This is a genomic window from Sphingobium sp. AS12 (genome assembly GCF_019097845.1).
Classification (GTDB): Bacteria; Pseudomonadota; Alphaproteobacteria; order Sphingomonadales; family Sphingomonadaceae; genus Sphingobium.
In genome coordinates this window covers 1-107,231 of sequence record NZ_JAHRGM010000016.1, presented here as the reverse complement: position 1 = coordinate 107,231, position 107,231 = coordinate 1, and the positions used below count along the sequence as shown (strand labels likewise).

General features: G+C 63.7%; 121 protein-coding genes and 2 pseudogenes (1 of these 123 running past the window's edge). 86 read left to right on the top strand and 37 right to left on the bottom strand.

Features of this window, described 5'->3' with window-relative positions; translation table 11 throughout:
• The 43 genes from KRZ98_RS06365 to KRZ98_RS06155 all read left to right on the top strand — a co-directional run.
• A protein-coding gene (locus tag KRZ98_RS06365; protein WP_217672823.1) for a hypothetical protein crosses the window boundary here: on the top strand, nucleotides 1-211 show its end. 269 nt of this gene lie to the left of the window's left edge; 211 of the gene's 480 nt are visible here — the last part of the coding sequence; the start codon falls outside the window, past its left edge; the stop codon is at nucleotides 209-211.
• Nucleotides 195-2,186, top strand: coding sequence for a transposase domain-containing protein (locus KRZ98_RS06360; RefSeq protein WP_217672822.1), 1,992 nt, complete (start codon nucleotides 195-197; stop codon nucleotides 2,184-2,186). The genes KRZ98_RS06365 and KRZ98_RS06360 overlap by 17 nt, the downstream gene beginning before the upstream one ends.
• Before the next feature lie 71 nt (nucleotides 2,187-2,257).
• Nucleotides 2,258-3,199 carry an AAA family ATPase gene (locus KRZ98_RS06355; protein ID WP_217672821.1) on the top strand — a complete coding sequence of 314 codons (942 nt, stop codon included), beginning with the start codon at nucleotides 2,258-2,260 and terminating at the stop codon, nucleotides 3,197-3,199.
• 26 nt (nucleotides 3,200-3,225) lie between these two features.
• Nucleotides 3,226-3,870 carry a DUF3164 family protein gene (locus tag KRZ98_RS06350; protein WP_217672820.1) on the top strand — a complete coding sequence of 215 codons (645 nt, stop codon included), beginning with the start codon at nucleotides 3,226-3,228 and terminating at the stop codon, nucleotides 3,868-3,870.
• On the top strand, nucleotides 3,867-4,061 hold the full coding sequence (locus KRZ98_RS06345; protein ID WP_217672819.1) for a hypothetical protein: 195 nt from the start codon (nucleotides 3,867-3,869) through the stop codon (nucleotides 4,059-4,061). Before KRZ98_RS06350 ends, KRZ98_RS06345 begins: the two co-directional genes overlap by 4 nt.
• Nucleotides 4,058-4,237, top strand: a complete 180-nt coding sequence (locus KRZ98_RS06340) for a hypothetical protein (RefSeq protein WP_217672818.1) — start codon at nucleotides 4,058-4,060, stop codon at nucleotides 4,235-4,237. Before KRZ98_RS06345 ends, KRZ98_RS06340 begins: the two co-directional genes overlap by 4 nt.
• On the top strand, nucleotides 4,234-4,602 hold the full coding sequence (locus KRZ98_RS06335; protein WP_217672817.1) for a helix-turn-helix domain-containing protein: 369 nt from the start codon (nucleotides 4,234-4,236) through the stop codon (nucleotides 4,600-4,602). The genes KRZ98_RS06340 and KRZ98_RS06335 overlap by 4 nt, the downstream gene beginning before the upstream one ends.
• Nucleotides 4,603-4,604: 2 nt before the next feature.
• Nucleotides 4,605-5,321 (top strand): gp16 family protein, encoded by a 717-nt coding sequence (locus tag KRZ98_RS06330; RefSeq protein WP_217672816.1) that lies wholly within the window; start codon nucleotides 4,605-4,607, stop codon nucleotides 5,319-5,321.
• On the top strand, nucleotides 5,318-5,590 hold the full coding sequence (locus KRZ98_RS06325) for a hypothetical protein (RefSeq protein ID WP_217672815.1): 273 nt from the start codon (nucleotides 5,318-5,320) through the stop codon (nucleotides 5,588-5,590). The genes KRZ98_RS06330 and KRZ98_RS06325 overlap by 4 nt, the downstream gene beginning before the upstream one ends.
• Nucleotides 5,545-6,003: a hypothetical protein gene (locus KRZ98_RS06320; RefSeq protein ID WP_217672814.1), complete on the top strand. Its 459-nt coding sequence runs from the start codon at nucleotides 5,545-5,547 to the stop codon at nucleotides 6,001-6,003. The genes KRZ98_RS06325 and KRZ98_RS06320 overlap by 46 nt, the downstream gene beginning before the upstream one ends.
• Nucleotides 6,004-6,105: 102 nt before the next feature.
• Entirely contained in the window at nucleotides 6,106-6,627 is a 522-nt protein-coding gene (locus KRZ98_RS06315) for a glycoside hydrolase family protein (protein ID WP_217672813.1), read from the top strand.
• The gene (locus tag KRZ98_RS06310) at nucleotides 6,624-7,256 is read left to right on the top strand and encodes a hypothetical protein (protein ID WP_217672812.1); all 633 of its coding nucleotides are present in this window, start codon (nucleotides 6,624-6,626) and stop codon (nucleotides 7,254-7,256) included. Before KRZ98_RS06315 ends, KRZ98_RS06310 begins: the two co-directional genes overlap by 4 nt.
• A gap of 42 nt (nucleotides 7,257-7,298) precedes the next feature.
• Nucleotides 7,299-7,616, top strand: coding sequence for a DUF2730 family protein (locus KRZ98_RS06305; protein ID WP_217672811.1), 318 nt, complete (start codon nucleotides 7,299-7,301; stop codon nucleotides 7,614-7,616).
• Nucleotides 7,613-7,909, top strand: coding sequence for a hypothetical protein (locus KRZ98_RS06300; protein WP_217672810.1), 297 nt, complete (start codon nucleotides 7,613-7,615; stop codon nucleotides 7,907-7,909). The genes KRZ98_RS06305 and KRZ98_RS06300 overlap by 4 nt, the downstream gene beginning before the upstream one ends.
• A gap of 1 nt (nucleotide 7,910) precedes the next feature.
• Nucleotides 7,911-8,486, top strand: a complete 576-nt coding sequence (locus KRZ98_RS06295) for a phage protein Gp27 family protein (RefSeq protein WP_217672809.1) — start codon at nucleotides 7,911-7,913, stop codon at nucleotides 8,484-8,486.
• Nucleotides 8,486-10,099 carry a terminase family protein gene (locus KRZ98_RS06290; protein ID WP_217672808.1) on the top strand — a complete coding sequence of 538 codons (1,614 nt, stop codon included), beginning with the start codon at nucleotides 8,486-8,488 and terminating at the stop codon, nucleotides 10,097-10,099. Before KRZ98_RS06295 ends, KRZ98_RS06290 begins: the two co-directional genes overlap by 1 nt.
• Entirely contained in the window at nucleotides 10,096-12,183 is a 2,088-nt protein-coding gene (locus KRZ98_RS06285; protein WP_217672807.1) for a phage portal protein, read from the top strand. Before KRZ98_RS06290 ends, KRZ98_RS06285 begins: the two co-directional genes overlap by 4 nt.
• Before the next feature lie 4 nt (nucleotides 12,184-12,187).
• Nucleotides 12,188-12,901, top strand: a complete 714-nt coding sequence (locus KRZ98_RS06280; RefSeq protein WP_217672806.1) for a hypothetical protein — start codon at nucleotides 12,188-12,190, stop codon at nucleotides 12,899-12,901.
• 291 nt (nucleotides 12,902-13,192) lie between these two features.
• Entirely contained in the window at nucleotides 13,193-14,521 is a 1,329-nt protein-coding gene (locus KRZ98_RS06275) for a phage major capsid protein (RefSeq protein WP_217672805.1), read from the top strand.
• Between the two features lie 96 nt (nucleotides 14,522-14,617).
• Nucleotides 14,618-15,163 (top strand): hypothetical protein, encoded by a 546-nt coding sequence (locus tag KRZ98_RS06270; protein WP_217672804.1) that lies wholly within the window; start codon nucleotides 14,618-14,620, stop codon nucleotides 15,161-15,163.
• A gap of 11 nt (nucleotides 15,164-15,174) precedes the next feature.
• Nucleotides 15,175-15,915: a hypothetical protein gene (locus KRZ98_RS06265; RefSeq protein ID WP_217672803.1), complete on the top strand. Its 741-nt coding sequence runs from the start codon at nucleotides 15,175-15,177 to the stop codon at nucleotides 15,913-15,915.
• Nucleotides 15,916-15,918: 3 nt separating this feature from the next.
• On the top strand, nucleotides 15,919-16,485 hold the full coding sequence (locus KRZ98_RS06260) for a hypothetical protein (RefSeq protein WP_217672802.1): 567 nt from the start codon (nucleotides 15,919-15,921) through the stop codon (nucleotides 16,483-16,485).
• On the top strand, nucleotides 16,482-16,784 hold the full coding sequence (locus KRZ98_RS06255) for a DUF6527 family protein (RefSeq protein WP_217672801.1): 303 nt from the start codon (nucleotides 16,482-16,484) through the stop codon (nucleotides 16,782-16,784). Before KRZ98_RS06260 ends, KRZ98_RS06255 begins: the two co-directional genes overlap by 4 nt.
• Complete coding sequence (locus KRZ98_RS06250; RefSeq protein ID WP_217672800.1) at nucleotides 16,781-17,065, top strand: hypothetical protein; 285 nt, start codon at nucleotides 16,781-16,783, stop codon at nucleotides 17,063-17,065. Before KRZ98_RS06255 ends, KRZ98_RS06250 begins: the two co-directional genes overlap by 4 nt.
• On the top strand, nucleotides 17,062-17,247 hold the full coding sequence (locus tag KRZ98_RS06245; protein WP_217672799.1) for a hypothetical protein: 186 nt from the start codon (nucleotides 17,062-17,064) through the stop codon (nucleotides 17,245-17,247). Before KRZ98_RS06250 ends, KRZ98_RS06245 begins: the two co-directional genes overlap by 4 nt.
• Before the next feature lie 2 nt (nucleotides 17,248-17,249).
• The gene (locus KRZ98_RS06240) at nucleotides 17,250-17,717 is read left to right on the top strand and encodes a hypothetical protein (protein ID WP_217672798.1); all 468 of its coding nucleotides are present in this window, start codon (nucleotides 17,250-17,252) and stop codon (nucleotides 17,715-17,717) included.
• Entirely contained in the window at nucleotides 17,714-18,061 is a 348-nt protein-coding gene (locus KRZ98_RS06235) for a hypothetical protein (RefSeq protein WP_217672797.1), read from the top strand. The genes KRZ98_RS06240 and KRZ98_RS06235 overlap by 4 nt, the downstream gene beginning before the upstream one ends.
• Nucleotides 18,061-18,528 (top strand): hypothetical protein, encoded by a 468-nt coding sequence (locus tag KRZ98_RS06230; protein WP_217672796.1) that lies wholly within the window; start codon nucleotides 18,061-18,063, stop codon nucleotides 18,526-18,528. Before KRZ98_RS06235 ends, KRZ98_RS06230 begins: the two co-directional genes overlap by 1 nt.
• Nucleotides 18,521-18,925, top strand: a complete 405-nt coding sequence (locus KRZ98_RS06225) for a hypothetical protein (RefSeq protein WP_217672795.1) — start codon at nucleotides 18,521-18,523, stop codon at nucleotides 18,923-18,925. The genes KRZ98_RS06230 and KRZ98_RS06225 overlap by 8 nt, the downstream gene beginning before the upstream one ends.
• 54 nt (nucleotides 18,926-18,979) lie before the next feature.
• Nucleotides 18,980-19,576, top strand: coding sequence for a hypothetical protein (locus KRZ98_RS06220; protein WP_217672794.1), 597 nt, complete (start codon nucleotides 18,980-18,982; stop codon nucleotides 19,574-19,576).
• A 14-nt stretch (nucleotides 19,577-19,590) separates the two neighbouring features.
• Nucleotides 19,591-20,067, top strand: a complete 477-nt coding sequence (locus KRZ98_RS06215; protein ID WP_217672793.1) for a hypothetical protein — start codon at nucleotides 19,591-19,593, stop codon at nucleotides 20,065-20,067.
• A gap of 2 nt (nucleotides 20,068-20,069) precedes the next feature.
• Nucleotides 20,070-20,342, top strand: coding sequence for a hypothetical protein (locus tag KRZ98_RS06210; protein WP_217672792.1), 273 nt, complete (start codon nucleotides 20,070-20,072; stop codon nucleotides 20,340-20,342).
• On the top strand, nucleotides 20,335-22,614 hold the full coding sequence (locus KRZ98_RS06205; protein WP_217672791.1) for a phage tail tape measure C-terminal domain-containing protein: 2,280 nt from the start codon (nucleotides 20,335-20,337) through the stop codon (nucleotides 22,612-22,614). Before KRZ98_RS06210 ends, KRZ98_RS06205 begins: the two co-directional genes overlap by 8 nt.
• 10 nt (nucleotides 22,615-22,624) lie before the next feature.
• On the top strand, nucleotides 22,625-23,275 hold the full coding sequence (locus KRZ98_RS06200) for a hypothetical protein (protein ID WP_217672790.1): 651 nt from the start codon (nucleotides 22,625-22,627) through the stop codon (nucleotides 23,273-23,275).
• Entirely contained in the window at nucleotides 23,259-23,894 is a 636-nt protein-coding gene (locus KRZ98_RS06195) for a hypothetical protein (RefSeq protein WP_217672789.1), read from the top strand. Before KRZ98_RS06200 ends, KRZ98_RS06195 begins: the two co-directional genes overlap by 17 nt.
• Nucleotides 23,879-24,328: a hypothetical protein gene (locus tag KRZ98_RS06190; RefSeq protein ID WP_217672788.1), complete on the top strand. Its 450-nt coding sequence runs from the start codon at nucleotides 23,879-23,881 to the stop codon at nucleotides 24,326-24,328. Before KRZ98_RS06195 ends, KRZ98_RS06190 begins: the two co-directional genes overlap by 16 nt.
• Nucleotides 24,313-26,385, top strand: coding sequence for a fibronectin type III domain-containing protein (locus KRZ98_RS06185; protein WP_217672787.1), 2,073 nt, complete (start codon nucleotides 24,313-24,315; stop codon nucleotides 26,383-26,385). The genes KRZ98_RS06190 and KRZ98_RS06185 overlap by 16 nt, the downstream gene beginning before the upstream one ends.
• A 22-nt stretch (nucleotides 26,386-26,407) precedes the next feature.
• On the top strand, nucleotides 26,408-26,755 hold the full coding sequence (locus KRZ98_RS06180) for a hypothetical protein (protein ID WP_217672786.1): 348 nt from the start codon (nucleotides 26,408-26,410) through the stop codon (nucleotides 26,753-26,755).
• Complete coding sequence (locus KRZ98_RS06175) at nucleotides 26,752-28,833, top strand: SGNH/GDSL hydrolase family protein (RefSeq protein WP_217672785.1); 2,082 nt, start codon at nucleotides 26,752-26,754, stop codon at nucleotides 28,831-28,833. Before KRZ98_RS06180 ends, KRZ98_RS06175 begins: the two co-directional genes overlap by 4 nt.
• Before the next feature lie 9 nt (nucleotides 28,834-28,842).
• Nucleotides 28,843-29,628 carry a hypothetical protein gene (locus tag KRZ98_RS06170; RefSeq protein ID WP_217672784.1) on the top strand — a complete coding sequence of 262 codons (786 nt, stop codon included), beginning with the start codon at nucleotides 28,843-28,845 and terminating at the stop codon, nucleotides 29,626-29,628.
• Between the two features lie 66 nt (nucleotides 29,629-29,694).
• On the top strand, nucleotides 29,695-29,997 hold the full coding sequence (locus KRZ98_RS06165; protein WP_217672783.1) for a hypothetical protein: 303 nt from the start codon (nucleotides 29,695-29,697) through the stop codon (nucleotides 29,995-29,997).
• The gene (locus KRZ98_RS06160; RefSeq protein WP_217672782.1) at nucleotides 29,994-31,754 is read left to right on the top strand and encodes a hypothetical protein; all 1,761 of its coding nucleotides are present in this window, start codon (nucleotides 29,994-29,996) and stop codon (nucleotides 31,752-31,754) included. The genes KRZ98_RS06165 and KRZ98_RS06160 overlap by 4 nt, the downstream gene beginning before the upstream one ends.
• A 1-nt stretch (nucleotide 31,755) precedes the next feature.
• On the top strand, nucleotides 31,756-32,742 hold the full coding sequence (locus tag KRZ98_RS06155) for a hypothetical protein (RefSeq protein WP_217672781.1): 987 nt from the start codon (nucleotides 31,756-31,758) through the stop codon (nucleotides 32,740-32,742).
• 135 nt (nucleotides 32,743-32,877) lie between these two features.
• Here KRZ98_RS06155 and KRZ98_RS06150 read toward each other — a convergent pair.
• A pseudogene (locus KRZ98_RS06150) lies at nucleotides 32,878-33,048 on the bottom strand (2'-5' RNA ligase family protein); the annotation flags it as partial.
• Nucleotides 33,045-33,584 carry a peroxiredoxin gene (locus KRZ98_RS06145; protein WP_217672780.1) on the bottom strand — a complete coding sequence of 180 codons (540 nt, stop codon included), beginning with the start codon at nucleotides 33,582-33,584 and terminating at the stop codon, nucleotides 33,045-33,047. The gene KRZ98_RS06145 and the pseudogene KRZ98_RS06150, both read right to left, overlap by 4 nt.
• Nucleotides 33,585-33,694: 110 nt before the next feature.
• Here KRZ98_RS06145 and KRZ98_RS06140 point away from each other — a divergent pair, with 110 nt between their 5' ends.
• Nucleotides 33,695-34,114: a sugar transporter gene (locus KRZ98_RS06140; protein WP_217672779.1), complete on the top strand. Its 420-nt coding sequence runs from the start codon at nucleotides 33,695-33,697 to the stop codon at nucleotides 34,112-34,114.
• 43 nt (nucleotides 34,115-34,157) lie between these two features.
• Nucleotides 34,158-34,577, top strand: coding sequence for a sugar transporter (locus KRZ98_RS06135; RefSeq protein WP_217672778.1), 420 nt, complete (start codon nucleotides 34,158-34,160; stop codon nucleotides 34,575-34,577).
• Between the two features lie 97 nt (nucleotides 34,578-34,674).
• On the opposite strand, the gene mltG is transcribed toward KRZ98_RS06135, so the two are convergent.
• The 3 genes from mltG to KRZ98_RS06120 all read right to left on the bottom strand — a co-directional run bounded on the left by mltG (nucleotide 34,675) and on the right by KRZ98_RS06120 (nucleotide 37,329).
• Nucleotides 34,675-35,646, bottom strand: a complete 972-nt coding sequence (gene mltG, locus KRZ98_RS06130) for an endolytic transglycosylase MltG (RefSeq protein ID WP_217672777.1) — start codon at nucleotides 35,644-35,646, stop codon at nucleotides 34,675-34,677.
• 10 nt (nucleotides 35,647-35,656) lie between these two features.
• A complete protein-coding gene (gene fabF, locus KRZ98_RS06125) occupies nucleotides 35,657-36,916 on the bottom strand; it encodes a beta-ketoacyl-ACP synthase II (protein WP_217672776.1) in 1,260 nt (419 codons plus the stop codon).
• A 179-nt stretch (nucleotides 36,917-37,095) separates the two neighbouring features.
• Entirely contained in the window at nucleotides 37,096-37,329 is a 234-nt protein-coding gene (locus KRZ98_RS06120; RefSeq protein WP_006950224.1) for an acyl carrier protein, read from the bottom strand.
• 206 nt (nucleotides 37,330-37,535) lie between these two features.
• Here KRZ98_RS06120 and KRZ98_RS06115 point away from each other — a divergent pair, with 206 nt between their 5' ends.
• Entirely contained in the window at nucleotides 37,536-38,777 is a 1,242-nt protein-coding gene (locus tag KRZ98_RS06115; protein ID WP_217672775.1) for a glycosyltransferase family 87 protein, read from the top strand.
• On the opposite strand, the gene fabG is transcribed toward KRZ98_RS06115, so the two are convergent.
• The 3 genes from fabG to fabD are packed head-to-tail and all read right to left on the bottom strand — an operon-like array spanning nucleotide 38,731 to nucleotide 41,262.
• Nucleotides 38,731-39,528 (bottom strand): 3-oxoacyl-ACP reductase FabG, encoded by a 798-nt coding sequence (gene fabG, locus KRZ98_RS06110; RefSeq protein WP_217672774.1) that lies wholly within the window; start codon nucleotides 39,526-39,528, stop codon nucleotides 38,731-38,733. The genes KRZ98_RS06115 and fabG overlap by 47 nt on opposite strands.
• Before the next feature lies 1 nt (nucleotide 39,529).
• Entirely contained in the window at nucleotides 39,530-40,330 is an 801-nt protein-coding gene (locus KRZ98_RS06105; protein ID WP_217672773.1) for a crotonase/enoyl-CoA hydratase family protein, read from the bottom strand.
• The gene (fabD, locus tag KRZ98_RS06100; protein ID WP_217672772.1) at nucleotides 40,327-41,262 is read right to left on the bottom strand and encodes an ACP S-malonyltransferase; all 936 of its coding nucleotides are present in this window, start codon (nucleotides 41,260-41,262) and stop codon (nucleotides 40,327-40,329) included. Before fabD ends, KRZ98_RS06105 begins: the two co-directional genes overlap by 4 nt.
• 158 nt (nucleotides 41,263-41,420) lie before the next feature.
• Between fabD and KRZ98_RS06095 the strand changes: the two genes are divergently transcribed.
• The 7 genes from KRZ98_RS06095 to KRZ98_RS06065 all read left to right on the top strand — a co-directional run bounded on the left by KRZ98_RS06095 (nucleotide 41,421) and on the right by KRZ98_RS06065 (nucleotide 48,044).
• Nucleotides 41,421-42,887 (top strand): efflux transporter outer membrane subunit, encoded by a 1,467-nt coding sequence (locus tag KRZ98_RS06095; RefSeq protein WP_217672851.1) that lies wholly within the window; start codon nucleotides 41,421-41,423, stop codon nucleotides 42,885-42,887.
• Nucleotides 42,884-44,368: an efflux RND transporter periplasmic adaptor subunit gene (locus tag KRZ98_RS06090; RefSeq protein WP_217672771.1), complete on the top strand. Its 1,485-nt coding sequence runs from the start codon at nucleotides 42,884-42,886 to the stop codon at nucleotides 44,366-44,368. Before KRZ98_RS06095 ends, KRZ98_RS06090 begins: the two co-directional genes overlap by 4 nt.
• A 5-nt stretch (nucleotides 44,369-44,373) precedes the next feature.
• Nucleotides 44,374-45,075, top strand: coding sequence for an ABC transporter ATP-binding protein (locus tag KRZ98_RS06085; RefSeq protein WP_217672770.1), 702 nt, complete (start codon nucleotides 44,374-44,376; stop codon nucleotides 45,073-45,075).
• A 193-nt stretch (nucleotides 45,076-45,268) separates the two neighbouring features.
• Complete coding sequence (locus KRZ98_RS06080) at nucleotides 45,269-46,474, top strand: ABC transporter permease (RefSeq protein ID WP_217672769.1); 1,206 nt, start codon at nucleotides 45,269-45,271, stop codon at nucleotides 46,472-46,474.
• Nucleotides 46,475-46,698: 224 nt separating this feature from the next.
• A complete protein-coding gene (locus tag KRZ98_RS06075) occupies nucleotides 46,699-46,866 on the top strand; it encodes a hypothetical protein (protein ID WP_217672768.1) in 168 nt (55 codons plus the stop codon).
• A 221-nt stretch (nucleotides 46,867-47,087) separates the two neighbouring features.
• Nucleotides 47,088-47,492 carry an RcnB family protein gene (locus KRZ98_RS06070; RefSeq protein WP_217672767.1) on the top strand — a complete coding sequence of 135 codons (405 nt, stop codon included), beginning with the start codon at nucleotides 47,088-47,090 and terminating at the stop codon, nucleotides 47,490-47,492.
• Nucleotides 47,493-47,636: 144 nt separating this feature from the next.
• Entirely contained in the window at nucleotides 47,637-48,044 is a 408-nt protein-coding gene (locus KRZ98_RS06065) for a BLUF domain-containing protein (RefSeq protein WP_254798136.1), read from the top strand.
• A gap of 6 nt (nucleotides 48,045-48,050) precedes the next feature.
• Here the strand turns inward: KRZ98_RS06065 and KRZ98_RS06060 are convergent, their stop codons facing one another.
• Nucleotides 48,051-49,451: a GntP family permease gene (locus tag KRZ98_RS06060; RefSeq protein WP_217672766.1), complete on the bottom strand. Its 1,401-nt coding sequence runs from the start codon at nucleotides 49,449-49,451 to the stop codon at nucleotides 48,051-48,053.
• 320 nt (nucleotides 49,452-49,771) lie between these two features.
• Here KRZ98_RS06060 and rpsF point away from each other — a divergent pair, with 320 nt between their 5' ends.
• From rpsF to rplI, 3 genes are read left to right on the top strand one after another with little or no spacing between them, the layout of a single operon-like run.
• Nucleotides 49,772-50,212, top strand: a complete 441-nt coding sequence (gene rpsF / locus KRZ98_RS06055) for a 30S ribosomal protein S6 (RefSeq protein WP_217672765.1) — start codon at nucleotides 49,772-49,774, stop codon at nucleotides 50,210-50,212.
• 14 nt (nucleotides 50,213-50,226) lie between these two features.
• Nucleotides 50,227-50,451, top strand: a complete 225-nt coding sequence (gene rpsR / locus KRZ98_RS06050) for a 30S ribosomal protein S18 (protein ID WP_006950194.1) — start codon at nucleotides 50,227-50,229, stop codon at nucleotides 50,449-50,451.
• A gap of 13 nt (nucleotides 50,452-50,464) precedes the next feature.
• Nucleotides 50,465-51,061: a 50S ribosomal protein L9 gene (gene rplI / locus KRZ98_RS06045; protein WP_119744142.1), complete on the top strand. Its 597-nt coding sequence runs from the start codon at nucleotides 50,465-50,467 to the stop codon at nucleotides 51,059-51,061.
• Between the two features lie 74 nt (nucleotides 51,062-51,135).
• Here the strand turns inward: rplI and KRZ98_RS06040 are convergent, their stop codons facing one another.
• The 3 genes from KRZ98_RS06040 to KRZ98_RS06030 are packed head-to-tail and all read right to left on the bottom strand — an operon-like array spanning nucleotide 51,136 to nucleotide 53,389.
• The gene (locus KRZ98_RS06040) at nucleotides 51,136-51,312 is read right to left on the bottom strand and encodes a DUF1508 domain-containing protein (protein WP_119744143.1); all 177 of its coding nucleotides are present in this window, start codon (nucleotides 51,310-51,312) and stop codon (nucleotides 51,136-51,138) included.
• 23 nt (nucleotides 51,313-51,335) lie between these two features.
• Nucleotides 51,336-52,439, bottom strand: coding sequence for an FAD-binding oxidoreductase (locus KRZ98_RS06035; RefSeq protein ID WP_217672764.1), 1,104 nt, complete (start codon nucleotides 52,437-52,439; stop codon nucleotides 51,336-51,338).
• The gene (locus KRZ98_RS06030; RefSeq protein ID WP_217672849.1) at nucleotides 52,436-53,389 is read right to left on the bottom strand and encodes an alpha/beta hydrolase; all 954 of its coding nucleotides are present in this window, start codon (nucleotides 53,387-53,389) and stop codon (nucleotides 52,436-52,438) included. Before KRZ98_RS06030 ends, KRZ98_RS06035 begins: the two co-directional genes overlap by 4 nt.
• Before the next feature lie 50 nt (nucleotides 53,390-53,439).
• Here KRZ98_RS06030 and KRZ98_RS06025 point away from each other — a divergent pair.
• The 9 genes and pseudogenes from KRZ98_RS06025 to KRZ98_RS05985 all read left to right on the top strand — a co-directional run bounded on the left by KRZ98_RS06025 (nucleotide 53,440) and on the right by KRZ98_RS05985 (nucleotide 61,559).
• Nucleotides 53,440-53,917: pseudogene (locus tag KRZ98_RS06025) on the top strand (prepilin peptidase).
• Nucleotides 53,918-53,968: 51 nt separating this feature from the next.
• A complete protein-coding gene (gene cpaB, locus KRZ98_RS06020; RefSeq protein ID WP_217672762.1) occupies nucleotides 53,969-54,982 on the top strand; it encodes a Flp pilus assembly protein CpaB in 1,014 nt (337 codons plus the stop codon).
• Between the two features lies 1 nt (nucleotide 54,983).
• Nucleotides 54,984-56,489 carry a type II and III secretion system protein family protein gene (locus KRZ98_RS06015; RefSeq protein ID WP_217672761.1) on the top strand — a complete coding sequence of 502 codons (1,506 nt, stop codon included), beginning with the start codon at nucleotides 54,984-54,986 and terminating at the stop codon, nucleotides 56,487-56,489.
• Between the two features lie 16 nt (nucleotides 56,490-56,505).
• Nucleotides 56,506-57,150 (top strand): CpaD family pilus assembly protein, encoded by a 645-nt coding sequence (locus KRZ98_RS06010; protein ID WP_217672760.1) that lies wholly within the window; start codon nucleotides 56,506-56,508, stop codon nucleotides 57,148-57,150.
• A 1-nt stretch (nucleotide 57,151) separates the two neighbouring features.
• Nucleotides 57,152-58,444 (top strand): pilus assembly protein CpaE, encoded by a 1,293-nt coding sequence (locus KRZ98_RS06005; protein WP_217672759.1) that lies wholly within the window; start codon nucleotides 57,152-57,154, stop codon nucleotides 58,442-58,444.
• Between the two features lie 53 nt (nucleotides 58,445-58,497).
• Nucleotides 58,498-59,496 (top strand): type II secretion system F family protein, encoded by a 999-nt coding sequence (locus tag KRZ98_RS06000; RefSeq protein ID WP_217672758.1) that lies wholly within the window; start codon nucleotides 58,498-58,500, stop codon nucleotides 59,494-59,496.
• A 15-nt stretch (nucleotides 59,497-59,511) separates the two neighbouring features.
• Entirely contained in the window at nucleotides 59,512-60,501 is a 990-nt protein-coding gene (locus KRZ98_RS05995; protein ID WP_217672757.1) for a type II secretion system F family protein, read from the top strand.
• A gap of 131 nt (nucleotides 60,502-60,632) precedes the next feature.
• A complete protein-coding gene (locus tag KRZ98_RS05990; protein WP_217672756.1) occupies nucleotides 60,633-61,049 on the top strand; it encodes a DUF2147 domain-containing protein in 417 nt (138 codons plus the stop codon).
• A gap of 132 nt (nucleotides 61,050-61,181) precedes the next feature.
• Nucleotides 61,182-61,559 (top strand): hypothetical protein, encoded by a 378-nt coding sequence (locus KRZ98_RS05985; protein ID WP_217672755.1) that lies wholly within the window; start codon nucleotides 61,182-61,184, stop codon nucleotides 61,557-61,559.
• Nucleotides 61,560-61,570: 11 nt separating this feature from the next.
• On the opposite strand, the gene KRZ98_RS05980 is transcribed toward KRZ98_RS05985, so the two are convergent.
• From KRZ98_RS05980 to KRZ98_RS05960, 5 genes are all read right to left on the bottom strand, one after another.
• On the bottom strand, nucleotides 61,571-62,260 hold the full coding sequence (locus KRZ98_RS05980) for an aspartate/glutamate racemase family protein (protein ID WP_217672754.1): 690 nt from the start codon (nucleotides 62,258-62,260) through the stop codon (nucleotides 61,571-61,573).
• 191 nt (nucleotides 62,261-62,451) lie between these two features.
• The gene (locus KRZ98_RS05975) at nucleotides 62,452-63,873 is read right to left on the bottom strand and encodes an NAD(P)(+) transhydrogenase (Re/Si-specific) subunit beta (protein ID WP_217672753.1); all 1,422 of its coding nucleotides are present in this window, start codon (nucleotides 63,871-63,873) and stop codon (nucleotides 62,452-62,454) included.
• Nucleotides 63,873-64,157, bottom strand: a complete 285-nt coding sequence (locus KRZ98_RS05970) for a proton-translocating transhydrogenase family protein (protein WP_006950157.1) — start codon at nucleotides 64,155-64,157, stop codon at nucleotides 63,873-63,875. Before KRZ98_RS05970 ends, KRZ98_RS05975 begins: the two co-directional genes overlap by 1 nt.
• 76 nt (nucleotides 64,158-64,233) lie before the next feature.
• Nucleotides 64,234-65,355: an NAD(P) transhydrogenase subunit alpha gene (locus KRZ98_RS05965; protein WP_217672752.1), complete on the bottom strand. Its 1,122-nt coding sequence runs from the start codon at nucleotides 65,353-65,355 to the stop codon at nucleotides 64,234-64,236.
• Between the two features lie 35 nt (nucleotides 65,356-65,390).
• Entirely contained in the window at nucleotides 65,391-65,516 is a 126-nt protein-coding gene (locus KRZ98_RS05960; RefSeq protein ID WP_119744163.1) for an aa3-type cytochrome c oxidase subunit IV, read from the bottom strand.
• Between the two features lie 153 nt (nucleotides 65,517-65,669).
• Between KRZ98_RS05960 and KRZ98_RS05955 the strand changes: the two genes are divergently transcribed.
• A complete protein-coding gene (locus KRZ98_RS05955; protein WP_217672751.1) occupies nucleotides 65,670-67,118 on the top strand; it encodes a sigma-54 dependent transcriptional regulator in 1,449 nt (482 codons plus the stop codon).
• Between the two features lie 59 nt (nucleotides 67,119-67,177).
• Nucleotides 67,178-67,813, top strand: coding sequence for a hypothetical protein (locus tag KRZ98_RS05950; protein ID WP_217672750.1), 636 nt, complete (start codon nucleotides 67,178-67,180; stop codon nucleotides 67,811-67,813).
• 133 nt (nucleotides 67,814-67,946) lie between these two features.
• On the opposite strand, the gene folP is transcribed toward KRZ98_RS05950, so the two are convergent.
• Both folP and KRZ98_RS05940 read right to left on the bottom strand, forming a co-directional pair.
• Nucleotides 67,947-69,077 (bottom strand): dihydropteroate synthase, encoded by a 1,131-nt coding sequence (gene folP, locus KRZ98_RS05945; RefSeq protein WP_217672749.1) that lies wholly within the window; start codon nucleotides 69,075-69,077, stop codon nucleotides 67,947-67,949.
• Nucleotides 69,078-69,217: 140 nt separating this feature from the next.
• Nucleotides 69,218-70,348: a site-specific DNA-methyltransferase gene (locus KRZ98_RS05940; protein WP_217672748.1), complete on the bottom strand. Its 1,131-nt coding sequence runs from the start codon at nucleotides 70,346-70,348 to the stop codon at nucleotides 69,218-69,220.
• Nucleotides 70,349-70,635: 287 nt separating this feature from the next.
• On the opposite strand from KRZ98_RS05940, the gene KRZ98_RS05935 reads away from it, so the two are divergent.
• The 6 genes from KRZ98_RS05935 to KRZ98_RS05910 all read left to right on the top strand — a co-directional run bounded on the left by KRZ98_RS05935 (nucleotide 70,636) and on the right by KRZ98_RS05910 (nucleotide 74,723).
• Nucleotides 70,636-70,965 carry a helix-turn-helix transcriptional regulator gene (locus KRZ98_RS05935; protein WP_217672747.1) on the top strand — a complete coding sequence of 110 codons (330 nt, stop codon included), beginning with the start codon at nucleotides 70,636-70,638 and terminating at the stop codon, nucleotides 70,963-70,965.
• Nucleotides 70,966-71,021: 56 nt separating this feature from the next.
• Nucleotides 71,022-71,351 carry a hypothetical protein gene (locus KRZ98_RS05930; RefSeq protein ID WP_217672746.1) on the top strand — a complete coding sequence of 110 codons (330 nt, stop codon included), beginning with the start codon at nucleotides 71,022-71,024 and terminating at the stop codon, nucleotides 71,349-71,351.
• Entirely contained in the window at nucleotides 71,348-71,581 is a 234-nt protein-coding gene (locus KRZ98_RS05925; protein WP_217672745.1) for a hypothetical protein, read from the top strand. Before KRZ98_RS05930 ends, KRZ98_RS05925 begins: the two co-directional genes overlap by 4 nt.
• A 306-nt stretch (nucleotides 71,582-71,887) precedes the next feature.
• Nucleotides 71,888-72,817 carry a DUF808 domain-containing protein gene (locus tag KRZ98_RS05920; protein ID WP_217672744.1) on the top strand — a complete coding sequence of 310 codons (930 nt, stop codon included), beginning with the start codon at nucleotides 71,888-71,890 and terminating at the stop codon, nucleotides 72,815-72,817.
• Nucleotides 72,818-73,012: 195 nt separating this feature from the next.
• Entirely contained in the window at nucleotides 73,013-74,323 is a 1,311-nt protein-coding gene (locus KRZ98_RS05915) for an MATE family efflux transporter (protein ID WP_217672848.1), read from the top strand.
• 79 nt (nucleotides 74,324-74,402) lie between these two features.
• Complete coding sequence (locus tag KRZ98_RS05910; RefSeq protein WP_217672847.1) at nucleotides 74,403-74,723, top strand: hypothetical protein; 321 nt, start codon at nucleotides 74,403-74,405, stop codon at nucleotides 74,721-74,723.
• Nucleotides 74,724-74,833: 110 nt separating this feature from the next.
• Here KRZ98_RS05910 and KRZ98_RS05905 read toward each other — a convergent pair whose 3' ends face one another.
• From KRZ98_RS05905 to KRZ98_RS05890, 4 genes are all read right to left on the bottom strand, one after another.
• Complete coding sequence (locus KRZ98_RS05905) at nucleotides 74,834-75,604, bottom strand: ABC transporter permease (RefSeq protein ID WP_217672743.1); 771 nt, start codon at nucleotides 75,602-75,604, stop codon at nucleotides 74,834-74,836.
• Nucleotides 75,601-76,533, bottom strand: coding sequence for an ABC transporter ATP-binding protein (locus KRZ98_RS05900; RefSeq protein WP_217672742.1), 933 nt, complete (start codon nucleotides 76,531-76,533; stop codon nucleotides 75,601-75,603). Before KRZ98_RS05900 ends, KRZ98_RS05905 begins: the two co-directional genes overlap by 4 nt.
• A gap of 73 nt (nucleotides 76,534-76,606) precedes the next feature.
• Nucleotides 76,607-77,236, bottom strand: coding sequence for a class I SAM-dependent methyltransferase (locus KRZ98_RS05895; protein ID WP_217672741.1), 630 nt, complete (start codon nucleotides 77,234-77,236; stop codon nucleotides 76,607-76,609).
• 38 nt (nucleotides 77,237-77,274) lie between these two features.
• Nucleotides 77,275-78,177 carry a LysR family transcriptional regulator gene (locus tag KRZ98_RS05890; protein ID WP_217672846.1) on the bottom strand — a complete coding sequence of 301 codons (903 nt, stop codon included), beginning with the start codon at nucleotides 78,175-78,177 and terminating at the stop codon, nucleotides 77,275-77,277.
• A gap of 108 nt (nucleotides 78,178-78,285) precedes the next feature.
• Between KRZ98_RS05890 and KRZ98_RS05885 the strand changes: the two genes are divergently transcribed.
• Complete coding sequence (locus KRZ98_RS05885) at nucleotides 78,286-79,782, top strand: CoA-acylating methylmalonate-semialdehyde dehydrogenase (RefSeq protein WP_217672740.1); 1,497 nt, start codon at nucleotides 78,286-78,288, stop codon at nucleotides 79,780-79,782.
• A 74-nt stretch (nucleotides 79,783-79,856) separates the two neighbouring features.
• Here KRZ98_RS05885 and KRZ98_RS05880 read toward each other — a convergent pair whose 3' ends face one another.
• A complete protein-coding gene (locus KRZ98_RS05880; protein WP_217672739.1) occupies nucleotides 79,857-80,168 on the bottom strand; it encodes a GIY-YIG nuclease family protein in 312 nt (103 codons plus the stop codon).
• 70 nt (nucleotides 80,169-80,238) lie between these two features.
• Between KRZ98_RS05880 and KRZ98_RS05875 the strand changes: the two genes are divergently transcribed.
• The 3 genes from KRZ98_RS05875 to mmsB all read left to right on the top strand — a co-directional run bounded on the left by KRZ98_RS05875 (nucleotide 80,239) and on the right by mmsB (nucleotide 83,644).
• A complete protein-coding gene (locus tag KRZ98_RS05875) occupies nucleotides 80,239-81,381 on the top strand; it encodes an acyl-CoA dehydrogenase family protein (RefSeq protein WP_217672845.1) in 1,143 nt (380 codons plus the stop codon).
• A 175-nt stretch (nucleotides 81,382-81,556) separates the two neighbouring features.
• A complete protein-coding gene (locus KRZ98_RS05870; protein WP_217672738.1) occupies nucleotides 81,557-82,615 on the top strand; it encodes an enoyl-CoA hydratase/isomerase family protein in 1,059 nt (352 codons plus the stop codon).
• A gap of 21 nt (nucleotides 82,616-82,636) precedes the next feature.
• A complete protein-coding gene (mmsB, locus tag KRZ98_RS05865; RefSeq protein WP_254798139.1) occupies nucleotides 82,637-83,644 on the top strand; it encodes a 3-hydroxyisobutyrate dehydrogenase in 1,008 nt (335 codons plus the stop codon).
• A gap of 100 nt (nucleotides 83,645-83,744) precedes the next feature.
• Here mmsB and KRZ98_RS05860 read toward each other — a convergent pair whose 3' ends face one another.
• The 5 genes from KRZ98_RS05860 to folE all read right to left on the bottom strand — a co-directional run bounded on the left by KRZ98_RS05860 (nucleotide 83,745) and on the right by folE (nucleotide 89,858).
• A complete protein-coding gene (locus KRZ98_RS05860; RefSeq protein WP_217672737.1) occupies nucleotides 83,745-84,968 on the bottom strand; it encodes a dipeptidase in 1,224 nt (407 codons plus the stop codon).
• Nucleotides 84,968-87,343: a TonB-dependent receptor gene (locus KRZ98_RS05855; RefSeq protein ID WP_217672736.1), complete on the bottom strand. Its 2,376-nt coding sequence runs from the start codon at nucleotides 87,341-87,343 to the stop codon at nucleotides 84,968-84,970. Before KRZ98_RS05855 ends, KRZ98_RS05860 begins: the two co-directional genes overlap by 1 nt.
• A gap of 214 nt (nucleotides 87,344-87,557) precedes the next feature.
• Nucleotides 87,558-88,334 (bottom strand): enoyl-CoA hydratase-related protein, encoded by a 777-nt coding sequence (locus tag KRZ98_RS05850; protein WP_217672735.1) that lies wholly within the window; start codon nucleotides 88,332-88,334, stop codon nucleotides 87,558-87,560.
• Nucleotides 88,335-88,419: 85 nt separating this feature from the next.
• A complete protein-coding gene (locus KRZ98_RS05845; protein ID WP_217672734.1) occupies nucleotides 88,420-89,256 on the bottom strand; it encodes an SDR family oxidoreductase in 837 nt (278 codons plus the stop codon).
• A complete protein-coding gene (gene folE / locus KRZ98_RS05840; RefSeq protein WP_217672733.1) occupies nucleotides 89,253-89,858 on the bottom strand; it encodes a GTP cyclohydrolase I FolE in 606 nt (201 codons plus the stop codon). The genes KRZ98_RS05845 and folE overlap by 4 nt, the downstream gene beginning before the upstream one ends.
• A 158-nt stretch (nucleotides 89,859-90,016) precedes the next feature.
• On the opposite strand from folE, the gene KRZ98_RS05835 reads away from it, so the two are divergent.
• Nucleotides 90,017-90,619, top strand: coding sequence for a nucleotidyltransferase family protein (locus tag KRZ98_RS05835; protein WP_217672732.1), 603 nt, complete (start codon nucleotides 90,017-90,019; stop codon nucleotides 90,617-90,619).
• Here KRZ98_RS05835 and KRZ98_RS05830 read toward each other — a convergent pair.
• Entirely contained in the window at nucleotides 90,616-92,277 is a 1,662-nt protein-coding gene (locus tag KRZ98_RS05830; RefSeq protein WP_217672731.1) for an MFS transporter, read from the bottom strand. The genes KRZ98_RS05835 and KRZ98_RS05830 overlap by 4 nt on opposite strands.
• A 180-nt stretch (nucleotides 92,278-92,457) precedes the next feature.
• On the opposite strand from KRZ98_RS05830, the gene KRZ98_RS05825 reads away from it, so the two are divergent.
• From KRZ98_RS05825 to pgl, 5 genes are all read left to right on the top strand, one after another.
• Nucleotides 92,458-93,666 carry an acetyl-CoA C-acetyltransferase gene (locus KRZ98_RS05825; protein WP_217672730.1) on the top strand — a complete coding sequence of 403 codons (1,209 nt, stop codon included), beginning with the start codon at nucleotides 92,458-92,460 and terminating at the stop codon, nucleotides 93,664-93,666.
• Between the two features lie 104 nt (nucleotides 93,667-93,770).
• Nucleotides 93,771-95,948, top strand: a complete 2,178-nt coding sequence (locus KRZ98_RS05820; RefSeq protein ID WP_217672729.1) for a 3-hydroxyacyl-CoA dehydrogenase NAD-binding domain-containing protein — start codon at nucleotides 93,771-93,773, stop codon at nucleotides 95,946-95,948.
• A 95-nt stretch (nucleotides 95,949-96,043) separates the two neighbouring features.
• On the top strand, nucleotides 96,044-97,042 hold the full coding sequence (gene galE / locus KRZ98_RS05815) for a UDP-glucose 4-epimerase GalE (RefSeq protein ID WP_217672728.1): 999 nt from the start codon (nucleotides 96,044-96,046) through the stop codon (nucleotides 97,040-97,042).
• Complete coding sequence (locus tag KRZ98_RS05810) at nucleotides 97,039-97,515, top strand: YbaK/EbsC family protein (RefSeq protein ID WP_217672727.1); 477 nt, start codon at nucleotides 97,039-97,041, stop codon at nucleotides 97,513-97,515. The genes galE and KRZ98_RS05810 overlap by 4 nt, the downstream gene beginning before the upstream one ends.
• Nucleotides 97,516-97,519: 4 nt before the next feature.
• The gene (gene pgl / locus KRZ98_RS05805; RefSeq protein WP_217672726.1) at nucleotides 97,520-98,209 is read left to right on the top strand and encodes a 6-phosphogluconolactonase; all 690 of its coding nucleotides are present in this window, start codon (nucleotides 97,520-97,522) and stop codon (nucleotides 98,207-98,209) included.
• 115 nt (nucleotides 98,210-98,324) lie between these two features.
• Here pgl and KRZ98_RS05800 read toward each other — a convergent pair whose 3' ends face one another.
• The 3 genes from KRZ98_RS05800 to KRZ98_RS05790 all read right to left on the bottom strand — a co-directional run bounded on the left by KRZ98_RS05800 (nucleotide 98,325) and on the right by KRZ98_RS05790 (nucleotide 99,572).
• Nucleotides 98,325-98,873, bottom strand: coding sequence for a hypothetical protein (locus KRZ98_RS05800; RefSeq protein WP_217672843.1), 549 nt, complete (start codon nucleotides 98,871-98,873; stop codon nucleotides 98,325-98,327).
• A gap of 148 nt (nucleotides 98,874-99,021) precedes the next feature.
• Nucleotides 99,022-99,276 carry a hypothetical protein gene (locus tag KRZ98_RS05795; RefSeq protein WP_217672725.1) on the bottom strand — a complete coding sequence of 85 codons (255 nt, stop codon included), beginning with the start codon at nucleotides 99,274-99,276 and terminating at the stop codon, nucleotides 99,022-99,024.
• Nucleotides 99,277-99,359: 83 nt separating this feature from the next.
• On the bottom strand, nucleotides 99,360-99,572 hold the full coding sequence (locus KRZ98_RS05790; protein WP_217672724.1) for a hypothetical protein: 213 nt from the start codon (nucleotides 99,570-99,572) through the stop codon (nucleotides 99,360-99,362).
• 138 nt (nucleotides 99,573-99,710) lie between these two features.
• Here KRZ98_RS05790 and KRZ98_RS05785 point away from each other — a divergent pair, with 138 nt between their 5' ends.
• The gene (locus tag KRZ98_RS05785; RefSeq protein ID WP_217672723.1) at nucleotides 99,711-100,823 is read left to right on the top strand and encodes a sensor histidine kinase; all 1,113 of its coding nucleotides are present in this window, start codon (nucleotides 99,711-99,713) and stop codon (nucleotides 100,821-100,823) included.
• A gap of 5 nt (nucleotides 100,824-100,828) precedes the next feature.
• Nucleotides 100,829-101,572, top strand: a complete 744-nt coding sequence (locus KRZ98_RS05780) for a LytTR family DNA-binding domain-containing protein (protein WP_217672722.1) — start codon at nucleotides 100,829-100,831, stop codon at nucleotides 101,570-101,572.
• A gap of 130 nt (nucleotides 101,573-101,702) precedes the next feature.
• On the opposite strand, the gene KRZ98_RS05775 is transcribed toward KRZ98_RS05780, so the two are convergent.
• From KRZ98_RS05775 to KRZ98_RS05765, 3 genes are all read right to left on the bottom strand, one after another.
• Entirely contained in the window at nucleotides 101,703-102,035 is a 333-nt protein-coding gene (locus KRZ98_RS05775; protein ID WP_217672721.1) for a UrcA family protein, read from the bottom strand.
• A gap of 43 nt (nucleotides 102,036-102,078) precedes the next feature.
• Entirely contained in the window at nucleotides 102,079-102,285 is a 207-nt protein-coding gene (locus KRZ98_RS05770; protein WP_217672720.1) for a hypothetical protein, read from the bottom strand.
• A gap of 267 nt (nucleotides 102,286-102,552) precedes the next feature.
• Entirely contained in the window at nucleotides 102,553-102,702 is a 150-nt protein-coding gene (locus KRZ98_RS05765) for a hypothetical protein (RefSeq protein WP_217672719.1), read from the bottom strand.
• A 207-nt stretch (nucleotides 102,703-102,909) separates the two neighbouring features.
• On the opposite strand from KRZ98_RS05765, the gene uvrA reads away from it, so the two are divergent.
• Entirely contained in the window at nucleotides 102,910-105,903 is a 2,994-nt protein-coding gene (gene uvrA, locus KRZ98_RS05760) for an excinuclease ABC subunit UvrA (RefSeq protein ID WP_217672718.1), read from the top strand.
• Nucleotides 105,904-105,905: 2 nt separating this feature from the next.
• Here the strand turns inward: uvrA and KRZ98_RS05755 are convergent, their stop codons facing one another.
• Complete coding sequence (locus KRZ98_RS05755) at nucleotides 105,906-107,120, bottom strand: J domain-containing protein (RefSeq protein WP_217672717.1); 1,215 nt, start codon at nucleotides 107,118-107,120, stop codon at nucleotides 105,906-105,908.
• Nucleotides 107,121-107,231 lie beyond the last annotated feature (111 nt).

Below are 107,231 nucleotides of genomic sequence, written 5' to 3'. Positions count from 1 at the left end.
CCTGGCGCTGGTCGCGGTGACCGACCGGCAGGATTTGCTCGATCCGATCATGCGGGAAATCGGGGCCGCGCTGCTGGTGGGCGAAGAGGTCCACACCGCGCGCCTGGGCCATCTCGACCGGCAGATCGCCCAGCTCAGGGAAGAACGTCAGCGGATTGCCGGTCAGGCACCGCTCATTCGGGGGGAAAAGATTCGTGACAGCCATCGTTAGACTTGATTTTGGCCAGTCGCAGCCCGCCGACCTGTCGGGCGTGCCGCTGGATGGGGCGGATGAATGGTTCACCGCCGCCGAACTGGCGGAGCTGCGTCTGCCCGGCCTGCCCACGGACAAGAGCGCGATGAACCGCCGCATCCGGGATGAGGGGTGGCGGTTCCGGCAGCAGGATGGCGCGCCATTGTGCCGTCCCCGCGTCGCACGCGGCGGCGGCACCGAATATCATATTTCCCTGCTTCCCGGACCCGCCCGACTGGAGCTGGCCAGGCGAGGAATCGGTGCGCGCCCGACGCCCGCACAGGCCACCGAGACAAGCGGCTGGCCCTGGTACGACCGGCAGGGCGCGACGACGAAGGCCGAGGCGGAGAAGCGCCTGGCCGTCGTGCGCGACATCTATCTTTTGAAGGAGAGCGGCATGAACTGGACGGCGGCGGTCGTGGGCATCGCACGGAGGGAGCGCATCGGCGTTTCGACCGTGCGGGTGTGGATGAGCCTGGTCAAGGGCGTGGCGCGGGCCGACTGGCTGCCCGCCCTGGCCCCGCGCCGCAAGGGCGGCGGCAAGGAAGCCGAGATCGATCCTGAATTGTGGACGCTCTACAAATCCGACTGCCTGCGCCCGTCGTCTGCCACCTATGCCAGTTGCTATGAGCGCGTTGCCGCCGTCGCCGCGCAGATGGGCCGCTCATTGCCGTCTGAGCGGACGTTCAGACGTCGCCTGGAGGCCGAGGTCCACCCGGACGTGCTGAAGCTGGCGCGCGAGGGCGAAGAGGCGCTGCGTCGCTCGATTCCCGCCCAGCGCCGCACCGTCGAGCATCTGCATGCGCTGGAATGGGTCAATATCGACGGGCACAAGTTCGACGTGATGGTGACGCCGCCCGGTGGCGGCAAGCCGATCCGCCCGATGATGGTCGCGATCCAGGACATTCATTCGAGCAAGATATTGGCCTGGCGCATCGGCGAGAGCGAAAGCGCGGCGCTCGCCCGGCTGGCCTTTGCCGACCTCATCACAAATTGGGGGATTCCGGTCCACTGCCTGCTCGACAATGGCCGGGGCTTTGCCAGCAAATGGTTGACGGGCGGCGCGCTCACCCGCTTTCGCTTCAAAGTGCTGCCGTCCGACCCTACCGGGCTGCTGACGGCGCTGGGCATCCAAATACACTGGGCGCTGCCCTATCGCGGCCAGTCCAAGCCGATCGAGCGCGCGTTTCGCGACCTGTGCGACACGATCAGCCGGCATCCTGCGACCGAGGGCGCCTATACCGGCAATAATGTGCTGAACAAGCCGCACAATTACGGGACGCGGGCGATGGCCTGGGCCGAATTCGTCGCCCATGTCGATGCCGGAATCGCCAAGCATAATGCCAAGCTGGGTCGTAAGGGCCGCTTCTATGCCGGGCGCAGCTTCGACGATGTGTTCGCCGCCAGCTACGCCGCCGCGCCGATCGGCAAAGCCAAGCCGGAACATATGCGCATGGCGCTACTGGCGGCCGATCAGAAGCGGGTGAACAGCGACACGGGCGAGATCGACCTGTTCGGCAACCGCTATTGGGCGGAAGGGTGCAGCCATCTGCGCGGCAACCAGGTCACGGTCCGCTTCGACCCCGACGATCTGCACCGCGAAATCTATCTCTACGACCAGGGCGGCCATTATCTGGGCGCGGCTCAGCTGATTGCCGACACCGGATTCGACAATGCCGAGGGCGCGCGGATCACGGGCAAGCGGTGGAAGGAACATCGTCGCCGAATCCGCGACGGGCTGGAGGCCGAGCAGCTGCTCGCGGCCGAACAGGTGGCGGCGCGCCAGGCCGACGCCCCGGCACCGATCATGCCTGAACCGGGCGCGGTGCGGATCGTGCGCCATCGCGGTCAGACGGCGGCGGCACTGAAGGCGGTCGCGCCGACTCCCGCCCAGCCAAAACCATCGGAAAGCAGGATTTTCGCCGCGCTCGGCCATTTGCGGGCGGTCGATTGAATTGGGCGCGCGGGCAGTTTCCTACGCCGTCCCGCGCGCCCGTCCCACTGAAGAGACAGGAGACGCATAGCATGACTGACGACACCACACAGCCTATCGACATCGAGCAGGAACGGCGCTGGATCATCGACCATCGCACGGCACTGAATGTCGGCGTGCGCGAGATCGCGCGGTTGACCGGCATCCCCAATGGCACGCTGAGCCAGTTCATGTCCGAAAAGGGCTATGGCGGGCGCGAAGAGAATGTCGCCGAGAAGGTGGCCCGCTACCGCCAGTCGCTGGCCAATCATGCGTCGATCGAGATCGAGCCGCGGGCGATGCCGGAATGGTACGAAACTGGCAGCAGCGCCCGGTTGATGGAGCTGTTCCAGTTCGGCCGCATGGGCGAGATCGTGGTGGCGGCCATGGTGCCGGGCACGGGCAAGACACGGTCGGCCAAGCGCTTCGCCTGGAGCCACCCCAACGTTTTCCACGCAACCATGACATCGTCCACCGCCGGCGTGAACACCATGCAGATCGAGGTTCTCGAAGCGATGGGGGAGCGCGACATCAAGGGGACGCCGCAGGCGCTGTCGCGCCGAATCCGCAGGCGGGTCGAACAGTATCGCAACGCCCTGCTGATCATCGACGAAGCGCAGCATCTGTCATCCAAGGCCATCGACGAAATACGGTCCTGGAACGACCTGTCAGGCGTCGGGATCGCGTTGCTGGGCGATACCGATCTTGTCCAGAAGCTGGCGAAATTCCCCCAGCTGTTCAGCCGCATCAGCCTGAACATCAAACAGACCCAGGCGCTGGAAACCGACCTGGCCCCGCTCGCCGCCGCATGGGGAATCGAGAAGCCGGAAATCATCGCCTACCTGCGCGAGATCGCCATGCGTCCCGGCGCGCTGCGACGCGCCAGTAAGGCCCTGCGCCTCGCCTACATGATGGCCGACGCGGACGGGAGCCCGCTCGATCTGGCCCATCTGAGAGACGCTGCTGCCCAGGTGTCCGTGCAGGCCGCCGCCTAACCCCCCCGATAAAAGGAACCCAAGTCATGAATGCCATCACCAATTCCGAAGGCCGCCGCGAGATTGACGGCGTCACCTATATGATCGACGGCAAGGGCGGGCTGATCCCGGCCAAGGCGGTCAAGCCGCAGGACCTGTTGCAGGACGAACTGGTCCGCAAGATCATGGGCTTTGCCGAACCGATCAGCGCCCAGGTGGCGCGCTTTCGCCAGCATACGCTGGACGATGTCGATGCCTTCGTCGCCCTGATCGAGCAGGAATATGGTGCCAAGCGCGGCGGCAAAAAGGGCAACCTGTCCTTCGTCTCCTATGACGGCCTGCTCAAGGTCGATGTCGGCGTGGGCGAGAATATCTCGTTCGGGCCGGAATTGCAGATCGCCAAGGAACTGGTCGACGAATGCCTGCGCGACTGGAGCCAGGGTACGCGCGAAGAACTGAAAGCGGTGATCAACCGCGCCTTCGACGTGGACAGCCAAGGCAAGGTCAACCGCAACGACCTGTTCTACCTGCTGCGGCTGGATATTGAGGATGATCGCTGGCAGCAGGCGATGCGCGCGATCCGGGACAGCATCCGGGTTATCGGGTCGAAGCGTTATGTCCGCATCTATCGCCGCCCTGACGCGGAATCGGCCTGGGAAGCGGTCTCCGTCAACATGGCGACCGCGTCATGAGCGGCGTCCCTGAAATCGCCATTGGCACGACCTGCGACGACAGTGGCGATATCGTCGTGCGTCTCGCCTTCGCACTGGAGGGCGCGCAACAGTGCGTGGCCGACCTGATGCCCGAACAGGCCCGTCAGATGGCCGGGGTGCTGATTGAAGCGGCGGATCGGGCAGAAGCGGCGCGGGAGGCGGACCAGTGAAGCCCGCGCCGGGCAGCGTCATCAGCAGGGCGTGGCGCGCCCTGCTGACCGATCCGGTGACGGGCGTGCGCCTGTCACGGGCGCAAATGGTTCTGCTGTGCTGGGACCTGCTGCGGGCTGGCTTTCTGATCTATGTCCTCATTGTGCTGGGGCTGGCGTTGGGAGCGGGCCAGTGAGGGCGGCGATCGACAGCGCCGTGACCATGGCGGCTATGATCGGCGGTCATCTACCGGCGCGCCGCGACGGCCTGCACGCGATCATCGCCGAGGTCGCCTGGCATATGGGGCTCGACCGGTCCGCCATCACCGGTCCCTGCCGGAAGGCGGACCTAGTGCGCGCCCGTGCCGCCATCGTCTGGATCGCCCTGCGGCTGGGCTCAAGGTCGCTCAACCAGATCGGGCGAACGCTCGGCGGTCGGGACCATTCGACCGTTCGGTCTGCCTGGACAAAGGCCGAGGAAGAGCTGCGGCCTCGCGACCCGGCTTTCCGCCGCATGACGGATCGGCTGCTCGACCATTTCCGCGATCTTCAGGAGGACTGACCATGGCACAAGCTGCCCGTTCCATGACGGCCGACCCGCGCCGACCGCTGATCGCCAAGCTGCATATCGCCCCCAAGCAGCTGGGGATCGAAAAGGAAGATTATCGGGAAATCCTGCGCCGGGTGACGGCGAAGGACGGCAGGCCCGGCAAGAGCAGCGCCGCCGACATGGACATCGGCGAGTTGCACCTGGCGCTGGCCGAATTCGAACGGCTGGGCTTTACGGCGACCGTTCGACCGGGGGCGCAGCGCAAGGCGAAACCCGCCCGTGCCGAGCATCCATCTGCCCGCAAGGCGCGCGCGCTTTGGATCTCGCTCTATCAGCTGGGCGTGGTGCGCAATCCATCAGAGACGGCGCTGGAGGCGTTCGCGGCGCGACAGCTCAAATGCGAACGCATGGCCTGGATGCGCCAGTCCGAATGCTATCGCCTGATCGAGGCGCTCAAGGCGATGGCGGAGCGCAATGGCTGGGCACAGCGCGGGCTGGATGGCGAGGCGCTATCGGTCGAGCAGTTGCAGGAAGGGCTGTGCGTGACGATCCTTGGCCGGCTGAAGGCGGCCGGCGTTGCGCAGCAGGACATGACCGTCGCCAGTGCCGCCTTCGCGTTCGGCGGGCTTCGACCGGGGCGCGATCCACTGTCATGGCCCCGCGCGGCGGCGGGCATGGGGAATTGGCTGCGCAAGGCTGGCCTTGCCCGGCCCGATGGTGCCTTGTCATGACGAAAGGCCCGCAAATATCCGATGTCGCGCTGATGCGGTTCATGGATGGCACGCATGGCATGTCGGCCGGCCAGACGCGCCAGGCGCTCTCTGCCACGCTGGCGCGGGCCTATAGCGCCGCCTGTTCGATCGGCGCGACCGATTTCCTGATCACCATCGACCGCTACAGCTTCGTCGTGCGCGGCGACACCGTCACCACCGTCATCATGGAGCCGCGCCTGGCGTGCCGCTTCATGGCGCTCGGCCGGAATCGGTCGCCGCAGCGGTGACCGTCCATGCGCCCCTTCCTCTGCCCGGCGTCCTCGCCGCGATTGCAGATGTCGCGGGCGAGGACGCGGCGCTGGCCATCGCGCAGGCGCGCGGCGGCACCCAAATCTATCTGCCGCCCGCACCCGGTGCCGATCACTGGCTGAGCCAGCTGGTCGGCCATGATGCAGCGCTGGCGATCGGCCGGAAATTCGCCGATGGCCATGCCGGTGTCCGGGTCGATCTGCCCCTGGGGCCGACCGGCCATGTCTATGAGCAGATGATGCTCAAGCGGGCCGAGATGGACGCGATGATCGCGTCCGGGCGCTCCGAACGTGACATAGCGCTGGCGACTGGTTACACGATCCGCACCGTTCGTCGTCGCATCGCCAAGATCGGACGACCAGTGGACGATCGGCAATTGCCCCTGTTCTGACCGATCACCGGACACGCGTCCGGGGCGAGAGCTGAGGCAGCCTCCCGCACAAGTCGGGCATGGGCAAAGGGCATCATCTCATTCATCCGGCGGGGTTCCGCCATGGCTGACGCAGGCAAGGCGATCCTGGGCGGATCGGTCAGCGTTGCGGCCATTGCCGTCGCTATGGGGCTGACGACCAAGTGGGAGGGGACCAAGACGGAACCCTACCGCACCGTCCTCAACGGTCATCTCGACAAATGGACGGTCTGCACGGGCGAAACGCGCGTGCCGATGCGCAAATATACGCTCAGCGAATGCCGCGCTTTCCTGGAAAAGGCGATCCGGTCGGATTTTGGCCGGGGCGTCCTCCAGTGCGCGCCTGCGATCCAGAACAGCCCCTATCAGCTCGGCGTTTCGATCGACCATGCCTATCAGTTCGGCGTGAAGGCTTTTTGCGGATCGACCATGCAAAAGCAGTTCCAGGCCGGCGACTGGTACATGGCCTGCCGGGCTTTCGAGGCATGGAACAAGGCAGGCGGCCAGGTGGTGCAAGGCATCGTCAATCGCAATGTCGATCGGATGCGGGTGTGCTTCACCAACCTGACGCCCGACAAGACGCGGGCCGATCGGATCGCCCTGTGAAGCGCGGGATAGTATCGCTGCTCGCAAACGCGACTGGCCTGATCTTCGGCCCGATCGTGGATTTTCTGCTCGACGGGCTGATGTGGCTGATCGCCAAGCCGGTCCGGCTGGTCATCGCCGGGCTGCTGCTCGTGCTGGCGGTCCAGCATGTCCTCTATCTTCGCGCCTCCGACCGGGCCGAGGATCGCCGCGTCCAGGCCGCCGCCTGGCACGGCAAGTTCGTCGCGCAAAAGGCGGAGATGCAAAAATTCATCGGCCTGGTCGCCGCCGCGCGTGTCGAGGCGGCGCGGCTCGATCGCGCGAACATCCAGCGGGTGCAACGCGAGTGGTCAGGTGTTCTTCAGGAGGTTTCCCATGACTATAGCCAGGACCTGGCTGCTTTGCGCGCTGCTATTGCTGACCGCCTGCACAGGGGAACGGGACAAGGTGCAACCGGCAGTGCCGGTCGTGGCGCAGACGCGCAGCTGCCCGGCCTTCCCACCCTGTCCACCGGACCTGTGCGGCCCGGTGACGCGGCCATCGTGGATGGAACCGACATCGACGCCAGCACCGTGAACACGCTGAGACTGGAGCATCTGATCAAGGCCTGGAACCGGGCCGCCTCGATCGATGTCAACGGCCAGCGCTGAAGGACTTGGCGCATGTTTTCAGGTGATGAAACGGGAGACGTTGTGAATAGCGGGGCGAATTTACCAGCCATCCTGGCCTTGCTGGTCAGTGCGGCGAACATGCTTTGGACTTGGTATGAGAGGAGCCGCAGCGCCGAGGGCGAGCGGGTCAAGAAGGTCGAGGATCGGCTGGACCTGGTCGAGGATCGGACGCTGCGGATCGAGGGGCAGATCGTCCATCTGCCCACGAAAGACGATGTCAACGCAGTGAAGCTTCAGCTCGTCGAGCTGCTCGGCATTACCAACCGCCAGCAAAGCGAGCTGGCCGGCATGGTCCGCACCGTCGATCGCATCGACCGTTATCTGCGAGAGAAGGCATGAATTACGACGCCAAGGTCAACGAGGATGGCCGGCTGATCATCCTGAAGGAACTTGTCCTTCAGGTGGACGGTCGCATGAACGAAGTCAGCCTGATGCGGGTGCTGGACGCCTTCGCGATCCGCCGGTCACGCGAGTGGGTGCGCACGCAGCTGCTCAAGATGGCCGAGCTGGGCGCGATCGACGTCAGCGAGGCCGGCACGGTGATGATCGCGCACGTGACGAAGCTGGGGCGCAACCATGTCGCCGAGCGCGAGGTGATCGTAGGCATCACGCGCCCCGGCGACGATAACTGAGATGAGCAGCGATGGCGTCGATCGCCGCGAGGGGCGTGGCCGGCTGTCGTCGATCGACATGCTGCCCGACGATGCCGAGCAGGATATCCGCTGGGCGCTGGAACAGCTGCGCGAACGGACGATGCCGCAGATCGCGATCCTGGACGAGTTCAATGCGCGCCTGGCCGATCGCGGCATCGGCGGCGTCAGCAAGTCTGCCTTCAACCGTTGGTCGTTGCGCAAGGCCTTCCAGTTCCGCCGCCTGGACGAAGTCCGCAAGATCACGTCGGATATGATCGACAAGCTGGGATCGGACGGATCGGACCAGGTGACGGTGGCCATCGCGGAAATGATCAAGGTGTCGGCCTATGAGCTGCTGGAGGACGGCGTATCCAGCAAAGGCCTGGCCGAGATCGGTCGCGCGGTGAAGCTGGCGGTGGACGCGCAGCGCGGCTCGATCGAGCATCGCGAAAAGCTGGAAGCGCGTGACCGGGCCAAGATGGCCGAGGCTGCCAAGGAAGTTGAAGCGGTTGGCCGCAAGGCGGGCGTTTCGGAAGAGACGCTGGCCGAGATCAACCGCCGCCTCGGCGTGGTGTGATGGGCAACGCCAAGATCATCCCCGCCAATCCGGAAGCGATTTTCTTGCCCTACCAGGGGCGTTGGATCGCCGACCAGTCGCGCCTGAAGCTGGCACGGAAGGGCCGGCAGCTCGGCTTCAGCTGGGCGACGGCATACTCGTCCGTGTCGCGCACCAGCCTGGCCAGCGCGCGCTTCGATCAATGGGTCAGTTCGCGCGACGATATTCAGGCGCGCCTGTTCCTGGAAGATTGCAAACTGTTCGCCGGTATCCAGGACTTGGCCGCGCGCGATCTGGGCGAAATCGTTATCGACGAAGCCAAAAAGCATACCGCCTATGCGCTGAATTTCGCCAACGGCAAGCGTATCAATAGCATGTCGTCGAATCCCGACGCCCAGGCGGGCAAGCGCGGCGGGCGCGTGCTCGACGAATTCGCGCTCCACCCCGACCCCAAAAAGCTTTGGGCCATCGCCTATCCCGGCATCACCTGGGGTGGGCAGCTGGAGGTCATCTCGACCTATCGCGGCACCAAGAACTTCTTCAACACACTGATCGTCGAGATATTGGAGAAGGGGAACCCGAAGAAGATCAGCCTGCACACCGTCACGCTCCAGAACGCCCTGGATGACGGCTTTCTCTACAAGTTGCAGCAGTCCCTGCCGACCGACGATCCGATTCAGGCGATGGATGAAGCGGCCTATTACGACTTCGTGAAGGGCGGGTGCGCGGATGAGGAAAGCTTCCTCCAGGAATATATGTGCATCCCCGCCGACGACGATGCGGCTTTCCTGGAATATGACCTGATCCTTGGCAGCGAATATCCCGAAGGGCTCGACTGGAAACAGCAGGAGGGCGGCACGCTCTATGCCGGGATCGATATCGGCCGGAAGAAGGACCTGACCGTCCTGTGGGTGCTCGAGCAGCTCGGCGACGTTCTCTACACGCGCCATGTCGAGGCGCTTCAGAATATGAGCAAGCCGGACCAGGAGAAAATCCTGTGGCCTTGGATCGAGCGGTGCGCGCGGACCTGCATCGACTATACCGGGCTAGGTATCGGCTGGGGCGACGATGCCCAGCGCCGGTTCGGCAAATATAAGGTCGAATGCGTAACCTTCACGCCCAAGGTCAAGGAGGCGCTGGCCTACCCCGTGCGCGGGAAGATGGAAGATAAGCGGCTGCGTATTCCCCAGGACCCCAAAATCCGGGCCGATCTGCGCGCAGTGACGAAAGAGACGACGGCGGCAGGCAATATCCGCTTCACGGCCGAGCGCACGCCTGACGGCCACTCGGATCGCTTCTGGTCGCTCGGCCTTGCCATTCATGCTGCCGGTGACGGCAACAGCCCAGCGTGGCGTCCGCTGATCGAGCCGAAGGCAACTACTTCCGAGCGCCCGTCCGACGTTGAATTAAATGCTATCGCCTATGTCATGCGCGCGATCATCGAGCACGGCGCTGTGACGATGGAGCAGTTCGACGCACATCACGGGGTGATCGGCCGATACCTTCGCGAGCGCATGATGCCGCAACTGATCGTGCCCGATCCGAAGACAGGGCTGCAAGTGACCGCCGCCGGCCTGCGCGCACTTAGCAGCTCCTACGAAGACTATCTCGACGCGAACTGGATTCCCCAATGAATTGGTTGACCAAAGCCGCCAAGGCAGTCTCTTCCATGCTGCATCCGGGCGCACCGCCCTTCCTGTCGCAGTTCCTCAAGCGCACGCGATTCGATTATCGCAAGGAAGTGGGCGACGGGCTGGACAGCTCGGTCGTTACTGCGCCGGTGATGTGGATCGGCCGCGCGCTGCCCGAAGCGAACCTGATCGTGCGCCTGAAAAAGGCCAATGGCGATGTCGAGGACATGCCCGGCCATGCCATGCTGGCGCTGATCCAGAATCCCAACCCCTTCTATGGCGACATCGCGCTGTGGATGGCGACGCTGGTCAGCTTCCTCATATCCGGCAACGCCTACTGGATCATCGTGCGCAATGGCGCGGGTCGCCCGGCCGAGCTGTGGTATGTGCCGCACTGGATGATGGAGCCGCGCTGGGACCAGGATGGCGAGACGTTCATCAGCTATTATCGCTATAGTCCGGGCGGCGGGATGGAGCCGTCGCGGATTGAGCCGCAGGACGTCGTGCATTTCCGGCACGGCATCGACCCGCGCAATATCCGCATGGGGCTGTCTCCCCTGGACGGCGTGATCCGCGAGATTTTCATCGACCTGGAGAGCAGCAACTTCGTCGCCTCGCTCCTGCGCAACATGGGCGTTCCCGGCGTCGTCATCAGCCCGAAGGGCGGGGCCATGCCCGCGCCCGAGGATGTCGAGGCGACTAAGACGTGGTTCAAACAGGCATTTGGTGGCGACAATCGCGGCGGGCCGCTGGTGATGGGCGCGCCGACCGACGTCCAGGCCTATGGCTTCAATCCGCAGCAGCTCAACATGAGCGAGGGGCGCGACGTCGCCGAAGAGCGGGTCTGCGCGTGCCTGGGCATCCCCGCCGCCGTCGTGGGCTTTGGCGCTGGGCTTCAGGCGACGAAGGTCGGCGCGACCATGGAGGAGATGCGCAAGCTCGCCTGGAACAATGGCGTCCTGCCCTTCGCGCGCATGTTTGCCGACGAACTGCAACGATCGCTGCTGGGCGAGTTTGGCAATGCTGCCGGACAGAAGGTCGGCTGGGACATTAGCGAGGTGCTGGCGCTTCAGGAAGATGTGGACAAGAAGGTCGAGCGCTTCGGCAAGGCGCTCCGCAGCGCCGGGATCACCGTTTATGAATATCGCATGGGGATCGGCATGGACGCCGATGACAGCCATAAATTCTACCTGCGCCCGATCAACCTGATAGAAGTTCCCGCCGAGGGAATGCGCGCGCCCGTCGCGCCCCGCGCCCCGCGCGATCCCGTGGTAGCCGATCCGAAAGGGATGAAGGCGGAGCGCCGCGCCAGCCCGGACGCGATGAAGCGGGGCGAGGCGTTCGTGCTGATAACGCAGCGGAGTGGCGACGCCCTCGCCAAGGCGTTTGAGACGCCGCTCAGAGGCGTCTTTAGCGGCATGGGCGCAGCGGCGGTCGAGGCGGCGCTGCCGCTGCTGGAGGCGGACGTCAGCCTGCCCAAGGAACAGCGGGGCGAGAAGTCCGACGATCTGCTGGTCGCGATGATCCTGGAGAAGCTGGGCATCGACGCCTGGTCGGGCCGGATGCGCGCCGGCCATGAGGCCCAATATCTGGAAGTCGCCAAGTCGATCCAGGAAGCGGCCGAACATGCGGGCCTGGGCGCGTCGATGCCGGACCAGGTCGCGCGGGCGATCGTCGCGGCGGGCGGGCGCAGGGCCGGTCTGATCGACCTTCAGGGGCAGAGCCGCTCCGCCCTGTTCGAGGCACTGGCGGAAGGGCGCGCTGCCGGCGAAGGCGCACAGGCGCTCGCCAACCGGATCGGCGCGCATGTCGAGGGTGGTCCCTGGAACAGCGCAGAAGTCCGCGCCCGCGTGATCGCCCGGACCGAGACCAAATATGCGCAGAATATCTCGACGATCGAGCGCGGCCGCGCGGCGGGCGTCGGCAGTTTCATCATATTCGACGGCCGGCTTGGTCCGGGCCGATCGCTGCTGAGCCACATGGCCCGCAACGGGTCGATCGTCACCGCCGACGAAGCGCTTGCCATGGCGGCGGCCGAACATCCCAACGGGACGCTGAGCTTCGCGCCCAATTTCGAGGAGGACTGACGATATGACTGGTTTGGGGCTCACCAAGAGCGTGACGATCGAGAAGATGGACGAGGCCGGCACCGGTCGCGCCCGCATCGCCCAGCTGGCCGCGATCGACAGCGATGGCGACACCTATGCCCCCGGTGCTTTCACCTGGAAGGAAGGCGGTGGCCAGTGGGTGCAGATGATCCCGGCGCATGATCGGCGGTCGATGCCGTTCGGCAAGGCCTGGCTGCATGAAGAGAATGGCTGGGCGGTCGCAGACTTCACGCTGAACCTGGCCAGCCAGGCCGGCAAGGAATGGCACGCGGCCCTGTCCTTCGACCTGTCCAAGGGGCAGCCGGTGCAGCAATGGAGCTATGGCTTCGCGATCCTGGACGCGGGCTATGAACAGCGCGAGGGCAACCGCATCCGCGTTCTCAAGCGCCTCGACTGCGACGAAATCTCGCCCGTGCTGCGCGGCGCGGGTGTCGGCACCGGGACGCTCTCGATCAAGGCGCTGAAGGATGCGGCGTTCGCGCCGCTCATCACCCAGCTGGGCGAACTGGCCGAGGCGCTGACAGGCGACGCGTCCGCCCTGTCCGCGACGGGGCGCAAGCAGCTTGCCGATATCCATGTCGCGATCGGCAAGGCGCTGGTCTCCCCCGGCGCGATCGGCGCGGAAGAAAGGGCAGCGACAGAGGCCGCGTTGGCCGGCTGGCTGAAGGGTCTGGCGCGCGACCATATCAAGGGCTGATCGGGCTATCCCCATAAAGCCCCCAGGAGGCCCACCAGCGTGTTTCCGCACTCTGCGGGCCTTCCGGGGTGTCGCCTGCTGTCTTAGTGCGTCTCAAAACGCTTTGCGGGCAGGTTTGACACCGATCGGCGCAACCTGCGCGCCTCGTTCGGCGTTTGCGTTGCCATTGTCCCCCGTCCTGGGGTAACAACAGGCCGTTCCTTCCATCGCCACCCCTTCCCGCCACGGACATGCGTCCGGGGCGCAAGCTGCCTGCGCCTCCCGCCATATGGCTCCAACATCAACGGACCGGTGAGCGGGAGTAAGCATATGTCGGTAGCGGAACTGAGCCTGAAAGAGGCGCGCGAGAAGCTCGGCGCAAAGCAGGACGAACTGGGCAAGGTCTTTGCGGAGGCAAAGACGGAGGATGGCTATGATTTCCGGAAGGTGACCTGCCTGGGTGCCGACGTGAAGGGCTCCGTCGCCGTGGCCGAAAAGGTCAAGGCGATGAATGCGGAGCTGAACGAGCTGTCCGAACATGCCGAAAAGCTGGAAGGGGCCGAGCTGGCCGCCAAGGAACATGCCGACCGCGAGAAGTCGCGTCGCCGCTTTCCGCTGCCTGGTGCCGGCAAGGGTGGCCAGCAAGGCGGCCACGTCATCAAGTCGCTGGGTGAACTGGTATGCGAGGAAAAGCGCTACCAGGATTTTGCGTCGCGCGGCGAGAAGGGCGGCATCACCTTCAACTTCGAAGAGCTTTGGCCTTCGGACATGCTTGCCAAGGGTGCGGCGTTCGACACGATCGGTTCCAAGACGCTGATGTCGCGCGGGGCTGGCTTCGCGCCGGAAAGCATCCGCGCGCCCGGCTTTCTCGACGCAGCGACGCGGCCGATCCAGCTGCTCGACATCATCCCGATGTTCCAGACCGATCAGGCCGCCTATAAATATATGGAGGAAACGACCCGCACCCACGGGGCGGCCGAGACGGCCGAGGGCGGCACCTTCGCGGAATCGACCTTCGCCTTCACCGAACGGTCCAACAATGTCGAGAAGATCACCGACAGCGTGCCGGTCACCGACGAACAGCTTGAAGACGTGCCGAGCATGTCGGGCTATCTTAACGGTCGCCTTACCTTTGGCATCCGCCAGCGCTTGGACGGCCAGTGCCTGGTCGGCAACGGCAGTACGCCGAACCTACGCGGCCTCAAGAACACGGCGGGTATCCAGACCCAGGCGAAGGGTGCCGACCCGGTGCCGGACGCCTATTTCAAGGGCATGACCAAGGTCCGCCTGGTTGGCCGCGCGGTGCCGACCCATCATCTGATGCATCCGACCGACTGGCAGGGCATCCGCCTGATGCGCACGGCGGACGGCGTCTACATCTGGGGCAGCCCAAGCGAGGCCGGTCCCGAGCGGCTCTGGGGCCTGCCCGTCGTCCAGCAGGATGCGGTGGCGGCCGGATGGGGCATGGTCGGCTCGTTCCAGCCCGCCTGGATCAGCCTGTTCGAGAAGAAGGGCGTGGACATCCAGATTGGCTATGTCGGCACCCAGTTTGCCGAGGGCAAGCGGACCGTGCGCGGCGACATGCGCGCCGTGCTGGTCACCTTCCGTCCCGCCGCCTTCTGCGAGGTCACCGGCCTCTAACAAGGGGACTGGTCGTCAGGAGCGCCCGAGCCGGGGGGCAGTCGGTGCGAATATGCACTGGCCGGGCGCTCCTTCTTGCCTCCCCAGGAGATAGTCATGAAAATTCCGGGTTCCTTTTCGCGCGTCGTATCGCTGCTGCTCGGTTCGGCCGCGCTGGGCGTCAACAGCGCCGTCCTCGCCGACACGGCCATGGCCAGCGGCGCAACCACCATCGTCACGACGGGCTTCACCGCGCCCGACGTCGCGCGCTGCCTGACGGTCAAGGGCAATGACGCCAATGTCGCGGGCAATGTCGTGATCGTCGGCACCAACATCGGCGGCGAGGTCATCACCGAGACGATCGTGCTGGCCGGGGTGTCCGTCGTGTCGGGCAACAAGGCGTTCAGGACGGTGACCCAGGTGACGCTGCCCGCCTATGCCGTGGCCAATACCGAGCGCGTGCGGATCGGCACCGGGGCAAAGCTCGGCCTGCCGCTCAAGCTCAGCCGCAACAGCGTGATCTTCGCCTTCCTCGCCAATGTGCGCGAGGGCACGGCCCCGACCGTCGCGGTTTCCGCCAGCGCGCTGGAGAGCAACACGGTCACGCTCAATTCGGCGCTCAATGGCACGGCCGTGATTGTCGATCTCTACGAAACCCTCTGAGGAGACGCGTGATGAAGGCCACCGCACGACTATATCTGACCGCCTGCGCGACCGCCCTGGTCGCGGCCGGCGATCCACGCGCCGCGCGGCTCTATGCCTCGCCCGGTGACGACATCCCCGATAGCGCGGCCGAGAAGTTCGGCCTGGTCGATGGCGATATCGCGGAAGGCAAGCTGCTCACCGAGACCTATCTCAATGCGATCCTGCGCGTGGCCCTGGGCCAGGGCACCGGGCTGACCGAACTGGAGGTCGCAGGCCTTTCTTTCGGTGCCGATTGGCGACCCTTTGCCAAGGGCGAGATGGACATCGCGCAGCTGCTCGCGATCGTCCAGCATCCCAGCCTGACGGTCGAAGCGCTCCAGTTCGTGGATGACGAAGCGCATCACTGGGCACCGATCCCTGGCTTCGACATGTTCCTGCCTTTGCTGGAACGCCAGGTCGCCGCCGCGCAAACGCTTGGCCTCGCCATGCCGGGCATCGGCGAGGAAATTCCAGCCGAGATCGCGTCGTTCATCTGGGCACCACCCATCGTCGCAGACGAGCCGGGGCTGCCGGTCGATCCGACGCCGCCGATCGACGACGTGCCGCCCCCGCCGCCGCCTGTCACCTCTGAGCCCCAGGAGCTGTCCGTGAAGGAAGCCGACGCACCCGCCGAGACCAAGGAAAAGGCTCCGGCCGAGGACAAGGAAAAGAAGGGCGGCAGCGACAAGTCATCTGGCAGAAGCACCTCCAAGGCCCAGGCGAAGGCCTGATCCATGGCGCTGCTCGACCGGGTCAAAATTCGCACAGGTTCCGACCTGGACGATAGCGAGCTTCAGGCGATGATCGACGGGATCGTCGCCGATATGGACGCGCGCTTTGGCCCGGCGGGCGCGGCGACGGTCGAGCTGGGCGATCTTACCGATCCGGCATCGCGAGGCTTGCGCACATTGCGCCTGGCGCGGCCGATGGACGTCGGCGCGGCAGTGACGATCGTCGAAGTCGATCCGGGCAATAGCGGCGACGCCGGCAACGAGATCATCCTTGCATCGGGCGATTATGCCGTGCGGCACGGCGGGCGGACGCTCCAACGCCTGACCGGTGGCCCCAACGGCCGTTCCTATTGGGCACCGCTGGTGCGCGTCACCTACACGCCGATCGGCGAGCAGGACGCGCGCGACGAAGCGATCATCAAGCTGATCCAGCTCGACCTGTCCTATCGCGGCGCGCTCAAGAGCGAACGCGCGGGCGACTATCAGTTCACGCTGTCCGGCGATCCGGTCGCCGACCGCGAGGCGATCTTCACGGCGCTGGCCAGCCGGCGCGGGATGGTGATGGCATGAAGCTCCCCGCCATCGTCGTTGACGACATCGACACGGAAGCCGGTCGGGCTGCGGGCGCGATTGAGCTGCGCCTGGCGCTGTTGACCGATGGCGTCGCCGGCATTGCGTTTCGCTGCCCATGCGGGTGCGGCAGTGAAGGCTATTTGCCGATCCAGCTCAACGGCATGGATCGGCGCGGCCCTGAATGGGAATGGGACGGCAATCCCGAAACACCGACTTTGTCCCCGTCCGTATTCAACACCGGAATGCCCTGCAAGTGGCACGGATGGCTTCTCGCCGGTGAATGGGTGTCGGCATGAAACTCAAGGCGCAGATCATTCCTGCCTGGGGCGTCGAGATCATCGGCACTTTTGTCCTGCTGGTCTCCTTGCCGGTCCTTATCGTCCTGGCCGCTATTTTGGGCGCGGTCTGGGTGAAGCGTCGCGCCATCGGCCCCGGTCGGCGTTGGAGCCGCTGGTTCGCCTGGTATCCCGTCCGGGTCGAATTCAACGACCATCGCTGGCTGGAGAGGGTCGAGCGCCGCAGCATCGGGATATTGGCCGACACACGGTATCGCGCGCTCGATCGAGGGGCATCATGAACGAACTTCTTGAGAAGACAGGCGCGGCGATGGTCGCGGTCAAGGCCATGCTGGACGCTATGGCTGCGCAACCCGGCATCGACAAAAGGTCGCTGGCAGTCGCGCGGACACAGTTTGAAACCGGCTTTCTGTGGGCCGCCAGTGCGGTCGGTGGGCCGGGCATCCTGGACGATGCGCAATGATCATGACCTTGGCCGATATCATGACGGTCTATGCCGGGTCGGACGGCGACGCGACCAAGGCGCTTTATCAGCAGTTGCAATTGGCTGGCCCGCGCGGGCTGGTCGCTATAGATCTATTCCGTGCCTGCAAGGCCAGCGAACGGGCCAAGGTCTATCGCGGCGGCCAGCGCGGACGCGGTTCGTTTCGGCGCATGGCCTATGAGAAAAAATCCTGGGCGATCGATAATCTCGCGGCGAACCTGACCGACCGGGCCGATGATCTGGGCATCGTCTGGGGCTGGGGTATCGATCCCGCGCAGGAATTCCACCGCGACGTTCTCTATATCGACCTCCCGACCGGCCAGGTCAGCTTTCACACGCATCCACGCGGCAAGGGGCCCGATTATCCGGGCGCATGGGATGGCGCACGCGGCGCGGCACCAACGCGCATCTGTCGCTACTGCGTCCAGGCGCTGGGCCCCTCGGCATGATCAGCAGTCGCCTCACCATGCGCGCGCAGATCGAGCGCAACCAGGCCACCGGCAAGGATGCCTGGAACGCCCCCGTCGCGGCGGTGATGACGCCGATCGGTACGCCCATCGCCTGTTTCGCCTGGTCGGATCAGTCGCGCGAGCTGGTCGATGGTCAGAAGACCGCCCTGGTCGAGGATATGCGCGCGATGTTCGCGATCGGTGCCGATATCTCCGAGGGCGACGAGATCGCGGACATCACCGATCGCGCCGGGACCGTGCTGCACGCCGGCCGCTGGCGCATCGAGGGGCGTGTGCAGTTCAAGCACAATCACGTCGAAGCCGCGCTGAAGGCGATCAGCTGATGGCGGAAAGCTCCCTTATCTGGAACGGCCCGGCTGTGACCGATCGTATGCGCGCGGCGCAGATTGCGGGGGTCAACCGCACGATGGCGCAGGCGGTCGCCCATGCGAAGGCCAACCACACATGGCAGAACCGCACCGGCGTGCTGGAAGGCGGCATCGACATCGTCGATTATGCCGTGCCGATCTCGGGCGGCGTCAAGGGCGTCTGGGGCGTTCATGACGTGCGCTATGCGCTGATCCACGAACTGGGCGGCGTCATTGTGCCCAGGACGGCGAAAGCGCTGGCGATCCCGCAGCCGGGCGGCGGCGTGAAGTTTGTGGGCAAGGTGACGATCCGCGCGCAGCCCTATTTGCGCCCCGCCGCCGACGCCACCTATCCGCGCCTGGCCGACAATATCCGCAAGGCCTATGATAAATCGGCACCGGCTGCCGGGAGCGCGAGCGGGATTGGGGGCAGCGATGGCTGATCCGATCGGCGCGCTGGTCCTGATCCTGCGAGCGGACATCAACCTGACGCGCGTCTTCGGCGGCGAGCTGCCAGCCGAAGAGACGGCATCGATGCCGGCAAGCGCGATCGTCATCCGGCCATCGGGCGGCATCTCCCTGACCGGCAACAGCAATGTCGAGCATGACACGCTGCGCGTCGATCTGTTCGGTTACGGCCCTACGCCCCGCGATGCGATGGCCCTGGTCGAGCGTGCGGGATTGGCCCTGCGCCGCGTGCAACGGCGCGTCGCGGCCGGCACGCTCGTCCACTGGGTCAACAGCGCGGGCGGCTATTCATCGGGCCGGGAGCCGGACACCGACTGGCCGCGCGTCTGGCAATCCTTCCAGCTCTTCTACGCCCTCGAAACCGTCGCATGAGACGCGCCCCACACCCCGTTTTCACCCATCTGAGCCTGACGAAAGGATATTTCCATGCAGCCCTTTGAGATTATCGGAGCGCCCCTGACGCTCTGGCTGGCGCCGGTCGCCACCGCCTTCCCGCTGATCAGCGCCGACCCGTCGGGCAGCTGGATCAAGGTCGGCACCAATGGCGACAAGAATCAGTCGGGCGAAGGTGTGACGGTGACCCACGGCTACACCTTCCAGGAAGTGAAGCCGGGCGGGACCACTGGCCCGGTCAAGGCGTTCCTGGACGAAGAAAATCTGAGCTTCGGCCTGACGCTGTGGGATTTGTCGCTGGAGCAATATCAGCTGGCCCTGGCCGGCACAGCGCCCAGCACGACGGCGGCGGGCGTGGGCACGGCGGGCTACAAGAAGATCGGCCTGAGCCATAGCAGCACGGTCAAGGAATATGCGCTGCTGGCGCGTGGCGTTTCACCCTATGGCGATGGCTGGTCGATGCAATATGAGGTGCCGCGCTGCTACCAGTCGGGCAGCCCCTCGCCGGTCTATCGCAAGGCGCAGCCATCGGGCCTGGCGCTGCGCTGGACGGCGCTGGAGGATATGGGCGCAAGCTCGGCGGAGGAGCGGTTCGGGCGTCTCATCGCCCAACATGCCGCCGCGCTTTGACGGGGTGCGAGGGAATGACCGAGCCTTTGCTCAATCTCGATACGCTGATCGTGCGGCCAGTGGTCGTGATCGATGGCGCGCGCTACGAGATTTTGAACGCCGACGAACTGTCCGTGCTGGACAGCCACCGCATGGGCGTGTGGGGTCGCCGCATCGATGCCCTGTCCGCCAGCGACGATGCCGACGACGCCGCCGAACTGGCCAAGCTCTACGACCAGCTGGCGCGCGCCGTGCTGGTCGGCGTACCCGATAATGTCTTCGCCAAGCTGAGCGGCGCGCAGCAGATCGCGGTGGCCGATGTTTTTTCCGGGCTCCTGATGCGCAACAAGCTGGGCGTGGCAGGAGCGATGGCGACAGCGATGGGGACGGGCCAGGGACTAGCGGACCTGTTGACTGGGGTGCGCGAATTGCCCGGCTCCAGCGCTTCTACGGCGGGTCGCCCCAATGGTGGCTGGCGGAAGCGCCTGGCGCGCTGGTTCGGGCTTATCTGACGATGCTCCCGCGCCTTGAGGCCGAGGAACAGCTGGCGCGTGTCGAGGCGACAGGCCTGGGCACGGGCAGCTATGACGCGGAAAGCCAGCGCCAGAAGCTGGGCCGACTGGACGAGGCGCGGCTCGGCGAGACGGGCCAAGCGGCCGTGCGTCAGCCCGCCGCCAAGGCGAGCGCCGAGCAGCTCGCGGTGATGGGCATCGGGATGCGGATCATGGCGACGCCGGAAGGCGCGGTAGCGGACGGCAGCGGGCCGGAAGGAATGCCGCATGGCTGAGCAGCTGGGCGATGCCGTCCTGGTCCTGCGCACCGACGATCGCGGGCTGAATGCCGGGGTCGACCAGGCCGAGGCAAAGAGCAAGCAGCTTGGCCGGACGTTCGATGCGACATCGGGCAGCGCGACCAAGCTGGGCCGGGCGATGACCGAGGCTGGCAGCGGTGCCAGCCGATTGGCGGTCGCGCAGGGGACGTTGACCAGTGCGTCGGGCGCTCAGCGCGCGGGCTTGCAGCAGCTGGGTATGCAGGTCAACGACATGGCGACCATGTATGCGCTGGGTGCCCGGCCCATGCAGATATTCGCGTCGCAGATCGGGCAAGTGACCCAGGCCGTGCAGCTGATGAGTGGTGGGTCGAGCCGTCTCGCTACGTTTCTGGGCGGGCCTTGGGGTATTGCGCTCAGCACCGCGGCGATCGTGCTGACGCCGCTGATCGGCAATCTTCTGTCGGCCGACAAAGCGATGAAGGATGTCAAATTTTCGTCGAACGCGGTCGCTGACGCTCAGACCATCCTGGGCGACGTGTTCGATTTCACGACCGGCAAGATCAAGACGCAAAGCTCGGCGTTGCTTGGCCTGGCGCAGGCCCAATTGTTGGTGGCGAGGATACAGGCGCAAGGGCGACAGGCCGAAGCGCGCGGGCAGATCGAAGCCATGCAGCAACCTGACAAGCGGCTGACTGGGGGCATGGGCGGCGGATTTTGGTTCAAGGATGTGCAGCCCGGCGCTGCGAAAACGATCGCCTCTGATGTTCTCGCGGGAAGACTAGATCCGCAAGAGGCAACCAGGCGTCTTGACAATCTCCAGCGCGCGGGCGCGCTCACCCCGGAAGCGGCGGCCCAGGCCGCTGCGGCAATAGCGAATTACAACCTCGAAACTCAAAATCTAAAATCATATCAGACCATGGAGGACAGCCTGAGAAACGGCGTCCTCGATCCTACACTACGCACGCCGGGCAGGGACAAGAAAGCGAAGGGGCCAAAGGGCAAGACGGCCGAGGAGATCGCAGCCGAACAGGCGGCGGAGATCGAGCGGCTGGGGCTGGAGGAACTGCGCGCGAAGCTGGCGCTGGCGACCACGGCCGAGGACAGGCGCGACATCGCGATCGAGCTGCTGGAGGCCGAGCGCGACCAGCGCGTGCGCGAGATCGAGACCAACAAGGATTTGTCGGACGCGCAGAAGGCGGCGCGCATGGCCTTTATCGACCGGCTCTATGGCAAGTCGGCCCAGACGGGGCCTGACGGGTCAATGACGGTCGGCGGCACGCGTCCGCTGCTGGCGGGCAAGGCATGGACCGAATTCGAGGCCGAGCAGGCGAAACTGGCGAATGACGTGCTGGGGCGGCAGGCTGAGACGCTGCTGTCGCTGGCCGAGATCGAGCCGAATACAAGGGCGCGCGCCAGGCTGGAAAAGCAGGCGCTCGATATCCAGCAGCAAATCCAGCGCAACCTGCTGGAACAGCAGATCGCGTCGGGCAATGTGGCCGATGCGGAACAGGCGCGCGCCCTGCTGGCGCAGCAGCAGGCGGCGGCACAGGCCCGGCAGTCGGAGCGGAGCCAGTCGCCGGGGCAGCGCTATGCGGCCGACCTTCGCCGTGAAGCCGCCAATATCAACGACGCTATCGACAATATCAAGGTCGATGGGCTCGAACGGCTGAACGATGAACTGACCAAGACAGTGATGGGCACGCAATCGCTGGGTGCTACCTTCAAGAATGTCGCCAACCAGATCATCGCCGACCTGATCCGCATTGCCATCCGGCAGGCGATCGTCGCGCCGCTGGCGCAGATGCTGTTCCCCGGCGGTGGCGGGTCGGGCGGTGGTGGCGGGCTGTTCGGGTCGCTGCTGGGCGGTGTGCTGGGCGGCGGCGGCGGTGGCGATATCGTCATGGGCGGTGCCGGGCTCAAATTACCCGGCCTCATCACAGGCTTTGGCGGCGGGACATTCGATCTGGACGGCACTCAGGTGACAGACAGATTCGCAGGCATGTTCGCGGGTGGCGGCCTGATCCCGACCGGGACTTTCGGCATTGTCGGCGAGCGCGGGCCCGAGCCAGTGATCTCCACCGCGCAGGGCGCGATGGTGCGGCCGAATGCATCGCTGTCCCAGATGAGCGGCGGCGATCGGCCGGGTAAGATGGAAATCAGCGTAAGCGGCGCGCGGGGCAACCGGGAGATTATGGACATGGTGCGCCAGGGCGTGGCGCAGGCCCTGTCCGCCTATGACGGCGTCGTCGCCAACCGGGTCAAAAATCATTTGAGCAGGCGAGGATGAGGGCGCGCCCATGACCACCTTCAACTGGCCCACGAGCCTGATCCCGCAAAATATCACGGTGCGGCCGCCGCGCAAGACGGTCGGCCTGACTACCAGCCTGTCGCAGTTCACCCAGGCCGTGCCAGCGATCCGGCCGCCCTTCGGCCTGACGCTGGAATTCGATACGCTGGTCGGGCCCGACGTCCTGGCCTGGCGCGCGATCGTCGCCAGCCTGGAGGGGCGTGCCAACACCGTGCGCATTCCCCTTTTCGATCTTTGGTATCGCGCCAAGCAGATCGGCGGCGATCCTGAGGATTATTTTGCGGAAGGCATTGATTACGGCACGGGCGACCTGGCCGACGTGCTGGTCACCGGCGTGCAGGGCCAGCGCAACATCAGCGTGGATTTTGGCACCTATGGCGAGGCGATCAAGGCGGGCCTCTATTTCGGCGTGGGCGACCATCCCTATATCGCGACGGCCGTCAGCTGGGCGGGCACGGTCGCGACGATCCGTTGCTCGCCGACCTTGCGGGACGATTATGACGATCAGCCCCTGCGGCTGAAGCCGGACATGATCTGCCGCCTGACAAGCGACGATGGCGGCGAATTGCCGCTGACCAATCTGCGCTACGGCGCGCCGGTGCTTGATCTTGAGGAGGCGTTTGATGAGCCTCTTTCCTGAGACGATCGCCATGGCGCTGGCGGGCGGCAAGGTCCAGTGCGCGTTCCTGGTGCTGTTCGATTTCACGAGCGAGCCGATGCGGCTGTGGCGGGGCAACGGCCTGCTGAAGACCAACGATGGTGCGCGCTGGCAGGGGATCGGCAATCTGGGGTCGATGAGCGGCATCGAGCAGGCCGTGAACGGCGAAGCACCCGAGATGAGCTTCACCCTGATGTGCGTCGATCAGGAAGCCGAGGAAGGCGAAGAGCCGATAACCGGGGCCAGCATCATGCGCCTGGCACGCGACGAATTCGAGAGCGAGGTGAAGGGTCGCCTGGTCTATGTCCTGATCCAGTTCTTTGGCATCGACGATCCCGACGATCCTGACAATCAGCGCCCGCTGGACAATCCCTATCCGGTCGGTTGCGGCCGCTGCCTGACGCCGACCTTCACGATGACGGACGAGGGCGAACGATCGGTCACGATCTCCGCCGAAAGCCTGTTTTCGCTGCGGTCGCGGCCCAACTGGGCGATGTATACCGATGCGGACCAGCAGCGGCGCTACCCAGGCGCTGGCGACAAGGGCTTCGAGTTCGTCGCCAGCATGGTGAACAAGGTGGTGACATGGCCGGACTTCTGAGCCCCGGCCCTTCACGGCTGGAGACCGAGCTGCTGGCGACGATCCGGCAATGGGCATCGAGCCCGTGCGATCCGTTCCCCTGCGCGCGCGACACACTGGTCTATGCCTGTCGCGTCAGTCGCGTGGCGGTGCCCCGTCTGCCCGCGCATGGCGGACGGCGTGACATCTCGCGCGTGCTGAAGGCCAATGGGGGGCTGGTCGCCTATGCCGGCACGATGATGGCCCAGCTGGGATGGGAGACGGTCGGAACGCCCGCACGCGGTGATGTCGGCGTGGTGGATATCCCCGCCATGGGGCTGACCTGCGCGATCTGCCTGGAGGGACCGGGAGACATTGCCGACCCCGCGCTCTGGATGGCCAGGGGCGACCGTCAGTTGCTGGTCATCACCGCGCCGCACCGACAGGCTTGGAGCATGTCATGCCCCAGGCCCTAGCGCTCGCCATCGTCACTGCGGTTGGTGCGACCGGCGTCGCCGCCACCTTGATCACGGTCGCGGTCAACATCGCGCTCGCACTGGGCCTGTCGTTGCTGACCAACCTGCTGTTCGGGCCGAAACGACCCAAGCCGACCGATGGACAGCAGATCATCCGCCAGGCGGTGGGATCGCGCAAACGCCACTATGGCATCGTTCATAGCGCGGGGCAGCTTTCTTTCCTGGAAAGCTCGGGCGGCAGGCTTGGCATGACGCTGACTTTGGGCACAGGCGAGGAGGCCGAAATACTGCAGCATCGGATCAACGACAAGGCCGTGACCGTGTCGGGCGGGACGGTGACCCAGTCGAGTTTTCGCGGTGCTGTCCACATCTACACGAGGCAGGGGACCGACGATCAGACGGCGGTCAGCCAGCTGACGGCGCGGTTTCCGCAATGGACTTCGGCGCACCGCCAGCGCGGCTGCGCCCTCGCGGTCATCATCTGCGATCCGGTCAAGCAGAAATATTTCAGCGAGGTCTATAGCGGGCAGATGCCGGCCTATAGCCAGGTGCGCAAGGCAGTGAAGCTCTACGATCCGCGCAAGGACAGCACAGCGGGCGGATCGGGTGCGCACCGGTTGAACAACAAGGCGACCTGGGAATGGAGCGACAATGGTCCGCTGGTGATCGCCGATTATGTCGCGCACCCGGACGGCTATGGCCTGGGCTATGACAATATCAACTGGGCGAACATCGCGGCCGAGGCCGATATCGCTGACCAGGCGGTAACGACGGTCACCGATGAGACGATCGCCCGGTGGCGGCTATGGGCCAGCTACAGCCTGGCCGACGACGAACGCCGCCAGATTCTCACCGACATGATGAAGGCGGTTGACGGCTTCTGCTGGCAGGGGCCGGACTTCAAGTTCAACCTCATGGTCGGGCGTTTCGAAGAGCCCGACATCACCATCACCGATGACCATATCAAGGCGATGACCGCGACGCTCGGTCCGCAGGCGCAGCAGCGGGTGAGCGCGCTCAAGATGCTCTATACCGAAGCCGCCATCGGCTATCGCGAGCAGGAAAGCGCGACCATCGACGATCCCGATTCGCCGGCTGATCCGAACACCAGCCCGCAGGCCGTGCAGCTCTATTATGCGCCGCACCACAACCAGGCCGTGCGGGTCGGCAAGATCAATATCGCGCGGCTGGGCAATCGCTGGCATATCGAGGCGACGCTGAACCTGTTCGGGCTGAACCTGCTCGGCCGACGCTTTTGCCGGCTCGATCTGGCGCAGCTGGGCGTCGATGCCATCTTCGCGATCGAGGGCGGCGTGAAGCTGACGATCGGGCCGGAGGAGACCAGCGTCAGCGTCAGCCTGATCGAAGTACGCGCGTCGGACTGGGACTTTGACGCGGCGACCGAGGAAGGGGTGCCGCCGATCGCGCCGGACGCCGGCACCGAAACGCCGATCGTCATCCCGGAGCCGACCGGACTGACCCTGTCAGCGGTGCCGATCGCGCTGGGCGAAAGCAATGGCGTCGCGATCGAGGCGAGCTGGGATGCAGGCGACCGCGACGACCTGGTCTATCAGGTGCAGTATCGTCCCTCATCGGGCGGCACATGGGTGATGATGACGGTCGATGACGATGCACTGACCGCGCGCAGCGGCGTGGTCGATAGCGGCACTGAATATGAGGTCCAGGTGCGTGCGCTCACCATCGGTTATCGTGCGAGCTTGTGGAGCGACAGCGAGACGATCACGCCGTCTGCCGCCGCGATGGCGCTGTCCGCGCCGGTGTTCGTCGAGCTTATCCCTGGCACTGGCGAGGCATTGATCAGGCTCCGCCTGCCGACCGCGCCGACGCTGTCCTTTGCGCGTCTCTATCACGGCGACAGCGAAGATTTCGGCGATGCGACCCAGGTGGGCGACGACATCGTCGGCGGGCTCGGCCAGGTGATGGACATAGAGCATACCGGACTGCTGTCCGGGGCGCACTATTACTGGGCTCGCGCGTACGAAACGGGCGGCGGATGGTCCGCCCTGGCCGGTCCTGAAGCGGTCACGATCGACTGAGCGCGACGGCAAGAGGGTCTTAATGGCTGGGACTACCAACATTTTCAAGATGGATACGGTTCGCCACAAGCGCGGATCGACCCTGCGCATCCGGCTTCCCCTGCCATTCCCACCCCAGGGCTGGACGATCACCGCGCAGCTGCGCGGCGGCAATATCGTCGCCGACTTCGAAGTGACGATCATCGATCCGGCAGATTATGGGGCCGCGCCGGAAACCAAGGGCATGGTCGATCTGGTCATTCCCGCGCCCGCGACCAAGACCTGGCCGACCCGGCTGATGCATTTCGATTTCCGCGCCGAGCGCGAGGGTGAGGTGGTCTATTCGCAGACCAGCGGCGTCATCGTCGATCCCGAGGTTACGCAGTCATGAGCGATATTGTCTACGGCGGCGGCAAGATCGGACCATCGACCTATGAGGTCTATGCCCAGCTGGAGGTGGATAGCGGTCGCGTGCCGTTGGCCGTCGCTGACTGGCTTGAACAAAATGTAAAGGGACCGCCGCCCTGGAATTTCGACGGGGAACGGCCGGACTGGGACGAGGATATCGTCTTTGCCCCGCGCGACGTGGTCGCGTTCGGCGGCAGCCTGTGGTTCGCACTCCGCGTCAACGGAGGCGTGCAGCCGGGGACGGACGCGACCGCCTGGGTGCAGTTGCTTCCGGGCATCGACATGGCGCTGTACGACAATCTGATCGCCGAGGCATCCGCCGTGCGCGACCAGGCGGCTTTGTCGGAGGCGAGTGCCGGCGTGGCTCGACTGGCGGCGCAGGATGCTGCCCAACTGTCGGAGGCCGCTGCGCAAACGGCGCTTCTCGGCACGATCTACGCCGACAAGGCGACCGGCGAAGCCGCCACCGCAAACGGGCAGCAGTTCGTCGCCTATGGGCCTGAAGGCTCCTATGCGACACGCTATCGGATGGTGGCCGATGTCGGCGTCGAGCAGGACAGCTACCCCAATCGCAGCGCGCTGGACGCGGTGGCGGACGGTATGATCCGCGTCGAGCAATCGCAGTCACCGGACCGGCCGACCCACAGCCTGGAAAACGGCTCAGGCATGGCTGTCGCCGATTTTTACGCGCGAGGGGTTGCGCTGCCCTCGATCAACGTGGGCGCGCCCCCCAATCCCGACGAACCTTTCGAAGAAGGCGTGTCCGGCTTCTACAACGACTCTGGTTTTCGTCCGTTCGCGGTCGATATGTTTGGTTGGGATTTGCCCGGCGGCGGCCGAATGGAAAGTGGGCCAAAGGGCGTCAAGATCATTCAGCGGGATGGCTCTATCGCGCTTGGTGATGTCGATGCGCCGATCGCGCCGATTGACATCTCTCCGATTTTCGGCGGCGATCTGGCGCTTGTGTCAGACCGTCGCCTTGCGCTGCATGTCGGCTCGCTGCTGAAGGTTCGCCGCGACGATGGGCTCTTGGTGGTGACCGTATCGAACCGCAACGGAGCATACACGCGCAGTGCCTGTGACGGTACGATCGAACTCGATCCGGCGCGGTTGGGCGGCCAGACCGACATGGTCATTCGTCAGAAGGGCCAGGCAGCTGGTATCGCCCGCATAGTCACGGCTCGCGTCAAGGCAGTCCCTGTGAGCGGATCACCGACGCTGACTGGCCTGTTCATAGGCGACAGCATCACCAATCGGCAGACTGCCCAAAAGTGCAACGCCCTCCTGACGTCCTGGGGCTATGTCCCCACCTGGATCGGCACGATCAACGGCGCAGGGACAGCGGACGGCAATGACGCCACCGGCCCGCTCGGCGAGGGCCGGGAGGGTTGGGCCTTCTCCGACTTCCTTGGCACCAAGCAGGACGCCGACTGGAGCAGCATCGTCGCACCGGGCGAGGAACTGGCCTATCTCGCCCTGAACAAGGCGAACAAACGCCTCGCTAATCCTTTCCTCAACCCTGACACCGGCGCTGGGTCTGCCGCGCCGATCGTCACCGTGAGCGGCACCAATTACCGCTTCGACCTTGGCCATTATTTGTCCCGCTTCAGTCTCGCCACGCCTGGCCTGTTTGTCCTCAACGTCGGCATGAACGATATGCTGGAGGAAGATGATGCGACAGGACTGGCGCAGGTCACCAACGGCTATGGCTATCTGGTCAACGAAATCCGACGCGTCGCGCCGACTGCGAAAATCCTGATCTGGGCGACGACCATGCCGCGCGGCAGCGCTGGCGATCTCTACTGGCCGCGTTGGGCGGCCATTCTCGCTGCGATGGAACAGTTCGTGCGCGCACGCGCGGCGGGCGGCGACGCAAATATCCGTCTCTGCTCGGCTTGGGCGCATCAGTCACAGGAGGCCGGCTGGCTCCAGACCCTTGGCGCAGTCGATGCCGCGACCGGTTTTGCTCCTTACGAACTGACCGAGCCGGTCCACCCTCTTTATGGCGGACGGGATCAGCATTCCGAGCCGCTTGCCGCCGCCATCGCCAATTTCTTCTAGGATCAACTCATGGCTTATGCTGGTTTTCGCGCGCGTTCAGGTGACTATGGCGTCATCCCCGGTGCCGCGCGCCTTTCCCTGCCCAGAGGCCTCGATCCGACGGGGCTGGAGTGGGTACATTTCATGACGCACGGCGCAGCGGTCGCGTTGCGCAATTGGGCTCCGGGAAAGGACGATGCCATCGTCACCGGCTCTCCCATCGAGCATGACGGCTATTTGGAGCTGCGATCCTCCTTCAACTACTTGACCATGCATTTGACCGACACCGGTCAAGCAATGACCCGGATCATCGGTGCGCGGGATATCGGAAGTCAGGTTGACATTGCGAACCGCTTTTTCTGGGGCGGCTCCGGTTTCGTCGGCTCACCACTCGTCCAGGGCGTTTGCCTTTTTTCAAGCGGGCCGGATGCGTTACAGGTCAGCGCACGGTACAGTGATGGCGTGGCACCGGCCTCGCGCACGTTGACGCTGGCTGTCCCTGGGGGACCGGCCAGTCCCATGCGCCTTGCTATCGCATCGACCGGTGGACCGGGCTCCACCGCCAGCACAAACGACGATCTTCAGGTCAGTGAATATATCGCGGGCGTAAGCGGTTCAGGTGCGCAGGGTGATGGGTATGCGCGGATGGGAACCGGGGCGAAATTCGGCTGTGGACATGCCGTCGGAGTGAATCTCACAGGGTCAGGCCATGTGTGGTGCGACATTGCCTTTTCACGCATCCTTTCTGTGGCGGAGAAGCTGATCTTGCGAAACTGGCTGATCAACACCGGCCGCGCGCATGGGCTCTATGCCTGAGGCGCGTCTCAACGGCCTCTAAGACGGGCGTTTACCCGCACTTTTTCAACACAGGGACATTAGCAAATGGCACTCGATTATTCGCTGCACAAAGCACTTCGTGACGCGATCGGGCGCTCTCCATCGCTCCCAAGCCTGCCGGCCATTGGCGGCCAGCAGGCACTGGCGCTGGGTACCACAAGCGATGAAATCATCGGCCCGTGCGAACTTTGCCTGGTCCCTGGTGAAAAGGTACGCCTCGACATCCGAACGGCTGACCAGGCAGGCTCCCTCAACCCGGCGGGCAGCTTCATCGTGCTGCCGGCCGCAACGCCCAGCTGGTTTCACATCGATGCAGGCAGCTGGAAGATCAAGGCCGCTGCCGCGTGAGCTACGGCTATCGCGGCGGATATTCGGTCGGCTATGCCCGCCGCAGCGGTGGCGGTGGTGCGCCTGCGCCTGCGCTCCTGCCTGTTGGATCGACATACAACTGGGTCGGCGACGGCCTTGTCGCCCCTAGCGGTGGCGTAGGCCCCGGCGCGAACAATGCGCCGCATGTCTTCCAGGCGCTGATGAGCGCGCGGGTGCAGCCTACCGCCGTGCCGTTCCTCGCCCTATCCGGCACGTCGATCAGCGACCAGGCGACGGGCAACGTGTGGATCGACCCCATGGCGATAGACGCGGCCTTGTGCCAGTATCCCGACCTCATGATGCTCGGTCCTATGGGCGCGAACGACAATCTGCTGTCCACCAATCCGGGTGCCAATCCGGCGTCGGGATCGACCAGCAATCCTTATTTGCAGGACTGGTATGACGCGGTTGATCGTGCCTTTGCCGAACAAGTGGTGGCGCGTGGCAAGCATCTGGTGGTGATCCCCACGGTCGGATCGGCCAAGGCCGGTGAGGCGACCGTTGACAGCGGACAGACGCTTACCCGGCGCGAGCGCGTCTGGGCGGCGATGGCCGCGCATGTTGGGGCAATGACGGCGACGACACCGAAGTGCGACTATGTCGATCTGGCGGCGATGGTGCCCGCCAGCAGCTATTCGGTCGACAGCCCGCTCTATGTCCACGTTGATGAGCGCGGCAGTTGGGCTGTTGCATTACCTGTGTTCACGGCGCTCGATGGCAAGGTCGAGGCGAAGACCGCGCAGGAAATCCGCGACATGATCGAGGCGGGCACCTATCCGCTGATGGCCAGCGCGCAACTCGATACCGACCGTGCGCTGGCCGGGACGGGCGGGACGATCACCGGGCCGGGTGTCACAGCCGTGGTCGGGTCTGGCTTGGCGACCAGCAAATCGATCATCAACGATACCGGGGCAACCGGCATCACCGTGGCGCAGGTGGCGACGACAGGCGGGCGAACGAAGACCGTGGTGACGCTGGCCGGGACTGCGAGTGCGACCAGCCGGATCAGGATCGCCGACAAGAGCAACTTCACCGTCACCGCCTCGCCCGGCCAATATGTGCGGACGGGCGCGATGATGCGCTGTTCGGCGGGCTATTATTCGTTTGGGTCCCAATATAGTTATGGCACTTACGGCGGCGGCGGCGGGTCGCTAGGGGTCAGCGGCTTGATCGGCGCGGCGAACACGCATGCGTTTGATGCGCTGGTTCAGACCAACGAGCAGGCGCTCTATGGTGCGGGCCCATCGTATCCCGGCGCGCGCAACTTCGCCTTCTCGTGGCGCACGGGGGCCAGCTTGTCGGGCACCATCGAGATCGAACAGCCCTATGCCTATCTGGTGAGCGACCGCGACAAGGGCCTGCCTGTCTATCTGGGCGAGTTGCAGAATGGCGCGGGCGGGCTGTATTTTTCGAGCAATTTCCGCATGGGGCTGACCGGCGCGGTGTCAGCGGCAAGCGGGGGATCACCAGTCGTCCGGCCCGGCACATGGAACCTACGTGGGTTCACTAATAGCGATTTCGTCGCGCGGCGGATCTACAAGGGTGGCACCGCAGGACAGACCGGGATCGGCACTGGAACGCTACTTGCGACATTAAGCGGCAGCACATGGACCGCATCGATCGCTGGCGGCGCGACCACGGCGGGCGACCTTCTTTATGTCGAGGTGGACTGTAACAATGGGATCGGCCCGACCGTGACCTATCGGTCAGTCCTAGCCGTCACCGTAGGGGCCTGACATGAGCATCGTTGACATCCGCGACCTTGGCGTCATCTGCGATGGCAGGGGACGCGACCAGTCCAAGGTGATCGCCGCTGCCTTTGGTAAAGCCCGAAAGGAGCGGCTCAAGCTGATAGGTGGCGGCTGCCTCTATGCCAGTCAGACCATCGATGCGCGCGGGGTGCCGTGCGACTTTAGCCAGATGCCGATCCTGACCGTCCCGCTGGACGTGGCGAGCGTGAGCGGGGCCACCAAAGACGTTGCCCTGCCACCCTGGTTTGTGGCGGGCGCTAAGGGCATAGCTACCCAGCTTGTGGACAAGGCCGTGACCGGCGTGGTGGTCGAAGCTGGCCGTTACGATGACAGCCTCCATTGCCTGGAGCAGACGTTCGTGGTGATCGGCGATGGCTCCTACAACTTAAAGCGCGTCCCGACATGCACCAGAGTGCGTGTGAAGGATGATCCCAGCCCGACCACGCGCGTCAACGTCTTTGGCGGCTACGGCTATGCCGGTCTTGTTATTGCAGACAACACGGAGGGCGGGACGTTCCGTGTAGGTACGAAGTCGGATGCATGGGCGGCGTGGATCAGCGCGACGGGCAGCACTTCGCCCGACACGATTGATCTTGAAATCAAAGAGCGTGGTTGCTGGTCCAGTTACGGTGAGAGCGACCGGGCTGAAACGTCCGTCACCGCGAAAATCTGGAACGAAGCGCGCACCGCACGCCCTGACGATGGACCGCGCTACCTTGTCCGAAACGGCAAGATGACGCACCTGATCATGCGGTCGCGTGGCGGAACAGGCAAAGGGCTTGTCGCGCGGAAGGGCGACGGCAGCAAGATCGACACGCTGATCCTTGAGGGTCACATGGTCAACGGGTCGGGCAAGCTGCTGGACATCTCCGCCGCGCAACTCATGGGGTCGCTGTATTTGGGTCGCTGGCCGGATGCTGATCGCAAGTTAAACAGGATCGAGGCTGTCAGGAATGCTTTTTCGCTGGTTTAGGTGAATCGGCTGACAACCACCCAAGCGGGCGCGGGGGCAGGTAGCTCCGCTGGTTGAGGTTAATGGGTAGGTGGCGCTGCTAAAGTGCGCCAGAATCTCTTGTCCAAGAGTCCAGCTTCTCTTGCCGCGCTACACCTTGATCCGGTCGCTTACCTCCCCCAGCGCGGAGGGCGGCAGGTGGTGGAAAAGGGTGATGTGCGCAGACAGGACATTGCGGTCGGGCGGGAAATGCGCGCGACGCAGTCCATCCGCCCAGGCAAAGTCCGCCGCACCCATCAAGGCGCTGACGATGATCGGGGCGCTCACCCGGCAGGATGCGCCTTCAGCCATTCCAGCACCGGTTCGGGCCGGGTTTCACCGTAGGGATCTTCGTCTTCGCCGATATCGTTGATCCCCGGTTCCTCGAACCAGGCGACGATCTTGCCGTTCTCCACGACCATCGCATAACGCCAGCTACGGTCGCCAAAGCCCAGATGATTCTTCTTGATGAGCATCCCCATACGACGGGTAAAATCGCCCGATCCGTCAGGCAGCAGCTTCACATTCTTAACGCCCAGCTGCTTGCCCCACTGGAACATGACGAAGGCGTCGTTGACCGACACGCAATAGACATCGTCCACGCCCAGCGCCTTGAAATCATCATAGTAGCGCTCGAACGCGGGACATTGTTCGGTCGAACAGGTGGGGGTGAAAGCGCCGGGCAGCGAAAACACCACCACCCGCTTGCCCGCGAACAGATCGCCCGTCTGCACATCCTGCCAGCGAAAGGGGTTCGGCCCCTCGACAGTTTCGTCGCGCACGCGCGTCTTGAGGGTCACATTCGGTACGGATCGTCCCAGCATGGCTCATGTCCCTTGTTCGTCTCGCCGCTTCCGCGCGGCCTGCAAGAAGTATATGATCGGTCGACGGCGGCCCTGCAACGGGACACGTCATAAAGGGAGGGGATTGGATCATGAATACGCCACGATATTTCACCATCATCGCCATCATCCTGCTGCTGTGGAACCTGATGGGGCTGGCCGCCTTTGCCATGCAATATACAGCCGACCTGACCGAATTGGCCAAGACCGATCCGACGACGGCCCAAGCCTTTGCCGCCATGCCGCCATGGGTTTGGATCGCCTATGCCATCGCTGTTGGCGCAGGGACGCTGGGGGCGATCGCGCTGCTGATGAAGAAGGCCGCCGCCGCCAGCCTGTTCCTGATCTCCGTCATCGCGGTGATCGTGCAGTTCGGCTACACATTCCTGGGCACCGATTTGCTGGCGGTGAAGGGAGCGGTCGTGATCGCTTTCCCCGCCTTCATCGTGGTGATCGCGATCGTCCAGCTGCTCTACGCCCGTAATCTGGTGGGCAAGGGCGTGCTGCGCTAATCGACACGCCAGCGCGGGCAGCCGCAGGGAAAGAAACTGGATCATGCAGACACCGCGCTCTTTTTGGCCCGTTGGTATCGCCGCGCTGGCGTGGAACCTGCTGGGCGATATGTCCTTTGCTGCGCAATATGCGATGGACATGGACGAACTCGCAAGAACCGCGCCCGATATGGCGCGGGTCTATGGCCAGATGCCCGGCTGGGTCTGGGCCGTGTTCGCGGTTGCCGTGGGTGCCGGGACACTGGGAGCAGTGCTGCTGCTGTTGAAGAAAGCGGTGGCGGTGCCGGTCTATGCACTCTCGCTGGTGGCGATCATCCTGCTGTTCGCGCAGAATTTCCTGGCGACCGACATGCTGGCGGTGGAGGGATGGGACGCAGTGCTGGTGCCTGCGCTGATCTTTGTCGCCGGGGTTGCGCAACTACTCTATGCGCGGGCGATGAAGGCCAGAGGGGTGCTAGCCTAAAAAACCGACGTCATCCCGGACTTGATCCGGGATCCAGAGCGGCACCCACAGCCCTATGACGCCCTGGATCCTGACGTCCGTCAGGATGACGGTGGAGTCACAATTCCCCGCGCGATCGCCTGATCTCGAACCATTTGCGCACATTTTCATTATGCTGCTGGTAGGTATCGGCGAAAATATGCCCGCCCTTCCCGTCCGCGACGAAATAGAGCGCCTTGGTCTGGGCCGGGTGCAGCACGGCGGCGATCGACAGGCGGCCCGGATTGGCGATCGGTCCCTTGGGCAGGCCGACCATCGCATAGGTATTATAGTCGTTGACCGCCGCGATTTCCGATTTGCGGATGCGGCGGCCCAGCGGCTTGCCGCGCGTGATCGGGTAGATGATCGTGGGATCGGCCTGAAGCATCATGTTGGTACGCAGCCTGTTGCTATAGACGCCCGCGACCATCTGCCGCTCGGACGGGAGCGCCGTTTCCTTTTCGACGATGCTGGCCAGGATGATCGCCTCTCGCGGGCTTTTGGCGACCGTGCCCGGCGCGCGTTCGGCCCAGAGCTTTGCCAGTTCCTTGTCCATCGCCGCCTGCATCCGCGCCAGCACCGCCGTGCGGCGCTCGCCCTTGTCGAAGGCATAGCTGTCGGGCAGCACGCTGCCTTCCTCCGGCACCTTGATGTCGCCGGTCAGCTGATCATTGGCCATCAGCCGCTCATGCACCAGGATCGACGGCATCCCTTCGGGAATGGTGATCAGGCGGGTGAGCGTCTTGCCGCCCTGCAGGATCGACAGGATGTCGCTGTTGCTGGCGCCTGCGGGGATGACGAACTCGCCCGCCTTGATCGACGTGCCGCCGCCAAATATCTTCGCCCGCGTCAGGAAAGCGTCGGCGGACAGCACCGCGCCCGACCGCTTGAGCAGCACCGCGGCGTCGGACAGCGTCGCCCCGTCCGGTACGACGATACTGATATCCTGTTTCGCCGGGCCTTGCTCGGTCCAGCCCGCCACGAAGCGGAAGGCTATGAAGGCCGCAACGGCCAGGCCGATCAGCAGAATGATACAGCCAAGACGTCGCATGGAAATGGCCTCAGAGCGCCTTCATGATCAGCGAGGCGTTGGTGCCGCCAAAGCCGAACGAGTTGTTCAGCACCGCGCGCACCTTGCGCTGCTTGGCGACATGGGGGACCAGGTCCACGCCCTTGCAGCTTTCGCTCGGCTCATCCAGGTTCAGCGTCGGCGGCACGATGCCGTCGCGCATGGCCAGGATGCAGAAGATGCTTTCCACCGCGCCCGCGCCCCCCAGCAAATGGCCGATCGCCGACTTAGTCGAACTCATCGACATGGCGCTGATCTGGTCGCCGAACAGGCGGCGGACCGCGCCCAGCTCCAGCTCGTCACCCAGCGGGGTCGATGTGCCATGGGCGTTCACATAGCCGATATCTTGCAGGCTGAGGCCCGATTTCTTGAGCGCCATCGCCATCGAGCGGAACGCGCCGGAGCCTTCGGGATGTGGGGCGGTGACATGATAGGCGTCACCCGACAGGCCGTAACCCAGCACTTCGGCATAAATTTTCGCGCCGCGCGCCTTGGCCCGCTCATATTCCTCCAGGACGACCACACCTGCGCCCTCGCCCATGACGAAGCCGTCGCGGTTGACGTCATAGGGGCGGCTGGCGCGGGTCGGATCGTCATTGAAGCCGGTGCTGAGCGCGCGCGCCTGCGAGAAGCCGGCAATGCCGATCGGGCAGATCGCGCTTTCCGCGCCGCCCGCCAGCATGACGTCGGCATCGTCCATCGCGATCATCCGCGCGGCGTCGCCGATCGAATGGGCGCCGGTCGAGCAGGCGGTGACGACGGCATGGTTTGGCCCCATCAGGCCATATTTGATGCTGACCTGGCCGGAAATCAGGTTGATCAGGCGGCCATGGACGAAGTGCGGGCTGACCCGGCTTGGTCCCTTGGTCGCCAGCACCAGCGATTCGCTTTCGATGCCCGGCAGGCCACCAATGCCCGAACCGATAGAGCAACCGGCGCGCAGCCGTTCTTCCTCGCTCATGTCGAGCAGGCCCGCATCCTTGAGCGCTTCGCTCGCCGCCGCAATGCCGAACACGATGAACAGGTCGACCTGGCGCTGGACCTTGTGATCCACCTCCAGATTGGCGTCGAAGCCATATTCATGGTCCTTGGGCTTCACTTCGCACGCGATGCGGCACTTATAATCGGTGGGGTCGAACCGGGTGATCGTCGCGGCGCCGGACTTGGACGCAATGATGTTCTTCCAGGTGGTTTCGACATCTCCGCCCAGCGGGGTCACCATGCCAAGACCGGTTACGACGACACGACGCATATGCTAGCTCCGAAATTCCTTGTTGGCGCCTGGCCGTTTCCTTAGCCGCTTGTGCGACAGTTGTGAACGGCGCGCCAGATACGAAAAGGCTCCCCACACCCCGGAATCACCGGACAGGAGGAGCCGTTTCTCTCAACGCATTACCGGCCCGCCGCCCATGGGGCAGGCCGCAATACGCCTTACTGCTTGCTGTCGATATAGTCGATCGCATCCTTGACGGTGCCGATCTTCTCAGCCGCATCGTCGGGGATTTCGACGCCAAATTCTTCCTCGAACGCCATCACCAGCTCAACGATGTCGAGGCTGTCTGCGCCCAGATCGTCGATGAAGCTGGCATCCTCGGTCACCTTTTCGGCTTCAACGCCCAGATGCTCGACGACGATTTTCTTTACGCGATCCGCGGTCTCACTCATGAGTGGTCCTTCTTGACTGGTATCGTTGGTGGGTCTGAATAACTGTTAAGGCAGCCCTAGTGCCAAGCGCCGATACAGGCAAGAGGCAAGGCCGCCAAGCCCCCACATTCGCGCCAGGCAATGATTCCGCAACAAAATAGCGTCAATCGGCCCATGGCAACGCTTCATTTACCAAAATTTCAGCGGCTTGTGCGAGGGATTGGGGCATGATCATGCCGCCAGCCACCGACCGCTTCATTACCCGTGCGCGCGTCCGGCTGACTGCGATGCTGGTCCTGGCGGCGACGATCATCGGCCTTTGCACGCTATTTGCCACCGCCCATGGCACGGTGGATTCGCTGGGGCGGCCGCTCGGCACCGATTTTTCCAACGTCTGGACCGCAGGACAGATGGCCGATCAGGGCCGTGCGCCCGAAGCATGGGACTGGCCGACCCAGCACGAAGTGCAGAAACAGGTCCACCATAATGATACCATCCCTTTCTACGGATGGCATTATCCCCCGCCCTTCCTGATCATCGCCACGCTGCTGGCGCAATTTCCCTATGTCGTGGCGCTGCTGATCTGGCAGGGGCTGAGCCTGACTTTGTGCCTGACATTGGTGCGGCGCATCCTGCCCGATGATCGCGACGCGATATTGGTGGCGCTCGGCGCGCCAGTAGTGCTGGTGTGCCTGGGCCATGGCCAGAACGCCTTTCTGACCGCCAGCCTGCTGGGCGCGGGGATGCTGCTGCTGGACCGGCGGCCATGGGTCGCGGGGATGCTGCTGGGCGCTCTGGTCTATAAGCCGCAATTTGCCGTGCTGATCCCGGTGCTGATCCTGGCGCAGGGCAATATGCGCGCTTTCCTGTCGGCGGGGCTGACCGTGACAGCGCTGTGCCTGCTGACACTGGCGATCTGGGGCTGGCCGGTGTGGCAGGCCTTCATCGAGTCCCTGACGCTGACCCGTCATATCATCATAGAGGCGGGTGCGACGGGGTGGGAGAAGATCCAAAGCCCGTTCGCCGCGATCCGCCAATGGGGTGGCTCAATTCCCGCCGCCTATGCAGTGCAGGCGATCGTTTCCGCCCTCGCCATCGCGGCGGCGGCGCTGGCCGCACGACGCGGGTCGATGGCGGTGCGCGGCGGTGCGGCCCTGAGCGCGGCTTTGCTCTGCACACCTTATGTGCTGGACTATGATTTCGTGCTGCTGGGCGTCGCTATCGCCTTCATCGTCGCGGACATGGCGGCGCGCGGGACGCTGCGCTGGGAGCCGACATGGCTGGCCTATGCGTGGATCGCCCCGCTGTTCGGCAGAGCCGTATCGGAATGGACGCTGATCCCGGTGAACCTGATCGCCGCCATCGCCGTGCTGGCGCTGGCGACCCGACGCGCCATCCTGCTGGACGGCGCGCTCGCTGGCGTCAAATCATGGCCATTCCGCCGTTCACGTGAAGAGTTTGTCCATTAACATAGCCCGCCTCACGGCTAGCCAGATAGACCACCGCCGCGCCGATATCATCGCCATCGCCCAGATCGCCCGCCGGGATTTTCTGGAGGATCGCACCCTTTTGCGCGTCATTGAGCGCGTCAGTCATGGCCGACCGAATGAAGCCGGGCGCGACGCAATTGACGGTGATGCCGCGGCTGGCGAGTTCCTGGCCCAGCGACTTGGACATGCCGATAATGCCTGCCTTGGACGCACAATAGTTAGACTGGCCCGGATTGCCGGTAACGCCGACCACCGACGTGATCGAGATGATGCGGCCAAAGCGCGCCTTCATCATCGGCTTGGCCGCCGCGCGGCACAGGCGAAAAGCGGCTTCCAGATTGATCGCGATCACGCTCGACCATTCATCATCCTTCATCCGCAGGATGAGGTTGTCGCGAGTGACGCCGGCATTGTTGACGAGGATGTCGATCTTCCCACCCAATGCCTCCACAGCCTGCGGCACCAGCGCATCGACCGATGCGGGGTCGGACAGGTTACAAGGCAAGATAGGATGCTCCAGTGGTTCACCACTAAATGTCTCAACGGAAAAGGAAACTTTCTCACCATCCCGAAGGATTTGCATTTTATCACGTGCAGCAACTAGCTTTTCTGCGCTAGTTCCCGACAGCGCCACTCGTGCACCTTGACGCATGAGTGCGCGGGCAATTTCAAAGCCAATCCCCCCCGAAGCGCCGGTCACCAGCGCGGTCATGCCTGTCAGATCGAACATGTCAGTCTCCCTTGAATGTCGGCGGGCGGCGGTCGAAGAAGGCGTTGATGGCCTCGTCATGGTCCGCCGTCGCATGGGCCAGCGCCTGCATTGCGCCTGCCATTTCCAAAATCTGTGAAAGCTCCGCCGTCTGCGCCGCGCGCAGCAGCCGCTTGGTCATGCGGGTCGCATGGGGCGGGTTGGCGGCGATGGCGTCGGCCTGTTTGCGCGCAGTCGTCATCAAATCCTCGTCCGGCACGACTTCGCTCACCAGACCGATACGCAGCGCTTCGGCGGCATCGATCGTCTCGCCGGTCAGCGACAGTTGCGCGGCCTTGGAGAAACCCACCATACGCGGCAACAGCCATGCCCCGCCATCGCCCGATACCAGTCCCAACTTCACGAAACTTTCGGCGAAGCGCGCCGACTGGCCCGCAATCCGCACGTCGCACATGCAGGCCAGGTCCATCCCCGCGCCGATCGCCGGGCCATTGACCGCCGCGATCACGGGCAATTCGATCGCCTGGAACAGGAGCGGCAGGCGCTGAATGCCCGCGCGGTAATTGCGCCGCGTCTGCGCGGGTAGTCGCGCGCGTAGCCCGCCCGCGTCGGGCCGCATCGCGTTCAGGTCACCGCCCGACGAAAAGGCGCTGCCCGCCCCGGTCAGGATGGCGACATGGATCGACATGTCGCGCTCGGCCTGCTCAAACACCGCGCACAACGCATCGACCATCGCCGGGTCGGAAATCGGGTTGCGCCGGTCCGGCTGGTTCAGCGTGACCGTCAGCACCGGCCCGTCGCGCTGGGTGAGAACCGCGCTCATAGCGATCCCAGCGCCGCCTCGATATCGTCCATCGTCACGACGCTGCGCACGGTGGCGTCGGGGGCGATCCGCTTGACCATCGGACCCAGCACCTTGCCGCCCAGCTCGACGAAATCAGTGACGCCCGCTTCCCACATGGCGGCAACGGATTCGCGCCAGCGCACCCGGCCCGTCACCTGCTCCACCAGCCGCGCACGAATGTCGTTCGGGTCGGCGATCGGCGCGGCCAGCACATTGGCATAGACCGGCAGCAGCGGCGCTTGGATGACGGCATCGGCCAGCGCCAGCGCCATTGCGTCGGCGGCGGGCTGCATCAGCGGACAGTGGAAGGGGGCGGACACCGGCAGCAGCACGCCGCGCTTGATGCCATGATCCTTGACCATCGCCACCGCCCGCTCGATCGCGCCGCGATGGCCGGAAATGACGACCTGGCTTGGGTCATTGTCATTGGCGACGGTGCAGACCTCACCATCCGCCGCGGCGTCCGCCAGCGCCTGCGCCTTCTCAATATCCGCGCCCAGCAGCGCCGCCATCGCGCCATCGCCCACCGGCACGGCGGCCTGCATCGCCTGTCCGCGCAGCTTGAGCAACCGCGCCGTCGTGCCAAGGTCGAAAGCTTCGGCGGCGCACAATGCGCTATATTCGCCCAGGCTATGGCCCGCAACATAATCGCCCTTGTCGCCCAGCGAAAAGCCGCCCTCACGCTGCATCACGCGCAATGTGGCGATGGCGTTGGCCATAATCGCAGGCTGGGCATTTTCAGTGAGGGTCAGGTCGCTCTCCGGCCCTTCGATCATGATGCGGAACAAATTTTGTTTCAGCGCGTCATCGACTTCCTGAAACAGCTCACGCGCGGCGGGACTGGCATCGGCCAGCGCCTTGCCCATGCCGACAGACTGGCTGCCCTGTCCCGGAAATAGAAAAGCCCGCATTCGTCATCCCCTGACCCAAGCGCTGCAAAAAAGCGCGTAATTTCAATGGTGTTACACTTTGAGACATAAATGGCATTGAGGCATACACATGTCTGCGGCAGGCAGGCATCCGACACCCTGCCCCCTTTGCCGGGGGACTGATGACGGCCCCTTTAACGATGACGGAGTGCAAGGAAAAGGTGCGATATCGCATTGTCTGGATCACGGGAACGGCGTTTGCCCTCTCCGCCTGCGCAGCGGGGCCGGACTATCGCGCGCCGCAACCCGCCGCGCTTGGCATCCCCGCCGCGTATGATCAGGACAGTGGCGCGCCGGTCAGCGACGCGGAGCTTGCCCAATGGTGGACGCGCCTCAATGATCCCGCTTTATCCGCGCTGATCGACACCGCCGTCACCGCTAATCTCGACATCGTTCAGGCGCAGGCGCGGTTGCGGCAGGCGCGGGAATCGCTGGTGCAGGCCAATGCGTCCTTCCTGCCCCAGCTCAATGGCTCCACCAGCGGCGGCAAAAATTACCGGAGCCAGGCGGGCGGCACCCGCACCGACAGCAGCGGCAACGTCATCAGTCTGGGTTCGAGCAACTGGTCGAGCAGCTACTCGGCCAATGCCAATGCCAGCTGGCAGATCGACCTGTTCGGCGAATTGTCGCGCAGCGCCGAAGCGGCACGGGCGGACCTTGCCGCGTCAGGCTATGATCTGGCGACGGTGCGGATGACGATCATATCCGAACTGGTCACCAATTATGTGCAGGCGCGGCTGGCGCAGGAGCAATTGCGCGTGGCGCGCGACAGCCAGCAGGTGCAGCAGGATAATTATGACATTGCCCGCTGGCGGTTGCAGGCAGGCCTCGTCTCATCGCTCGACGAGCAGCAGGCGCGCGCGCAACTGGCGCAGACCAGCGCGTCGATCCCCCAGATCGAGGCTAGCCTGCGCGGCAGCCTCAATCGCATCGCCGTGCTGACCGGGCAGGCGCCGGGCGCCGCGACCCGTGCGCTTGAAGCCCCTGCCCCCATCCCCACTGCGGCAACAGACGTCGCCACCGGCATCCCCGCCGACACGCTGCGCCAGCGACCCGACGTGCGCCGCGCCGAACGCAACCTCGCCGCCGCCACCGCGCGGATCGGCGTGGCGCAGGCGCAGCTTTATCCCTCGCTAGGCATCAGCGGCAATATCGGCACCACCTCCAACGCTTTCAAAGACCTGTTCAGCCTGATCACTGGCGGCGTATTCGCCAATGTTGCGCAGACCATCTTCGACGGTGGCCGTCTCGCCTCGCAAGTCCGCGCGCAGAAGGCGGCGACCGATGGCGCATTCGCGGCCTATAAGCAGAGCGTGCTGGCCGCGCTGGAAGATGTTGAAAACGCCATGGCATCGCTGACCAGCGCCCGCTTGCGCAAGGCCGAGTTCGCAACGGCCTATGATGCGTCGAACAATGCGGCGATCCTGGCACGCAGCCAGTATCAGGCGGGCCTGACTGACTTCCAGACGCTGTCCAGCAGCGAATCCACCCTTTTGAACGCGCGCAACAGCCTGGCTGGTGCGCGGTCGGACGAAATCCTGGCCCTCGCCCAGCTCTACAATGCGCTGGGCGGCGGCTGGCAGAGCATGGAAAGCCGCCCCGAATGAGCAATGACACCACCACCGATCCGGCGCTGGACGCATTTCTGGGCGCGAAACCGGCCAAGCCATGGCGCAAATGGGCGGTTCGCGGCGCGATCGGCGTCGCGCTGCTGCTGCTCGTCCTGCTCGTCAGCCGCTGTTTCGCGGATGAGGATCAGCCCAATTATGCGACCCGCGAGGTCCGTAAGGGCGACTTGACGGTCAGCGTATCGGCGACCGGAAATTTGAAGCCCGTCAATCAGGTCGATGTCGGGTCCGAACAATCGGGCAAGATCACCGCCGTCTATGTCGATGTGAACGACCGCGTCGTGAAGGGCCAGCGGCTGGCCGAACTCGATACGCGCCGTCTGGTCGATACGGTGAATCAGAACCGGGCGCAGGTGTCGGCGTCGCAGGCGCAGGTTGCGCAGGCACAGGCGCAGGTCGCGCTGGCCAAGGCGACGCTCGACCGGCAGCTTAACGTGTTCCAGCTGTCGGGTGGCAAGGTGCCAGCCAAGACCGAGATCGATTCGGCCCGCGCCAATTATGAAGGCGCCGTTGCTTCGCTGCGGTCGGCACAGGCGCAGGTGGACGTATCCCGCGCGCAGTTGTCCTCTGCCCAGACAAACCTGACCATCGCGCAGATCGTGTCGCCGGTGAACGGCGTCGTCCTCTCGCGCGATATCGAGCCGGGCCAGACCGTCGCGGCCTCCCTCAACGCCCCGGTCCTCTTCACGCTGGCCGAAGACCTGACCCAGATGGAGGTTGAGGTGTCGGTGGACGAGGCCGATGTCGGACAGGTCAAGGAAGGCCAGAGCGCCACCTTCGCCGTCGATGCCTTCCCCGGTCGCAGCTTCCCGGCGAAGGTCACGCGGGTCAATGTCGGCTCTAACAGCGCCAGCACATCTTCCTCTTCCACGACCAGCGCCACCAGCAGCTCGTCCGGCACCGTGGTCGCCTATACCGCCGTGCTGACCGTCAATAATGGCGATGAAACCCTGCGTCCCGGCATGACCGCGACGGCGGACATCGTGACGCAGGAATTGCGCGACGTGCTGCTCGTCCCCAACGCCGCGCTACGCTTCAAGCCGAACGCGGGCGCAGCCCAGGGTGGCGGCATCACCAGCACGCTGATGCCCCGCCGTCGCGGCAATCGCGCCGCCCGCGAAGTCAGCTTCGGCGCGGGCAGCAGTCAGACCGTCTATGTCGTTGGGGAAGACGGCAAGCCCAAGGCGATCCAGGTCGTCGTTGGCGCCAGTGACGGATCGCGCACCGTCATCACCGGCGGTGATCTGAAACCGGGAATGCGCGTCATCACCGGCCAACTGGCGGCAGGCCAGGAGCCACCCGCTGAGGATCAGACGCGCAATGGCGGCGGCCAGCGCGCGCCGCGCAAGGACAGCGCGCCGCGCAACCCGGCGACCGACGGCACGCCCGCGACGGTCGGCAAGCTCGGCAATTCAGGCGACGCCCCGCCGGAAACCGCCCCCGTGACGGCCAAGCCCTGATCGCCATGAGCGCCGATCCCATCATCACCCTGCGCGGCGTCACCAAAGTCTATGGCAGCGGCGCGACCGAGTTTCAGGCCTTGAAGGGCATTGACCTGGACATTGCGCAGGGCGATTTCGTCGCGGTGATGGGGCCATCCGGCTCCGGCAAATCGACGACGATGAACATTCTTGGTTGCCTTGACGTGCCATCGGCGGGCGAGTTTCTGTTCCAGGGGCATCATGTCGAAACGCTGGACCGCGACCAGCGCGCGCTGCTGCGCCGCCGCTATCTGGGCTTCGTATTCCAGGGCTTCAACCTGCTCTCCCGCACGAGCGCGCTCGAAAATGTCGAACTGCCCCTCCTCTATCGCGGTGAGGACAAGCAGACCCGCTATGACATGGGCATGGCAGCGCTCGAAAAGGTGGGCCTTAAACAATGGTGGGACCATACCCCCGCCGAACTGTCCGGCGGCCAGCAACAGCGCGTCGCCATCGCCCGCGCCATCGTCACCAGCCCGGACGTGCTGCTGGCCGACGAACCGACCGGCAACCTCGATTCGGAACGCTCGATCGAAATCATGGAATTGCTGACCGACCTCAACAGGAATAGCGGCATCACCGTGCTGATGGTGACCCACGAACCTGACATGGCGGCGTTCGCACGGACGATCGTGCATTTCCGCGACGGGCTGGTCGAGCGGATCGAGAAGGGGCTGGCGGGGTGAAGGATATGCAAACGCAAACCTTCTCCCCTTGGGGTAGAAGGATACGGAGCCTTGGTGAGCGCAGCGAACTTAGGCGCAGTTGGAAGAGGGGGACACCCCCCATCGACGGCACGCGTTCCCCTCTCCAAGCTATGCTAGCCAGCAAGCTGGCAAACGCTGCTATCCTCTCCCCCAATGGGCGAGGAGTATCGAGATGCTAGGCACGACCATAATCCTCGCCTTTCGTGCGATCAACCGGCACAAGTTGCGCAGTTTCCTGACGACACTGGGGATCATCATCGGTGTTGCCGCGGTCGTTACCATGGTAACGCTGGGCAATGGCGCGACCGCAGCGGTGCGCGAACAGATTAGTTCGCTCGGCGCAAACGTGCTGCAACTGCGCCCCGGTCAGGGCTTTGGCCGTGGCGGCGGCGGCCCCCGCCCACCTGATTTCAAACCGGCGGACCTGACCGCGATCGAAAACCAGCTGACCGGCGTGCGCGCGGTCGCCCCCATGGCGCAATCGAGCGGCACCGCCATCTATGAAGGCAATAACTGGTCCACCACCGTCTATGGCACCACCGCCGCCTATTTCGAAGTGCAAAGCTGGAAAATCACCAGCGGTCGGCTGTTCATGCCTGAAGAGGAAGAAGCCGGTCGCCCGGTCTGCATCATCGGCAATACGGTGCGTACCAACCTGTTCCAGGGCGGCGACCCGATCGGCCAGCGGATGCGGATCAAGGGCGTGTCCTGCCAAGTGATCGGTGCGCTGGCGACGCGGGGTCAGGGTGGCTTTGGCGATCAGGACGATGTCGTCGTCATGCCGATCAAATTCGTCCAGCGCCGCTTTACCGGCAATCGCGATATCAGCCAGATCATGATCGCGGTGGACGACGCCTATGACACGTCGACCGTGCAGCAAAGCCTGGAAGAACTGATGCGCGAACGCCGCCAGATCAAGGCCGGGGGCGAAGACAATTTCAACGTGTTCGATACCAAACAGATCAGCGACACGCTGACCGGCACGACCACTATCCTCACGCAAATCGTCGGTGCGGTCGCGGCCATATCCCTGCTGGTCGGCGGCATCGGCATCATGAACATCATGCTGGTGTCGGTGACCGAACGCACGCGCGAGATCGGCATCCGCCTCGCCATCGGCGCGGTCGCGGGCGAAGTGTTGATGCAATTTCTGGTAGAAGCGATCGTGCTATCCTGCCTGGGCGGGGTGATCGGCCTGCTGATCGCCCTCGTCGCCTCCTGGGCCATAGCCCCGCTGATGCAGGTGCCTTTTATCTTCGACCTGAAGGTCAATCTGATCGCCTTCGTCTTTTCCGCCGTCATCGGCGTCGTGTTCGGCTATTTCCCCGCCCGCCGCGCCGCCGCGCTCAACCCCATCGACGCCCTGCGCCACGAATAGCGCGCGACCACCGTTCGTTTCGAGCGAATTCGAGAAACACCGCGCTACCGTTTCTCGAATTCGCTCGAAACGAACGGTGGTTCGGATTTGACTAGCCGAGCGGCGCGGACGGGTGATCGTTACACTTTCCGACAATTTCCCGCCCATCCGGCACAGTCGTGCGACAGGCTGGGTTCATACCCCTCTCACGGCGCTGCTTCGAGTTGCCGCGAAAGGGAAAAGCCATGAAAGACATAGTTCTCAGCATCGCCGCCAGTCTGCTTGTTCTGGGGATCACCCTAACCCCCTTTGCATTGGCGCAACCGGTCCAGGCCGCCCCGTTGATCGAGGGCAAGGGTCACCCCATCCTGCTCCAGCGCATGACTGTCACCGCCACCGCGCTGCCCGCCTGACCCTCATGCCAGCGCGCACTATCAAACGCCCCGCAGCCCCGCTGCGGGGCTTTATTGTTGCCCGGCGACCCATCTTTCTGAACAGATATTCATCTTAAATCTCAATCTGTTACAATTTCCGACACTCTTTGCCCTTTCCCGACACATGGCTGCGACAAGCACCGCCTATCTCTGTTCTCGACGCCGCAGAGGGCGCCCGAAACACGGCAAAGGAGCAAGACATGTTCAAGAAAATCCTCATGGCATTGGCCACCACGACTCTGGTCGCCAGCCCGATCATCAGCAGCCAGGCGCAGGCGCAAGGCTATGGCCCGCCGCACCGGCAGGAGCAGACCCGGACGGTCGTGAAGCAGAAGGAAAACGGCCGCACCGTGGTCAAGCAAAAGACCGTCGTTCGCAAGCATGTGCGCGCCAACCGCTATGCCGCGTCGAACCATCGCTGGGCCAAGGGCCAGCGCTTCGACCGTCGCCAGGCAACCAACTATCGGGTCATCAACAATTATCGCGGCTATCGCCTGAACGCCCCGCCGCGCGGCTATCAGTGGGTCCAGTCGGGTAATGACGCGGTGCTGATCGCTATCACCAGCGGCCTGATCGGCGCGGTCATCGGCGGCGTGATCCGTTAAAACCGTCCATTCTGCATGATGCCCCAGGGAACTCTCCTCCCTTGGGGCATTTTTGCGCCGGCACGCCTGATTCAGGTTAAATACCCGATATTAAGGGGTTATGCCGCAATAGTCCCAAGCCGGGGGGCCGCATCGGGAACGACCATGTCACTGCATCAGATCATGTATATCAGCTCCGTCACCGGGACGGTCACGCCACAGGAGTGCGCCGCTATCGCGCGCGCATCGGCCATCAGCAACCGCCGCGACGACGTCACCGGCCTGCTGCTGTTCAACTCCCGCCGCTTCCTTCAGGTGCTGGAAGGGCCAAAGGAAGCGGTCGAGCGCATCTTTGCCCGCATCCATGCCGACAGCCGCCATCGCGGCGTGGTCAAGCTGCGCGAGGGTGCGATCGACAGCCGCGAATTCGGCCAATGGGCTATGGCCTATGACGATCCGCTCAGCCCCGCCGACAATCTGAAGGATGTGGTCGCCGCCTTGCTGGCCAGCGCCGGCCCATCCACCCGCGCCCATTTCATGGGATCAGCCGAACTGCACCGCCCGGCGGCCTGATCCGCGCTACACCAGACCGGTCAAATAATAGACCGCGATCACGATGAACACCGTCACCGTCTTGATCAAAGTCAGCGCAAAAATATCCTTATAGGCCTGCCGATGGGTCAGGCCGGTTACCGCCAGCAGGGTGATGACTGCGCCATTATGCGGCAGGCTGTCCATGCCGCCCGACGCCATCGACGCGACCCGGTGCAGCACCTCGCGCGATATGCCCGCCGCGTCGCCCGCCGCGATGAACTGGTCCGCCATCGCCGCCAGCGCGATCGACAGCCCACCGGAAGCCGACCCGGTAATCCCGGCCAGCGATGTGACGGTAATCGCTTCATTGACCAGCGGATCGGGGATCGCCCGCAGCGCTTCCTTGACGATCAGGAATCCGGGCAGCGCCGCGATCACTGCACCAAAGCCATATTCGACCGCCGTGTTCGTCCCCGCCAGCAATGCGCCGCCGACCGCTGCCTTCGATCCTTCGGCAAAGCGTTTCGCCACGGTCCGATAGGCGAACGCCAATATCGTCGCGATACCCAGCAGCAGCGCGCCCTCGACCGCCCAGAGCGCCGACACCTGCGCCACCTTGACCTCGACCGGTTCGGCCATGCCGACCAGCGACAAAGTGACGACATCGTCGCTCACCCAGCGCGGGATCGCCATCGTCAGCAGCAGATTGCCGACGCCCACCACCAGCAAGGGCAACAGCGCCACCAGCGGATGCACCTTCGCCGCGTCATCCACAGGCTCCGGCTCGTTCACCAGCGTTTCCGGCGCGCCATAGCCCTCCCCCGCCGCCATCATCGCGCGCCGCCGCCAGCCCAGATAAGCCAGTCCCATCGCCGCGATACAGGCAGAGCCGATCAGCCCCAGCACCGGCGCGGCCCAAGCGGTGGTGCCGAAAAAGCTGGTCGGGATGATGTTCTGGATCTGCGGCGTGCCGGGCAGCGCATCCATGGTGAAGGTGATCGCGCCCAGCCCGATCGTCGCAGGGACCAGTCGTTTGGGAATGTCGGCGCGCCGAAACATCTCGGTAGCAAAGGGATATACCGCGAACACCGCGACGAACACCGACACGCCGCCGTAGGTCAGCAGCGCCGTCACCGCCATGATCGCCGGGATTGCCCGCCCTGCGCCCACAATGCCGATCACCGCCGTCACGATCGCACGGGAAAAGCCGGAAATCTCCACCAGCTTGCCGAACAACGCGCCCAGCAGGAACACGGGGAAATAGAGTTTGAGGAAGCTGCCGACCTTTTCCATGAACAGCCCGGAAAAGGCGGCAGGAACGGCGCCAGGATCGGTCAGCAACACCGCCAGCATCGCCAGCAACGGCGCCATGATGATGACGCTCATGCCCCGATAGGCAGCGATCATCAGCAGGATCAGGGATAATGCTGCAATGCCGACTGCCATTTTTCATTCTCTCCGCGCCCGCACACCCACCCCGTTCGTCCTGAGTAGCCGCTGAGCTTGTCGAAGTGGCGTATCGAAGGATAGGAGCCAAGCCAACCCTTCGATACGAGGCTTCGACTTCGCTCAGCCTCTACTCAGGGCGAACGGATGGTGTTTGTTGCCCACCACCCTTGCCTTTCCCCCGCCTTTCCCCCATAGGCGCGCCTTCGCATCGGGCCAGAGGTGACTCGGCCAGTGTGCGGAGCATGTTAAGACGACAGCCGGAGGGGCGTTCCACATGGGGTGGGCGTCAGCAATCGGCCAACAGAGAAGGTATCATCATGGCTCTTTACGAGCATGTGTTCCTTGCGCGCCAGGATCTGGCACAGGCGCAGGTGGACGCCCTGGCGGAAAACGCCACCAAGATCGTGGAAGAAAACAACGGCAAGGTGACCAAGGTCGAGACCTGGGGCCTGCGTTCGCTCGCCTACAAGATCGCCAAGAACCGCAAGGCGCACTATGTGATGCTGAACATCGACGCTCCCGGCGGCGTGATCGCGGAACTGGAGCGCCAGACCCAGATCAACGAGGACATCATCCGCTACATGACCGTCAAGGTCGATGAGCTGGAAGCTGGCCAGTCGGTCATGATGCGCAAGCAGGACCGCCCCGACCGTGGCGATCGCGGCCCCCGTGGTGACCGCGGCGATCGTGGTCCGCGCGAAGATCGCGGCGACCGTGGTGATCGTGGCCCGCGCCGCGACGAAATCGCTGGCGAATAAGGAGACACAAGATCATGGCACGCCCATTTTTCCGCCGCCGCAAGAGCTGCCCCTTCGCCGCCAAGGATGCGCCGAAGATCGATTATAAGGATGTCCGTCTGCTTCAGGGCTTCGTGTCCGAACGCGGCAAGATCGTCCCCAGCCGCATCACCGCCGTTTCTGCCAAGAAGCAGCGCGAACTGTCGCAGGCGATCAAGCGCGCCCGTCATCTGGGCCTGCTGCCCTACATCGTGAAGTAAGGGAGTAAGCCCCATGGAAATCATTCTGCTCGAACGTATCGAGAAGCTCGGCGCCATTGGCGACATCGTGACCGTCAAGGACGGCTACGCCCGTAACTTCCTGCTGCCGAACAAGAAGGCGCTGCGCTCCAACAACGCAAATAAAAAGGTGTTCGAGGCCAACCGCGCCAAGATCGAGGCCGACAATGCCGCACGCCGTTCGGATGCCGAAGCGGCCGCCGACAGCGTCAACGGCACGCAGATCGTCCTGATCCGCCAGTCGTCCAACGCTGGCGCGCTCTATGGTTCGGTTGCGGTTCGCGACATCATCGAAGCGCTGCAGGCGCAGGGCGTCACCATCGTCACCAAGGCGATGGTCGTTCTGGAACGCCCGATCAAGACGCTCGGCGTGTTCGACGTCAAGGTCGCGCTGCACCCCGAAGTCGCCGTCACCATCAAGGTGAACGTGGCGCGTTCGCCTGAAGAGGCCGAACTGCAAAGCCAGGGCGTCGACGTCATGGCCGACCTGTTCGAAAAGGACGAAGCCGGCTTCACCGAAGACTATGATCCCAACGCAGAACCCGGCGATCTCGCCGCGTTCACCGAAGAAGCCCCGGCCGAAGAGGCCTGAGCTTTTCCGTCAGGACCAAATAGAAAAGCCGCCCCGCAACGGGCGGCTTTTTTGTTGGATGACGGGAAGTGGCCTCACTCCGCCTCTTCAATCTCCGCGCCCGGCCCGTTCTTCAGCACGGATTCGATCGCATTTTTCGCGCCCGCCTTGCTGCTATAGCCTTCGGTCCAGAAGATCGTTTCACTATTATATTTGAACTTGGCGACAAACTCGCCGGCCTTGTTCTTCTCGATCACGAACTTGTGCGCCATGTCATGCCTCCAGAGTCGTTTCGTCAGCGAAACCGGGTCGGAGAATAAGCAGCAGAGTCGATCCCCGCAACGCTTTCCGGCAGCGCCTCGCCCCGCACCAGAGCAGCCGCCAGCAGCGCGGCGGCAGGGGCCGTCTGAATGCCGAAACCGCCCTGCCCGGCGAACCAGAAAAAGCCTGGTGCGTCAGGATCAAACCCATAAACGGGCGCGCGGTCGGGCGCGAAGCTGCGCAAACCGGCCCATTTATGCTCGACCCTCGCGATCGGCCAGTCGACCGCTTCCTCGAACCGCGCAATCGCTTCCGCCACCGCCAATTCTTCGGGCGCAGCGTCGCACGGGGGGGATGGCGCCTCGTCATGCGGGGTCAGCCAGATGCGGCCCTGCCCTTCCGGCTTGAAATAGAATTGCCCGGCCAGGTCCATGATCAGCGGCAGGTCGGGCGACGGCATGGACGGCACGCGCAATTGCACCACCGTGCGCCGCAGCGGCGTCATGCCGATCGGCGCAACGCCACAGGCGCGGGCAACATCGTCCGCCCATGCGCCAGCCGCGTTGACCAGCACAGAGCAGGCTATTCTCCCCGCCGGCGTCTCGACCTGCCAGCCACCGCTTTCTGTCCGCGCGGCGCTCAGCTGTGTCGCCAGCCGCAACTCACCCCCGCGCCGTCGGAACTGGCGCAGATAGGCCTGATGCAGTGCCGCCACGTCGATATCCTGACAGCTCGCCTCCATGACACCGATGGTCCAGTCTGGCCGCAACCCCGGTACCAGCGCGGCGGGATCGACCGGCTCCAGCACCACCTTGCCCGCGAATTCCGCCATCAGCGCATCGCGATGCCCCTCATCCCCCGCCCGGCCGATATGCAGCGTGCCGCGCGGCGACAGGAAACTGCCGTCATGAAAATCGGGGTCGGGCTCGCTCAGCAACGGCCCTGATGCCGTGGTCAAAGGCTGGACCAGCGCGCCGCCATAGCTTTCTTCCCAGAAAGCGACAGAACGCCCCGTAGCGTGATAGCCAGCGCGATCCTCCATCTCCAGCAATACGACCCGCGCATGGGCAGCCAGCTCCACGCCCAGGCTGGCCCCGGCAATGCCGCCCCCGACAATGACAATATCGGGATGGCTCACGCCGCCACCTCATCCAGAAAAGTGTCGATCCGGGCGAGCGCATCCAGCCGGACGGGATCCAGTTCGCGCAATATCTCATGCGCGGCTTCCCGACCGTAAATATGCAGCCGCGCGCCCGGAATCCGCGCGGCAACGCGGCGGATCGCCGGGGTGGACACCAGTTGATCCGCACGGGTCGCCAATATCAGCAGCGGCACGGCAAGGCGCGCAATCGCATCCCCCTGCGCCAAAGCCCGCGTCGATTCCAGCGCCTGACTGACCCAGGTCCAGCTTGGCGGTCCCAGCGCGATGTCGCGGCTATGGTCGCGCCACCATAGTTCGTCGGCATAGCGGTCCGGGTCGTGAGTCAGCCGCTTCTGCCGCATCCGCCGCTGCCGTTCCGACCCTTCCTTCTGCGTCCAGGCCTGCCGCTCGCCCCGGCCCAGACACAGCATCGCGCGCGCCAGTGCGACCGCAAACCAGCGCGGCAAGGGCGCGCTATGGACGTCCAGCATCGGCGCGACCGTCACGGCGGCGTCCGGCGACGGCATCCATTCGGCCAGCGCGCGCAGCAGCAAATGCCCGCCCATGCTGTGCGCCACCATCACATAGGGTCCGCTCCCCTCCGCGCGCCAGTCCGCCGCCAAAGCCTTCAGGTCCGCGATCCAGTCGGCAAAGTCACCGATATGCCCGGTCATCGGATCATCGGTCAGCCGCCCCGACCCGCCCTGCCCGCGCCAGTCGAACGTCGTGACCGCCCATCCGCGCTCGGCCCAATGATGGATCACCTCCAGATATTTTTCGATCATGTCGCCGCGCCCGCCCAGCACCAGCATTCGCCCGCGCGTCCCGTCGCCCAGTTGATAGCGCCGAATTTGCCAGCCGTCGGGTGCCGTCCAATAGTCCAGCCGCCCACCCATCGGCCAGGCGCGGCGGTCGAACAGCGGTGCGTTGAAAAGGGGCGAATCCATGCGGGTCATGGTTACGGTTTGGTAAGCCATCGGGTCTAGGGTCAAATCCCATGACGGGCGAATATTTCAGGGTGGCGCTGTTATGCGCCCTTGGCGCGCTGCTGATCGCGGCGGCGATCACCGATTTGCGTGCGCGGATCATCTCCAACCGGCTCAATCTGGCGGTAGCGCTGCTCGCCCCGCTCTGGTGGCTGGTCAATGGCTATGCGCTGTGGCCCGACATGGCGGTGCAACTGCTGGTCGGCGCAGCAATCTTCACCCTGTTTGCCGCGCTGTTCGCGCTGGGCATGATGGGCGGCGGCGACGTCAAGCTGCTGACCGCGCTCGCGCTGTGGTTTCCATGGCAGGCTGTGTTGTCGCTGATCGTGCTGATGGCGCTGCTGGGCGGCGTGGTCACGCTGGTGACGGTCATCCACCACCGCATGACCCGGCGGCTGGGGCAGCCGGAAATCCCCTATGGCGTGGCGATTTCACTCGCGGCGCTGTGGCTGCTGCCGTGGCCAACGATATCTTAACCAATTTACGTGATGAGTGAAGCACTGGGGGCAGTGCACCCACTACAGGGAGGCGAATTTCGTCATGGATGCCAAGAAAATCGTGCTGCTGGTTGGAGCGCTTATCATAGCGGTCACTACAGCCTTGCTTGCGCGCAGCATGTTAAGCTCATCCAGCGCACCGCAGCTCAATGCCGCGTCGATGCCGGTGGAGGCTGACCAGCCCCATGTGCTGGTCGCGACCAAGGCTCTGCCGGTCGGCACCATCCTGGACGCGGAAAGCTTCCGCTTTCAGCCCTGGCCCAAGGATCTGATCGAACAGGCCTATTACCTCAAGGGTCAGGCTGATCCGGTAAAGCTGGCAGGCAGCGTCGTACGCACCGCCATCTCGGCCGGGCAGCCGCTGACCCAGGGCGGCCTGGTCAAGCCCGGCGATCGTGGCTTCCTGGCGGCGGCGCTCGGCGCTGGTATGCGGGCGGTCACCGTCCCTGTCTCGGCGCAAAGCTCGGTCGCAGGCTTCGTGTTTCCAGGCGACCGCATCGACCTGGTCCTGACGCAGAGCGTGGCGGGCGGCGGCGATGGCGAGGCGCTCAAAGTCTCCGAAACCATCCTGCGCAACCTGCGCGTTCTTGCCACCGACCAGCGAATGGATGCGATGGGCGCGGACGGCAAGCCCGAAGTGCGCACCTATTCCAACGTCACGATCGAAGTGACGCCCAAGATCGCTGAAAAGATCGCGGTTGCCCAGACCATCGGCTCGCTGTCGATGTCCCTGCGCTCGATCGCCGATACCGCTTCGGACCTCGACGCCGCCATTGCCGGTGCTGATGTCGATCTGCCCGATGGCGCCAGCCCGAACGCGGAAAAGGCGATCATCGCCAAGATCGCGTCGCGCCCGGTCGATCGCGGCTCCACCTATTCGACCGGTGCGGACGTGTCGCGCTACCAGCGCAGCTCGGTCCCGGCCAAGGCCGAAAACCAGGGCGGCCAGATGGCTGGCACTGGTGCCCAGATAACTGCGCCGGCTGCCGTCAAAGGCCCGGTCATCCGCGTGGCTCGCGGCACCAGCGTGACCGAAGTTCCGGTCGGGGGGAAGTAAGATGAAGTCGATGCTCCACTTGTCCGGGCGCAAGATCGCCGGACCCGCGATCGCGCTTGGCCTGGCCTTTGCCATGGCCACAGTCCCCGGAACGGCGCTCAATGCCGCCCCGTCCAGCGCGCAGGATAATGCGATATTGATGTCGGTCGGCGGCAGCCGCGTCGTCAACCTGTCGGACAGGATGTCTGACGTGGTGATCGGCAACCCCGACGTGGTTGACGTCCATGTCCGCTCGCAGAACCAGCTCTACCTGATCGCCAAGAAGGCGGGCGAAACCACTGTGTTCGCCACCGCCCCCAATGGCAAGGTGCTGTTTTCCGGCACGGTTCGGGTTGGTAACAACCTGACCAGCATCGACGACATGCTGCGCCTGGCGATGCCCGGCGCGAACATCGCGGTCAACAAGATGAACGGCATGGTCCTTTTGACCGGCACGATCCAGGCACCCGAAGATGCCGCCGAAGCCGAACGCCTGACGCAAGCCTTCGTCGGCAAGGAAACGACCGTGGTCAGCCGCCTGCGCATGGCTACGCCCTTGCAGGTGATGCTCCAGGTCAAGATTTCCGAAGTCGCCAAGGATGTCGGTCACAAGATCGGCACCAATTTTTCCAGCATGGATATGTCGGGCGGCAAGGTTTTGGGCAGTATCGGCGGGGGCACGCGCGACTTCGTTACGCAGTCCACCACAGGCGGCAGCCAGACCTGGACGTTCAACAACCCGACCGATGGCAGCTATAGCCTCGGCGGCGTAGCCCGATTGTTCGGCATGGACATTGCCGGTGCGCTGGACTTGGCCGAATCGAGCGGCCTTGCCACTACGCTTGCGCAGCCCAACCTGACCGCGCTGTCGGGTGAAACCGCCAGCTTCCTGGCAGGCGGCGAATATCCCTACACGGTCAGCAACGGCACGCAGGGCAACAGCATCGAATTCAAGCAATATGGCGTGCAGCTGGCCTTCACGCCAACCGTGCTGGCCGATGGCCGCATTTCTCTGCGGGTCCGCCCGACGGTGTCCAGTCTTGATTTCACGCTGAACGCCAACGTCCCTGCGCTCAAAAGCCGCACCGCCGAAACCACGGTGGAGCTGGGTTCGGGTCAGGCCTTCATGATTGCGGGCCTGCTCAACAATGAAACCAGCAATGGCATCAACAAGGTGCCGGGCATCGGCAACCTGCCGATCCTGGGCAGTCTGTTCAAGTCGCGCCAGTTCCAGCGCAGCGAAAGCGAGTTGGTCATCGTCGTCACCCCCTATCTGGTGAAGCCGATGAACGCATCGGACGTGCGCCTGCCGACCGACGGTTTCCGCAACGCCAATGTCGGCCAGGGGCTGCTGCTCCAGCAGGGCAATGACGGGATCAGCGGCAAGCGCAGCGAAATGCCGCGCCGCGCCCCCGGATCACCCACGCCGGTCACCCCCGGCCCGCAGGCGTCCGCCGCTGTGCCGGTCGCCACGCCAGGCGCCAAGTCGGGCAAGCCCGGCAAGGCCGCCCCCGGCTTCAGCTTCTGACGGAAGGACGAAAGACATGACCTATCTGTCCGCCAAGACCCTCACGGCCCTCGCCATACTGGCGCTGCCACTCGCTGGCTGCGTCACCGACAGCCCGAACCGCAGCGTCGAATCGGTGCATCAGCCGGTCGTCAGCTACGCCGCCTACACGTTTGACGTGCAGGCCAGCGGCGACTCGCTGTCCGCCTATGAGGCGGGCCGCCTCAACGACTGGTTCGCCTCGATCGGCCTTGGCTATGGTGATCAGGTCGCGATCGTCACGGACGCGGGCTATTACAGCCCCGGCCTGCGTGACGGTATCGCCGATATCGTCGCCCGCCACGGCCTGCTGGTTGCAGAGGACAGCTCGGCTGCCGCTGGCGACGCGCCGCAGGGCAGCGTCCGCCTGATCGTGCGCCGCGCAACCGCCAGCGTGCCGGGCTGCCCCGACTGGAGCAGCAAGCAGGAAACTGACATGAGCCTGGGCACCACATCCAATTTCGGCTGCGGCACCAACAGCAATCTGGCCGCGATGGTCGCCAATCCCGAAGATCTCGTCCGGGGTCAGGGCACCGACAGCAATTTGCGCACGGCCACGTCGAACCGCGCCATTTCCACCTATCGCGACAAGCCGCCGACGGGTGCTGGCGATCTCAAGCAAATGACAGCGGGAGGCCAGTGATATGAACGCCCCATGGAAACCCGGCTTCGCTGGGCCGCGTGATCCCTTTCACGCCTTCGTGTGCGATGATCATAGCTATGATCTGGTCCGGTCGGTCTGTTCCGAACTGGGCTGGGCACCGGAAAAGGTGAACAAGGGCGGGATGCGCAATGCGGTCCAGAGCCTGTCGATCACCGCGTCGCCCCAAATCCTGTTCGTCGATATGTCCGAAAGCGGCGATCCGCTCAACGACATTAACAGCCTGGCCGAAGTGTGCGAGCCTGGCACCGTCGTCATCGCGGCTGGGCAGGTCAATGACGTGCGCCTCTATCGCGATCTGGTTGCCAGCGGCATTCAGGATTATCTGCTCAAGCCATTTGGCGCGGACCAGCTGCGCGATGCGCTGGCCAATGCACAGGCCGTGTTCATGGCCCCGCGCGACGCCGCGCCCGAACGTCCGCACATGACCGTCGCGGTTATCGGCACACGCGGCGGCGTGGGCGCGTCCAGCATCGCCACCTCGCTGGCATGGATGCTGTCGGAAAAGAAGAAGCGCCCGACCGCCTTGCTCGACCTGGACGTCCATTTCGGCACCAATGCGCTGGCGATGGATCTGGAACCGGGCCGTGGCCTGACCGACGCAATCGACAATCCCAGCCGCATCGACGGTCTGTTCATCGAACGCGCCATGGTGCGGGCGAGTGACACGCTGGCGATCCTGTCCGCCGAAGCGCCGATCAGCCAGCCGATGCTGACCGATGGCGGTGCTTTCTACCAACTGCTGGAAGAATTCCGGCAGGTGTTTGAATGCAGCGTCGTCGATCTGCCGCGCAACATGCTGATCCAGCATCCGCATCTGATGACTGACGCCCATGTGACTTTGGTCGTCACCGAACTGACGCTGGCGGCGGCACGCGACACTATCCGCATCCTGTCCTGGCTCAAGAGCAATGCGCCGCAATCGCGCGTGCTGGTGGTCGCCAACCGCGTCCATCCCGGCTCGCCCGAAATCAGCCGCAAGGATTTCGAGACGTCGATCGAGCGTAAGGTCGATGTCCTCATCCCGTTCGACCTGCGCATCGGCTCACAGGCGGCGAAGCTCGGCAAAACGCTGGCGGAAACTGCCAAGGGCAGCAAGGTCGGCGCTGCCTGCACCGCCCTGCTCGACCAGGTGCTGGGCGCGGCAGATGCCGAAGCCGCACCCGATAGTGCTGCGGCGCGCAAAAAGGGCGACTCCCTGCTCGGCAAGATCGGCGATTTCCGCAACATGATCCCGTCGCGCCGCAAGGCTAAGATAGCCGCACTGGAAGATTGACCGCGCACGCCGCCTGACCGGGCGGCGGCGTTGACTGGGGAACGGGCGAACAGATGGACGGCAATTTCATCCTGATAACGGTGCTGGTGGCGACCATCCTTGGGGTGGCGATCATAGCCTTTGCCGGTCCATCGCCGGAAACAGCGCGCAAGCGCCGGGTTGCGATGATCCGCGGCCGTCACAGCGAATCGGCCGAAGCCCTGCTCGAAGCGCGGATGCGCAAGGCCATTTCCAACCGCGCGACCGGCGTCGAAGCCAAGATGCTGGTGTCGCTCATCCCCAACCCGGAAAATCTGACCAAGCGGATCAGGATGACCGGCAAGAAATGGACGCTCAGCCAATATATGACCGCCAGCGCGGGCGTATTCCTGATGCTGTCGGCGTTGCTGATGGTGCGCGGCTTTCCGTTCCTGATGGCCATCATGGTCGGTCTGGCCGCCGGTCTGTTTCTGCCGCACTGGTGGGTCAGCCGCCTGATCAAGCAGCGGATCAACCGCTTCAACGCCAAATTCCCCGACGCGCTCGAACTGCTGACGCGCGGCCTGCGCTCCGGCCTGCCCATCGCTGAAACGCTGGGTATCGTGTCGAGCGAAATTCCAGGACCAGTGGGTGAGGAATTCAAGCTGATCACGGAACGGATCAAGATCGGCAAGACGATGGAGCAGGCGCTTCAGGAAACCGCCGATCGCCTCGGCACACCCGAATTCCAGTTCTTCGTCATTACCCTGGCGATCCAGCGGGAAACCGGCGGCAACCTGGCCGAAACCCTGTCGAACCTGGCCACCGTGTTGCGCCAGCGTGCGCAGATGAAACTCAAGATTCGCGCCATGTCGTCGGAATCAAAGGCGTCCGCTTACATCATCGGCTGCCTGCCTTTCCTTGTGTTCTTCATGATCTGCTACATCAACTTCAACTATATGAGCCCCTTCTTCACGCCCGATCCGGCGGGCATTTTCGGGCTTTCGCTGATGCAGGTGATCGGCATCGGGGGTATGTGCTGGATGGGCATCGGCGCCTTCATCATGGCCCAGATGGTCAATTTTGAAATCTGATCGGGGATAAGAGACATGGACGCCCCTACCCCTGCCGGCACGCTTTTCGGCATGACCGCCACCGATTTCGGCACGCTGCTCGCGGCCCTCGCGACTCTCGCGATGCTGTTCGCTCTCTATGCGATCATGACCGTGCGCGATCCGATGGCCAAGCGGGTCAAGGCGCTGAACGACCGGCGCGAACAATTGAAGGCGGGCATCACCGCCTCGACCGCCAAGCGCCGCGCCAAGCTGGTCCAGCGCAACCAGACGACCGATCATATGCGGTCCTTCCTGTCGAGCCTGAAGGTTTTGCAGGACGATCAGCTCAAGGACGCACAGATCCGCTTGGCGCAGGCCGGTATCCGGTCCAAGGATATGGCCGTCGCCGTCATCTTCGGCCGCATGATCATGCCGATCGTCATTGGCGGCGGCGCAGCGTTGCTGCTCTATGGCGTTGGCATTGAGCCAGAATGGGGTCCGATGAAGCGCTTCTTCGCCTTCGCGGTCGCGCTGCTGCTCTCCTATAAAGCACCCGACATCTTCATCGACAACAAGGTGCAGAAGCGCTCCGCCGCGATCCGCAAGGGGCTGCCCGACGCGCTCGACCTGCTGGTCATCTGCGCCGAAGCCGGCCTGACCGTCGACGCTGCCTTCAACCGGGTCGCGCGCGAACTGGGCAAGGCCTATCCCGAACTGGGCGACGAATTTCAGCTGACCGCGATTGAACTCAGCTTCCTGACCGAACGGCGCATGGCTTTTGAAAATCTCGCCACCCGCGTCAAGCTGGACGCGGTCAAGGGCGTGGTCACTACCATGATCCAGACCGAAAAATACGGCACCCCGCTTGCCTCGGCGCTGCGCGTTCTGTCGGCCGAATTCCGCCACGAACGCATGATGCGCGCCGAGGAAAAGGCTGCCCGCCTGCCTGCGATCATGACCGTGCCGCTGATTCTCTTCATTCTACCGACGCTGTTCGTCGTCATCCTGGGTCCAGCGGCCTGTTCGATCAGCACGGCCTTCTGAAAATTTCAGCGCGCCACGGCCCGCCGCCGTAGCGTTCTGACCCAATACGCCCGCTTCCGCCCAAAAAGGCGGTGGCGGGCGTCGTCATTTGCGGCTTATCCTTCCACAAAAGACATGGAGAAACGGATCGCATGAAAGCTGCAAGCCTTACCCTCGCCGCCCTGACCACGGCGATCGCCCTGCCCGCTCATGCCGCACAACCGGTCACCGGTCGCTGGGCCACGGTCGATGCCAAGGCGATCGTCCAGATCGCCCCCTGCGGCAAAAGCCTGTGTGGTAAAATCGAAAAGATCCTCAAGCCCACGCCGGGCCGCCCGAATACCGACGTGGAAAATGCGGACCCCGCTCTGCGTTCCCGTCCTTTGCTGGGCCTGCCCCTGTTGACCGGATTTTCCGATGCGGGGAGCATCTGGAAGGGAACGATCTACGACCCGGAAAGCGGCAAGAGCTACACGTCGAAAATCAGCCGTAATCCCAATGGCACCCTGAAAGTCCAGGGCTGCATCGCCTTCTTCTGCAAGACCCAGACATGGACGGCGGTGCGTTAAGGTCTGTTGTGGCCGATCTGTCTCGACCGGAACAAATCGACAGATCGGGCCTATTTCGGTCCGGCCTTCTACACCTGCTCACACACAGATGTTATATGAAGGACATAATATGATGTAAAATGCGAGGGGACGATGTTTGATTTTTCCTATGATCCTGACAGGAATCTGATGCGTCTGGTGCAAGCGGATTATTGGTCTCTTACGGAATTTCGCGCCTTCGAATCTGAATTTACAAAACGGCACACGACCATCCGCAGCACCATCCAGAACTATCGCGTCCTGGCCGACTGCCGCCACTTTCCGGTGCAATCTGCTGAGATCAGTGAAGCCTTTGGCGCATTTTTCAACATGATCATGGCCGAAAACAAGGGGCGTTATGCGATCGTCGTCGGCTCGACATTGAACAAGCTACAAGCCAAGCGCGCCCTGCCCCAGCCTCATGTGCAGACCTTTACCGACACAGACCAAGCCATGGCCTGGCTGTTCGAAGATGGCAGCCTGCCTGCCTGAATGTCTTTTGCTTATCCCAGAATGAAATCGACCCCGGCCTTCGCATGGATCGATGTGCAGTCGTAAATCGGCAGCACATTGGCCTTCACATCGACGATCAGTTCCAGCTCGGTGCAGGCCAGCACCACCGCCTGCACATCCTGCTTGGCGATGTCGGTCATTTCCGATTTCATATAGCGTTCGGATTCACGGCTGATCTTGCCGACGGTCAGTTCGTCATAGACGATGCGGTCGATCCGGTCGGCCAGTTCCATGTCGGCAGGCAGCAAAGACACGCCATGGGCCACCAGCCGCTGGCGATAGAATTTTTCGGTCATGACGTTGCGCGTACCGATCAATGCGGCTTTCTCCACGCCGTCGGCCTGCATCTTCTTGCCGACCCGCTCGGCGATATGGAGGATGGGGACGTTCACCGCGCCCTGCACCCGGTCATAGACGCGGTGCATCGAATTGGCGCAGATCAGCAGCGCCCCCGCGCCCGCCGTCTCCAGCCGCCGCGCAGCCTCGATCAGCACGCCTGCCGCGCTGTCCCACTCCTCGTCGGTGGTGCAGGCCGCAACAGTAGCAAAATCCAGGCTCTCGATCAGCAGCGGCGCGCTATGCTGCCCGCCGCGCGCGCGATGCACCGCCTGGTTGATGATCTCATAATAGCGGGCGGTGGACGTCCAGCTAAGACCGCCGATCAGACCAAGTTTGTGCATAATGTGAAATCACCTCATCCGTTCGTGCTGAGTAGAGACTGAGCTTGTCGAAGGCTCGTATCGAAGCATCATGCACAGCGCATAATCCTTCGATACGCCATTTCGACTTCGCTCAATGGCTACTCAGACCCTGCCCCCGCGAAGGCGGGGGACGAACGGCCTAAGGGATTTGGCCGTCAAGGGGCAAGCGCTTAGTGCGCCAGCCCTTTGACGATTTCCTCGACCATCTTCTTGGCGTCCGCCAGCAGCATCATGGTGTTGTCCATATAGAACACTTCATTGTCGACGCCAGCATAGCCAGCCCCGCCCATGGAGCGCTTCACGAACAGCACCGACTTGGCATTGGCCACGTCCAGAATCGGCATCCCGTAAATGGGCGACGATTTGTCGGTCTTGGCCGCCGGGTTGGTCACGTCGTTCGCGCCGATGACGAAAGCAACGTCGGCCTGGCTGAACTCGCTGTTGATATCCTCCAGCTCAAACACCTCGTCATAGGACACGTTCGCTTCGGCCAGCAGCACGTTCATATGGCCCGGCATACGGCCCGCCACGGGGTGGATCGCATATTTGACCTTCACGCCCTCGGCCTTGAGCAGGTCGCCCATCTCGCGCAGCGCGTGCTGCGCCTGGCTCACCGCCATGCCGTAACCCGGCACGATGATGACGCTGTCGGCCTGCTTCATCAGGAACGCCGCATCTTCCGCCGACCCGCGCTTGTAGGCGCGGTCGATCACCGGCCCACCTGCCCCCGCCGGTCCTGCATCGGCACCAAAGCCGCCCGCGATCACGCTGATGAAGCTGCGGTTCATCGCCTTGCACATGATGTAGCTCAGGATCGCGCCCGACGAACCCACCAGCGCGCCGGTGATGATCATAGCGCTGTTGCCCAGCGTGAAACCCATCGCCGCGGCGGCCCAGCCCGAATAGCTGTTGAGCATCGACACCACGACCGGCATGTCCGCCCCTCCGATCGGAATGATCAGCAGGAAACCGATGATGAAGCTCAGCGCCGTCACGGTCCAGAATACCCACGGGCTTTGATCGGTCACGAAATAGCCGATCAGCCCCAGGATCGCGGCCAGCGTGCCCAGGTTGATCAGGTGGCGCCCCGGCAGCATGATCGGCTTGCCCGACATATTGCCGTTGAGTTTCAGGAAGGCGATGATCGAGCCGGAGAAGGTGATCGCGCCGATCGCCACGCCCAGCCCCATTTCGATGCGGCTGGCATTGTGGATTTCGCCGGTCGCGGCATCGAGAATCCCGAACGCGCCCGGATTGAGATAGGCTGCCGCACCCACCAGCACCGCGGCCATGCCGACAAGGCTGTGGAACGCCGCCACCAGCTGCGGCATGTCGGTCATCGCGATCCGCCGTGCGATGATGAAGCCGATGCCACCGCCGATCACGATAGCACCGATGATTTCGGGCAGGCTCACCACATCATGGGTGTAAAGCGTGGTCCCCACGGCGATCGCCATGCCGATCATGCCCATACGGTTGCCGCGACGGCTGGTCGCCGGGCTGGAAAGCCCGCGCAGCGCCAGGATGAACAGGACGCCCGCGGCCAGATAAGCGAGGCTCACGCCCCATGGGATCTGTGCGATCTCATGCATCACTTGCGCTCCTTCTTCTTGTACATCGCCAGCATCCGCTCGGTGACCGCAAAGCCGCCGAAGATGTTGACCGATGCAAAGACGACCGCCAGCAAGCCCAGATATTTGGCCGCAGCGCTCCCCGCTTCCGCCGACGCGACCAGCGCGCCGACGATGATGACCGACGAAATGGCGTTGGTAACCGCCATTAACGGCGTGTGAAGCGCGGGCGTTACCGACCACACGACATAATAGCCGACAAAACATGCCAGCACGAAAACCGACAGGATGGAAATAAAGTCCATCATCCTACTCCCCGTTCGTCCCGATTTGGCTGCGGGACGTTGGCCTGGACGCGCGCCGCGCGAACAGGCGATTCCCCTATCCGAGCAGCCGCTCGTTCACGACCTTGCCGCCCTGCGTCAGGCGGATGGCGTTGCCGATTTCCTCGTCCAGCACCGGCGCGCCCTTGTCCTTGTCCCAGAAGGCGGACAGGAAATTGAACAGGTTGCGCGAGAACAGGGCGGAGGCGTCCGTCGCCAGCCGCGATGGCACGTTGCGATGGCCGACAATCTTGACGCCGTGGCGCACGACCACTTCGCCCGCCACTGCGCCCTCGACATTGCCGCCCTGCTCGACCGCCAGATCGACGATCACGCTGCCCGGCTTCATCGACGCAATCTGCGCATCGGTGATCAGGCGCGGCGCGGGGCGTCCCGGAATGAGCGCGGTGGTGATGACGATGTCCTGCTTGGCGATGTGCGACGATATGAGTTCAGCCTGCGCCGCCTTATATTCGTCCGACATTTCGGTCGCATAGCCGCCAGAGCCTTCACCCTCGATGCCTGCGACCTTCTCGACGAAGATCGCCTTGGCACCCAGCGATTCGATCTGCTCCTTGGTCGCGGCGCGCACGTCGGTCGCGCTGACCTGCGCGCCCAGACGGCGTGCGGTGGCGATCGCCTGGAGACCGGCAACACCCACGCCCATGATGAAGGCGCGCGCGGCCGAAACCGTGCCAGCCGCCGTCATCATCATCGGGAAGGCCTTGCCATATTCGCTGGCGGCATCCAGCACCGCCTTATAGCCCGACAGGTTCGACTGGGACGAGAGGATATCCATCGACTGCGCACGGGTGATACGCGGCATGAATTCCATCGCCAGCGCTTCATAGCCCGCCGCCGCATAGGCATCCACCCGCGCCCGTTCCCCGAACGGATTGAGGCCCGCCACGATCCAAGCACCCGGATTGGCACCAGCTACACTGGCAACGTCGGGGCCCTGCACGGCCAGGACGATGTCCGCGCCAGCAACCGTCGCAGCGCGATCGGCCACACTGGCCCCGGCGGCGGCATAATCAGCGTCAGCGACCGACGCCGTCAGTCCGGCCCCGCTTTCGACGGCGACCTGCGCCCCCAGGCCGATAAATTTCTTCACCGTCTCCGGCGTAGCGGCAACACGGGCTTCACCCGCGGCCTGCTCCTTCAAAACTGCAATCTTCATTATTATGGCATCCCCTCCTGTTTGTGCGTCCCGGTTTATCCGGAGATCAGCAGCACCACGAGGGCGGCCACCGCGATCGACGCGATCGTGCCCCACTTCATCACGCCAATGAAACCGGCATAGGTTTCGGTCGCACTTTTGATATTTCCGTCTGACGCCATGTCCGGTCCCCTTCTGTGGCGGTTGCGGCGAACCTCTTATCTTGTCGCGCCCCCCCCCTCAACCCGTAGCGCCACAAGAAAATCTTTCGCGGTTAAGCCCGCCTTTACCCCCTGCCCTTACCATAGGTCGCCTGTAGCTATTGAGGGGTATAAATGGCGCGCGACGGCATACCGATGCTGATGCTGATCGACGACGAACCGGCGCAAAGGCGGCTGGTTTCGGCGCTGGCGGCGCGCGCCGGGTGGCGGACGATCTTCGCGGGCGACGGTGAAACCGCCATTGCGACGCTTGGCACGCAGGACGGGATGCAGCTTGATGCAATCATTCTGGACCAGTGGAGTCCCGATTATGAACCTGCTGGCCTGATCCGCGAGATTCGCGAACGTCGCCCTGCACTGCCCATCCTGATTCTCACCGCGCACAATAATGTCGCGGTTGCCGTAGAGGCGATGCGCGCTGGCGCGACCGATTATCTATCCAAGCCGATTGCGCCCGAACGGCTGCTCGCCGCTCTTAACGCTACGATCAGCGAGGGTGCCGCCCATGGCGAACTGCGCCCGCTCACCGAAAAGATCACCGCCCCCTTGTCCTTCGAGGATGTGGTCGGCTCCGCCCCGCAATTCCGCGCCGCGCTGGCCATCGCCGCCAAGGCCGCCCGCGCCCGCGTGCCCGTGCTGATCGAAGGCGAAAGCGGGGTCGGCAAGGATGTGATCGCCCGCGCCATCCATGCCGCTTCCCCCCGGCACAAGCAGGCGATGGTCACGGTCAATTGCGGCGCGATCCCCGCCAATCTGGTCGAATCCGAACTGTTCGGCCATGAACGCGGCGCCTTCACCGGCGCGTTCGACCGCCATGTCGGCAAATTCGCCAGTGCCGACACTGGCACCATCTTCCTGGACGAAGTCAGCGAAATGCCGCTCGATGCGCAGGTCAAATTGCTGCGCGTTTTGCAGGATGGCGAAATACAACCGATCGGCGCGCGCCGCCCGATCCATGTCGATGTCCGCGTCATCGCCGCCACCAACAAGAGGCTGATCGAGGAAATAGAGGCCGGCCGCTTCCGCGAGGATCTCTATTACCGCCTCAACGTCGTCCAACTTACCATCCCGCCCCTGCGCGAACGGATGGGCGATATTCCCGCGCTCTGCCGCCATTTGCTCGCGCGGATCGCCACCCAGCCCGGCCTGCGTGGCCTGGGCCTGACCGATGATGCGCTGGCACTGCTGATGCAGCACGGCTGGCCGGGCAATGTCCGCCAGCTGCAAAACGCCCTCTTCCGCGCAGCCGTGCTGTGCGATGGCGACGCGCTGACGCCGCAGGATTTCCCGCAGATCGCGGCGCAGATCCGCGCGGGCGACCCGATCGACCGCCTCGCCATCCGCCCGCGCGCCGCCAGCCAGCCACACCGGGACGGCGCAGGTATCACCCTGTTCGAAGGCGACGGCCATGTCCGCCAGCTTGCCGAGATCGAAGCCGACGTCATCCGCCTCGCCATCGGCCATTATCGCGGCCGCATGACCGAAGTGGCCCGCCGACTGGGCATCGGTCGATCCACCCTCTACCGCAAACTCGCCGAACTGGGTATCGACAGCGCGGCCTGAAACGGCCCCCCGTCGCTCGACCGTTGTATTCTCCCCCCGGCTATGCTTTGGATCGGCGCATGAAAAACGTCGCCCTCATCGCCTGCCTGCCCGTCCTGCTCCTTGCCGCCTGCGGTCGCACCGAACCGGTGGCCGACATGCCCAGCCAGGAGGAACTGGCCGCCGCTGCCAATGCCGCTGCTGCCAGCGCGCTGGCCACGCAACAGGCCGCCGAGGACGCCGAACCGCGCAACTACGTCAATCTGGAACGCGGTTTTTCAGTCAGCTTCCCCGAAGGCTGGATGAAGAATGCGCAAGGCAGCACCCCCGACGGCGCCATCTATGAAGATAAGGGCGCAGGCGCGGACGTGCGCGTATTCTGGCAAAAGAATGACAATGACGAAACCCTCCAGCAGATCGTCGAAGGGGTCAGCAGCGGGGCCGAAGGGGTCGATGGCGATTATATCGGCGAGAATGAATATCGCGGCACCGCCAATGACGGCGAGGGCAATAATGTCGCGGTGCGTCTGCTCAAACAGCCCGACGGATCGATCGTGACCGCCACCTTCGTCTATCCTGAAATGCTGAGCGAACAATATCAGCCCATCGTCGAAAAAACCCTCGCCAGCCTGCGCATCTTCGCGCCCAAGGGCGAGGCGGCGGCAACTCCAGCGGAAGCGGGCAACAGCGCGGCGGCCAAGCCAGTCGCACCATAAAGCCCACATCCGTTCGTTTCGAGCGCAGTCGAGAAACGGCAGGCGCTGTGTCAGCGTTTCTCGACGTAGTTTATCCTGAGCGCCTGCCGCAGGCGGGCAGTCGAAGGGCTCGAAACGAACGGACCCAGTTAGCTTAAACCGCGCTCAACCCCGCATCGGCCAGCCCGCGCCACAGATGCAGCGCCTGCACGCTTTCGCGCACGTCATGCACCCGCACCATCTGCGCGCCCTGCTCCGCCGCGCGGAAAGCCAGCGCGATCGATCCGCCCAGCCGGTCTGACGCTGGCGCTTCGTTCGACAGCGCGCCGATCAGCCGCTTGCGACTGCCCGCAAACAGCACAGCTACGCCTAGCCCCTGAAAGGTCGCAAGCCGGTTCACCAGCGCCAGATTGTCGGCCAGACCCTTGCCGAAACCCAGCCCCGGATCGACCATGATCTTCTCACGCGCGATACCGGCGGCCTGTGCTGCCGCGACCCGCGCCTCCAGATGGTCGAACACATCGGCGACCACATCGCCATAGCCGCCCGGATTGTCGTGCGGGTCATCGCCCGCCGACGGCGCATGCATCAGGATGACGGGGCAGCCCGCCGCCGCGACCACTTCCATCGCGCGCGGATCATGCTGGAGGGCGCTCACATCATTGACGATCTTGGCACCCGCGCCCAGCGCCGCCTCCATCACCGCCGCCTTGCGCGTGTCGATCGACACCGGCACACCCGCCGCCGCCAGCCGCTCGATCACCGGCACGACACGGGCAATCTCATCGCCCTCCCATAATTTCTCCGCGCGCGGCCGGGTGGACTCACCCCCCACATCGACCAGCGCTGCCCCCGCCGCCGCCATCGCAAAGCCCGCATCCGCCGCCGCCTGCGGATCGCCGACATGCTTGCCGCCGTCGGAGAAGCTGTCGGGCGTGATGTTCAGGATCGCCATCACCTGCGGCCCGTCGAAGCGGATCGTCCGCTCCCCCAACAGCAGCGGCGCGCGCTGCGCCGAGATGTTGGCGGCGAGCATCCCCGCCCGGTGCGCCAGCGGTTCGGGCAGGCCTGCCACCACCGCGTCAAATTCCGCCACCGGAACCGTCACCCGCGCCACCCTGTCGCGCCCGCGCAGCGCGGTCAGTTCATAGCCCTGAAACCACAACAACCCATTCCCCATCCGCGCCGCTGCGCCATCAGGCAGGCCGAAAGGCGACGGCACGAACCAGACCGGGCGAAGATACAAACGGGCGTCGGCGGGGATCGAAGAAAGACAGGACAGCATGATGATCTATACCCCACAACCGTTCGTGCTGAGTAGGGGCTGAGCGAAGTCGAAGCCCCGTATCGAAGCATTGCGCTCTACCCTTCGATACGCCCCTTCGACAAGCTCAGGAGCTACTCAGGGCGAACGGATGGGGAGTTTTAAGGCTCGTTCGCCAGCAAATAGGTCTGGCGCAGCGTGTCGATCGGCTGCAACTTGCCGTCAATCTCGACATGCCAGAAGGTCCAGCCATTGCAGCTCGGCGCGCCCTGCAAGGTCGCGCCCATCTTGTGGATCGACCCGGTGTCACTCCCCACGCTCAGCGATCCGTCGGCCCGCACCTCCGCGCTCCAGCGGCGTTTGACGTCGCTCAGCTTCGTGCCGGGTGCGATATAGCCGGTTTCGACCAGCGTGCCGAACGCCACCTTGGGCTGTTGCCGCGCGGTCTGCATGATGGTGAGCGAGGATTCATCGAGCGGCAATGCCGCGTCGATCCGTTCCAGCGCCACCTCGATATAAGCGTCCTCGCGCTCGATGCCGATCCATTTGCGCCCCAGCCGCTTGGCCACAGCGCCCGTGGTGCCGGTGCCGAAAAAAGGATCGAGCACCACATCGCCCGGCTTGGTGCAGGACAGCATCACCCGATAGAGCAGGGACTCCGGCTTCTGCGTCGGATGCGCCTTGGTCCCGTTGCGCTTCAACCGCTCCTGCCCGCCACAGATCGGCAGCACCCAGTCGGACCGCATCTGCAATTCATCGTTCAGCGTTTTCATCGCCTTGTAATTGAACGTATATTTGGCGTCCTCGCCCTGGCTGGCCCAGATCAGCGTCTCATGCGCATTGGTAAAGCGCGTGCCCTTGAAATTGGGCATCGGGTTGGCCTTGCGCCAGATGATGTCATTGAGGATCCAGAAGCCCTCATCCTGCAACGCGGTGCCGACGCGGAAGATGTTGTGATAGCTGCCGATGACCCAGATGGTGCCGTTGGGCTTCAATATGCGACGTGCCTGCGCCAGCCACGCCTTGGTGAAACGGTCATAGGCGCCCAGCGTGTCGAACTTGTCCCAGTCATTATCGACCGCATCCACCCGCCCGCCTTCGGGCCGGAACAGGTCGCCGCCCAGTTGCAGATTATAGGGTGGATCGGCAAAGATCATGTCGATACAGCCATCGGGCAGCTTGGCCATTTCGGCGATGCAATCGCCGCGCAGCAGGCGATCCGCCTCGATCGTGACTGGTGCGAGCGCAACCGCCTTCTTCCGCCGCGGCGCGACCCGTTCCATGACACCCATAATGCAACCCCCGTTCGATCTGAGGCCCAGCGATGAGTCCTTGGCAGACTCCCGTCAAGATCAGCAGCTTAGCGTTAACCTTTCTTAAAATGGTTAACATGGGGCGGAACGAAGGGGGTAGCCACTATATGTTGAGTCGTTGCCGACTCGCCGGACTCAATATCGGCCAGTGTGACGCAAAAGACTCAGCCCATCGCCCGCCAGACTTTTTTTGGTTAACGGGAAAAGGACGGGCAAAAGCGGCCGCTGGCTTGACCATATCATAACCATATGGTTATTTCACGGCGATGACCAGCAGCACCAATGCCCCCGCCACGATCGACGCTCAGTTCAAGGCGCTGTCCGACGGCACCCGCCGCGCCCTGCTCGAATATCTGGTGCGCGAAGGCGAACAGAGCGTCCATGCCCTGACCGCCATTTCCGGCGTATCGCAACCCATGGTGTCGCGCCACATGGCCAAGCTCAAGCGCGCCGCGCTCGTGACCGCCCGCCGCACCGGCCGCGAAACATGGTATAGCGCGCGGGCCAAGGGGCTGGCCCCGGTGGTGCAGTGGATGGCGATCTATGGCGCGCTCTGGTCGCAACGCTTCACCGCGCTGGAGGGGATCGGTGAATAGATACGGTGGCGTGATGATAACGCGGAACGCGGGCCGGTGAGGCGCGTTTGCCCGTGATGGAACACCGCCCCCTAATCGAACGCCTCGCCCGACACCTCGCCGCCACCCCCGACGACTGGCCCGCCCGCGTCGAGGATGCCGCCAGCATCCTGGCGATCCTGAAGCAACCCGACAGCGCGATGCTGGCCGCAGGGGACCCAGGCGTGTGGGAAGCGATGATCGACGCCGCGCTGCGCGAACGCTGGACGGTGACGCCTCCTGCCGCCGACGATCAGCCGCCCGCCGGAGCCGACGAGGAGGGCGAAATCCGCCTGTCCCCCGACGCCGTCGGCAACAACCGCGCCGACTGGGTCCATCTGCAAGCGCCACAGGAGACATCGCCATGAAGGGGTTGATCAAACTCGCCATCGTCACCGGCCTCGGCGCGTTCGCGGTCAAGGGATGGCGCGACTGGATGGGCACCGCCCAGCCCCTTGACGATCGCGGGCCGGTCGGCTCGTCCGGCATCGTCCGCGACGCCGGACCTCAGGAGGGGGTGGCGGCAAAGGATTGGGACATGGTCGACGAACAATCCGACGAATCCTTCCCCGCCAGCGACCCGCCGGGCAATTATTGAGCGGGGGCTAAATCCTCCCTTTGATGGCAGGGCTATGCATATGAAACTGCCCCGTCGATCATCGTCACCCTGAACTTGTTTCAGGGTCCATTTCTCGTCACGAACAGCGGCTTTTGGGGCATGATCGATGCTGAAACAAGTTCAGCATGACGTTGGAGATATAACAGAACGTCGTGTGCGATAGCTTTGCCCTGTAAGGAACGATTTCAGAATACACACCCTTCCTTGCCCCAGCCCCGCACGCCCCCTATTGAGGCGGCAAGACGGGCGGCCGATGGCCCACCTTAAACTGGGGAATCTCATTCTATGCCTTCGGGTTTGATCGCGCTGCTCGATGATGTGGCGGGCATTGTTAAACTGACCGCGACTTCGCTGGACGATGTTGCCGCCGCCGCTGGCAAGGCGGGAACGAAGGCGGCGGGCGTGGTGATCGACGATGCCGCCGTCACCCCGCGCTATGTCATGGGCCTGACCCCCGACCGCGAACTGCCGATCATCTGGAAAATCGCCAAGGGATCGCTGCGCAACAAGCTGCTGTTCCTGCTACCCGCCGCGTTGCTGATCAGCGCGCTCGCGCCCTGGCTGCTGCCCCCGCTCCTCATGCTCGGCGGCGCATTCCTGTGTTACGAGGCGGCGGAAAAACTGCTCGAAGCGATCCAGGGCGGCCATGATGTCGCGCAAGAGGCGCTGAAAACCCACAGCTCGGCCGATCTGGAAAATCAGAAAGTATCGAGCGCGATCCGCACCGACTTCATCCTGTCGGGCGAGATCATGGCGATTTCGCTCGGCACCGTCGCGGCCGAACCGATCTGGGAACAGGCGATCATCCTGGTGGCCGTCGCCTTCCTGATCACCGCAGGCGTCTATGGCGTCGTCGGCTTCATCGTGAAGATGGACGATATCGGCCTGCATCTGGCCAAAGGCACCTCCACCGCTACCCGCGTCGTCGGGCGCGGCATGGTGAAGGCGATGCCCGTCATCATGAGCGTTTTGGCGGTCGTCGGCACAGCGGCGATGCTGTGGGTCGGCGGCGGCTTGATCGTCCATGGCCTGCACGAATTCCACTGGGACGCGATCCCCGGCACGATCCACCACGCCGCACAGGCCGCCGCCAGCGCCCTGCCCGCCATCGGCCCGCTCATTGACTGGACCGTCAACGCCATCGGCGGCGCAATCGTCGGGCTGGTCGTGGGCGGCATCATCGTCGCCGCCCTGCATCTGTTCAAAAAGCATTGAGCCATATGCCCCGGCAAGCTTTCTAAAAATCCGTTCGGGCTGAGCCTGTCGAAGCCTTGTCCTTCTTCTGAGGAAGGACGCCCCTTCGACAGGCTCAGGGTGAACGGCTAGAGTTTCGAGACTAGCAACGTGACCCACCCCGGCCCCTCCCCCTGGCGCATCGAAGCCACCGCCCTCGTCGCCCTGGCGCTGCCGATGATCGCGGGCAATATCGCCTGGTCGGCGATCGCCGCGACCGACCTGCTGCTGCTTGGCCGACTGGGGGCGGAATCGGTCGCGGCGGGTGCGCTGGGCATCAACCTGTTCCATGCGCTGCTCCTGTTCGGCATGGGGCTGGTCACCGCCGCCTCACCCCTGATCGCCGGCGAGCGGGGCCGCCGCCGCCATTCTGTGCGAGACGTCCGCCGCACCGTTCACCAGACGCTGCGCGCCGCCACGCTGTTCGTCATCCCCGCCTGGGCGATCCTGTGGCAGAGCGAGGCCATCCTGCTGGCGATGGGCCAGGACGTGGATCTCGCCCATGGCGCGGGCCGGTTGATGCGCGGCCTGCAATGGGCTTTGCTCCCCTTCCTCGGCTTCACGACGCTGCGCACCTTCATCGCCGCGCTGGAACGCCCGGTATGGGGCTTGCTCATCATGCTCGCGGCTATCCCGTTCAATGTCCTGGCGGGCTGGGCGCTCATCTTCGGCCATCTGGGCTTCCCCCCGCTCGGCCTGTTCGGCGCGGGGCTGGCCAGCACCGTCTCCTCCTGCTTCCTCTTCTTCGGGCTGCTCACCGTCATCCTGATCGACCGCCGTTTCCGCCGTTACGCGCTGGTAGGCCGTTTCTGGACGCGCGATCGCGAACGCCACCGGCAGGTCTGGGCGCTGGGCCTGCCCATCGCCATCACGCTGGGCTTTGAAACCACCGTGTTCAATGCCTCGGCCCTGTTGATGGGCCTCATCGACCGCGATTCGCTCGCCGCCCATGCTGTGGCGATCCAGATCGCCGCCTTGGTGTTCATGGTCCCCATGGGCATCGGCCAGGCCGCCACCATCCGCGTGGGCCTGGCCTATGGCCGCCACGATCGGGCTGGCGTCGGGCGCGCAGGCTGGCTGGCCCTCATCATCGGCACAGGCTTTGCCTGCTGCGCCGCCCTTGCACTCATTCTCGTACCGCGCACGCTAGTTTCCGCATTCCTCGATCTCAACAATCCGGCCAACGCGCGCACTGTCCAGCTCGCTGTCAGCTTCCTCGCCGTCGCGGCCTTATTCCAGCTGGTCGATGCCGCGCAGGCTGTCGGCGCAGGCGTCTTGCGCGGGGTGCAGGACACCAGGGTGCCGATGATCTTCGCGATGATCGGCTATTGGGTCGTGGGCATTGGCGTCGGCACCATCCTCGCCTTTCCGCTGCGGATGGCAGGGCTGGGCATCTGGCTGGGCCTGGCCGCAGGTCTGGGATCGGTGGCCGTGCTGCTGGTCACCCGCTGGTCCTTGCGCGAACGACTGGGGCTGGTCCGCGGGTGAAAGGATTGCGCCGCCCGGAAATGGTGCAGCGCACAAAGCAATTGATCGAATCGCCCAAATCGGTCAGATGTTGATCATTATGCAAGCCCCGACCGAGATTTTTGAAGCGATCGCGCTCCAGAAGTGCCTGATGGTGACCTATAACAAGATGGTCGTCACCCTGGCCCCGCACATCCTCTACACGCGCCATGATGAGTTGTTCATCGACGCCGTGACCGTGGACCGCGACGGCAAGCCGCCGCGCGAACTGAAGCTCGGCACCTTCAAGCTGGTGGGCCTGTCCGACCTCAATGTATTGGACCAGCCGTTCGAGGCGATGCACGGCCTCTACGACCAGAATGACGACAAATATCGGAACGTCACCCTGTTCGCCGTCGCACCGGAGAGCGCCGCCGCCTGATAGGCGGAAGCCTACTCAAAACCTCCGTTCGTTTCGAGCGAAGTCGAGAAACCTGCGCGCAACGTTTCTCGACTTCGCTCGAAACGAACGGACGGGGTCGTTGCAACGCCTCACTTCTTCAGCCGATAGCCCGTCCTGAACATCCAGCCGATAATCCCCAGGCACACGGTCAGCATCCCCGCAACGAAGATCAGGCTGAACTCGATGGCCACATCTCCCTTGCCGAAGAAGGTCCAGCGGAAGCCGGAAATCAGATAGACGATCGGGTTGAACAGGGTGATCGTGCGCCACGGTTCCCCCAGCATCTGCACCGAATAGAAGGCGCCGCCCAGAAACGTCATCGGCATGATCAGCAGCATCGGGATCACCTGCAACTGCTCGAAACTTTGCGCCCAAATGCCCAAGATGAAACCGAAAAGGCAGAAACTGATGGCGATCAGGATCATGAATCCCGCCATCGCGAATGGATGCGCCACCGGCACATCGACGAACAGGTGCGCGGTCAGGAATATGATCGTGCCGATGATCAGCGACTTGGTCGCCGCCGCGCCGACATAAGCGATGATCGTCTCGGTCGCGGAGACGGGCGCGGACAGCAATTCATAGATGGTGCCGGTGAATTTGGGCATGTAAATGCCGAAACTGGCGTTGAAAATGCTTTCGGTGAACATCGCCATCATGATCAGGCCCGGCACGATGAAGGCGGCGTAAGGAATGCCGTCCACCTCCGTCATCCGCGACCCGATCGCCCCGCCGAAAACCACGAAATACAGCGTCGTCGTGATCACCGGCACCATCAGCCCGGTCAGCAAGGTGCGGCGGAAACGATGCAGCTCGAACCTGTAGATGGACGCGATCGCGCGCAGGTTGACCACACTCATGCCGCCTTCTCCTGATGGACCAGGCTCACGAAAATATCCTCCAGGCTGCTCTGCGCCGTGTTCAGATCCTTGTAGCCGATGCCAAGGTCACCCAGCCGCCGCAGCAGCGACGACACGCCCGTCCGCTCCGCCTGGGTATCGAATATATATTCAATCTCCTGGCCATCGCCCTTCAGCGTCACGTCCCATTCCGCCAGTTCCGCCGGCACCGCAGCGAGACGCTCGGCCAGCACCACGGTTAGCGTTTTCTTGCCCAGCTTTTTCATCAACGCAGTCTTGTCCTCGACCAGCATCAGCTCGCCCCGGTTGATCACCCCCACCCGGTCGGCCATTTCCTCGGCCTCCTCGATATAATGGGTGGTCAGGATGATGGTGACGCCGGTTTGCCGCAACTCGCCGATCAGCTTCCACATGTCGCGGCGCAACTCCACGTCGACGCCCGCCGTCGGCTCGTCCAGAAACAGCACGCGCGGTTCATGGCTCAGCGCCTTGGCGATCATCACTCGGCGCTTCATCCCGCCCGACAGTTCCAATATCTTGGCGTTACGCTTGTCCCATAGCGACAGGTCGCGCAGCACTTTCTCGATATGCTCGGGATTGCGCGGCTTGCCGAACAGTCCCCGGCTGAACGTCACCGTATCGATCACCCGCTCAAACTGGTCGGTCGACAATTCCTGCGGCACCAGCCCGATGGCGTCGCGCGCACCGCGATAATCGCGCACGATGTCATGCCCGGCCACCTTCACGCTGCCGCCGGTCGCCCGCGCAATGCCGCAGATGATGGAGATCATCGTCGTCTTGCCTGCGCCGTTCGGCCCCAGCAGTGCAAAAATCTCGCCTTCCTCGATGGTCAGGTCGACGCCCTTGAGCGCCTCGAACCCCGACGCATAGCGTTTGGTCAGGCCTTCGATTTCGATAATGGATGCCATGGATGGCTCTGCCCCTTTTGCGTTGCGGCAAAGATAGGAGGCAGATTGCCAAACGCAACCTATTGCCCGCGCCCTATTCGCCCCGCCGCGTGAAGCGGAACACCGTAGCAGGCGGGAAATTGCGCACCGTCTGTCCAACCCGAACGACATCCAGGTCCAGTGCGTCGATCACCTCGCGGCTAACTGGCGGGCGCATCGAATAAGTGAATTGCACGAAACTCCCGCCCGGCGCCAACATGCGGAAGGATTCAGATAATATGTCCAGATGGACATGCCGGTCCATCGCCAGCAGCGGCAGCCCGCTGACCACCGTCTGATAGCTGCCCGGTTCGCCCGCCGCCGCCGTCGACACGATCTGCGCCGGGGTTTCCAGTACCGACACATGCGGGAAATGCCGCCGCAGCCCGCGCGCGAAAGCGGGGTTGATCTCCACCACCTCTAGCTTTTCGGGCGGCAGGCCAGTGCCCAATATCGCGCGGGTAAACACGCCGGTGCCCCCGCCCAGTTCCAGCACGCGGCCATCGGTCGGGTCGATCTGCGCCACCATCAGCCGCGCAAGATAGCGGCTGCTCGGCACGACCGATGCGGTCTGGCGCGGCTTTTGCACCCAGGCCGCCAGAAAATCGAGATATTCGGTGGCACGGGCGCGAAATTCCCCGCGTGGCAAAGCGATTGCCCGGCTCCGCTTGGGCTTATGCTGCATAGGCGAAATGCGACCGCTCTCTATCCATCCCGACTCCCTTAACGAGCCGGAGGCGTGCCGTCGATTGGCTTTAGCGTTTCTATTCTCTCTTGCAGCCATTGCGCCACCGCCGCGATCCGCGCCAGCTTGCGCAAGTCGCCATGCATGACCAGCCAGAAGCTGCGGATGATCTCCACCTGATCGGGCATCAACGGCACCAGCCCTGGATCACGCCGCCCGATAAAGTCCGGCAACACGCCTATTCCTGCCCCTTCCGCGATCATCCGCTGCTGCATGATGATGCTGGTCGACCGCAACGTCGCCTCCAGCCCCGCCTCCACCTCGTCCAGATAATCCAGTTCGGGCGAGAAGATGAATTCGGGAACATAGCCGATCAACGTATGATCCTTGAGCTGCGCCGCCCGCTCCGGGCGCCCCGCCCGCGCCAGATACTCCGGCGACGCATAAAGATGCAGCCGATAATCCCCCAGCCGCCGCACCATCAACCGCCCGCGCTGCGGCCGCGCCAGCATCACCGCCATGTCGGCTTCTCGCTTGGACGGGTTGAGGAAGCCCGACGCCGTGATCAGGTCCAGCCTTATGCCCGGATGCCGCCGGTTGAAATCGCCCATGCCCGGCGCCAGCACCCAGGTGCCAAACCCCTCCGCCACTGACAGCCGCACCTGCCCGGCCAGCCGATGTTCGTGCCCCTGCGCATCCTCGATCGCCGCCAGCGCAGCGCTTTCCGCAGCCTCGGCATGGCCCAGCAATTCCTGCCCCCGCGCCGTCAGCGTCCGCTCCCCCGCACCCAGCTCGAACAATTCGGCGTCCAGCGCCTTTTCCAGCCGCGCCAGCCGCCGGGCAATGGTGGTCGCATCGATCCCCAGCGCCCGCGCCGCCGGGGCCACCTTGCGCGCCCGCGCCACCGCCAGAAATACCCTCAGATCGTCCCAGTCGAACATCGCCGCCACCGCCTGCAAATTTGCAGCCTGCCTATGCAAGACTTCGCCATTGCTTGCAATAACGCAAGCAGCCTAGAAGGCGGCAATCAACCGAGAGGATGCCTCCCCATGCGTGAGATTTCGCACAAGCTCGCCTTCGTCCACGACGCAGCGCCCACGCGCTACAGCGACGTGTTCGATCCCAATAATGGCGGGGTGCAGGCCCGCGTCGCGCTGGGCGACGCTGCCCTGCTCGACCTCGCCGTCACGGCCGCCAAGAAGGCGCAGCCCGGCTGGGCCGCCACCAACCCGCAGCGCCGCGCCCGCGTCATGTTCAATTTCAAATCGCTGGTCGAAGCCAATATGAACGAGTTGGCGCATCTGCTCAGCTCCGAACATGGCAAGGTGATCGCAGACTCCAAGGGCGACATTCAGCGCGGTCTGGAAGTCATCGAATTTTGCTGCGGCATCCCCCATGTCTTGAAGGGCGAATTCACCCAAGGCGCGGGGCCAGGCATCGACGTCTATAGCTTCCGCCAGCCGATCGGCATCGGCGCGGGCATCACGCCCTTCAACTTCCCCGGCATGATCCCGCTCTGGATGTCGGGCGTCGCCATCGCCACCGGCAACGCCTTCATCCTGAAGCCCTCCGAACGCGATCCCTCGGTCCCCGTCCGTCTGGCCGAACTCTTCCTGGAAGCCGGCCTTCCCGAAGGCATTTTGCAGGTCGTTCAGGGTGACAAGGAAATGGTCGACGCCATTCTCGACCACCCGGATATCAAGGGCGTCAGCTTCGTCGGCTCCTCCGACATCGCCCATTATGTTTATAATCGCGGTGTCGCCGCCGGAAAGCGCGTCCAGGCAATGGGCGGCGCGAAGAACCATGGCATCGTCATGCCCGACGCCGATCTCGACCAGGTCGTCAACGACCTCTCCGGCGCGGCCTTCGGCTCGGCTGGCGAACGCTGCATGGCGCTCCCCGTCGTCGTCCCCGTCGGCGAAAAGACCGCCATTGCGCTGCGCGAAAAGCTGATCCCGGCGATTGAGGCGCTGCGCGTCGGCGTCTCCACCGACGCCGAAGCCCATTATGGCCCGGTCGTCACCGCCGCGCACAAGCAGAAGATCGAAAACTGGATCCAGACCGGCGTCGATGAAGGCGCGGAACTGGTCATCGACGGTCGCGGCTTCAAGCTTCAGGGTCATGAAGACGGCTTCTTCGTCGGCCCCACTTTGTTCGATCATGTCACCACCGACATGAGCGCGTACAAGGAAGAGATTTTCGGCCCCGTGCTGCAAATGGTTCGCGCCGAGACTTTCGAGGAAGCGGTCTCGCTGCCCAGCAAGCACCAGTACGGCAATGGCGTCGCCCTCTTCACCCGCAACGGCCACGCCGCCCGCGAATTCGCCGCCCGCGTCGATGTCGGCATGGTCGGTATCAACGTGCCGATCCCGGTCCCCGTCGCCTATCACACCTTTGGCGGCTGGAAGCGCTCGGCCTTTGGCGACACGAACCAGCACGGCATGGAAGGCGTGAAATTCTGGACGAAGGTCAAGACCGTCACCCAACGCTGGCCCGACGGCGGCGCCTCCGCCGACAGCGCCTTCGTCATCCCGACGATGGGGTGATGGAATGGGGAACGGATCACACGATCCGCTCCCCACCTGCCGTCATGCCGGACTTGATCCGGCATCCATTCACCCTAGCTTCGTTCCAGCGGCGGAAAACCGAGCGTGATAGCCCGATCCTCCCAGAAGGGATTGTCTTTCTCGATCAGCGCAACTTTCCAGTCGCGCCGCCACTTCTTGAGCTTCTTCTCAAATGCAATGGCTGTAGGAAAGTCCGGCTGATGCTCGAACCAGACCAGGCGATGAACCCTATGACGGCTAGTGAAACCTTCGACTACGCCGGTGCGATGTTGGTGGACCCGCTCGACCAAATGACCCGTTACGCCGATATACAATGTGCCATGACGACCACTGGCAAGAATATAGACGCATGGCTGGTTCGACATGATCGCATAGGAAGCGCCAAATGGATGCCGGATCAAGTCCGGCATGACGCCAGTTGGGGATGAGGAAGATATGACCCAGTTCGACCTGACCGACGACCAGCGCGAAATCCAGGATCTGGCCCGCCGCTTCACCGCCGACGCGATCACGCCTCATGCGGCGGAGTGGGACGAAAAGCATATCTTCCCCCGCGATACGATCCGCGCGGCGGCGGAACTGGGCTTTGGCGGCATCTATGTCTCTGAAAGCTCCGGCGGCATCGGCCTTGGTCGCCTCGAGTCCGCGCTGATCATGGAAGCCATGGCCTATGGCTGCCCCTCGACCAGCGCCTTCATCTCGATCCACAATATGGCAGCCTGGATGATCGACACGTTCGGCGGGCAAGCGGTCAAGGACGCCTATCTCCCCGACCTCATCCCCATGACTCGCATCGCCAGCTATTGCCTGACCGAGGCGGGCGCAGGCTCCGACGCCGCCAGCCTCAAGACCAAGGCGGTGCGCGACGGCGACCATTATGTCGTCACCGGCTCCAAGCAATTCATCTCCGGTGGCGGCGAGAATGAAGTCTATGTCGCCATGGTCCGCACCGGGCAGGACGGGCCGAAGGGCATTAGCTGCCTCGTCATCGACAAGGATATGCCCGGCGTCAGCTTCGGCGCGCAGGAACGCAAGCTCGGCTGGCACAGCCAGCCCACGGCGCAGGTCAATTTCGATGGCGTCCGCGTCCCCGTCGCCAACCTTGTGGGCAGCGAAGGACAGGGCTTCGCCATCGCCATGGCCGGCCTCGACGGTGGCCGCCTCAATATCGGCGCCTGTTCGCTGGGCGGCGCACAACGCTGCATCGACGAAGCGGTCCAATATACCAAGGATCGCAAGCAGTTCGGCCAATCCATTGCCGACTTCCAGAACACCCAATTCACCCTGGCCGACATGCAGACCGAGCTGGAGGCCGCCCGCACCCTGCTCTACGCCGCCGCCGTCAAGGTAAGCGATAACGCCCCGGACAAGACCCGCTTTGCCGCCATGGCCAAGCGCTTCGCCACCGACACCGGATCGTCCGTCGTGGACCGCGCCCTGCAACTTCATGGCGGCTATGGCTATCTGATGGACTATCCCATCGAACGCTTCTGGCGCGACCTGCGCGTCCATTCCATCCTGGAAGGCACCAACCAGGTCATGCGCATGATCATCGCGCGGGATATGTTGCGGGATTAACCCCCCTCTCCTCGTTGGGGGAGAGGGTTGCGAAGGCTTGGCGGCGTGCTGCCTAGCCGTAGCTGGGAGAGGGGGACAGGGCCAGCGCGGCGCACCCCCTCTCAAACTTCGCCTAGGCGCGTGCCGCGCCAAGGCTTCGTATCCTCTCCCCGCCGGGGAGAGGCAGGAGAGAGACATGACCGACCAAGTCCTGACCTTCATTGAAAACAGCATCGGCCGCATCCGCCTGAACCGGCCCAAGGCGATCCACGCGCTGACGCCCGACATGTGCGACGCGATCAACAGCGCATTGCTGGCATGGCGGACGAACGATGGCGTAACCGCCGTCATGATCGACCACACCGAAGGCCGCGGCTTCTGCGCAGGCGGGGACATCGCCCTCATCGCCAACAGCGCCAAGACGGACTGCGTCGAGGCGGAGCGCTTCTTCCATCTCGAATATCGGATGAACCATCTGCTGTTCGTCTATGACAAGCCGATCGTCGCCTTCATCGACGGCATCGTCATGGGCGGGGGCGTGGGCATTTCCCTCCCCGCCCTCTACCGCGTCGCGACCGAGCGGACGACCTTTGCCATGCCCGAAACCGGCATCGGCCTTTTTCCCGATGTCGGCGGCGGCTGGTATCTCCCCCGCCTGCCCGGCCGGGTCGGCGCATGGCTCGCCGCCACCGGCGCGCGGATCGACGGGGCGGATTGCGCCGCCATCGGCATCGCCACCCACTATATGCCGTCCGATACGCTGGAGGACGTCAAGGCGCGCATCCTGGCCGACCCCGCCAGCCTTGGCGCGATCCTCGACGCAGCCACGCAAACCCCGCCGCCCTCAAAGCTGGAGGCCGCCCGCCCCGACATCGACCGCCTCTTCGCCTCGAACAAGGCGGAGGAGATTGTCGCCGCGCTCGACGCCGACGGTGGCGAATGGGCCGCGAAGCAACGCGGCACCCTCGCCACCAAATCGCCCCAGACGATCAAGGTCGCGCTGCGCCAGTTGATCGAGGGCGCGGCCCAGCCCGATTTCGCGTCCAACATGGCGATGGAATATGGCCTGGCCTGCGCCATCATCCGCCGCCCCGATTTTGTCGAGGGCGTGCGCGCCCTGATCTTCGACAAGGATAACAAGCCGCAATGGAACCCGGCGACGCTGGAGCAAGTGAGCGACGCGATGATCGACGCCATCTTCACGCCCCTGCCCGCCGACCAGCAATGGACCCCGCTGCCCGCCGTTGCCACCTAATCTGTCCTACATGGCAGGTGCCTGTTATGCTTCCGACGCACGCCGCCTGCCAGATGCCGCCCGCTTTCCGATAGGATCAGGGCCGCGCAAGAATATGTTCGATTTGCCGGGAAATATGCGAAGTTAAGCAGGAGAAATGCCATCATGACCCAGACGATCGCCTTCATCGGCCTTGGCAATATGGGCGGCGGCATGGCCGCCAATCTACTCAAGAACGGCTATGCCGTCCGCGCCTTCGACCTGTCGGAGGACGCTCTGGCCAAGGCGGAATCCCATGGCGCGATCCGCGCCAGCAGCGCCGCTGACGCGGCCACCGGGGCCGACGCCGTCGTCACCATGCTGCCCGCGGGCAAGCATGTCGAAAGCGTCTATGCTGGCGAAGTCTATGGCGCGGCCAATCCCGGTGCCTTGTTTCTCGACTGCTCCACCATCGACGTCGCCACTGCCCGACGCGTGATCGAAGCCGCCACGGATCGCGGCTTCGACATGGTCGATGCCCCCGTCTCCGGCGGCATCGCCGCGGCCAATGGCGGCACGCTGACCTTCATGGTCGGCGGCACCGATGCCGCGTTCGAGAAGGCAAAACCCATCCTGTCCGCCATGGGCAAGGCGGTGATCCATGCCGGCGGCGCGGGCAATGGTCAGGCCGCCAAAATCTGCAACAATATGCTGCTGGGCGCGACCATGGTCGCCACCTGCGAAACCTTCGCCATGGCCAGGAAGCTGGACCTCGATCCCCAGACCTTCTACGACATCTCCAGCGTCTCGTCCGGCCAGAGCTGGTCGATGACCAGCTACTGCCCCGTCCCCGGCGTCGGCCCGCAAAGCCCTTCCGACAATGGCTATCAGGGCGGCTTCGCCGTCGGCCTGATGCTCAAGGATTTGAAGCTGGCCACCGAAGCCGCCGCCCTTGTCGGCGCGTCGGTGCCAATGGGCAATGCGGCAGAAGCGCTCTACCAGTTGCTCGCCAACCAGGGCGAAGCAGGCCGCGATTTCTCGCTGATGATCGAGATGCTGGAGGGGAAATAACCCACACCCCCAACCCCGCTCGTTTCGAGCGAAGTCGAGAAACACTGGCACCGCGCTAGGCGCTTCTCGACTTCGCTCGAGGCGAACGGGGCTTGGAAAACTACTTCCCCTTGCCCGCCTCCGCCGCCGCCAGCACGCGCAGCACATTGCCCGACCAGATTTTCGCGACATCCGCCTCGCTATAGCCAGCCTTCAACAACGCATCGGTGATCTTGGGCAGGTCCAGCACATCCTCCATGCCGACCACGCCGCCACCACCATCCCAGTCCGCGCCGATCCCGACATGGTCCGGCCCCACAACCTTCAGCGCGTGGAGCATATGCGCCATGAAATCGTCAAAGGTCGCCCGGTCGGTGTCAGGATAGAGCCGGTCGATCTCCTGCCGCTTCGCCAGCAATTGCGCTCGCGTCTCGGCTGACATCTTCGCCCCCTCGCGCATCGACGCAAACAAAGCGCCCATCGCCTTCTGGCGCTCCAGGTTGGGCTTCGACGCCTTAAGATAGGTGCCAAAAGCGTTCATCTGAATGACTCCACCCTTGGCCGCCAGCGCCTTCAGATGGGCGTCGTCAATATTGCGCGGATGGTCATAGACAGCCTTGCACCCCGAATGGGTCAGCAGCACCGGGGTGGTGGACAGCGCCAGCAGATCGTCCAGCACCTGGTCACTGCTATGCGACGCATCGGGCACCACGCCCAGCCGGTTCATCTCGCTCAGCAGTTGCTTGCCCAGTGGGCTAAGCCCGCCAAAACGCGGCTTCTTCGACGGGTCGGTCGAACTGTCGGCAAACTGGTTATGCGCAAAATGGGCCAAGCCCACCACCCGCACGCCCATGTCATAGAAAGTCTGGAGCAGCGACACATCCTCGCCCAGCGGATAGGCATTTTCGATCGACATATAGACGACCCGCTTGCCCGCCGCCGCGATCGGTGCCGCGTCCTTCGCTTCCAGTGCCAGCGCGAAATTGGCCGGGTCCGCCGCCACCATCTCGCGGATCGACACCCCGCGCAGGAACGCAAAATCGCGCGCTTTGCGAAAGCCGTCGACAGTCAGCGGCCCTTGGCTCGTATAGATCGCCCAGAAACCGCCATCCAGCCCGCCCTTCTTCATCCGGGGCAGGTCCACCTGGGTATAATCCAGATGGACCCCATGCTCCTCGTCGATCGACCAGCCCGGCAGATCGAGCGAGGCAGGCGTGTCCAGATGACTGTCGAGCGTCAGCAATTTCTGATGCAGTTGCACCACCTTCTTGGGCACCGCCTGCGCCGAAACCGGGCCGGAGAGCAGCGCGACCAGCGCTGCCCCCAACATCAACCCCATCCGCATCAGATTTCGCCCGAAATGGTCAGCTGGAAGGTACGTGGGCTGAGCGGCCGGAAGAAGCCGTCACCCGTCACGACCGGCGAAATGTAGGACAGCGTATCCTTGTCGAACAGATTGTCGACATTGGCACGGACCTTGATCCCCTTGACCGGACCAAAGCTGATGCCGTCACCAATATCCACATAGGCGCTGAACACAGTGAAGGCCGGGACGCTGGAACCGGGCGTGTTGGTGAAGGTCGACCAGCGCTTGGACGTATATTTGCCCGAAATATTGGCGACCAGCCAACTGGCCGGTTCCACCGTCACGCCGCCGCTGACGATCCATTTCGCGCTGTCGGGAATATATTTGTCCGCGATCAGAATGGGCGTCGCCGCCGGGACGTCATCCTTGAACTTGGCGTTGTTATAGGTGACGTTCAGGTTGCTATAGGCCAGCCCGTTCAGGAAGGACGGCTTGTAGGTGCCGGCAAATTCCACGCCATAGGACCGCACCCGACCGACATTCTGGAAGAAGGTTTCGGTCGACAAGCCGCCACCCGGCACCAGGCTGGTGATCGACTGGATGCGATTGTCGAACTTGGTGTAGAATGCCGCCAGCGACGCATAAAGCTGCCCCTGATTGGTGCGGATGCCCAATTCCATATTCTTCGACCGTTCGGGCGCAGGCTGCGGCACCAGCGCGCCGCCGGGGCGGATGACCGAATAGATATCGTCCATCCCCTTGGGCAGCGCCATATTTTCGGCATAGGAGGCAAAGACCTGCGTCCGCTCGTCAAATTTGTAGAGCAGGCCTGCCATCGGCAGGAACATGTCCTTGTAATTGGCCGTATTATATTGCGGGCCATAACCCGGCACGCCCTGGCCACCGACCGACCGATAATAGTCGGCGAAATCGCGATAGCCGCGATGGGAGTAATCAAGCAGCAGGCCTTTGAAGCCAAGGTCCAGAACCAGACGGTCGTCGGCCAGCTTCAGCGTGTCTTTCAGAAAAACCTGCAACGTGTCGCGCTTGGACCGATAGTCGCGGCGCAGATAGACCGTCTCTGCCAGATTGGGCGCGCTGTCGGGTGCCCCGTCGACCGTGTTGAAGCGCTTCTGGGTCCGGTGATATTTGTCGACCTCGGCCCAAACCCCCGCTTCGACCATGTTGTTGCCCATTTCCCAGTGCAGTTTGCTGGTAATGCCATAACGGTCGCCACCGACGCCGGAAAATCCATATTGGACGCCCTTTGGTGCCACAACGGCAAGCCCCGCCTGTGCCTGCGGCGTGTAGATGCCGAGCGAATTGCCATAGCCGTCTGGCGACACGCCATAGCCATCCTTATCCTCCCAATAGAGGGTGGATTCGGCCCATACGCCCTCGGCAATCCCGGCATGGAAGGTCGCGCCATACAGCTTGTCCTTCCGCACGTTGATCGCCAGATTATAGACTGCGGTATAGGCGCCGCTGGAATAATAGACGTTCGGCGCGCTCGCCAGCGGGGCAAAGCCCGGTATGGTATTGGGCACATTTTCGATCAGGGCGAAATCCCGGCCGCACTGGCCCAGCGCGTTCCTCGATACACAATTATATTGAGCACGGCTGATCGTCGGCGAGTCATAATCGAAAAAGTCGTTCGACACGAATTTGAACCGCGCCCAGCTGTCGCCGCCCAGGTCGGCGTGGATCTGCCCTTCCCAATGTTCGCGATCGACCGTGCCGGGGCCGCGCCACAATTCCGTGTCCAGCTTGGTCCGGCTGACATAGGCGCGGAAGGGCCCGACCTGCCCGGTGCTCGCGCGGATGAAGGTGCGGCGCAGATCCTGGTCGCCAAAGCTTTGCGACACGAACAGCCCCATCTCGTCCTGCGGCGCGATGCTGTTATACTGGATTACCGGCCCCAGCGTCGAATAGCTCGGCAGGCTGACGTCACCCGCGCCGATCGCCGCTTCCACAACGCCCAGATTTTCATTGTCGACATAACGGAATACAGGGCTGCCGCCAAAGGCGTCGCTGCGCCCTGTCGGGATGCCATCAACCACGAAGCCGATCTGGTCGAGGTTGAAGGCGCGGGTCTGCACGCTATTGCCAAATTCGTAGAGGCCCAGAGCGCCATCGGTCTGCACGTTGAAGCCGGGCAATTGCTCCAGCATTTTCAGGCCCGAAACGCCTGCAGGCGCGGACAACAACGCTTCCCGCGTCACCGCCACGACATTGCTGACCTTATCCTCGCCAATCGCTTCGGACGATTGCGAAATGCGGCGGCCCGTGACTGTGATGTTCGTTTCGTCATCAGCGGCCGGCTGTTGCGCATAGGCGGTCGGCACCAGCGTACCGACTGCGCAAGCGAGCAGCAATGCACGGGTGGAGAGGCGGGCGGAGAATAGAACGGACATGGCGAGGCTCCCTGCATATTATGAGCCGTTCAGGGCAGCGCGCGGCGCTACGCCTCTCCATATCTGTTGTTCAGTTTCCTTATGAAACGAAGGTGCCAGAAAAGCCCGCCATGGACAGGTAAGAATTTCTCAGCCTGTAACGGGAAAATAGATGGGAAACTGTGTGTTCCCGCATAGACGGGAACACGATGTGCATGAGGCTATTTGCCGTCGCTCAGCGCCCTTTCCAGACGCCCGGCCGCTTCTCGACAAAGGCAGTCATGCCTTCCTTCTTGTCCTCGGTGGCGGTCAGTATCTGGAACATGCGCCGTTCGGTCAGCAGCCCTTGGGCCAGGCCAGTCTCGAACGCGATGTTGACCATTTCCTTGTTGATCATCGCGGCCATGGGCGGCATCGCGGCAGTTGCAGCAGCCGTTTTGAGCGCATCGTCCAGCAGATCGGCGGCCGGTACGATCCGGCTGACCAGCCCGGAGCGCTCGGCTTCCTCCGCACCCATCATCCGCCCGGTCAGGCACATATCCATCGCCTTGGCCTTGCCCACGGCGCGGGTCAGGCGCTGCGATCCGCCCATGCCCGGCGCGACGCCCAGCTTGATTTCCGGCTGACCGAATTTCGCCGTATCCGCCGCGATGATGAAGTCCGCCATCATCGCCAGTTCGCACCCACCGCCCAGCGCGAAACCGGCCACCGCCGCGATCCAAGGCTTCCGTGTCGCGACCACATGGGTCTGCCACCCGGAAAAGAAATCCTGCAAGAAGAAATCGGCCCCGTCCTTGTCGACCATCTCCTTGATGTCGGCGCCCGCCGCAAACGCCTTTTCGCTGCCGGTCAGGACAGCGCAATGCTGGGTCGGGTCGGCGTCATAGGCGGCAAAGGCCGCGCTCAGGTCGTTCAGCACCTGGCCATTCAGCGCGTTCAGTGCCTGCGGCCGGTTGAGCGTGATCAGCGTCACCGCGTCGCGCTGTTCCACCAAAATCGTTTCATAGGTCATCGCCATCTCCCTTATGCCTTTGGGTCTGCTCTATGGCCGACGCGCGCCATCCGCCAGTCCCCGCTGCCCCGCATTTGCGCCGCACCTATCGGCACAGATGCATGAAGTCCCGGTCGTAGCTGCGCATATGCGCGCCGCCGTCGACATAGAGTGTCTGCCCGGTCACCGCGCTGGCATTGACCAGATATAGCACTGCCTCCGCAATCTGCTCGGCCTGCGGCAGGCGCGCGAGCGGCATCATCTGTTCGAGCCGCGCCATCTGGTCCGGGTCATAATCGGGCGTTGCGATCGTCAGCCCCGGCGCGACCGCATTGACCCGCACCTGCGGCGCCAGGCTGCTCGCGCTAGTCCGCGTCAGCCCCGACAACGCCAGCTTGGACAATGTATAGGCCAGTTGGTCGCCATGGGGATGGTCGATTCGCTGGTCCAATATGTTGATGATGCACCGGTCGCCCACGCCCGCTGGCACGGTCGCAAAAGCCTTGGTCAGCATGGTGGGCGCAGCGCAATTGACCGCATAATGGCGCATCAGATCATCCGCGGTCACGCTGTCCAGCCGGTCCTGCCCGAACATCGCGGCGCTGTTGACGAGAATGTCGGGCGGACGGCCAAAGCGCGCCGCGACCTGCGCGATCAGTTCCTCAGCATTTTCCGGGTCGGCGAAATCGACCACGAACCCTTCCCACTGCGTCCCCTGCTCCTCCAGCGTCAGCGCCAGATGCGAATCGAGCCGCGTGTCATGACTGCCATGGATCGCCAGCGAATGGCCCGCCTTGGCCAGCGCCCCGGCAATAATCCCGCCCAGCCGCCTGTGACCGCCCGTCACCAGCGCCAGTCGCTTGCCCGCGATCGGCAAGGCACCAGTCTCCGCCGCCACACGCGCGCTGCCCAATGGGCGATAGGGGACGTCCTCCTCGCTCATGAAGCGATAAGTTTCAGCACTTCCTCGCGCGACTTTTCATCGTCGCGGAATACGCCCAGCATACGGCTGGTTTTCATGATCACATTGGGGGTGCGCACCCCGCGCCCGGTCATGCAGCCATGCGTCGCCTCGATCACCACGGCTACGCCCTGGGGCTTGAGATGCTCCCAGATGCAGTTTGCGACTTCCGACGTCAGCCGTTCCTGCACTTGCAGGCGATTGGCAAAGGCGTGCAGCACCCGCGCCAGCTTGGAAATGCCCACAACATAATCACCCGGCAAATACGCGATATGCGCCTTCCCCACGATCGGCGCCATATGATGTTCGCAATGCGACTGGAACGGTATGTCCTTCAGCAGCACGACATCGTCATAGCCGCCCACTTCATGGAAGATGCGCGAGAGGTGGTAGGCAGGATCGTCGCCATATCCGCGGCAATATTCGCGCCAGGCCCGCGCCACCCGTTCGGGCGTTTCGACCAGCCCTTCGCGCTCTGGCACATCGCCCGACCAGCGGATCAGCGTGCGGATCGCTTCCGAAACGTCCGCCGGAACCGGCTCCTTGCCTTCGCCAACCATCTCCGCATCGGGGTCATATGCCATGAACAGGGCCACTCCTTATCGTATCGGCCCCGCATATGGCGATTAGCCCCGCCGATGACCAGACCCTTTCACGGCGGTGGACACAACATCGCACTGGTGGCAAATCGGACAAAAATCAGGGTCGCCAATGTACAATATGTCTTTCATCCTCTCTCCAAATGCGTACTGAACGCATCGCCGCCGTCCTGCTGGCGGCCGGCACCTCGTCGCGCTTTGGCGAGGAGGACAAGCTGATGGCCGAGCTTCGCGGCAAACCGCTGGCTGCCCATACGCTCGAAACCGTAGCATCGATGGCGTTTGCCGAACTGATCGCCGTCGTTCGACCGATAGAGGTCGCCCCGGTCCTCCATCGCAAGCTCGACCGGCGCGGCTACACCATCATCGTCAACGACCGCCCTGAAGAGGGGATTTCGGGCAGCATCGTGCGCGCTGTCGAACATGTCATGCCGGTGAACCGGATACGCGGCATTCTCATCTGCCTGGCTGATATGCCAGACGTGCCGCAGACCCATTATAACCGCATCTGCCTGGCTGCCGAAGATATACGCTCGGTCGTCGCCAGCACCGACGGCTTCTCCTCATCCCCCCCCGCCTTCATCGGCCGCAAGCATTTCCCCGAACTGCTGGCCTTAAAAGGCGATCAGGGTGCGCGCGCGCTGCTCAGCCATGGAATTCAGATCGAGACCACCGGCAAAGTCCTGCATGACATCGATACGCCGGAGGACCTGCCCGGCTGGCGGCCAGCCACGTCCGATGATTAACTCGACCGCGTCGGATCGGTCATCGCATCGCCCATTTCGCGCGGATCTGGCGCGCGACTGATTGGCAGCGATCCGGTTTGCCGCTCCAGCATCCGGTGAACCACCGGCGGGACTGGCCCGGTATGCAGCGCCCAGATCGCATCGCTATTGGCAATATCGGCCACGGTGCGCCTTTGGTTGTGCCGCACATAATCCAGCCATGTCGATACATGATAGCGCTCCAGCCAGAGTTCAGGATCGCCAAGGTCGCGCATCAACGACCAGCCATGCGCGCCGTCACGCCGCCTGATCCGCCGCCGCTCACTCATCGCTGCCAGAAATGGCACGATCGACCCGGCCGGGATGCGATATTCGATCGTCACCACCACCGGTCCGCTGCGCGGCTCTACCATCACCGCCGTGTCCGGTTCACGCCAGCTATTTTGCAGGTCCAGATTATCATCGCCAATCTGCGGCAACGGACGAACCAAGCCGATCATCGCCGCGACAAACTGCGCTGCTGCCGACGCATAGAGCGCCTCGACCACGCCATGATGTTCCGCCAGCCAGCCGAACAGCCAGGCACCGATCGCCATGCCGCCGAACGCCGTCATCTGATAGAGCGACACCGCGCGCGCCACCACCCAGCGCGGCGCGGACATCTGCACCGACACGTTGAAGGTCGACAGCGCCGTGACCCAGCCGAACCCGGCCAGCAAATAGCCAACTAAGGCCAGAGCCAGCCAGCCGCTCGCCCCGGTAATCGCCGTCCCCAGCGCCAGTATCAACGCCGCATTGCGCACGATCGTCTCGATCGAAAAGCGCGCCCGCAGGTAGCGCGTGGACAACGCCCCAATCACAGCACCTGCGCCGAATGCGCCGCTGGTCACGCCGAATGTCAGCGCCCCGCCGCCCAATATGTCGCGCGCCACCAGCGGCATCAGCGCCGACACCGCGCTCGCGCCAATGCCGAACACGCTTGCGCGCAGCAGCACCAGCTGTATCTTGGGCGACATCGCGACATAGCGCACCCCCGCCCGCATCGCGACGCCCAACCGTTCGCGCGGCAACAGCTTAGGCGGCAGGTCCGGCTTCCAGCGGAACAGCACGGTCAGCAGCGCGATATAGCTCAGCGCATTGGTCAGGAACGCGGCCGCCGCGCCCGCCGTCGCGACGATGACCCCGCCCAGCGCCGGGCCGACGCTGCGCGCCAGGTTGAAGCCCATGCTGTTCATCGCCACCGCGCTCGGCAATATCGCGCGCGGCACCATGTCGCCGACGGACGCCTGCCACGCCGGACCGTTGATCGCCGTGGCGCAACCCAAGGCAAATGTGAACGCCAGCAGCAACCAAGGCGTGATCAGCCCCGCCCAGGTCGTGATCGCCAGCACCGCCGACACGATCAGCATCGCCAACTGGCAAACGATCATCACCTTGCGCCGGTCCAGATTGTCCGCGACCGCCCCCGCCCATAAAGACAGCAGCATGATCGGCAGCGTCGTCGCCGCCGGGACCAGCGCGATCAACAGCGGAGAGGCTGACAGCGACGTCATCATCCACGCCGCGCCGACCGACTGGATCAGTCCACCGAAATTTGACGCGAGACTGGCCGTCCAGATCGCGCGAAAGACGGGGATGGAGAGTGGCGACGGGGCTTTGGGGGAATCGACATCGGGCACGCCCCCATGAAGCGGAATATCGCCCAAGCGTCAAACCCGCGACTCGTCCGCCCTGCCCCTACGTCATGGCGGCAGTACGCACAAACCGCATTTCCCGCTTGCACTTTACGTAAACGTAAATACATTCATGCGCGTATCCGATGCCCCCGGCAAGGGTGACCCACGGAGAGGGAAAATCTTATGGAAGCCTATATTTACGACGCCGTCAGGACGCCGCGTGGCCGGGGCAAGGCCGACGGGTCGCTGCACGAAATCACCCCCATCCAACTGGCAACGCAAGTGCTGGAGGCGATCCGCGATCGCTCGGCAATCGACACCGCCGATGTTGATGACGTGATCTTGGGCTGTGTCACCCCGGTCGGCGAACAGGGTGCGGACATTGCCCGCACCGCCGTCCTCAATGCCGATTATGCGCAGACCACGCCGGGCGTGCAGGTCAATCGCTTCTGCGCCTCTGGCCTGGAAGCGGTCAACATCGCAGCGGCCAAGGTCATGTCGGGTGAGGCTTTGTTCGCCATTGGCGGCGGCGTCGAATCGATGAGCCGCGTGCCGATGGCGTCGGACGGCGGAGCGATCGCGATGGACCCCGCCGTCGCCTACAAGACCTATTTCGCGCCGCAGGGCATCGGCGCGGACGTCATCGCCACCAAATTCGGTATTAGCCGCGACGATGCAGACGCTTATGCCGTCGAAAGCCAGAAGCGCGCCAAGATGGCATGGGACGAAGGTCGCTTTGCAAAGTCCATCGTCCCGGTCCGCGACGTGATCGGTCAGGTCGTTCTAGACCATGACGAACATATGCGCCCCGAAGCGACGATGCAGTCATTGGGCGCGCTGAAGCCCAGCTTCACCGCTCTTGGCGAAGAGATGCCAGGCTTCGACACCGTCGCCCTGCTGCGCTACCCGGAACTGGAGCGCGTCAACCATATCCACCATGCCGGCAATAGCAGCGGCATCGTCGACGGAGCCGCCGCAGTGCTGGTCGGTGGCAAGGATATTGGCGACAAATATGGCCTGAAACCCCGCGCCCGCATCTGCGCCATGGCCTCGATCGGTTCCGAACCGCTCATCATGCTGACCGGCCCGGAATTTGTCGCGGGCAAGCTGCTCAAGCGTGCTGGCATGACCACCGCCGACATTGACCTTTGGGAACTTAACGAAGCCTTTGCCAGCGTCGTGCTGCGCTACATGCAGGCGATGAAGCTGGATCACAGCCAGATCAACGTCAATGGCGGCGCGATCGCGATGGGCCATCCCTTGGGCGCGACCGGCGCGATGGTGCTGGGCACCGCGCTCGACGAACTGGAACGATCGGGCAAGGGCACCGCGCTCATCAACCTGTGCGTGGGCGCAGGCATGGGCACCGGCATCATCATCGAACGTATTTGAAGGAATCATTCCCCCCTCCCGCAGGCGGGAGGGGGTCAAGGTGTGGGCCAGTCTGGACGCAAAGAAAGCGCGGACATCCCTCCTTGAGGATCGGAGAGAGCATCATGCAAACCATCACAATCACCACCGACGCCGACGGCATCGCCACCCTGATGATCGACGTACCCGACCAGTCGATGAACGTCATCGGTCCCGATTTCATCGCCGATCTCGACGCCGCCATCACCCGCATCGCATCGGACGAAGCCATCAAGGGCGCGGTCATCGCGTCGGGCAAGGACAGTGGCTTCATGGCCGGGATGGACCTTAAATATTTCGGCTCGATGCTGGTCACCAGCGATGGCAGCCGCCCGCAACCCGCCACGATCTTCGACCAAGTGTTCGTCCTCAACCAGCTGTTCCGCCGCCTCGAAACCTGCGGCAAGCCCATTGCCTGCGCGATCGAAGGCACCTGCGTCGGCGGCGGCTTTGAACTCGCACTCGCCTGCCACCGCCGCATCGTCGGCGACAGCCCCAAGACCCAACTGGGCCTGCCCGAAATCCTCATCGGCCTCTTCCCCGGCGGCGGCGGGTCGCAGCGCCTGCCGCGCATCATAGGCGTGCAGGCCGCGCTCATGTACATGCTCCAGGGCAAGCTGTTCCGCCCCGCCGAAGCCGCGATGCTCAAGGCCGTCGATCAGGTCGTGCCGCAGGGCACTGCGGTCGACGCGGCCCGCGAATGGGTCAAGGCCAATCCCACCGCCGCCACCCAGCCCTGGGACGTCAAGGGCTTCAAATTCCCCGGCGGCGTCGGCCAGTTCAATCCCGCTTTCGTGCAAACCATGGTCGGCGCGTTGCCGATGACGCTCAAGCAGACCCAGCGCAACATGAACGCGCCTGTCGCGCTGCTCTCGGCCGTCTATGAAGGCGCACAACTCCCCTTCGACCGCGCGATCCGCATCGAAAGCAAATATTTCGCCAAGGTCGCGGCCGATCCGCAGGCCGCCAACATGATCCGCAGCCTGTTCGTCAACAAGCAGGCCGCCGAACGCGGCGCGCGCCGTCCCAAGGATCAACCCAAAGCGCCCACGATGAAGCTCGCCATGCTCGGCGCGGGCATGATGGGCGCGGGCATCGCCACCGTCGCGGCGCAGGCGGGGATGAACGTCATCCTGTTCGACCGCGACATCGCTTATGCGCAAAAGGGCAAGGCTCATGTCGAATCCGTCCTGTCCAAGCGGCTGGGCAAGGGCATGACGCCTGAAAAGCTGGCCGCCACTCTCGCCCGCGTCACCCCCACCGCCAGCTATGCGGACCTTGCAGGCGCAGACTTTGTGATCGAAGCGGTGTTCGAGGATGTCGCAATCAAGGCCGAAGTGACCAAGCAGGTGGAGGCGGTCCTCGGCCCGGACGTCATCTTCGGCTCCAACACCTCCACCCTGCCCATCACCAAGCTGGCAGGCGCATGGTCCAAACCTGAAAATTTCATCGGCGTCCATTTCTTCTCACCGGTCGAAAAAATGCCGCTGGTCGAAATCATCCTCGGCAAACAGACCGGCCCCGCCGCCATTGCCAAGGCGCTCGACTTCGTCGCGCAGATCAAGAAAACGCCCATCGTCGTCAATGACTCGCGCGGCTTCTATACCTCGCGCTGCTTTGGCACCTATGTGCAGGAGGGCGCAGAACTGGTCGCAGAAGGGATCAACCCCGCTCTCATCGAAAATGCCGGCAAGCAACTTGGAATGCCCGTCGGCCCCCTGGCTGTCAGCGACGAAGTGTCGATCGAACTGGGCTATAAGGTCATGACGGCGGCGAAGAAGGAACTGGGCGACGCATATGTCGCGCAACGCTCTGACGACGTCATGACCCAAATGGTCGAACGCGATCGCCTTGGCCGCAAAAATGCCAAGGGCTGGTATGACTACCCCGAAAACGGCAAAAAGGCGCTCTGGCCCGGCATCGCCGACCTTTTCCCCCGCGCCGACGACCAGCCCGATGTCGAGGCGGTCAAGGAACGCCTCCTCTATCGCCAGCTGGTCGAATGCGCGCGCTGCTATGAAGAAGGCGTGCTGGAAACCCCGGAAGATGGCGACATCGGCGCGATCTTCGGCTGGGGCTTTGCGCCCTATACCGGCGGGCCATTTGCTCACATGGACACGGTCGGCATCGCCCATGTCGTCGCTGTGCTGGACCGTTTGCGGGCCACTCATGGCGACCGCTTCGCCGCCACCGAGCAACTGCGCGCCATGGCGGCGACCGGCGGCACCTTCTATCGCCCCGCCCCCTCCCGCGCCGCAGCATGAAAAGACTGTAATTCGTAACGTCCCTCGTTTAGGTCTCCCTCCCATATATCGCGTTCCCGCGCACGCGGGAACGCGACAGTTTATGAGGTGAGCATATGAGCGACAAACCGACGATCTTGGTCACAGGCGGCGCAGGCTATATCGGTAGCCACGCGGTATTGGCGCTCAAGGATGCTGGCTATGGCGTCGTCGTCATCGACAATCTCGTCACCGGCTTCGACTGGGCCGTACCCGATGGCGTGCCGCTGGTGCGCGGCGACATAGCCGATCAGCCGCTGGTCGAAGCTACCCTGCGCGATCACAACATCACTGCGATCATGCACTTTGCAGGCTCGGTCGTGGTACCGGAATCAGTCGAAAACCCGCTCAAATATTATCACAATAACAGCGCCAAGACCCGCGATCTGATCGAGAGCGCAGTCCGCGGCGGCGTCAAGCATTTCATCTTCTCATCGACTGCCGCCACCTACGGCATCCCCGAAGAAAGCCCGGTCAAGGAAACAACGCCGCAGCGGCCGATCAATCCATACGGCATGTCGAAGCTGATGACCGAATATATGCTGCGTGACGTCGCAGCGGCCCACCCGATGAACTTCTGTGCGCTCCGCTATTTCAACGTCGCGGGTGCCGACCCGCAGGGCCGCAGCGGCCAGTCGACCGCCGGCGCGACCCATCTTATCAAAGTCGCGGTGGAAGCGGCGTTGGGCAAGCGCGCTGGCGTTTCCGTATTCGGCACCGACTTCGACACCCCTGATGGCACCGGCGTGCGCGACTATATCCATGTGACAGACCTTGCCGCCGCCCATGTCCTCGCCCTCGAAGCTTTGATCGCCGATCCGAAGCGCAGCCACCTGCTCAACTGCGGCTATGGCAAGGGCTTTTCGGTCCTCGAAGTGCTGGACGCGGTCGATCGCGTCACCAACATGACGATCGACCGCACCATGGGGCCGCGCCGCGCGGGCGACCCGGACGCGCTGATCTCCGACAACCGCGCCATCCTCGCAACCTTCCCGTGGGAGCCGCGCTACGCCGACCTGGATCTTATCGTTCGCCATGCGCTGGCGTGGGAGCGGACGTTAAGCGAACGCGCATGAGCGAAGCCTCTGTCCGCGCCTGGTTTGCCACGAACGCGCCCGACATTGCCATCATCGATCAGGGCGTCAGCACCGCCACCGTGATCGAGGCTGCGCAAGCGCTGGGCGTCGAGCCCGCCCGCATCGCCAAGACGCTCTCGCTGCGCGTCGGCGAAACGGTAGCGCTGGTCTGCACCCGCGGCGACGCCCGCCTGCACAATGCAAAGGCGAAAGCTGCGCTAGGCACCAAGCCCCGGATGCTGGGCGCAGACGAGGTTGAGGCGATCACCGGCCACCCGGTCGGCGGCGTCTGCCCCTTCGGCCTCGCCGCGCCCCTGCCCGTCTATTGCGACATCTCGCTCCAGGCCTTCGCCACCGTCTTTCCTGCCGCCGGGTCACGCACCAGCTCGGTCGAAATCAGCCCCGTGCTATTGGCTGATCTGACCGGCGCAACGTGGATCGACATCTGCACCCTGCCCGAACCTGTGGAATAATCTTATGCCTACCGAACATCATTTTACTGACGGCGGCGAGGCCGCCGCGCAGCTCGCCACCCGCATCGCCACGCTGCTGGCCGAAGCGATCGCGACGCGCGGCACCTCCAGCATAGCCCTGTCCGGCGGTCGTTCGCCCAGGCCCGTGCTGGAGGCGCTGGCCCGCACCCCGCTCGATTGGAGCAAGGTGGTCGTCACTCTGGTCGATGAACGCTGGGTAGCCCCGGATGCGCCCGACAGCAACGAACGGCTGCTGCGCGAAACCCTGCTGACCGGTCCACCCGCCGCCGCGCATTTCGTGCCGATGAAGAATGACGCGCCCGACGCTTATGCGGGTCAGCCAGCCGTCGAAACCGCTTTCGCCGCCATCCCCTGGCCACTCGACATGGTGCTATTGGGCATGGGAGAGGACGGTCACACGGCCTCGCTCTTCCCCGCAGCTGCGGAACTCGCCGACGGCCTCACCAGCACCGCCCGCACCATCGCCGTCACGCCCCCTGCCGCGCCACACCAGCGCATGTCACTGACCGCCAGCGCAATCGTCGCCGCGCGCCATGTGTTTCTGCAAATCAGCGGAGACGCGAAAAAGGCGGTCTATGCGCAGGCCTTGGAGGACGGCCCGGTAGAACAGCTCCCGATCCGCCTCGCCCTGCGTCAGGACAAAACTCCGGTCGAAGTCTGGATCAGCGCTTAAAATTCCTCCCCTGCAAGGGGAGGGGGAGCAGCGAAGCCGGTGGAGTGGGCGGGCGTCCGGACCCACCCATTGCAGCAAGCGCCGCCTCCCCCCGGAAGCGGCGCCCTGCCCGGCCTCAGTTAGCCTTGCTCAGATCCACCTTCTCCACCCATTCGGGGTAGAAGGTCGGCTCGCGGTTGGACCAGCCCACCGCTGTCGCCGCTGCTTCGCTGATCGACTGGAGCAGCACGCGGCGTTTTTCGGGATGCAGATGCGGCAGGCTCGCCGCCGCGCAGAAGGCGCCCGGCAACCATGGCCGCGCGCCCGCACCCAGCAGCCGCTCATAGAGAAAACGATAGGCCGAAAAACTCGCCAGCCGGTCCTGCCCCAGATCGAAGGCGGAGATGGTCACCAGCGGGGCCATGAACGGCTCGACCTGATCCAGCCCGCTGTCATCGGGGACGCGCGCCTTGATTTCCTCGATCCGGCCATAGATCCGTGCCTGCGCGCGAATGGAGGCTTCCTCCACCAGATCGCGCGACCATAGCTTCATCGCATCGCGGCGATGCAGGCCGATGTCGAGCGACCGGCGAATATAGCGTTGTGTGGCAGACGGGAAACTGGCGAATTCACGCAACTCAGCCAGGGTAACGGCCCCGTCCGCAGGTCTTGCACTCGTACCCATTGTCATGCCCTCCGACGTAAAGTCGATCGTCAGAACATGCGCCTACTATGGTTACTATAGGCTTAAGCACCTGTTCCACGGCCATTCACAAGGGACCAGATTTTTTTGTGCGGCGCAACATGAAAATATCACACCCTTCCACGGACCGTCACGCGCCCGGTCGCCGCTCCAGCACTGCTCCGATCATGCTGCGCCACACCGCCACGTCGCCCGCCTGTGCCATCTGCTCATCCGGCTCGCGCAACGTGTGCAATATTGCGTAGGCGTCATCGACATGATTGGGCCACGCCGCATCCACCGCACCGGCCGCATGGGGGTCACTGCCGCCGCCATTATGGCTCAGCTGGCGTCCGGCCAGGACGCGGGCAATGCGTTCGATCGCGGGGGTCGCAGATGTCGGCATGGGTTGGTCGCTCCTCTCAAAAGCGCAGGCGCGTATTCGCTGTCCTGCAAACCAAAACTAGCATGATTCCCTGCAAATAACCATCAATCCTGATCTTGCTTGAAGCCCGATGACGGCACCGGATCGCCCTTGTCATCGGGATGGCTATTGGCCGGCGGATCGGATGCATCCATCGAATCCTTCAACCCTTCGTCTAGCTTCTCTTCTTCGCTCAGCACATGGTCCTGCGCATCGGATTCGCGATTGTCGCCTGCTTCCTCGCGGCTGTTGGGACGGACGCCATCTTGCTCGTTCATCGCTCTCTCCTCATTCCCCTTATCAACGGGTAGCGAAGGACTGCGGTTCCCCGCTTCGTTCGACCAACTGTCGGGCCAGTTCGACCAGCTACGCGCGACCGGGGCGACTTTTCACGCAGCCGCGCGTAAAAGGACAGGATGACAAGCCTTCCCGACGACGGCGAACGCGGCGTATCGCCCGCGATCGCGCTTTATTCCATCCTGGGTTTCTGGCTCTTCTACGCCATACTCGTGACCCTGCGCGCCGCCGTGATGGGCTTTGAATCGCAGGGTGAACTGGGCATCCGACGCGCCGTCGTCACGGTGATCGGCATCGTCGTCACCTGGATACTCTATCTGGTGCTGCGCCGGTTCGACGCCAAGCCCTTGAGCGTTCGAATCGTCGCCGCCTTCTCGCTCGCCGCCCCCTTCGCGCTCGCCATGGCGTCGGCCAATTTCTATATGTTCAACGTATATGACCCGGTGAACATCTTTGCCGACGGCGACCGTGGCAAATATGCCAGCGAGGAAGCTTTCGCCCTGATCCAGATCGTGGAAGACGCGATCAGCCGCTATTTCTTCCTAGCTGCCTGGGCCGGTCTCTATCTCGCCTTGTCTTACGCCAGCGAAGCCCACCGCACCGAGCGCCGCGCCGCCCGGCTGGAGCGCGCCGCCCAGCAGGCCGAACTGCGCTCGCTACGCTATCAGGTGAACCCGCATTTCCTGTTCAATACGCTCAACTCCCTCTCCTCCCTCGTCATGAAGGATCGGCGGGACGAGGCGGAACAGATGATCATGTCGCTCTCCAACTTCTACCGCACTAGCCTGACCGGCGATCCGCTGGACGACGTGCCGCTCGAGGAAGAGGTGCATCTCCAGAAACTCTATCTCGATATTGAAGGGGTCCGCTTCCCCGACCGCCTCAACACGGTGATCGACATCCCTCCCGCCCTGATGAGCGCCTGCGTCCCCGGCCTCATCCTCCAGCCGCTCGTCGAAAACGCCATCAAATATGGCGTCTCCCGCACCTCCAGCCCGGTGGAGATCCGTATCACCGCGCGGGAGGATGGCGGCTTGATGCACATCGCCGTCACCGACGATGGCGACAACCCACCCGGCCTGTCGGATAGCGGCAGCGGCATAGGCCTGGCGAATGTGCGTGATCGGCTGACGGCGCGCTTTGGCGATCAGGGCCAGATCGCCTATGGTCCGCGTGAGGAGAAGGGCTTTTCCGTGCTTCTCACCCTGCCCATCATCCGCCGGGGTTGCTGACGCCCATGTCCATCCGCACGATGATCGTTGACGATGAACCGCTCGCGGTCGAGCGGCTCCAGATGCTGTGCGCGCGCGAACCGCGCATCGCGCTCGTTGGCACCGCCAGCGATGGCGAAGCCGCGCTGCGCCTCATCGAAGCGCTCAAGCCCGATCTTGTCATGCTCGACATCGCCATGCCCCTGCTCGACGGTATCGGCGTCGCCCGCGCGGTCGGACGCATGGGTATCCGCCCGGCAGTCATCTTCGTCACCGCGTTCGAGGGTTTCGCGGTCGAAGCCTTCGACCTTGCCGCTATCGATTATATGCTCAAGCCCGTCGCACATGATCGCCTGACCCGCGCGATCGATCGGGTCGAGACGGCGCTCCGCAACCGCGCGCCCGAAACCACCCCCGCCCCTGCCGAGCCGCAACCGGACTGGGCGGAGGAATTCTGGGTTCCCCACCGTTCCGAACTGATCCGCATCGCCACCGACCAGATCGACCGGATCGAGGCCGAGCGCGACTATATGCGCCTCCATGTCGGCACCCACAGCTATTTGCTGCACCAGACGATCAGCAGCCTGGAGGAACGGCTCGACCCGCAGCAATTCGTCCGCCTCCACCGCTCTCACATCGTACGCCGCGACCATATCGCCCGCCTGCGTCACGACGGCAGCGGCGTCTGGTTCGCCGCGCTCACCGACGGCAATGAAATCCGCATCGGCCGCACCTTCCTCGCCAACGCCCGCGCCATGACCGGACGCTAAAAAATCCTCCCCAAGCATGTCTTGGGGAGGCGGCAGCGTGAAGCGCTGACGGAGGGGCATGGCGCAAGCCTCACGCAAAAAAGCCCGGCATCCACCGGGCTTCTTCACGTCTGGGCATCTATTCCCGCGATCAGTTCTGGACGCCCTTCGCGCCTGCATCGGCATAGCGTTCGCTGGTTTCGGCGCGAGCGATAGCGGCGCTGATCGGTGCTTCGACCTGTGCGATCGCCATGGCCTTGCACGCCTGCGCAGTGGAGCGGTCGTCCGATTTGCACACCTTGCTGGCGGCGCGGGCGATGCGCTGGCGCAGTTGCTGCTGGTCAGACGCCTTGGACAGGTCCAGATCACCATGGCGCACTTCGCTCGTGCGGCCATTGGAAACAAATTCTCCGGCGCTGGCCGAACCAGCAGTGGCGATCAGCGCGAGCGAACCCAGCGCGGCGAAAAGGGTGGAACGGAACATGGGCTTATCTCCTCAAAATCTGCTGTGTCCCGGCCACTGCCGGTTAGGGGCTGGCGGTGATCCGGGTGCGAACGGGGCCGGCATTAGGGTCTTTGGGGGCAGCGCCGCCTCCCGTTCGCCCACCCTGTTTAGGCGCATGGCGGTCAGCGCGCCCGCCCGCTTCGACCGGCAGCACCCCGCATCGGCCAACGACGCTGCCATCGACAAAGCGCAGCGCGGCACAGACAAACAGCGCGACGAACGACATCAACGCCCCGCCAAACGACATCTGCCGTAACGGAAAGCGGGAATCGCAATGACAACAAATCTCCCCTTGCCGGGGATGTCGCGCGGCGATGGCGTGACGGGGGGGCACCCTCTCATTGACGGGACGCCCTATCGCCCAGACGCAAAAACGCCCCCGGCGCAAGGGATGGCCGGGGGCGTATCCAGGATGCTGTCGGGCACCGGGATCGCGATAAACTGTTGCGGGAAAGACGGTGCGACATTCGCGTAACCGTATCCTGCATGACGCCCATCATAGCGCCAATACGGCGCCGCGAACCCGCCGTTCGACAATCTGCCCCCGCAACACGCCCGGCAGCATGATCGGGCGACGAACCGTCAACCTGCGTCCACCAACGACATCATGCGTCCAGCGGCGGCCATCCAGCGGTAGCCAGCGCACCCTCGACTTGGGCCGATGACGCTACGTCATGGCCAGGAAAATCCGACATAGCCTATGACCGCGCGCTCATGTCTTTGGTGCAGGACAAACCTCTTTCCACCCCGCCAAGCGGATTTTCCCTTCTCAAATCCATACCCTCGCCCCATTTGTCAGGGCGACTGGCAGATGGTCTTGCCCGATCAGAACAAATCTGGAACAACACGCCCCATGAGTCTGACCCACATATCCGTCCGCGGCGCGCGCGAGCATAATCTCAAGGGCGTCGATGTCGATCTGCCGCGCGACAGCCTGATCGTCATCACCGGCTTGTCGGGATCGGGCAAAAGCTCGCTCGCCTTCGACACCATCTATGCCGAAGGGCAGCGGCGCTATGTCGAATCCCTGTCCGCCTATGCGCGCCAGTTTCTGGAGATGATGCAGAAGCCGGATGTCGAGCATATCGAAGGCCTGTCCCCCGCGATCAGTATCGAGCAAAAAACGACCTCGAAAAACCCGCGCTCCACTGTCGCGACCGTCACCGAAATCTACGACTATATGCGTCTGCTATGGGCGCGCGTCGGCATCCCCTACAGCCCCGCGACCGGCCTCCCCATCAGCGCCCAGACCGTCAGCCAGATGGTCGACCGCGTGATGCTCCTGCCGCAAGGCACCCGCTTCTACCTCCTCGCCCCCGTCGTGCGCGGGCGCAAGGGCGAATATCGCAAGGAACTGGCCGAATGGCAGAAGGCGGGCTACACCCGCGTCCGCATCGACGGCGAAATGATGCTGATCGAGGACGCCCCGGCGCTCGACAAGAAATATAAGCATGACATTGAAGTCGTGGTCGACCGCCTGGCCGTGGAGCCCGACATGGGCACTCGCCTGGCCGACAGTTTCGAGCAGGCGCTGAAACTCGCGGACGGCCTGGCCTTCGTCGATCTGGCGGACACGACCGTTGCAGAACTGGGCACCACCCCCACCCCCGTTCGCCCTGAGCCTGTCGAAGGGCCGTCCTTATCTTCCGACGAGCCGAACGGGGCTTCGACAAGCTCAGCCCGAACGGATAAAAAGCTCAAAGGCGCAGGCATCCCCGCCAACCGCATCGTGTTCAGCGAAAAATTCGCCTGCCCCGTCAGCGGCTTCACCATTGCGGAGATCGAGCCGCGCCTCTTCTCCTTCAACGCCCCGATGGGTGCCTGCCCCGCCTGCGATGGCCTCGGCGAACGGCAGGAGTTCGACCCCGAACTGGTCGTCCCCAACGAAGCCCTCTCTCTCAAGAAGGGCGCGGTCGTCCCCTGGGCCAAATCCAACCCGCCCTCGCCTTATTATATGCAGGTGCTCGGCTCGCTCGCCCGCGAATTCGGGTTCAGCCTCGACACGCCCTGGGCCGACCTGCCCGGCGAGGTAAAGCTCATCATCCTCCACGGCACCGGCGGCAAGCCGGTCACGCTCAAATTCATGGACGGCCGCAAAAGCTATGAAGTGAAGAAGGCGTTTGAGGGCGTCATCGGCAACCTCAACCGCCGCCTGCTCCAGACCGAATCCGCCTGGATGCGCGAGGAACTCAGCAAATATCAGCGCGCCCAGCCCTGCGAAACCTGCCACGGCGCGCGCCTGAAACCCGAAGCGCTCGCGGTCAAGATTGCGGGCGAGGACATTTCCCTCTCCACCCGCCGCAGCGTCGTGGACGCGCTCAATTTCTTCACCGCGATGCCGGAGAAACTCAACGACCAGCAGAACCAGATCGCCCGCGCGATCCTCAAGGAAATTGTCGAGCGTCTCGGCTTCCTCAACAATGTCGGCCTCGATTATCTCAACCTCGACCGCACGTCAGGCACGCTGTCGGGCGGCGAATCCCAGCGCATCCGCCTCGCGTCGCAGATCGGCAGCGGCCTGTCCGGCGTCCTCTACGTCCTCGACGAACCCTCGATCGGCCTGCACCAGCGCGACAATGACCGCCTGCTCGTGACCCTCAAGCGCCTGCGCGACCTCGGCAACAGCGTCATCGTCGTCGAGCATGACGAGGATGCAATCCGCCACGCCGACTATATTGTCGACATGGGGCCGGGCGCAGGCATCCATGGCGGGCAGATCGTGGCCCAAGGCACGCTGCCTGAAATCCTCAAAGCCAAAAACTCCCTCACCGCCGATTATCTCAACGGCACCCGCCGCATCGACGTGCCGGCCAAGCGCCGTAAGGGCAATGGCAAGAAGATCACCGTCCACAATGCCCGCGCCAACAACCTCACCGGCGTCACGGCCAGCATCCCGCTCGGCACCTTCACCTGCATCACCGGCGTCTCCGGCTCCGGCAAGTCCAGCTTCACCATCGACACGCTCTACGCCGCCTCCGCCCGCGCGCTGAACGGCGCGCGCATCCTGGCTGGCGCGCATGACAAGGTGACGGGCCTGGAACATTGCGACAAGGTGATCGACATCGACCAGTCGCCCATCGGCCGCACCCCCCGCTCCAACCCGGCTACCTATACCGGCGCCTTCACCAACATTCGCGACTGGTTCGCAGGGCTGCCCGAAAGCCAGGCACGCGGCTACAAGCCCGGCCGCTTCAGCTTCAACGTCAAGGGCGGCCGCTGCGAAGCCTGTACCGGCGATGGCCTCATCAAGATCGAAATGCACTTCCTCCCCGACGTCTATGTCACCTGCGACGTGTGCCACGGCGCGCGCTACAATCGCGAAACGCTGGAGGTGAAGTTCAAGGGCCACTCGATCGCCGACGTGCTGGACATGACGGTCGAGGATGCGGTCGAATTCTTCAAGGCCGTCCCGCCGATCCGCGACAAGATGGCCATGCTCGCCGAAGTGGGCCTGGGCTATGTCAAGGTCGGCCAGCAGGCCACGACCCTGTCGGGCGGCGAAGCCCAGCGCGTCAAACTCGCCAAGGAACTCGCCCGTAGAGCCACCGGCCAGACCCTCTACATCCTCGACGAACCCACCACCGGCCTGCATTTCGAGGATGTCCGCAAACTGCTCGAAGTCCTCCACGCGCTGGTCGACCAGGGCAACAGCGTCGTCGTGATCGAACATAATCTGGACGTCATCAAGACCGCCGACTGGATCATCGACATGGGCCCAGAGGGCGGCGTCAAGGGCGGCGAAGTCGTGGCGGAAGGCACGCCGGAAAAGGTCGCAAAGGAGCCGCGGTCATTTACGGGGCATTATTTGGCACCGTTACTGGGGCTGGAGAGTGTGGCGGCGGAGTGATGTCAATTTCCGTCCTCAAATTCTGCAGGACTTATGGAAGTCGGCGTCACGTCTCCGCCGGGTATGGCATATAACGTGTACGAGAGCCTCTTGCGTTTGACCAGCGTGCCTTCAAACGTCTCTTCACTTGTTGTTATTAATGCTTCGGGGTTTGGGAACTCATTTACGGTAGATGTTTCGGTAAATGATTTACAGTTTTCTGCTAGTTGCGTTCCAATGGCATATTGGATTCTGTAAAGTCCATCTGGTATCCCCGAAAGCTGAGATTCACCATTTTGCTCTATGAAGAAGGAGGCGAGTAAACTGCCAGTATCGGCCTTCCGCACCTTCACGATAGCATTTCCGCTTGAACCGTTGCTGATCTGCAAAATATGCCCTTCTTTGCTCAACCGCTTGGCACCAGACAATATTTTGCCACTTGCGACCTCGTGGTCGCACGTGGGGGTGGCTGGCTCAAAGGCATTGTAGTCAATCGCTGGAGCGTCCAAAGAGCTTGATGTCGGTTCGCGATAGGCTACCGACGGCGGGGTCGCTACGCCATAGGATGCCTCAGAAGATGAGCGATCCGAGTACATAATGGCAGCAGTCAAAGCGACCGGCACAACAGATAGAAAAAGCAGTTTAACCAAAAATTGAGCCGGATTGATGGTCCAGTTGTTTTTTAGTGTCCCAGTCGGTTTAAATCCCTGAGAACGATAAAAAGTCGTCAAGTGGGCTGCTCTAGCCCTGATTTCGCTACTTTTTGCAGATAGGAGCCGTTCGGCAAGTGCGTATGACAAGGGTACTTTACCAGCGTCTGCAAAAGCCAAAGCGTTGTGCCAAAGTAAGGCCTCTTCATGCTCTTTATTTTGGACGCCCCCAACGAGGTTTTTCAGCCCCTCCAACACCGTCCAAATCGGTCCCCAAGGGAATCCCCACCAACCTATGAGCCCTGTGATTGCTGTGGACTTCAGTGATTCCTTTGCCGCACAAGCAGAGCAAAAAATACCTTGGACCGGCGTGCGCGTTGTTGCCAACACTACGCTAATGACCCGCCAAAAAATGATATAGCGCGGTTGAGCGGTGACCTGTCTACAGACCCCGCATCGTACTGGATTTAAGCGACTACGCTTTTCGGAATAGTCTGCCTGATCAGTTTGCTCAGATAAATTGTCGTAGTTGGCACGCTTCTCTGCATCGCCCAAAATTTCGTATGCAGCGCTAATACCAACCTGCATTGATCACAACCCACGCGCCCATTTGCGGCGTCCGATAGTCATGATGCGCCACGGTTGATCGACCAGCTTGTTCCAGGCTTCGCAGCAAAGGTCGATGATGTTGTCGTGGGA

Excerpts from the sequence above, each read along its gene's own strand:
- KRZ98_RS05790 (WP_217672724.1), bottom strand. The coding sequence starts at position 99,572 with ATGAACGAGCAAGATGGCGTCCGTCCCAACAGCCGCGAGGAAGCAGGC.
- KRZ98_RS05835 (WP_217672732.1), top strand. The coding sequence starts at position 90,017 with ATGCGTACTGAACGCATCGCCGCCGTCCTGCTGGCGGCCGGCACCTCG.
- KRZ98_RS06145 (WP_217672780.1), bottom strand. The coding sequence starts at position 33,584 with ATGCTGGGACGATCCGTACCGAATGTGACCCTCAAGACGCGCGTGCGC.
- KRZ98_RS05920 (WP_217672744.1), top strand. The coding sequence starts at position 71,888 with ATGCCTTCGGGTTTGATCGCGCTGCTCGATGATGTGGCGGGCATTGTT.
- KRZ98_RS05925 (WP_217672745.1), top strand. The coding sequence starts at position 71,348 with ATGAAGGGGTTGATCAAACTCGCCATCGTCACCGGCCTCGGCGCGTTC.
- KRZ98_RS05875 (WP_217672845.1), top strand. The coding sequence starts at position 80,239 with ATGACCCAGTTCGACCTGACCGACGACCAGCGCGAAATCCAGGATCTG.
- KRZ98_RS06065 (WP_254798136.1), top strand. The coding sequence starts at position 47,637 with ATGTCACTGCATCAGATCATGTATATCAGCTCCGTCACCGGGACGGTC.
- KRZ98_RS06205 (WP_217672791.1), top strand. The coding sequence starts at position 20,335 with ATGGCTGAGCAGCTGGGCGATGCCGTCCTGGTCCTGCGCACCGACGAT.
- KRZ98_RS06330 (WP_217672816.1), top strand. The coding sequence starts at position 4,605 with ATGGCACAAGCTGCCCGTTCCATGACGGCCGACCCGCGCCGACCGCTG.
- KRZ98_RS05900 (WP_217672742.1), bottom strand. The coding sequence starts at position 76,533 with ATGGCATCCATTATCGAAATCGAAGGCCTGACCAAACGCTATGCGTCG.
- KRZ98_RS06010 (WP_217672760.1), top strand. The coding sequence starts at position 56,506 with ATGACCTATCTGTCCGCCAAGACCCTCACGGCCCTCGCCATACTGGCG.
- KRZ98_RS05845 (WP_217672734.1), bottom strand. The coding sequence starts at position 89,256 with ATGAGCGAGGAGGACGTCCCCTATCGCCCATTGGGCAGCGCGCGTGTG.
- KRZ98_RS05855 (WP_217672736.1), bottom strand. The coding sequence starts at position 87,343 with ATGTCCGTTCTATTCTCCGCCCGCCTCTCCACCCGTGCATTGCTGCTC.
- KRZ98_RS05880 (WP_217672739.1), bottom strand. The coding sequence starts at position 80,168 with ATGTCGAACCAGCCATGCGTCTATATTCTTGCCAGTGGTCGTCATGGC.
- KRZ98_RS06000 (WP_217672758.1), top strand. The coding sequence starts at position 58,498 with ATGGACGGCAATTTCATCCTGATAACGGTGCTGGTGGCGACCATCCTT.
- mltG (WP_217672777.1), bottom strand. The coding sequence starts at position 35,646 with ATGCGACGTCTTGGCTGTATCATTCTGCTGATCGGCCTGGCCGTTGCG.
- galE (WP_217672728.1), top strand. The coding sequence starts at position 96,044 with ATGAGCGACAAACCGACGATCTTGGTCACAGGCGGCGCAGGCTATATC.
- KRZ98_RS06190 (WP_217672788.1), top strand. The coding sequence starts at position 23,879 with ATGGCCGGACTTCTGAGCCCCGGCCCTTCACGGCTGGAGACCGAGCTG.
- KRZ98_RS06200 (WP_217672790.1), top strand. The coding sequence starts at position 22,625 with ATGACCACCTTCAACTGGCCCACGAGCCTGATCCCGCAAAATATCACG.
- KRZ98_RS06075 (WP_217672768.1), top strand. The coding sequence starts at position 46,699 with ATGAAAGACATAGTTCTCAGCATCGCCGCCAGTCTGCTTGTTCTGGGG.
- fabD (WP_217672772.1), bottom strand. The coding sequence starts at position 41,262 with ATGCGGGCTTTTCTATTTCCGGGACAGGGCAGCCAGTCTGTCGGCATG.
- KRZ98_RS06095 (WP_217672851.1), top strand. The coding sequence starts at position 41,421 with ATGACGGAGTGCAAGGAAAAGGTGCGATATCGCATTGTCTGGATCACG.
- KRZ98_RS06135 (WP_217672778.1), top strand. The coding sequence starts at position 34,158 with ATGCAGACACCGCGCTCTTTTTGGCCCGTTGGTATCGCCGCGCTGGCG.
- KRZ98_RS06290 (WP_217672808.1), top strand. The coding sequence starts at position 8,486 with ATGGGCAACGCCAAGATCATCCCCGCCAATCCGGAAGCGATTTTCTTG.
- KRZ98_RS05955 (WP_217672751.1), top strand. The coding sequence starts at position 65,670 with ATGGCGCGCGACGGCATACCGATGCTGATGCTGATCGACGACGAACCG.
- KRZ98_RS06030 (WP_217672849.1), bottom strand. The coding sequence starts at position 53,389 with ATGGATTCGCCCCTTTTCAACGCACCGCTGTTCGACCGCCGCGCCTGG.
- KRZ98_RS05795 (WP_217672725.1), bottom strand. The coding sequence starts at position 99,276 with ATGCCGACATCTGCGACCCCCGCGATCGAACGCATTGCCCGCGTCCTG.
- KRZ98_RS06225 (WP_217672795.1), top strand. The coding sequence starts at position 18,521 with ATGGCTGATCCGATCGGCGCGCTGGTCCTGATCCTGCGAGCGGACATC.
- KRZ98_RS06210 (WP_217672792.1), top strand. The coding sequence starts at position 20,070 with ATGCTCCCGCGCCTTGAGGCCGAGGAACAGCTGGCGCGTGTCGAGGCG.
- KRZ98_RS05970 (WP_006950157.1), bottom strand. The coding sequence starts at position 64,157 with ATGGACTTTATTTCCATCCTGTCGGTTTTCGTGCTGGCATGTTTTGTC.
- KRZ98_RS05935 (WP_217672747.1), top strand. The coding sequence starts at position 70,636 with ATGACCAGCAGCACCAATGCCCCCGCCACGATCGACGCTCAGTTCAAG.
- KRZ98_RS06180 (WP_217672786.1), top strand. The coding sequence starts at position 26,408 with ATGGCTGGGACTACCAACATTTTCAAGATGGATACGGTTCGCCACAAG.
- KRZ98_RS06265 (WP_217672803.1), top strand. The coding sequence starts at position 15,175 with ATGAAGGCCACCGCACGACTATATCTGACCGCCTGCGCGACCGCCCTG.
- KRZ98_RS05905 (WP_217672743.1), bottom strand. The coding sequence starts at position 75,604 with ATGAGTGTGGTCAACCTGCGCGCGATCGCGTCCATCTACAGGTTCGAG.
- KRZ98_RS05860 (WP_217672737.1), bottom strand. The coding sequence starts at position 84,968 with ATGCGGATGGGGTTGATGTTGGGGGCAGCGCTGGTCGCGCTGCTCTCC.
- KRZ98_RS05995 (WP_217672757.1), top strand. The coding sequence starts at position 59,512 with ATGGACGCCCCTACCCCTGCCGGCACGCTTTTCGGCATGACCGCCACC.
- KRZ98_RS05890 (WP_217672846.1), bottom strand. The coding sequence starts at position 78,177 with ATGTTCGACTGGGACGATCTGAGGGTATTTCTGGCGGTGGCGCGGGCG.
- KRZ98_RS05825 (WP_217672730.1), top strand. The coding sequence starts at position 92,458 with ATGGAAGCCTATATTTACGACGCCGTCAGGACGCCGCGTGGCCGGGGC.
- KRZ98_RS06155 (WP_217672781.1), top strand. The coding sequence starts at position 31,756 with ATGAGCATCGTTGACATCCGCGACCTTGGCGTCATCTGCGATGGCAGG.
- KRZ98_RS05885 (WP_217672740.1), top strand. The coding sequence starts at position 78,286 with ATGCGTGAGATTTCGCACAAGCTCGCCTTCGTCCACGACGCAGCGCCC.
- KRZ98_RS06040 (WP_119744143.1), bottom strand. The coding sequence starts at position 51,312 with ATGGCGCACAAGTTCGTGATCGAGAAGAACAAGGCCGGCGAGTTTGTC.
- KRZ98_RS06070 (WP_217672767.1), top strand. The coding sequence starts at position 47,088 with ATGTTCAAGAAAATCCTCATGGCATTGGCCACCACGACTCTGGTCGCC.
- KRZ98_RS05895 (WP_217672741.1), bottom strand. The coding sequence starts at position 77,236 with ATGCAGCATAAGCCCAAGCGGAGCCGGGCAATCGCTTTGCCACGCGGG.
- rpsF (WP_217672765.1), top strand. The coding sequence starts at position 49,772 with ATGGCTCTTTACGAGCATGTGTTCCTTGCGCGCCAGGATCTGGCACAG.
- KRZ98_RS06245 (WP_217672799.1), top strand. The coding sequence starts at position 17,062 with ATGAACGAACTTCTTGAGAAGACAGGCGCGGCGATGGTCGCGGTCAAG.
- KRZ98_RS06195 (WP_217672789.1), top strand. The coding sequence starts at position 23,259 with ATGAGCCTCTTTCCTGAGACGATCGCCATGGCGCTGGCGGGCGGCAAG.
- KRZ98_RS05850 (WP_217672735.1), bottom strand. The coding sequence starts at position 88,334 with ATGACCTATGAAACGATTTTGGTGGAACAGCGCGACGCGGTGACGCTG.
- KRZ98_RS06140 (WP_217672779.1), top strand. The coding sequence starts at position 33,695 with ATGAATACGCCACGATATTTCACCATCATCGCCATCATCCTGCTGCTG.
- KRZ98_RS06345 (WP_217672819.1), top strand. The coding sequence starts at position 3,867 with ATGAGCGGCGTCCCTGAAATCGCCATTGGCACGACCTGCGACGACAGT.
- KRZ98_RS06300 (WP_217672810.1), top strand. The coding sequence starts at position 7,613 with ATGAATTACGACGCCAAGGTCAACGAGGATGGCCGGCTGATCATCCTG.
- pgl (WP_217672726.1), top strand. The coding sequence starts at position 97,520 with ATGCCTACCGAACATCATTTTACTGACGGCGGCGAGGCCGCCGCGCAG.
- KRZ98_RS05980 (WP_217672754.1), bottom strand. The coding sequence starts at position 62,260 with ATGCACAAACTTGGTCTGATCGGCGGTCTTAGCTGGACGTCCACCGCC.
- cpaB (WP_217672762.1), top strand. The coding sequence starts at position 53,969 with ATGGATGCCAAGAAAATCGTGCTGCTGGTTGGAGCGCTTATCATAGCG.
- KRZ98_RS06120 (WP_006950224.1), bottom strand. The coding sequence starts at position 37,329 with ATGAGTGAGACCGCGGATCGCGTAAAGAAAATCGTCGTCGAGCATCTG.
- KRZ98_RS06295 (WP_217672809.1), top strand. The coding sequence starts at position 7,911 with ATGAGCAGCGATGGCGTCGATCGCCGCGAGGGGCGTGGCCGGCTGTCG.
- KRZ98_RS05975 (WP_217672753.1), bottom strand. The coding sequence starts at position 63,873 with ATGCATGAGATCGCACAGATCCCATGGGGCGTGAGCCTCGCTTATCTG.
- folP (WP_217672749.1), bottom strand. The coding sequence starts at position 69,077 with ATGCTGTCCTGTCTTTCTTCGATCCCCGCCGACGCCCGTTTGTATCTT.
- KRZ98_RS05785 (WP_217672723.1), top strand. The coding sequence starts at position 99,711 with ATGACAAGCCTTCCCGACGACGGCGAACGCGGCGTATCGCCCGCGATC.
- KRZ98_RS05810 (WP_217672727.1), top strand. The coding sequence starts at position 97,039 with ATGAGCGAAGCCTCTGTCCGCGCCTGGTTTGCCACGAACGCGCCCGAC.
- KRZ98_RS06315 (WP_217672813.1), top strand. The coding sequence starts at position 6,106 with ATGGCTGACGCAGGCAAGGCGATCCTGGGCGGATCGGTCAGCGTTGCG.
- KRZ98_RS06005 (WP_217672759.1), top strand. The coding sequence starts at position 57,152 with ATGAACGCCCCATGGAAACCCGGCTTCGCTGGGCCGCGTGATCCCTTT.
- KRZ98_RS06280 (WP_217672806.1), top strand. The coding sequence starts at position 12,188 with ATGACTGGTTTGGGGCTCACCAAGAGCGTGACGATCGAGAAGATGGAC.
- KRZ98_RS06015 (WP_217672761.1), top strand. The coding sequence starts at position 54,984 with ATGAAGTCGATGCTCCACTTGTCCGGGCGCAAGATCGCCGGACCCGCG.
- KRZ98_RS06175 (WP_217672785.1), top strand. The coding sequence starts at position 26,752 with ATGAGCGATATTGTCTACGGCGGCGGCAAGATCGGACCATCGACCTAT.
- KRZ98_RS06260 (WP_217672802.1), top strand. The coding sequence starts at position 15,919 with ATGGCGCTGCTCGACCGGGTCAAAATTCGCACAGGTTCCGACCTGGAC.
- KRZ98_RS06325 (WP_217672815.1), top strand. The coding sequence starts at position 5,318 with ATGACGAAAGGCCCGCAAATATCCGATGTCGCGCTGATGCGGTTCATG.
- KRZ98_RS05820 (WP_217672729.1), top strand. The coding sequence starts at position 93,771 with ATGCAAACCATCACAATCACCACCGACGCCGACGGCATCGCCACCCTG.
- KRZ98_RS05915 (WP_217672848.1), top strand. The coding sequence starts at position 73,013 with ATGATCGCGGGCAATATCGCCTGGTCGGCGATCGCCGCGACCGACCTG.
- KRZ98_RS05965 (WP_217672752.1), bottom strand. The coding sequence starts at position 65,355 with ATGAAGATTGCAGTTTTGAAGGAGCAGGCCGCGGGTGAAGCCCGTGTT.
- KRZ98_RS06220 (WP_217672794.1), top strand. The coding sequence starts at position 18,980 with ATGCAGCCCTTTGAGATTATCGGAGCGCCCCTGACGCTCTGGCTGGCG.
- KRZ98_RS05960 (WP_119744163.1), bottom strand. The coding sequence starts at position 65,516 with ATGGCGTCAGACGGAAATATCAAAAGTGCGACCGAAACCTATGCCGGT.
- KRZ98_RS06230 (WP_217672796.1), top strand. The coding sequence starts at position 18,061 with ATGGCGGAAAGCTCCCTTATCTGGAACGGCCCGGCTGTGACCGATCGT.
- KRZ98_RS05870 (WP_217672738.1), top strand. The coding sequence starts at position 81,557 with ATGACCGACCAAGTCCTGACCTTCATTGAAAACAGCATCGGCCGCATC.
- KRZ98_RS05950 (WP_217672750.1), top strand. The coding sequence starts at position 67,178 with ATGAAAAACGTCGCCCTCATCGCCTGCCTGCCCGTCCTGCTCCTTGCC.
- fabF (WP_217672776.1), bottom strand. The coding sequence starts at position 36,916 with ATGCGTCGTGTCGTCGTAACCGGTCTTGGCATGGTGACCCCGCTGGGC.
- KRZ98_RS06085 (WP_217672770.1), top strand. The coding sequence starts at position 44,374 with ATGAGCGCCGATCCCATCATCACCCTGCGCGGCGTCACCAAAGTCTAT.
- KRZ98_RS06165 (WP_217672783.1), top strand. The coding sequence starts at position 29,695 with ATGGCACTCGATTATTCGCTGCACAAAGCACTTCGTGACGCGATCGGG.
- rpsR (WP_006950194.1), top strand. The coding sequence starts at position 50,227 with ATGGCACGCCCATTTTTCCGCCGCCGCAAGAGCTGCCCCTTCGCCGCC.
- KRZ98_RS05755 (WP_217672717.1), bottom strand. The coding sequence starts at position 107,120 with ATGCAGGTTGGTATTAGCGCTGCATACGAAATTTTGGGCGATGCAGAG.
- KRZ98_RS05940 (WP_217672748.1), bottom strand. The coding sequence starts at position 70,348 with ATGGGTGTCATGGAACGGGTCGCGCCGCGGCGGAAGAAGGCGGTTGCG.
- KRZ98_RS05780 (WP_217672722.1), top strand. The coding sequence starts at position 100,829 with ATGTCCATCCGCACGATGATCGTTGACGATGAACCGCTCGCGGTCGAG.
- KRZ98_RS06185 (WP_217672787.1), top strand. The coding sequence starts at position 24,313 with ATGCCCCAGGCCCTAGCGCTCGCCATCGTCACTGCGGTTGGTGCGACC.
- KRZ98_RS06115 (WP_217672775.1), top strand. The coding sequence starts at position 37,536 with ATGATCATGCCGCCAGCCACCGACCGCTTCATTACCCGTGCGCGCGTC.
- KRZ98_RS05800 (WP_217672843.1), bottom strand. The coding sequence starts at position 98,873 with ATGGGTACGAGTGCAAGACCTGCGGACGGGGCCGTTACCCTGGCTGAG.
- KRZ98_RS06255 (WP_217672801.1), top strand. The coding sequence starts at position 16,482 with ATGAAGCTCCCCGCCATCGTCGTTGACGACATCGACACGGAAGCCGGT.
- KRZ98_RS06215 (WP_217672793.1), top strand. The coding sequence starts at position 19,591 with ATGACCGAGCCTTTGCTCAATCTCGATACGCTGATCGTGCGGCCAGTG.
- folE (WP_217672733.1), bottom strand. The coding sequence starts at position 89,858 with ATGGCATATGACCCCGATGCGGAGATGGTTGGCGAAGGCAAGGAGCCG.
- KRZ98_RS06285 (WP_217672807.1), top strand. The coding sequence starts at position 10,096 with ATGAATTGGTTGACCAAAGCCGCCAAGGCAGTCTCTTCCATGCTGCAT.
- KRZ98_RS06170 (WP_217672784.1), top strand. The coding sequence starts at position 28,843 with ATGGCTTATGCTGGTTTTCGCGCGCGTTCAGGTGACTATGGCGTCATC.
- fabG (WP_217672774.1), bottom strand. The coding sequence starts at position 39,528 with ATGTTCGATCTGACAGGCATGACCGCGCTGGTGACCGGCGCTTCGGGG.
- KRZ98_RS05990 (WP_217672756.1), top strand. The coding sequence starts at position 60,633 with ATGAAAGCTGCAAGCCTTACCCTCGCCGCCCTGACCACGGCGATCGCC.
- KRZ98_RS06270 (WP_217672804.1), top strand. The coding sequence starts at position 14,618 with ATGAAAATTCCGGGTTCCTTTTCGCGCGTCGTATCGCTGCTGCTCGGT.
- KRZ98_RS05775 (WP_217672721.1), bottom strand. The coding sequence starts at position 102,035 with ATGTTCCGTTCCACCCTTTTCGCCGCGCTGGGTTCGCTCGCGCTGATC.
- uvrA (WP_217672718.1), top strand. The coding sequence starts at position 102,910 with ATGAGTCTGACCCACATATCCGTCCGCGGCGCGCGCGAGCATAATCTC.
- KRZ98_RS06355 (WP_217672821.1), top strand. The coding sequence starts at position 2,258 with ATGACTGACGACACCACACAGCCTATCGACATCGAGCAGGAACGGCGC.
- KRZ98_RS06240 (WP_217672798.1), top strand. The coding sequence starts at position 17,250 with ATGACCTTGGCCGATATCATGACGGTCTATGCCGGGTCGGACGGCGAC.
- KRZ98_RS05985 (WP_217672755.1), top strand. The coding sequence starts at position 61,182 with ATGTTTGATTTTTCCTATGATCCTGACAGGAATCTGATGCGTCTGGTG.
- KRZ98_RS06060 (WP_217672766.1), bottom strand. The coding sequence starts at position 49,451 with ATGGCAGTCGGCATTGCAGCATTATCCCTGATCCTGCTGATGATCGCT.
- rplI (WP_119744142.1), top strand. The coding sequence starts at position 50,465 with ATGGAAATCATTCTGCTCGAACGTATCGAGAAGCTCGGCGCCATTGGC.
- KRZ98_RS06235 (WP_217672797.1), top strand. The coding sequence starts at position 17,714 with ATGATCAGCAGTCGCCTCACCATGCGCGCGCAGATCGAGCGCAACCAG.
- KRZ98_RS06250 (WP_217672800.1), top strand. The coding sequence starts at position 16,781 with ATGAAACTCAAGGCGCAGATCATTCCTGCCTGGGGCGTCGAGATCATC.
- KRZ98_RS06350 (WP_217672820.1), top strand. The coding sequence starts at position 3,226 with ATGAATGCCATCACCAATTCCGAAGGCCGCCGCGAGATTGACGGCGTC.
- KRZ98_RS06090 (WP_217672771.1), top strand. The coding sequence starts at position 42,884 with ATGAGCAATGACACCACCACCGATCCGGCGCTGGACGCATTTCTGGGC.
- KRZ98_RS05910 (WP_217672847.1), top strand. The coding sequence starts at position 74,403 with ATGCAAGCCCCGACCGAGATTTTTGAAGCGATCGCGCTCCAGAAGTGC.
- KRZ98_RS05930 (WP_217672746.1), top strand. The coding sequence starts at position 71,022 with ATGGAACACCGCCCCCTAATCGAACGCCTCGCCCGACACCTCGCCGCC.
- KRZ98_RS06080 (WP_217672769.1), top strand. The coding sequence starts at position 45,269 with ATGCTAGGCACGACCATAATCCTCGCCTTTCGTGCGATCAACCGGCAC.
- KRZ98_RS06105 (WP_217672773.1), bottom strand. The coding sequence starts at position 40,330 with ATGAGCGCGGTTCTCACCCAGCGCGACGGGCCGGTGCTGACGGTCACG.